The organism is Thalassobaculum sp. (assembly GCF_040219215.1).
Classification (GTDB): domain Bacteria; phylum Pseudomonadota; class Alphaproteobacteria; order Thalassobaculales; family Thalassobaculaceae; genus Thalassobaculum_A.
In genome coordinates, this window is the sequence record NZ_JAVJSX010000003.1 from 55943 (window position 1) to 171051 (window position 115109).

The window sequence follows — 115109 nt, forward strand, 5'->3', positions numbered from 1 at the left end:
CGGCCGGCCAGCAGTCCGGCCAACCGGCGTACCCGCTCGACAAACGTCGTGTAGCTTAGGTGTCGTTCGCCGTCGTCGACGGCGATCCGGTGCGGGTTCAGGCGCAACTGCTGGAGCAGGAGGCTCGCAACAGTGCTGCGCGCGCTGCGGCTGATGGCCGGCGTAGCCGATCCTTGGTTCATCGTCGGGCTCTCAACGGAACTGGGCGCCGCCGTCCATGTCGATCACCGTCCCCGACAGATAGGTCACGCGCGGCGACGCCAGCATCACCGCCATGGCCCCGATCTCGGCCGGCTCGGCCATACGATCGAACGGAAGCCTCCCCAGCATCTCCTGCCACCGACCCTCGTCCCCCAGCTCATTCTTGGCGCGGGTCTTCGACAGGGTGATGATCCGGTCGGTGCGGGTGGCCGACGGGTGTATGCCGAACACCCGAACGTTCCATTCCGGCGATCGGCCGCCAACGGCATTGGTGAAGGCGTTCAGCGCGGCGTTGCCGGTCGCGCCGCAAATGTAGTCCCAGCGTGGCTGACGACCGGCCATGCCGATGACGTTGACGATGGTACCGTCGCGCCTCTCCTTCATGCGCGCCAGGAACAGCTGGGTCATATGGATGTAGCCCATGACCTTCAGCGCCCAGGCCTGCTCCCACCGCGCCATGTCGATGTCGAACAGCCCGCCGCCAGGGATGGCGCCGGCGTTGTTGACCAGGACATCGGCATCACCGTGGCTGGCCGCCAGCTTCTGGCGGTCCGCCGGGTTCGACAGGTCCGCCGCAACGGTCTCGACCCGGCCCTGGAGGCCCTTGGCCGCCTCGGTCAGCCGCCCGGCATCTCTGGCCACCAGGGTCACCGACGCGCCCTCGGCCAGAAACGCCTCGGCCACGGCCAGTCCAATGCCTTTCGAGCCGCCGGTTACCACCACCCGCTTGCCAGCCACCTGCAGATCCACGCTCGCCTCCCTCAGTGTGTATTGTTGTGTTGATTGTCGACGGCCAGACCGCTGGGGCCAAGCCCTCGCTCGAGCTGATTTCAGCGACCCTACGCACGCACCCGTTCCGCCAACGCTCGGACGATGTCCATGAAGACCTGGGCAGCCGATGACGGAACCGTATCGATCCGGGTGGTCAGGCCGACCGGACCTCGGCTGTCGCCGGTGTCGGCCTTGAGTTCGGCCAGCGCGCCCTCCTCCAGGTCAGTCGCGACCACTCCGTGCGAGATGATCCAGATCGCGTCGCCGGACCGGGTATACGTGCGGCCGAACGCGTTCGACACGCTCTCGACCGACCGCGGCAGGGTTTCCAGACCATGCTGGGCCAGCAGCCGCTCCACCGCCGGCCGAATGATCATCTCCGGGGTCGGCAGAATCACCACGAACTCGCGCAACCGAGCGAAGTCGAACGCCGGCTCCCGCAGCAGCGGATGCCCCGGCCGGACCACGAAACTCAGGCGCTCCGAATACAGGTACTCGAAATTCAACCCGGCCATCCGTTCCGGATTGCTCAATCGTCCGACCACCATATCCAGTTCACCCTGGCGCAGCCGGTCGATCAGCACCGGGTTGGTCCCGGAGATCACGCGGACCGTCTGCTCCGGCTGGCGGGCGATGAACGAACGCACCGCCTCCGGCATCAGGCGTGCCGCAACGGTCGGCAGCACACCGACGGTGACATACCCGCCGCCCGCCGCCCGGACCGCGTCGACGCTCTCAAGCCCACGACGCAACGCGCTCAGCACCGCGTCGGCATGACGTCGGAACACGGTGCCCTGTTCGGTCAGATGGACGCCACGCCGGCTGCGCTCAAACAGCGGTACGTCGAGGATTTCCTCAAGCTCGCGAATGGTCTTAGACACCGCGGGCTGGGTGATCGACAGGCTCTCGGCCGCACGGTTCACGCTGCCGAGACGCGCTACCTCGACGAAGCAATGAAGGTGACGGATCTTCACCGGGCGATCGATCACGACTCCCTCCAAAGGCTCGACCCAAGCCGACCAATCGGTGAGAAACGGTTATACCTGTGTGGCTGAAAACTCATTTTACATAACTATTCCAGCGGTCCAGCATGCCGCAAGCGACCGAGATGCAGGAGCAAGGCGACGATGCAGGCGGTGACCATCGATGGAACGGTCGTCCACTACGCCGTGGACGGTCCCGACGACGCGCCGACGCTGGTATTCGCGAACTCGCTGGGCACCGATTTTCGAATCTGGGATCGGGTATTGGCCCGGCTCGGCAACCGGTTTCGCACGCTGCGTTATGACATGCGCGGACACGGCCTGACCGGCCCCGGCAGCGGTGATTTCGACATTCCTCGGTTGGCCGCCGATCTCGAAGGCCTGCTGCGGCACGTCGGATTCGAACGTACGTTGGTCTGCGGCCTTTCGATCGGCGGGCTGATCGCCCAGCAATTGGTCCGTGATCACCCCTCGCGGGTCCGCGCCCTGGTGCTGTGCGACACCGCGTCGAAAATCGGTACTCCCGAGATGTGGCAGGCCCGGATCACCGCGATCGACCAGAACGGGTTGGAAAGCCTGGCCGATGGCGTGATGGAGCGGTGGTTCGCTCCGTCGTTCCGTCTCAGCCGACGTGAAGAAATAGCGGTGTGGCGCACCATGCTGGTTCGCACACCGTCCGAAGGCTATGCCCGCGCCTGTGCGGCAATCCGCGACGCCGACCTGACGGCCGACGCCACCCGGATTGCGGTCCCAACCCTGGCCATCTGCGGCTCGGAAGACGGCGCCACCACCCCGGCCGTCGTCAGGGCGTTGGCGGAGAGCATCCCGGGTGCGCAGTACCGCGAAATCGCCGATGCCGGCCACCTGCCCTGCGTTGAGCAACCGGATGCGCTGGTCGATTGCATGCTGACCTTCTTCAAGGAGAACGGCCTTGTCTGACGAGCGGTTCGACGCCGGGATGGCAGTGCGCCGGTCGGTGCTCGGCGACGCCCATGTCGACCGGGCCGAAGCCCGCAAGACCACGTTCGACGGGGACTTCCAGCGCTACATCACCGAAACCGCCTGGGGCTCGGTGTGGACCCGCCCCGGCCTGCCGCGCCCGACGCGCAGCCTGCTGACGCTGGTGATCCTGGCAAGCCTCGGCCACTGGGAGGAGTTCGTGATGCACATCCGCGCCGCGCGAAACACCGGAGCTACCCGCGACGAAATCAAGGAAGCCCTGTTCCACGTGGCGGTCTATGCCGGCGTGCCGGCCGCCAACCGCGCCTATGGACTGGCGAAAGGCGTCTACCAGGACGAGGATGCCGAGAAAGGAGCCAGTCAATGACCGAGGTGACGGGCTACGGCCCTCGCGATTGGAGCAGCCATCCGGCCTATGTCGATCAGGGGTACAAGTCGACCGCCCTGCGAGGGCCGACCAAGCCGCTGATCCCGCTGAAGGCGACGCTGAGCGAACTGACCGGGCCGGTCTACGGTCATGACAGCCTCGGCGCGCTCGATGCGGACCTCACCAAGAACGGCGCCAAGAATGGCGAACCGCTGGGCGAGCGCATCGTGGTCGCCGGGCGGGTCCTGGACGAGCGCGGACAGCCGGTGCCGAACACGCTGATCGAGATCTGGCAGGCCAACGCCGCCGGCCGTTACGTTCACGTCATCGATCAGCATGCCGCACCGCTCGACCCGAACTTCTTCGGCGGCGGTCGCTGTGTCACTGATTCCGAGGGCCGTTACCGGTTCTATACGGTGAAGCCCGGCGCATATCCCTGGGGCAACCACCACAACGCCTGGCGGCCAAATCACATCCATCTCTCGCTGTTCGGCCCGAGCTACCTGACCCGCCTGGTAACCCAGATGTACTTCCCCGGCGATCCACTGCTGGAACTGGATCCGATCTTCCTCGGCACCCCTGCGAAGGCGCGCGACCGGCTGGTCGCCAAGTTCTCGCTCGATCTTACCGAACCGGATTTCGCACTGGGCTACGCCTTCGACATCATCCTGCGCGGCGCGACCGCCACACCGATGGAGGCTTGATGGATGGCTGACCCGCTCGGACAGACCCCGTCCCAGACCGTCGGCCCGTATTTCGCCTATGGCCTCACGCCGGAACAGTACGGCTACCCGCTGAAGGCGATTGCCGGCGGCCGTCTGGCAGACGACACGGCCGAGGGCGAGCGCATCCGCATCGAGGGTCAGGTGTTCGACGGCAATGGTGCCGTGATCGCCGACGCGATGATCGAGATCTGGCAGGCCGATGCCCAGGGCCGCTATGCCCATCCGACCGATCCGCGCGGCTCCAATTCCGACTTCCGCGGCTTCGGACGCTTCGGCACCGGAACCGATCCGCAGAACCGGTTCATCTTCGATACCGTGAAACCGGGCGCCGTCGGCGGCGGCCAAGCCCCGCACATCAATGTCGTCGTGTTCATGCGTGGCATGCTGCTTCACGCCTTCACCCGCTTGTATTTCTCTGACGAGACCGAAGCCAACGCCAGCGACACGGTTCTGAGTGCCGTGCCGGAAGATCGCCGCCAAACCCTGATCGCCCAGCGCCAGGACGGCCCAACCTGTACGGTTTACCGTTTCGACATCCGCATGCAGGGCGACGCCGAGACCGTGTTCTTCGACGCCTGAACCAAGGAAGGGGAACATCATGACCGCACCCTGCATCATCACCGTCGCCATCACCGGATCGCTACCGACCAAGGCCGACAACCCGGCCGTGCCGATCACCATCGACGAGCAGGTCGAGTCCACCCAGGAGGCTTTCGAGGCCGGCGCCACGCTGGCTCATTGCCATGTGCGCAAGGACGACGGGACCCCGACGTCCGATCCGGAGCGGTTCGGACGCCTGATGGAGGGGCTGCGCAAACACTGTCCCGGCATGATCATACAGTTGTCGACCGGCGGTCGCTCCGGCGCCGGGCGGGAACGCGGCGGAATGCTGCCGCTGAAGCCCGACATGGCATCGCTGGCCACCGGTTCGGTCAACTTTCCGACCCGGGTGTACGACAACGCACCCGACCTCGTCAGTTGGCTGGCCGAGGATATGATAAACTATAACATTAAACCAGAAGTAGAAGCATTTGATTTATCTATGATATTCAAATCCGTCGAAATGGCTCAAGCTGGACGGATCCAAGGGCCGCTCCACGTTCAGTTCGTGATGGGCGTGAAGAACGCCATGCCGGTCGATCGCCCGACTTTCGAATTTTATGTCAGCACGCTGAAGCGCCTGGCACCGGATGCCACCTGGACCGGTGCCGGCATCGGCAAGGACCAGATCACCTTGAACCATTGGTCACTCGAGCTCGGCGGCCACTGCCGTACCGGGCTGGAGGACAATGTCCGCCTCGACCGCCATACGCTGGCGCCGTCGAACGCGGCACTGGTGCAGCGGGTGGTCGATTTGTGCGAACAGTACGGTCGTCGCCCGGCCAGCGTGACCGAGGCGCGCTCCTTGCTGTCCCTTCCTGCAGCAGCCTGACCGCAAAAACCGTCACGGGAGCCGTCCGACATGGTCAGCGTCTATGACTCCCGGATCGTCGGCCCACTCTTCAGCGAGCCCGAGATCGCCCGGCTGTTCGACGACACCGCTACGGTCCGTGCCATGGCGCAGGTCGAGGCGTCACTGGCAAGGGCCGAGGCCAAGCTTGGCATTGTGCCGCAAGCGGCAGCAGAGCGGATGACCGAGGCGGTCGGGGGCTTTGTGCCCGACCTTGACGCGCTTGGCGAAGGTTCGGAACAGGCCGGGGTGGCCGTCATCGCCTTCGTCCAGCAGTTCCGTGCCCATGTCGGGGGCGAGGCCGCACAATGGGTGCACTGGGGTGCCACCAGCCAGGACATCGTCGATACCGCCCTGGTCCTTCAGCTTCGCGACGCCCTGGGGCAGATCGCCAACCGTCTGGATCGAGTGATCACATCACTCGCGTCGCTGGCCGACACGCACCGAGGCACGGTCATGGCCGCGCGGACCCGCTACCAGCAAGCCCTGCCGACCAGCTTCGGCTTGAAGTGCGCAGGCTGGCTGATGCCGTTGGTGCGTTGCCGCGAACGGCTGTCCGAAGTGCGGCCGCGGCTGCTGATGGTGCAGTTCGGCGGAGCGGCCGGGACACTCGCCGCGCTCGGCAGCCAAGGCATCGAGGTGATGGAAGGTATGGCCAGCGACCTCGACCTGGCCTGTCCGCCGATTCCCTGGCACACCCAACGCGACGGCATCACCGAATTCGGGTCCTGGCTGTCGCTGGTCACCGGGGCGCTCGGCAAGCTCGGCCAGGACGCCGTGCTCTTGGCCCAGACCGAGATCGGCGAACTCGACGAGAGCGCCGGCGGCGGACGTGGTGGTTCCAGTACCATGCCCCAGAAATCCAATCCGGTAACCGGGGAAGCCTTGGTGGTTGCTGCCCGCTTGAACGCCACTTTGCTCGGCAGCTTGCACCAGGCGCAGATCCAGGAGCACGAGCGCGGCGGTGTCGGCTGGCAGATGGAATGGGCAACCCTGCCGACAATGGTCGTCACGACCGGTGCCGCGCTGGCAAAGACGGAGGCGTTGCTGAACCGGCTCGCCGTCGGCGTCGAGCGGATGCGTGCCAACCTCGGGCCGGAGAACGGACTGATCCTGGCCGAAGCCGCCACCTTTGCACTCGCCGAGCACATGCCGCGCCCGGAAGCCCAGGCACTGGTCAAGCAGGCGGCCCGCGCAGTGATCGATGGCGGTGGGCATCTGGTCGATGCGCTGCAGTCCCGCACGACCGTGACGATCGACTGGAGCCGGTTGCGCGATCCGTCCTGCTATCTCGGTTGCAACGACGCCTTGATCGACCGGGCGCTGGCGGCGGCACGCCCGGTCTAGCGGGTGACCGGCACTACGCCGGCCGTTCGCCGCTATCGTTCAGCCGCACCGACATCCTCACCAACTCGGCAAGAGAACTCGCCCGCATCTTTTCCATCACGTTGGCCCGATGCACTTCGACGGTGCGCTGGCTGATTCCGAGATCATGGGCAATCTGCTTGTTCAGGCGCCCGGCGACCATGGCTTCGAGAACCTGCAGTTCCCGCGCGCTCAACGTCTCGTAGCACGACCGGACACTGTCCAATTCGGCCTGAACACGCTGGCGTTCCTCACAATCTACGAATGCCCGCTTCACCACGTCGACCAGATGCTGGTTGTCATACGGCTTCTCGATGAAGTCGTAGGCACCGTCGCGCATCGCTTCGATCGCGATCGGGACATCGGCGTGCGCCGTGATCATCACCACCGGCAGGACAACCTGACGCTCGTTCAGTGTCTTCTGCAGATCAAGACCGCTCATGCCAGGCATCCGAATGTCCAGCAGGATGCACCCCGGAAGGGACGGATCGAACGCATCCAGGAACTGCTGGGCTGATGCGAAACTGCGGGTTTCGATGCCGGCGGGACTGAGAAGCCCAATCAACATCTCGCGGTTCAGCTCAATGTCATCGACCACATAGGCGCAGGGCGTGCTCACGAGCGACACTCCCTGACTTTGACTGCGACGACGATCACTCCTACCCCACGCTTCGACTCGGGCCCTAGTGGATTATACCTACCTCGCCACAAATGTCCGTAACAGCCCAATATCAATCGACGCAGGAAATGCTGCGTCACCGATTGCCGATCCAGTCGGGAAAGAGTCGGCCCATGCGGGCGCTATGGCGTTTGAACGCCGGCGGCAAATCACTCGGCCAACCGGCGGCCCGGCAGCGACTGGCGGCCGTAGACCGCATCCCAGCGCTGCTGGGCCGCGTCCAGTATCCGCATGGCCGGCAATACCGAACGGCCGGGAACCGCGGGCTGACGTCCCTCACGAACTGCCGCAACGAAATCCCTGGTGACCAGCGACAAATTTTCCTTCTCCGCCGCGACCTCCTGCACCCCGCTGCCAGTGACAAGTTGGTTCCGCAGGATGTCGAGACGGTACGAATCGGCATCGGTCACGATCACGTTGTCGTAGATCCGCTCGCGCGAATGGTACGAGCCGGAGACCAGCAGGGTCTGATTGCGCTGGGTCTCGATCGACAGGATGCATTCCATCGGGATGCCGGTCTTCGCATTGACCGGACCGAGGAAGCTGTAGGCCAGATCACCCTCGAAATCGAGTAGCCACAGGCCAAGATCGACGAAGTGGGTTAAGTGATGCCACAGGATATTGTCGGTCCAACTGCGGTGGTAACCGGTGGCGCCGACGTTTGACAGACGATGGATGAAGAACCGCCCGGAGATGTGGCGGATCGGATCCGTGCCGGCCAGGGACCGCTCGCGGATCGGGGCGTATTCCGGCTGCAGGCGCATCGGATGGCAAAGTCCGAAGGTGACGCCTCGGGCTTCGGAGGCAGCCACTACGGCCTCCGACTCCTCCAAGGTCATAGCGATCGGAATTTCGAGCAACGTGTGCTTGCCGGCATTGATCGAGCGCATCGCGAAGTCCGGATGGCTCTCGCTGGGCGATGCAATGATGACAATGTCGATATCCGGATCGGCCAACGCCTCGTCCAGATCGGCAGTCCATTTCTGGTAGCCGTAGCGCTCGGCAAACTCCTGCGACTGCTCCGGCCGACGACCGACCAGGGTGTGGAAGCGACAACCCTCCCCCTGGAGCGCGTCGCTGTGCCAGACCCCCATCATGCCGTAGCCGACCATGCAGATGTTCATGCCGTTATCTCCTTGGTTCCGGACCGCCTCGACTTCCCGTAGCGAGCCGAGTTTCAGCCCAGCGACTTCATCAGAGCGCCGAGGCGGGTCATCTGATCGTCGTTGAGGTCGATCAACGGCGGCCGAACCGGGCCCGCGCCATGCCCGGCCAACTGTGCCCCCGCCTTCACGATGCTGACCGCATAGCCCTTTGCCTCATCGCGGATCGCGATGTACGGCAGGAAGAACTCCTTGAGCAGGCGTTCGACGGTGGCTCCGTCCCCGCTGCGCAGCGCCGCGTAGAACGCCAGGGCGGTCTCGGGGATGAAATTGAACACCGCAGAAGAGTAGGTCGTAACGCCCATGGCATCGTAGGCCTCGGCGTAGATCTCTGCCGTCGGCAGGCCGCCGACATAGACCAGGCGATCTCCCATCCGCCGGCGAACCCGCACCATACGCTCGATGTCTCCGGCACCGTCCTTGTAGCCGATCAGATTCGGGCACGCGTCGGCAAGGCGTGCGACCGTCTCCGCCGCGAACAGACAGTTGTCTCGATTGTAAACGATCACGCCGATCTTAACCGCGTCGCAGATCGTCTTAACGTGACGGAAAAGGCCCTCCTGTTCTGCCGTGATGAGATACTGCGGCAAGATCAGCAGACCATCGGCGCCTGCCTTCTCAGCCGCCAACGCCATCTCCACCGCCAGCCGGGTCCCGTAGCCAACGCCAGCGATGATCGGGGTCCGCCCCTGACAAGCCGACACCGCTGTATCGATGATCGCCGGGTACTCTCCGGGCGTAAGCGAGAAGAACTCACCGGTTCCGCCTGCAGCGAACAACGCTGCCGCGCCGTATCCATTCAACCATTCCAGCCGGGCCGCGTAGCCGCTGCGGTCGAACGAAAGGTCCGGCGCGAAGTCCGTGACAGGGAACGACAGCAGCCCTGCCCCGACCTGCTGCTTCAGTTCCTGGGGGGTGGACGCCATCGCAGGTCTCCTCGATCAGTGCAATCAGATCATCATGTCATATGATGTATTTTCCGATGCGTCGAGGGTTCACGCATAATGGTGTGGGATTACTCGCCGGTGGTCGTCGAAACCAGGCTGGCGTAACGGTCACGGCCGCGGGTCAGATGACGTCCCATGGCCCGGCGGGCGGCCGCACCGTCCCGCGCCTCGATCGCCGTCACGATCTGATGGTGCTCGCGCGAGACCTTCTGGAGATAGCGCGTCATTTCCTCGGCCGACGACACCTGCACCCGCACGGTCTGACGCGGGATGATGTGATGCCCCAGGAACTCCAGGAACGACTCGAAGTACGGATTGCCGGTCGCCTGGCATATCGACTTGTGGAACTCGAAATCGGCAGAGACCGCGACATCGCCGGTTCCGATAACCGCGTCGAACGCCGCGACCGCCTCGTGGATCGTCTTGAGCTGCTGGTCGGTTCGACGCTCGGCTGCGAGGCCGGCGGCCTCGATCTCCACGCTGCGGCGCAGTTCCATGATGGCGATCACGCCCTCGACGGTCGCGGCTCCATCCGCCTCGATGCGGAACGGTCGCCGTCGCTTGTCGCCAACGACGAACACTCCGGCGCCTTGCCGGGATTCAACCAGCCCCTCGGCCCGCAACGCCGCGATCGCCTCGCGGACAACGGTTCGACTGACTCCGAATGCGGCGATCATCTCTTGTTCAGTCGGCAGCTTCTCCGACGAAACCAGCTCACCGCTACGGATTCTCTCGGCCAGCGTAGCGGTGAGCTCTTCGGTCAGGTTCCGAGACGGCGGCAATGGACTGAATTTTGGCATGGTCATCGCAGTACCACCGTCCCATACGAGAGTTAAAAATGAACTCCTGGATACTTCAGGCTCGGAATCCATAGAGTCAGAGCCGGGATATACGTCACCAGCAGCAGGACTACCAGCATCGCAAGCCAGAACGGCCATAGCGTCTTCGAGACCTTCTCGATCGAGACTTTACCGATCGCACAGCCCACAAACAAAGTTGTACCTACCGGGGGAGTCAACAGTCCGATCGACAAGTTCAACATCATCACGATACCGAACTGCACCGGGTTCACGCCCATCGCCGTCACCAGCGGCAGGAGGATCGGCGTGCAGATCAGGATCAACGGCGCCATGTCCATGAACGTGCCCAGAACCAGCAGCAGCACGTTGATCATGAGCAGCAAGGTGATCTTGTCATCGGTCAGCGACTGCAACAGCATCGTCGCCTTCAACGGCAACTGCATCAATGTCATCAGGTAGGCAAAGCCGGCGGCAAAGCCGATGACGATCATTACCATCGCCACTGTCTTGATGACGTTGTGCAACAGCGTCGGCAACTGGCTCCATTTGTAGTCGCGGTAAACGAACATCGTAACAACGAATGCCCATACCACCGCAACGGCCGCAGATTCGGTCGGGGTGAAGATACCGCCGACAACACCGCCGACGATGATCAGGATTGTTGACAGACCGGCGACGGCTTCCCACGCCGTCTTCAACGCCTCGCCCAGCGTCACGAGTTCGCCCTTGGGATACCCTTTCCGGACCGAGATGATGTAGGACAGGATCATCAGCGACACGCCAATCATGATCCCGGGAATGATGCCGGCCAGGAACAGCTGCGCGATCGACACCGTGCCGCCGGCAGCCAGCGAGTAGATGATCGCGTTGTGGCTTGGCGGGATGACCACGCCCTGGGTGGACGAGGTGATCGTCACGTTGACGGCGAATGTATCGTCGTAGCCGTTCTTCTTCATCATCGGGATCAGGATCGACCCGATGGACGATGTATCGGCCACCGACGATCCCGAGATTCCACCGAAGAACATGGAGGCGAGGATGTTCACCATCGCCAGCCCGCCGCGCATGAACCCGACGCAGACGTTGGCCAGGTTGACCAACCGCCACGCCATGCCGCCCTCGGCCATCAACGCACCGGCCAGAATGAAGAACGGAATGGCCAGAAGCGCGAAGTTGTCGACGCCGTCGGAGATCTTGAGCAGCACGCCTTCGAGCGGCAGGCCGATGTAAATAGCGGTGATCATCGAGGAAATGCCGAGCGCATAGGCAACGGGGGTGCCGATCGCAATCAACGCAAACAGGCTGCCGATCAGGAGGATCGGTCCGACATCACCGCCCATCAGATCGCCCTCTCGCTGGTGTCATCCTGGACAAAGGCTGAAGCGCGGGCCCGGGGCGCAACCAGCGCCTTCTCGACGACGAACAACAAAGTCACCAGGCTGCCGAGTGGAATCGACGTGTAGACGACACCAACGCGGACGTACTCGAACTCGGGATAGGACTGGAAGAACGTGGCGTCCACGAGCTTCGCGCCATAGAAAATCATGAACACCGACACGCCGGCCATCAACAGGTCGATCACCATACGCAGGACCCGCCCGACTGCGGGCGGCACGGCGTTCTCGACAATCTCCAGTCGCAGATGGGCATCCGCGCGATAGCACGCCGCAGCACCATAGAACGTCAACTGAACGGCCAGGAAGATCGACAGCGGCTCTGAATAGAACGCACCAATGTGCAGGACATAGCGGGAAAACACGCCGAACGCGATCAGGACCGTCATGACAACGACCGACACGCAGCACAGGAAAACGCAGGCCATGTAGAGCTTATCCATGGCTGCGACGTAGCGATCACGCATGATGATTCGTCCCCGACCAGCAAACCAGATGGGCGGAGCGACCGGCCGGCCGCCCCGCCCAGTTTGGAGTCTACCGCTTATTTAACGGCAGCAGCGCGCTTGATCAGGTCGGCGTACTTCTCGCCGAACTTCATGCGGACCGGCTCGGTGGCCGCAATGAACGGCGCCTTGTCGACGTCAGTGATGACTTCGTAGCCGAGGGCCTTGATCGCGGCGAGCGACTTCTGCTCGCGGGCGGCCCACAGCTCGCGCTCCTTCTCGACCGCCATGACCGACGCCTTGCGGATCAGTTGCTGGTCCAGCGGGGTCAGCGTGTCCCACACCTTCTTCGAGAACACGAAGAGTTCGGGCACCATCAGGTGCTCGGTCAAGGTGTAGTACTTCGCGACTTCGTAGTGCTTGCCGGACTCATAAGACGGCGGGTTGTTCTCGGCGCCGTCGACCACGCCGGTCTGCAGCGACGTGTAGAGCTCGCTGAACGAGATCGGCAGGCCGTTGCCGCCCATGGCGTTGACCATCTCGATGAAGATCGGGTTCTGCATGACCCGGATCTTCAGACCCTTGAGGTCCTCGATGCTCTTGATCGGACGGGTGTTGTTGTAGAACGAGCGTGAGCCGGCATCCATGTAGCCGAGACCGATCAGCCCGCCCTTCTCCAGCTTGTTCTGCAAGTTGGTGCCGATCTCGCCGTCGACCACCTTGTGCATATGGTCAACGCTCTTGAAGAAGTACGGCAACGCGAAGGCATTGAACTCTTCGACGATCGGACCGACCACACCGACGCTGACGCGGGTCATCTCGAGCGCGCCGACCTGGACCTGCTCGAGCGCTTCCTTTTCTCCGCCAAGCTGCATCGAGTGGAAGATCTTGATCTTGAGCCGGCCGGCCGTCCAAGTATCCAGAAGATCGCTCATGTACTGGATGGCATCCGTCGTCGGATATCCCATCGGATGGACGTCGCTGGACTTGATTTCCAATGCGTGAGCCGCCGGTGCGGCAAGAACGCTGCCGGCGAGGAGGGACGCGGCGAGGGTGCGCCGCACTCCGGTGAGTGAGATCATCATGACGGTTACTTCCTCCCTGTAGAATTTTATCTTGTTGTTGCTCTCGGAGTAACGACTTGGGTCGCTTCCGGAGAACCGGCATTGGTTGCGCCAGCCCCGTAATTCATCATATAACCGTATCACTTCACTCGGCGCAACAGCGGAGCATCGCGTGCCAAAGACCGTTCTGATCACTGGTGCGGCCGGCGGTGTCGCCGGTTATCTTCGCCGGGAACTCGGCGATTCCTACCGCTTGGTCCTGTCCGACCTCCATCCGATCAAGGACCTTGCGCCTCACGAAGTGTTTCGCGGTGCCGATCTCGGTGATCTCGATGCTCTCCGCCGGTTGATGCCGGGGGTTGACGCAATCGTGCACCTTGGCGGGCAATCGGTCGAGGGGCCGTGGAGCGACGTGCTCGATCGCAACATCGTCGGCGCATACAACCTGTTCGAGGCGGCACGGCTCGAGGGCGTCACGCGCGTCGTCTTCGCCAGTTCATGCCACGCCGTCGGGTTCTACCGGCTGGATGAGACGATTGAGGCCGACGCCTATTTCAAACCGGACACCCGCTACGGCGTCAGCAAGGTGTTCGGCGAGGCTCTGGGCAGCCTGTACGCGCACAAATATGGCTTCGACGTCCTGGCCCTGCGGATCGGCAACGTCGGATTGCGTCCCGTGGACCGCCGCCGTCTGCATTCCTGGCTCAGCCCGCGCGATCTGGCTGGGCTGGTCCGCGTCGGCATCGAGACGCCAAACCTCGGTTACGAGGTGGTGTTCGGCATGTCCCGCAACACCGGGTCGTGCTGGGTGAACACCACGGCCGACCGACTTGGCTACGTCCCGCTCGACGATGCCGCCGACTATGCCGAGGAAATCAACCAGCGCCCGTTCGATCCGGATGCCTCTGCGAACATCTATCAAGGCGGCCCGTTCGTCGAGGCCGAGACCGGCGGCGATCCGTCCAAGGGGTTCTGAGAATGCCGGACTACAGCACGATCGGATCCGGTCCGAAGCCCCGGCACCGTATCCCCTCGGGCGCATGCGACAGCCATGTGCATGTCTACGGTCCGGCCTATCCAGTCGCTCCGACCTCGCCACTGCCGCCACCGACGGGTGCGACAGCCGCGGTCCTGAAGAACCTGCACCGGCGCCTCGGGGTCGAGCGTGCCCTGATCGTGCAACCCTCGGCCTATGGGTTCGACAACGCCGCCACCTTGGACGGCATCCGCAGCTACGGACCCGGTGCCCGCGGGATCGTGGTGGTGCCCACCGGAGTTGCCGATGCCGACCTTGAAGCATTGAACGGTGTCGGCGTGCGCGGCATCCGGTTCCACATGATGCCGGGCGGGCTGCTCACCTGGGATGAACTGCCACGCATGGCAACCCAGGCGGCGGCGCTCGACTGGACCATCAACCTGCAGCTCGACGGCCGCACGCTGCCGGATCACATCGACCGGCTGCGTGCCCTGCCCTGCAAGCTGGTGATCGACCATGTCGGCAAGTTCCTGGAACCGGTCGGGACCGACCATCCCGGCTTCAGGCTGCTGCTCGACCTGCTCGACGGCGGCCGGTGCTGGGTCAAGCTGTCCGCCCCGTACGAGACCTCGCGAACCGGGCCGCCGTCCTACGACGACGTCGCGGTTCTCGGCCGGGCGCTCGCCGCTCATGCCCCGCAGCGCATGCTGTGGGCCAGCAACTTCCCGCATCCCGGCGCTCAGGCGAACCGGCCGGAAGACGCCGGCCTGATGGATGCGGTGCTCGACTGGTTCGACGGCGACGCCACTCGCCAGTTGGCGCTGGTCGACAACCCGGCCGAACTCTACGGTTTCTGATCCAAACTATCGGTAACGCCAAGCCTGCGTCCGCGCCAGCAATCCACGCGTCACCGCGAGATGCAGCAGGCGGGCCGCAACGTTGGTGTAGAATATCATCATTCCCATGGCCGCCGCCGGCGCCACGTCACCCGCGTCGTCCATGTTCAGTACGGCAACCGAGGCCAGCTTGGTGGTCGGCGAGTACAGGAACACCACCGCCGAAACCGTGGTCATGGCGTTCACGAACAGATAGATCGAGATGTCGAGGATCGCCGGCAGGCAGACCGGCACCGTGACCCGCGAGAACAGCCGCCAGACCGGCTGCTTCAGCGAGGCCGATACGCTCTCGAATTCCTGGTCCATCTGCTTGAGCGCGGTCACCGCCGTCAGGTGGGCGACGGTGTAGAAGTGGGTGACCGTGCTGAGCACCAGGATCGCCATGGTGCCGTACAGGAAGTTCAGCGGGTTGGCCGGATCGTTGAAGAAGAAGATGTAGGCAAGCCCCAGCACCATTCCGGGGATCGCCATCGGCATCATCGCCAGGAACTGGAACAGGGTGCGTCCTACCCGGAAGCCCTGGGTCTTCTCAACCAGATAGGCGCCGAGAAAAACAATGCCGGTGCCAATCACCGCTGTGTAGACCGCCAACCGGATCGAGTTTCCGTAGGCATCCCATCCGCCGCCGTCGGTACGATCGAAATCGTACTGCCGCAGGCTCGGGGTCAGGTCGTAAGGCCACAGCTTCACCAATGCGGCGAACTGACAGATCGCTAGGATGCCGACGATGAACACCGCGACGGCGACGCACAGCCCGAGGGCCGTCCAGTCGGCCGCCTGCTCCGGCTTCGGCTCGAACGGCACCGCGCGGGCCGACAGGGCCGCCACCTGGCGGCGTTGGATGATCCGGTCGACTGCGAATGCCAGGACTGCCGGGACGAGCAGCACCACCGAGACCACGGCCCCCATCTCGAAGTTCTGCTGGCCGATCACCTGCTTGTAGATGTCGACCGCCAGCACGTCGTACTGGCCGCCGATCACCTTGGGCAGGCCGAAATCGGTGATCACCAGGGTGAACACCACGAAGCCGGCCGAGATCAGGCCGTAGCGGGCGCTGGGGATGGTCACGGTCCAGAAACGGCGCCAGGCGCTGGCCTTCAATGACAGCGCTGCCTCGTGCAGGCGGGAATCCGAGATGGCCAGTGCCGTCGCGATGATGATGAAGGCGTGCGGGAAGGTGAAAAACACCGAGCCGATCACGATTCCGATCGGCCCGTAGATCGAGTACCCGAACAACGCCTCCTTCAGTAAGCCCTGGTTGCCGAACAGGTAGATCAGCGCGATGCCCGGCAACAGCGACGGCACCAGGATCGGGATCATCGCGATAAGCCGGAAGCCGCCTTTGAACGGCATGCAGGTCCGCGACAGCGCGTAGGCGAAGGCAAACGCCAGGGTCACCGTGATGACCGTGCTTATGGCGGCGATCTTCACCGAGTTCTCGATCGACTGCACCAGTGACGGTGTCGAGAAGTAGGTCCAATAGTTTTCGACACCGCGGCTCGCCGCCGGTCGCACCACGACCCGCCGGAACTCGTTGGACGTGAAGGTATGCCAATCCTGATCGGCAATCCGCTCCGAGCCGATCAGGAACACCGCGCCGTCCACGGCACTGCGGAACTGGTAGCGCGTGGTGCTGCGGAAGCTGAAATCCGGCAGAAGGTCGACCACGGACAGCCGGCCGTCGTGGCTGGTCGCCAAGTCCGGGCGATCGCTCGCCGGCTGGGCTTCGATCAGCGCCGCCAGCGTCACAGGTTTGGTCCAGCCTTCGCCCCGGTCGATCTGAAGTTCGTAGTTTGCCGGCACGAAGCGGTAGGTCGTGAACGACTTCGACAGCATGGTGTACAGCGGCAAAGCCAGCGCCAGCACCAGATAGAGCCCGATCGCGAGCAGGAAGATCCGGATCAGCCAGGCGTCACGGTCCAGCTTGGGCCGAGCGACCCTGGCGCCGAGGCCGAGACTAGCCATCGGCATCGCCCCCGCTGGCATCGCGCCCGGCAAAGACATGCAGGCGGTCGACCGGCAGTTCAACCGCCATCGCCATACCATCGGCGATATCCAGGCGACGGATGGCGTTCACGGAGAAATCGGCTTCGACCTCCACCGCGCCGAACGCCGGCCCGGTCAAGACGGCACGCCAGAATGACCCGAGAAACTCCAGAGCGTGCACCGTCACGTCGAATCGGTTGCCGCCCTTCGGCCGACTGCCGCCAGACTCGACCGGCACCACGTCTTCCGGACGGATCGCCAAGGTGGCCTCAGCGTCCACCGACAGGTCATGCGGCCGGCACTGCAGGATCGTCTCGCCAAGCCGCACGTGGTCAGCATCAACAATCACCACCGGCAACCGGTTCATGGCACCGATGAAATCAGCGACGAACAGGGTCGCGGGCTCGCGGTAGATCTCGGTCGGCGTACCGATCTGGTCGATGACGCCATGGTTCATCACCACGATCCGGTCGGCCATCGACAGGGCTTCTTCCTGATCATGGGTCACCATGATGGTGGTTACGCCGAGCCGGCGCTGCAGCGCCTTGATCTCGTGACGCAGGTGGACGCGAACCTTGGCGTCAAGCGCCGACAGCGGTTCGTCGAGCAGCAACAGGCCAGGCGAGGTCGCGATGGCGCGGGCCAGCGCGATGCGCTGCTGCTGGCCGCCCGACAATTGGGCCGGATACTTGGTGCCCTGCTCCGGCAGGCCGACCAGATCCAGCAGTTCCGCCACCCGGCGGTCGATCTCGGCGCGCGGCAGGCGCTGGCTTTCCAGCCCGTAGGCGACGTTGCGGGCAATCGTCAGGTTCGGAAACAGCGCGTAGGACTGGAACACGATGCCGAAGTCGCGCTGCGACGGCGGCAGCACGGAAATATCGCGTCCGGCCTGCTCGATCATGCCGGAGGTCTGCAGATCCAGACCTGCGATGGCACGCAGCAGGGTGGTCTTGCCGCAGCCCGACGGCCCCAGGAAGCAGACGAACTCACCCTCTCGAACGTCGAGGGAGATGTCGTTCAAGGCGACGAACGATCCAAACGCCTTCACGAGGTTGCGGACACGTAGAAACGGCGCCGCGGAAGGCGTCGTTGACGGGGCGGTGCTGATCATTCGGTTCCGTCCGGTCGGAGATGGCGACGGTGGGCAGCCGGCTGTCCGGCGCCCACCGTCGGTCAATGGCTCAGGCGGTTACGACTTGGCTTCCGACTTGGAATCGTAGCGCTTCTGCCACTCCTCGAGGATGGTCTTGCGGTTGTTGGCCGCCCACTCGAAATCGTTGTCGATCATCTTCTCGATCACGTTCGGCGGGAAGTTCGCCACCGGCTTGGCCACGCCCGGATACGCAACGACCGCGTAGCCGGTGTTGTACATCTCGTTGGCCTTCTTGGTGATGGTCCAGTCCGCCAGGGTCTTCGCGGCATCCAGCTTGGAAGTGCCGGCAATGATCGCGGTCGCTTCCATATCCCAGCCGATACCTTCAGACGGGATGATCACTTCGATCGGAGCGCCGTTGGCCTTCTCCTTGGCGCCACGGAAGGCGAAGGACACGCCGATCGTGGTCTCGCCCGCGCCGGCCATCTTGCACGGCTTGGAGCCGGAGTGGGTGTAGCGCGCGATGTTCTCATGCAGGGCGTCCATGTACTTCCAGCCGCCCTCCTTGCCGAACAGCTGCAGCCAGCTTGAGACGTCCAGGAAGCCGGTGCCCGAGGAGTTCGGGTTCGGCATGATCACGTGGCCCTTGTACTCGGGCTTGGTCAGGTCCTGCCACGAGGTCGGGGCTTTCAGGCCGGCCTTTCCGCCCTCGACGGTGTTGAAGCAGATCGCCGCCACCCAGGCATCCATCCCGGTCCAGGTCGGCGGGTTCGACTTGTCGACGAACTTCTTGTCGAGCTTCTCCACGCCCTTCGGCGCGTACGGCTCCAGCATGCCCTCGGACTTCAGCAGCAGCAGCGAGGTCGCCGCCAGCCCCCAGACCACGTCAGCCTGCGGGTTGTTCTTCTCGGCCAGCAATTTGGCGGTGACGACACCGGTCGAATCACGCACCCAGTTGATCTTGATATCCGGATGATCGGCGTTGAACGCCTCGGCGTAGCGCTTCAGATCTTCGGCTTCGACCGCCGTGTAGACCGTCAGCGTGGTCTCGGCATGCGCGATGCCGACCAGCGACGCCAGCGCGAACGCGCCACCGGCGACGGTCGACTTGAACCCCCGTACAGTCATCTCCGACTCCCCTTGCTTGTTAAGGCTGAACGCGACAACGGCCGCCGCCTGAAAAGCGGCGTCCCTGGTAGCGGTCCCTCGCCCGTGCAGGCAGTGTCCACGGCAAGTCGTGTCACCTTGGCGACTCTGCCATGACAGTCTCGTGACGGTCGCGTTTCAACCAAGTACGCGATTCTCCCTGTCTGCCGGAACGATCATTCCGCTCGGTTCGATGGAAGTCAAATTGTTCGGCATTGCACCTATCGAGCACTGACCCACGAACATGTGAATCTGTGCGGGATACTTGTCCTCGAATGATGAAGCGCACAGGTCTTCCGGATCGTCTGCAACGCTGGGCGTGTTGATGGGTTATGGTCCAGACCAGATTGATGACCGGCACGATCCATCGCATGCGCGCTTCAAAGACCACAGCCGTGTTCCGAACTCTCCTGATCGCCTTGTGCTGCGTGTGGCTCGCCGGCACGGCAGCGGCGCAATCCAATCAGGTGCGCGACGCCCAGCAGCGTCTGGAATCGCTCGGGCATCCCCCCGGCCAGATCGACGGCCTGATGGGTCCGCAGACCCGCGACGCGCTGCGCGCGTTCCAGCAAGACAAGGGCTTGCCCGCCACCGGCGAACTGGATTGGGAAACTCGGCTTGCCCTGTCTGCCAGCGTCCGGTCGATCGCCGACTCCAAGCCCGCCCCAAAACCGCGCAGCGCCCCCGTCCCGCAGGTCGCGATCAGTTCGCTGAACCCGCCCGGACACCCGGACATCAGCTCGAGCGAGTCGAGTCCACCGGATACCGTGACGATGACCGAAGCAGCCGTATCCTCGGACACCATGCAGCATGTCGGTGGGCCGGAGCCGGCAAGAGCCGCCGCAGGATCGACCGATCGCCTCGATGAGGAGACCGTCCCAGCCCCCGCCGTCGCCCCGGATGGCAACTACGGTTTCCTGTCGTTCGGGGCAGCGATCGTCCTGGGACTTGCAGCGGTCGCGGCTTGGCTGGTTCTGTTCTACTGGGCGTTGCGGTCGAGGCGTGCGAACGCAACAGTTGGAGTACCAGAAAGACATCAGGCGGAGCCGAACAACCGGCGGCGTGCAATGGAGACCGGGGCGGATGCTCACTCAGGATGAAGCTTCGTGCCGTCGGCAAGGAACACCGTCAGTCTGACAGGCTTTCCGCGTGTGTAGTTGAATGCGGAGATCGGCCCGCCAAGCTGCTTGACGCCCACTCCGGCGGCGGCGGCCACGGCCAGGAACTTCTGTTCATCGCGATCGGCCGTCACCGCGATGCCGCACTCCGGATTGGCGCGCAGCAGTTCAACGGCGTCGGCAGGATCGCCGAGTCCGGTATCGGTGCCCAGATAGAACACCGCGCTCGGTTCGGCATAGCCGGTGATCGCGACCGGCTTGTGCTCACAACCCGAAAGACCGCCGACGGCGTGGGCCAGCGCTCGTGACGGCCACAGCATGTCCAGCGCCGGAAGCACCGTGTGGAAGGTAACTCCGAAGAAAATGACAACAGATCCAACCAACACGAGCGAACGCTCGACTGCCAGCCGACGAAGGGTCCAATACCCGGCCGCAAGTGCAACAAGCCCAACCAGCGAAGCCCAGGGCGCTGTGTCGACCCAATCACCGGTGTAGCGGGGAAACTCGCGTCCCGTGAGGGTATGGATGAGCGACGAACCCCAGCCCGACGAGATCATGGCTCCGACCGTCGGCACCAGTGTCAGCGCCAACGTGACCACCACGAACAGCCCGACCGTCACCCGGTGCGCCCACCGCCAGCGCCCTTCGGGCCGGAAGCCGGTCGACAATACCATCCCGACCATGACCGCCAGCGCGGGGTAGGTCGGCATGGTGTAGTGCGGCAGCTTGGTCGCCACCACCTCGAACACCAGGAAGGTCGGCACGAACCAGCAGATCAGGAACCTGATGTCGTCCTCGCGCCGCCGGGTCCAGGCCAGCGCCGCGGCCGCCCCCGCCAGCAGCGCACCCGGCCAGAACGCCACGAAGAGTGCGACCAGATGGTATCCCGGAGGCGCGCCGTGAGCCCGGTCGCCGGTCGCCACCTTGCCCATCAGCGAGCGGCCGATCGCCTCCTCAATGTAGGCCGATCCGACCTTCATGGTGATCGCGGTCAGCCATGGCAGTACCAGCGCCAGGGTCAGCCCGATCCCCGGCAGGAAGCGCAGCCGGCGCAACAGTACCCGGTCGCGACGCCACAGGCACAGCGCAACGATGGTCAACCCGACCACCAGGGTGATCAGCGGTCCCTTGATCAGCACGCCGACCCCGTGCGCCAGCCAGAACACCAGCGGCGCCCCCCAGAACGCCGGACGATCCTCGCTGAGCTTGGTCAGGCGGTACAGGGCAGCCTGCGCCACGACCACCGTGGCCAGCAGGAGCGCGTCGCTGCGCGCGGTGCGGGATTCCACCGCCACCACCAGCGAGGTTGCCAACAGAAGGCCGGCCGCCACTCCGGCCGCCGGCCCGCCGATCCGTGCGCCGATCCACGCGGTCGCCAGCACGGCGATCACCCCGGCGACGAACGATGGCAGGCGGTAGGCCCAGACCGGCGCGTCGACCCCGCCGAACAAATGGGCGCCGGCCGCCTTCACCCAGTAGGTGCCAGCCGGATAGCCGTAGCGCGTCGCCTCCTGCAGGCGGATGTCGACGTAGTCGCCGGTCTCCATCATCTGCTTGGTAGCCTGCAGGTAGCGACCCTCGTCACGGTCCATCACCGGAATGGCGGTGATGCCGGGGAACAGCGCCGCCACCGCGATCAGCAGCACCAGCAGCCAGGCCCGCCAGGACAGGCCGCCCGGCCCGTCACCGGCCATCCACGCGGTCGCGGTCACCCGTCGTCTCCGTCCCGCGCGAACGGCAGGGCGCCGACGCTGGTGCGGCGCAGCAGCCAGTACACTCCAAGCAGATCGACGATACCGACAAGCGCGCGGCGTAGATTGGTATACTTCGACTGGCCGGAGATCCGTGGCCGGTCGTCGACCGAGACGTTCACCACATCGAAGCCGTAGCGCCGCACCAGTGCCGGCATGTAGCGGTGCAGGCTGTCGAAATACGGCAACGCCAGGAACAGCTCTCGCGGGATCAGTTTCAGCCCGCAGGCGGTGTCCGGACAGTCGTCGCGTAGAGCCGCCTTGCGGATGGCGTTGGCGAGGCGCGAGGCGACCAGCCGGGCGGCGCCGGCGGTGCGGCGACGGCGGTTGCCGGCGACCAGCCCAACCGAACCGATGCGGGTCAGGTCGATACGACCGGCCATCGCCACTAGATCGGCGGGATCGTTCTCGCCGTCGCCGTCGATGGTCGCGACCCAACGCGACCGGGCGGCGAACATCCCGGTGCGTAATGCCGAGCTCTTGCCGCAACGGTTGGCGTGCCGGATCAGCCGGATCCGCGCCTCGGCGCGGCCGGCGGCCGCAACCACATCGGCCGATCCGTCGACGCTGCCGTCGTCGACCACCACGACATCCAGGTCGTACGCCGCGCCCGCCTTGGCCAGAAGTTCGCGCAGCACGACCGGAATGCTCTCCGCCTCGTCGCACACCGGAATGACGACGGACAGCGCGGGGCGCTTGGAGCCGGGTCGGGATTTACCGCCATCGGTCATCGCAGGGCCGTGCCTTTCCGCAGAATCGGGTCAGCCTCGGCAAGCCGCGGCGCGGCACCAAGACGCGCCCTCACCTAGCATCACCGGAGCCGATCGAACAGCGCGAGATAGTTCTGCACGCAGATCTCACGGGTGAACTCGGCCGCGTGCCGCTGCGATCCGGCCGCCACCAGCCGCGCGGCCAGTGCCGTATCGTCGATCACCCGCCAGAGATCGTGCGCCAGCGCGTCGACGTCGTTCCGCGGTACCACCAGGGCATCCTGCTCCGGCCGTACCAGTTCTGCCGGACCGTCGGCATCCGAGCACACCAGCGGCTTGCCGTAGGCCCAGGCCTCCAGGCTGACGGTGCCGAACGGTTCGTGCCGGGATGGGAACGCAACCACATCGGCGGCGCGGAAGAACGGCGCGGTGGCAACCTGCCAGCCCAGGAACCGCACCCGGGACGCCACACCAAGTTCGTCCGCCAGCTTGATCAACTCGGCCTTGTCCGGCCCGTCGCCGGCAATCCACAAGTAGACGCCGTCCAATTGGGCGATCGCCTTCAGCAGAATATCCATCGCCTTGGCGCTGTGCAGGCGGCCAGGCGTGAACACCAGCGGCGCGCCGGCCGGCGTGTCGTAGGTCGCCCGGTCGGCCGCCGGTGCGTCGCCGGCCTCGGCGAAATTGCCAATATAATGCGCCCGACCGGCCGGCCAGCCATGCGCGATCACATGGTTTCGGATGCCCTGCGAAATGCAGATCAGGTGGTCGCAACGCCGGTAGTACTTGAGGTCATAGAATCCACCGAGCCGAGCGAGCTTCAGGTGCCGGCCATCCGGCATGCGGTCGGCAGCGCGATTCATGAAGGCCAGGGTAATGTCCGGGTCGAAATCGGCGACCTCCCGGCGCAGCACCGACCGCGTGCCGAAATCAAGCCATCTTGCGAATGCCGCCTCACGCACCGGCACCCCGGAATCGCGCAGGATCGCCGCGCGCTTCGGGTTGCGGCGGATCACCGTCCGCTGCTCGATCCCAGCTGTTGCAAATGCCGTGACCAGGGACACGAAAAACGTCTCGGCACCGCCGGTCGGCGCGCCCGCCAAGGTCGAAAGTATCCGCAAACCCGATCCCCTGAACGCCGTACCGACTGCCGATCCGGCCCGGGCCAAGCTGCCCGAAGGCGTCGCCGATATCAACCGGCCGGCGGCTACTTCATGGTCGCCAGGAAGGCGATGCCGACCGCCACGACGGCGGCCGCTCCGCAGCGCTGGCGCCAATGGCTCTCACCCAACAGCAGAGTGCCGATCAGGGCCGCAATGATCACGCTGGATTCCCGTACCGCCGAGATCGCCGCCAGCGGCGCCAGGGTCGCGGCATAGATCACGAAGGAGTACGCGGCAACCGACAGCAGACCGCCGGCCAAGCCCTTGGCCACGCCCGACGCCGGGATCGCCCGCAGTGTGCGGCGGCGGCGCAACAGCACGAACAGGGTGACCGGAAACTCCCAGACGAACAGCCAGCCCATATAGGCGAACGGCGATCCCGATACCCGTACTCCCATGCCGTCGACCACGCTGTAGGCGGCGATGATGACCCCGGTCGCCACCGTAAAGAACAGCGTCGGCGGGTGGTCCCACATTCCGCCGCGCCGCGACAACGCGATCGCCGAAATGCCGATCGAGGCCAAGAGTATGGCGGCCCAGCCGGCAGCAGACAGCGCCTCACCGGCAAATGCCCAGGCACCCAGTGCCACCAGAAGCGGCGCCAGCCCGCGCGCCAGCGGATAGACCTGGCTGAGGTCGCCGATCCGGTAGGCATGATGCAGGCAGATGTAGTAGCCGTAGTGCAGCAGGGTCGAGGCCAGGATGAACGGCCAACTCGCGGGATCCGGAATGCCGGCAAAGCCGATCATGACGGCACCGACCGCAGTGTGCGCCAGCGCAATCAGCGCCAGCACCACCGCGCGGTCCATGCCGACCTTCACGATGGCATTCCAGCTGGCGTGCATGACCGCCGCGATCAGCGTCAGAACCAGGGCTTCGAGCGGCATCGGGGTTCCATTGGGCAACGGCGCACGCCGCGCCGTCCCATCCATACATCGAAACTCGTCGAAATGTCAGGACGGCGTCGATCGCCGGCCGATCGACCCCGATGCCCCAGGATCTTCAGCAGGCAGAATCGCGTGGCGTAAGGGCGGTCCTTCGGGACTCGGATCCGCAGAGCGCGTCGGCTTGTGGGGCGATCAGGTCCGCCGCCGCGGCCGCCGGCAAGACCGGTGGAGTTGCGGCCGTCCTGGCGATCGGCCCGTATAGCGTCACAGCCCCCGCAATGTCGCCGGGCTGCAATTCTCGGAACTGCTCGTCATAGCGGAACGACATCAGTTGGCCCGACGGCCCCGGATGGTCTAGGCCGATGGCGTGGCCAATCTCGTGAGCCAACGCATAACGAAGGTCATAGACGGATATGTCTCCGCCAAATCCTACTTTCCACGGCATGTCCGGATTCAAGCAAACCAGAGACCGTCGAATGGCGCGAACGTCGCCTGGACCGGTCGGTTCGTAGGAAACGTCGGCGAATGCAACACCGCGCGGCTGTGTCTGTGCACCGATCAGGATCTGTGCGGCCGCCGGGTCATCGATCCGGCTGAAACGAATGTCGGCCGAAGCCTGCCACATCGCAAAGGCTGCTTCCGCCTCGCGCTCAAGCACCGCAGCGGGGATGCCCGATCGCGCCAGCAAGCCGTCAAGCGGTTGCATGTCCCGGCAGTTGCGTGCTTCTGCGCTGTGCACCGCACCGGCAACAAACGCGTAGGTCACGGCTGTTCCGGTTCCACCCTGAGGGTCGCCCCACTTGACCCGAAAACTGTCAAGCTGGAGCCAGTTGAACTGCGGCCCGGCAGCGGCTCCGCCAACCCACAGCGCGAGCCCCAATACGACGAGCGGTACGATCAGTCGGTTCAACACTGGCGCTTCCCATGCCTACCGGACATCCCGACCTCTGGAGCCCTTCTGGCTTCCCACCTGTGAGATCGGCTCCCCCTCGGGAGGCGCGAACCCTAACGGCAGGCCGGTAAACGTACGGTAAACACGCGACGCCCGATGCGATCGGCGGAGCGATGCTAGCCAAAATCGCGCCTACGACAAAGCGCACCGTTGAAACGCGAACGGCCGCCCCTGGGCGGAGCGGCCGTCGGCCGTCATTTCGGCATCTCAAGCTTCGATCGCGAAGCCCGGTGCAGTGTTACTGCTTGGGAAGGGTGCCGGTGGTCGGAGCCGTGGTCGACATGTTCTGCTGCTGCTCTGCCTTGATGTCCACCAGGGTCTTGTACTTCGGCATCTCCGCAAGCTCTTCCTTGGACATGCTGATCATCGCGACCGTGGAACCGTCGGTCTCCTGCACATCAAGGGAATCCCACGCGACGCCGACATCCTTGGCTCCAAGGCCCATGAGCCCGCCAACCGACAGCACTGCGCCGACAACCTTGTTCTGGTCGTCCAGGATGAGATCCGCAACCTCGCCGATCGACTCGCCGTCGGGCCCGACCACCTTCATACCGACCAGGTCAGATGACAGAACCTGACCGTCCTCCTGGACCGTCATCGTGCCGCCGGCGCTCGTCGTGGTCGACGTTGTAGTCGACGCTCCGGTCGACGGGGTCGTCTCGGTCGGAGCGGCCTGGGTCGGTGGTGACGACGGATCGGTTGTGGGCGACGGGGTCGTGCTCTGGGCAAACGCCGGGGTCGCCAGCGCCAACGCAATCGCCAAGGTCATGGCAAGTCGGGACCAGTTGGTCATTATCTTTCCTCCTGCGCTCATCCATCCCGCAGTCTTTGGCGTTCCCTTCGACTAAGTTGGCGACAAGATCCGAACAGTTCAACAAAGGGCCGAATCTTGTCCCAGACAAGACACGGATCGGTCACAACTGATGCTAGGTGGTCGGCCTGGAGACTGTCAGGAAGTTGGTTCGATCCTGGCGACGAGACAGGTCATGTCATCCGACTGGGCTGCCCCCTCAGCGAAGCCGTCAACCACCGCTAGGCAGTGATCCGCGACCTCGGCTGACGACTGGCCACGGGTCTGCGACAGTGCCTCTATCAGCCGCTCGTCTCCAAACTCCTCTCCCTCCGCGCTGAAGGCTTCGGTAAGACCGTCGGTGTACAACAGCAGCGCATCGCCTGGTCTCAGGGCGATCTGGCCCTCCCGGAAGGTCGCGCCGGGCACCACCGCGAGGATCGGATCGCCGAGCGGCGACAATGTGAGGATCGAACCGTCGGCCTTGAGCACATGGGGAGGATTGTGCCCGCCGTTGGCATAGACCATCGTCCCGGACGGAACGTCGATGACACCGTAGAACACTGTCACGAACATCGCTGCGTCGTTCTCCGCCTCCAGCAGGTTGTTCACCCGACCGAGGCACGCTCCCGGCCCATCTCCCGCGATGCCCGCTGCCTTCAGCAGGGTCCGCGTCACCATCATGAACAGGCTTGCCGGAACCCCCTTGCCGGAGACGTCGGCGATCACCACGCCGACCCGATCGTCGTCGATCTGGAAATAGTCGTAGAAGTCGCCGCCCACCTCGAGCGCCGGCTGCATGCGGCCGACAATGCCGAGCCGGCCGTGCTGGAGGGGCTGGCGCGGCAGGACAGCCGCCTGCATATCCCGGGCAATCTGGAGTTCCTGGCGAATACGCACCAGATCGGCGTTCTCCTGGAACACCGCCGTCACCGTCCTGAACCAGGGCCGCCAAGCCACCGGTACGCGGGGCAGCCCGCTGGGCCCGACCTCTCCGGCAGCCTTGATATGCTCGACCAGCCGGCTCGCCGGCTCGACGAACTCGCGCCTTGTCAGCCAGCCGGCGATCAGCAACATGATCGTCAGCACGATGACGAGCGCCAGGGTCTGCGGCCCGTGCTCGGCAACCAATGCGGCCAGTATGGCCCATCGATCCCCGATATAGACCAGAGTCCAGGGGGCAGCCTCCAGGCGCTCGACATAGGTCAGCACCGCTCCGCTCCCGACCGCCTGCCGGTCGGGACGATTCAGGGCGACGTCAATATTCCGAGCGACAGCTTCCGGCACGCTGTTCCGGTAGGCCGCCCCCAGCGTCACCGCGCTTTGAACTGCCTGGGGATAGGCGAGCACAGCACCGCCCGGGCCGAGCAGTATCGTACCCCCAACCGGATAGTCGAAATCCCCGTTCACGCGGCCCAGATACGGAGTGGACACCTGGAGGACGACCGTGCCAACGAGTTGGTCCCCAAGAAAGACCGGTGCCAGGTGAAAGATCCCGGACCGGGCACCCGGAACATCGCTGCCGTCCAGCCAGACCGGACTGCCGGTCGGATTGCGGCGGGCTGACACCGCGTCAAGCAATGCCGAGCGCATTGCGTCAGACACCAGCTGGTCGGCAAGCGAGGGGGTCGCGGGAAGCACGATGGCGAGATCACGCGCCGAGACGTAGTAGGCTCGATCGACTATCGGCAGCAGTGCCACGAGGTACCGGAAGTCATCGAGCAGGCGGACGGCGGTTCGGACCTCCGCTGCGGCGGCGTCGAGTTCCACCAGTCCCAGGCTGCCGGTCACGGCCGCCGTGGGCGGAATTTGCCGGTCACCGTCGGCCTTGAACATCAATCGTCCATCAGCAGCCAACCCGATGGAACGATGATCGAAATGGTCGGAATCATCCCTGTCGATGTCGAGGGAGGCGGTCTCCTGCAGCTCCTTGACCCGCGCCGCCACCGCATCGGCCAGCGCATCCAGGATCAACGCGTGTTCCTTGGCACGTCCGGCGATCGTCCGCCATTCGGCCTTCTCGCGATCATCGATCTGCAAGGCAAAGAATCCGACCGCCGACGCAACGAGGACCACATAGGCCAGCCGCAGGATGAGGGCGTAACGACGCATCAGAGCCATGCGCTCCGATCGGGCATCGCCTCTGGTCTCCCCCCTCAGTTCCATAGGCACTCCCGGATTCCGCAGTGTTGAACGCCAGATCAATCCGCCGACGAAACGCGCTGGCCGAATGCCCGCACCTGACGTCCGTCGTAGTCGTAGATGAACGTTGCCGCTTCCATGAACCGGAACGGGATGCGCAGTCCGATCCGCCCGGCGGCCCGGAAGCTTATGGCGATGTCCGGTGGAGTAACCACACCGACCGGAAGTGCCCCCACCACCTGAACGCCGGTGAGTACGTCGGCGGCGTAGTGGGCCGCAAGCTGCACCGCAGTCGACTGGTTGACACCGATCGACACCGCGGCACTGGCCTCGCCGCCCCGGACCACATCCGGCAGGGTCGCGATTACCGGCATCCGGCCGCCCAGGCGGTTGATCAGCTCGATCTCGCGGTACACGCTGGTCGAGCCGGTGACAATCCAGGCGGTGGTGCCGAACTCCGGCTCGAAACCGGCCAGCGCCTCGGTAACAGCCGACATCCCATCGATCAGATCGGCACGCGCGGACAGCCCGTCGCGCACGGCGACATCGAGAACGGTCAGCCCGACCTCCGAGGCGATTGCGTGCAGCGGATCGACCTGGGTCTCCACCGCGCTGCGGTTCGAGAGGTCGTAGAGAACCGCGACGGTGTGGAGATTCGGCAGCAGCTCGCGCAGGTAGCTGACGAACAGCCGGACCGGCACGGTGTTGGAGGTGTATGCGATGTTGGTGCCGCTACCTGATTGGTAGCCGGGCATCTGCCCCCGCAGGACCGGGTCCTTCGACGCGCTGGTCACGACGGGGATGCGGCCTCCGCTGTACGTCAGATGCAAGTACTCGGTCGCGTCCGAGCCGACCGGCATGATCAGATCGACGGCATTGGCCTCGGCCCAGTTCACCGCCTCCGATGCGATCTCCGGATCTGTGTCGTAGAACCAGATCTCGAATACCGCTGGAACATTGCGTTCCTGGAAAGTCGAGAGAATCGCATTGACCGAGATCGAATAGGCCGTCTGCGACGCAAAGGGGATCAGCAGGAGGATGCGGCGTTCGGCAGACGACCCTGCCGCCCTCGGCTTGGCGGTCATGCGGGCAGTATCGGAGGGGTGGGCAACGATCTCGTAGGACGCCCTCACCCGCTCATTGAATTCCAGCCAGTCGAGCACCGGACGGGCAGCCTGTACGGGATGGGCCGCCAACGCCGAGCACAGGAAAACCAGCGCCAACAGCGAAACCGCTGCGGACCGTCCGAATTTCCTCGTCGTCAGTTCAGTATTCACAGCGTTCCACTCGGTACTTATTCTCGCAACGACAGCGAGACCGTACTGTTTCACAGTCGCGCAATGGACGGCAATCGCTGGTCGGTTCCCGTCGTTGCAACCGTACCTCCACCGCCTATGCTATGGCATTCGCATCACACGGGTCGGAATCGTGAGTGAGCTGGCAGACGGAACCGTCGACTCGACGTCCGAAACATCCGCGGTCGCTGCTGCGCGCGTCCGGGTTGCGGTTGTGCTCGCTACGACACTGGCGGCGATCCTGATCCTGGGCGGGATTACCTGGGCGCAAGTAGCCGCCCGTTTTGATACCGACCGGGTCCGTACCGAAGGCGAGACCATCCGCAACGCAATGTCCGGCATGCTGTCGATGGGCTTGCCGTTAGGGGACTTCATCGGGTTCCAGGCGGTATCGGCCCGGGTGCTCCGCGCCGATCCGGCAATCCGGGCGGTCATCGTTCGGGACCGCAACGGCATGGTCGTGTTGTCCAATCCGAGCGACTTGGGGCCCGCCGGCAACCAGCCGGCCCTGACGTTCGCGTCATCGGCGACGAACGACTCGACAGCCGTTGACGAGTCGCAGTCCACAACCCGCCTCGCCATCCCGATCATTGACCGGTTCGGTCCGGCAGGCAGTCTGGAGCTGATCTTCGAGCGCGCGTTGATCGGCGAACTGACCCGCAATGCCGCGGTCGCGGGGCTGGCCGCGGTTGTCCTGCTAGGCATGGGGCTGCTGGTGCATTGCCTCGCAATTGCCAACCCCGAGTATTTCCAATCGCGACGCGACCTGATCCGCACCTATGCCGCCGCCAACGTGGTCGGTGTCGGCCTTGTCGTGTCCGCCTTGGTCGGTCTGACAGCCGAGAAGGCAGAGGAAACAGCCGGCGTGTATGCCCAATCCCTCGGAGCCCGCCTGACGGAAGCGGTCGATCTCGGCATCTCGCTCGACGACCTCTCCGGGCTCGATGACGTTGTCCGGGAGTACCGAGACACCAACAGCGTCATCGGATACGTGGCACTGCTCGAAGGCAACCGGATCGCCACCAGCACGGGACTCAACGATACCGGCGGCCGGTGGAGCCGCCCAACGGGATATGTCGATGCCGCCTACGAGGTAAGGCCCCGCCGTCTGTATACGCCGCAGTATCGGGTGCGCGTCGGCATTCGCTGGTCCACCGCGCTGCGCGCCACCGCGAAGGCGGCAATCGCTCCGGTCGGCATCCTGCTGATCCTGCTCCTCCTCGGGGCCATCGCGGTCACCAGGGTCCGGGCGTAAAATCGGACGTGACGGACGCGGCCGCTCCGCGCCATGCTGTCGATCCATCCACGTCGTTCCCTCCCCCGCGCGCCACGTCCATTCAAGGGAAGTACATCATGCCCGCGCATCAAAGCCGCTCTCCCATCCGTTCGGTCAAGGGCATGGTCGCCGCCGCCCATCCGCTGGCCGCCGCCGCCGGCGCGGCAATGCTCGATTCCGGCGGAAACGCCTTTGACGCGGTGGTCGCAACCGCCGCTGCGCTCAACGTTGCCGAGCCGTACATGTCCGGTCTTCTGGGCCTCGGAATGGCCACCTGCTGGGTGCAGAGCGAGGGTCGGGTCCGCACCCTCGATTTCCAGACGCCAGTACCCAGGCGGTTCCCGGTCGATACCATCGGCAAGGCGGCGACAACCGATGGGCCACTCGCCGGTGGGACCCCCGGCAGCCTGGCCGGCTGGTCGACCCTGCTCGAGACATACGGCCGGAAGTCCCTGGCCGAGGCATTCGCCCCGGCGATCACGCTCGCCAGAGACGGCGTACCGATCTCGAACTTCTACCTCGACATGCTGGCCGCGGTCGCCAACCGGTCGATGTCCGAGGAGTGGCGGCGACTGTATGCGTTCGACGGCTCGGCCCGGGCCGGGCTGGTCCTGCGCCAGCCGGAGCTCGCCGAGACCCTGGCCGGCATTGCCGCCAACGGTGCCGGGACACTGTACGGCGGAGCGCTAGGCCGGACACTCAGCGATCACCTCGCATCTCTTGGCGGATGCATCGGTCTCGATGACCTGGAGGCGGTCCAGCCGATCTGGGAGCAGCCGCTGCACGCCGAGTACCGCGGACTGTCGGTGCACGTGCCGCCGCCGCCTGCGGAATCATTCCAGTTCCTGCTGACGCTGCGCCTGCTGGCCGAGACCGACTTCAGCAAACTCGACCACCTCGGCGTCGATCATCTGGATCGGGTGTTCAGGGCGATCCGGTTGGCGGCGGAGTTGCGTATCCGACGGAATCGGTCAACCCCGGATGCGATCCAGCACCTTCTCTCCGAGGCCTCGATCGCTCCGCTGCGTGACCGGTTGACCGACGGGTCTCCGGTCTGGGGACGGACCGAGCAGCACGGCACCGGACCGCTGGTAACCGGACCCGGTCTGAAGGAACACACGACATCGTTCTCGGCGATGGACACCGACGGCAACGCGGTGTGCATTACCCAGAGCCTGGGGTCGCCCTGGGGATCCGGCACGGCAATCCCGGGAACCGGCCTGTGCCTGAACAACTTCATGAACTGGGGGGATCTGGCACCCGCCTCGCCGAACTTCCTGAAGCCGGGCGAGCGCTACGCCATGTGCCTCGCTCCGTCGATATCGCTGTCGAACGGCACGCCGGTGCTCTGCCTCGGCACCCCCGGCAGCTACGGTATTCCGCAGACTCAAAGCCAGGCGATGGTGCACTACGCCGGCTACGGTCTCGACCTGCAGGCGGCGCTCGACGCGCCGCGCGGGCGGCTGTGGGACGGCCAGAAGGTAGCGCTCGAAAGCCGGGTGGCGCCGGATGTCGTGGAGGCGCTGAATGGTCGCGGGCACGAGGTGGCGCTGATGGGGCCGTATTCCTGGTCGGCCGGCGGCATGCAGGCGGTGGCTCGCGACCCGCATTCCGGCGCGTTCGCCGGAGCAGCCGACCCTCGACGCGATGGGGCTGCGGTGGCGGCTACCCGCTGAGTTTAAGTCAGCCGCGCTGTTCCGGGAATCTGGTGTCGAACAGGGCCACAAGGTTGCCGTACATCTGATCGGCGTCTTCCACCTCGGTCAACGCCGAGATCTGGTAGATCGCCGCCCGGAACGAGCCCGGATCATATTGCTGCCACGCGCCAAGCCCCATGAGCCCCAGCACCGGGGTCGAAAGCACGACGACCGCTGCGAAGAGGCAAACGAGGGCCCGGCGCAGAATAGTGAGTATCATGGCCGCCCCCGTCACAACGGGCTGCGGCCGCGCAGGACACCGACCAGGGCGCTGATCACCAGAAGCACAAGGAACACAACGAACAGGATCTGCGCGATGTTGGCCGATGCTGCGGCGATCCCACCAAATCCGAAGACGCCGGCGACGATGGCGAGGATGAAGAACAGTACGCTCCAGCCCAACATGGTGGTTTCCTTCCGCCTTGCGTTCAACTGAACGAATAAACCCCAGGACCCGGGCTTCGGTTCCCGCGACATCCGGGCGAGGAGCGCTCCGGGTGCTTGTCATGCCGCGAACGTGCGGCCCAGGATGTCGGCCGAAGTGCGGGCAAAACACGAGGAGACGAACATGTCGGACACCATTGGCGTAATCGGGCTCGGCAACGCCGGATCATCGTTGTGCAAAGCGCTGTCGGGTCGGGTGCCGCTGATCGGTTTCGACCTGAGCGAAGCCCGTCGAAACGCGGTATCCGGCCTGGATATCACCTGTGTGGATTCCGCCGCCGACGTTGCCGCCAGGGCCGGCCGCATCATTCTCTCGCTGCCGAAGCCCGAAGCGTCGCTGGCGGTGGTCGATGCCGTCCTGGCCGCCGGCCATCGCCCCGAGATCGTGATCGAGACCAGCACTGTAACGCCCAAGACCGCGATCGACGCCCACAGGCGCTGCAAGGCGGCGGGCGTCGGATTCGTCGACGCCGCCATCGCCGGCGGCGTTGCCAGCATGGCAGCCGCCAAGATCACGTTCTTCCTGGGTGGCGACCCCGAGGATGTGGCCAAGGCCCGGCCGGTCCTGGACCTGCTGGCCGAACGGATCTTCGAACTTGGCCCAATCGGCGCCGGCATGGGTGCCAAGGTGGTCAACAACGGCGTCATGCACGCGGTCATGGTGGTGCTGATCGAGGCGTTCGCCATGTCGACAAAGCTGGGCGTGCCGGTTCAGACGATGATCGACATCCTCAACCGCGAGGAAGGCCTGATGCGGCCGCTGGTCCACCGGGTCCAGGAGCGCATGGTCCAGGGCGACTACAACGCTGGCATGTCTGTCAGCAACGCCCGCAAGGATTCCGTTCTGGCTCTGGAAACCGCCCAGCAGTTGGGCGTTCCGCTGTTCGCCACGCTGGCCGCGCATACGCCATACGAGATCGCCGAGGCCAAGGGCATGGGCGACCTGGACTACGCCGCCCTCGCCCAGTTGTGGGAGGACTGGTCGGCGGTGTCGTTCCAGAACGGCTGATGTTCCCTGCCGGTCTTTGACGCCGGTCGTGGCGAAGCATAATGTTTGCCTAAGCAACGAACCAAGGGTGGAGGAGTCGATCATGGCCGAGGACATCAGCCTCGTCGTCCGCAACGGCACCGTCGTGGACGGCACGGGTGCCGCACCGTACGAGGCCGACGTGGCCCTGGCCGGCGATCGGATCGTCGAGATCGGCAAGGTGTCAGCGCGCGGTCGCGAGGAGATCGATGCGCGCGGCAAGCTCGTCACGCCCGGCTTCGTCGACATCCACACCCACTATGACGGACAGGCCGTCTGGGACTCCCATCTCGCCCCCTCGGCCTGGCATGGCGTGACGACCGCCGTGATGGGCAACTGCGGCGTCGGCTTCGCGCCCTGCAAGCCTGGTGACCGCGAGAAGCTGGTCGAGTTGATGGAGGGGGTCGAGGACATCCCCGCCCCGGTCATGCATGAAGGCCTGAACTGGCAGTGGGAAAGCTTCGGCGAGTACCTGACGGCGCTGGAAAGCAACCCGCGCGACATCGATATCGGCGCCCTGCTGCCGCACGCGGCCGTCCGGGTGTTTGTCATGGGCGAACGGGCGATCCGCCACGAGGCGGCGACCGCCGAGGACATTGCCCAGATGCGTGCCATCACCGCCGATGCGGTGCGGCAGGGCGCCTTCGGCTTCTCGACCTCGCGGACCATCAGCCACAAGAGCCTGAAGGGTGACTACACGCCGACCCTGCGAGCCCACGAAGACGAGTTGACCGGGATTGCGCTCGGCATGGCCGATGCCGGTGCCGGGTTCCTGGAAATCGTATCCGACTGGAATGCGCCGGATGCGGCAACCGAGTTCGGCCTGCTGCGACGGGTCATCGAGGCGAGCGGCCGCACGGCAGTGTTCTCGTTGACCCAACGCCATGACCGCACCACGACCTGGAAGGAACTGCTGGGCCTCGCCGACAACGCCATCCGCGATGGTGTCTCGATCCGTCCCGTCGTGGCGCCCCGCCCGATCGGTATCCTGCTTGGGCTGGAAGGCAGCCAGAACCCATTCTCAGGCACGCCGTCGTACAAGAGCATCGCCGGCAAGCCGCTGGCCGAGCGGGTGGCGATCATGCGTGACCCGGAGTTCCGGCGGCAGTTGCTGTCGGAGGACCCGGTCGCCGGCAGCACCTTCCCGCTGATCCACCGCATCGGCTACGCTCACATGTTCCGGTTCGGCAACCCGCCCTGCTACGAGCCGAAGCGCGAGGACTCGATCGTCGCGATCGCCGAGCGCGAGGGTCGAACAGCGCCGGAAGTCGCCTATGACATGCTGCTCGAGGACGAAGGGCGCGGGTTCATCTACTCGCCACTGGTCAACTACGCCAGCTACGACATGACCACGCCGGAAACCATGCTGGCCGACCGCAACACCATCATGGGGCTTGGTGATGGCGGCGCCCACGTCGGCTTCATCCTCGACGCCGGCTTCCCGACCTGGATGTTCAGCTACTGGGGCCGCGAGCGCGGGCGTTTCGAGGTATCGGAGATCGTCCGCCGCCTCACCTCTGATCCGGCGGGCGCAGCCGGCCTGAACGATCGCGGCGTGATCGCCCTAGGCAAGAAGGCCGACCTGAACGTCATCGACTACGATCGGGTCAGCTTCGGCCAGCCCTACGTCACCTTTGACCTGCCGGCCGGCGGTCGGCGGCTGCTGCAGAAGGCCCACGGCTACGACGCCACCATCGCGTCGGGCGTCGTGACCTACCGCAACGGCGAGGCGACCGGCGCCCTGCCCGGCCGGTTGGTGCGCGGCCAACGCGCCGGATAAGCGGGGAACCACCACCAGCACTCCTTCGTTGCGTTTGCGAGACTGGCGGCGGCTGTCATGGCCCCGCCGGTTCCTGTCCACCAACGTCAAGGAGGCATCGATGAGTGCCGGTGAACCGAAAGGCGAAGGCAGCTACGAGGGCACCCGTCGCTACAACAAGGCGACCCGCGAGTTCGTGAAGACGCACGACGTCGACAAGTTGGCCGAGAAGGCCAAGGACGCCCTTGAGAACGACGACGGCACCCTTCGCAAGGCCGAGAAGGCCGGTAAGAGCCACGCCAAAGCGTAACCGTTGTCCACCAGCACTTCGGTGCAGGTTCAGTCTCTCTCGCGGAACTTGAAGTCGAACGCGTCACCGCGCCGGACGAAATGCCCGATGGATGGCGTCGGGAAATGCGCCGAGCAGATCAGCGTATCGGTCTCGCAATACCGGTCCATGAAGGCACGGCGGGTCGCGACCGCCTGCTCCTTGTCGAAATCCGGCCTGGCCACCAGGTGCGGGTGGCGGCACTGCAGCAGAGTGTGGATCAGGTCGCCGGACATCACCGCGTCGTGCCCGTTCGACGACAAATGCACCGCGAAATGGTCCGGGGTGTGACCGGGGGTCGGCAGCAGCTGGATACCGTCGGCGAAGGCGTGGTCGCTGGTGACCTGGACCACCTGTCCGGCCTCAACCACCGGCAGCACGCTGTCGGTCATGTAGGCGATCTCGGCCTTGGCGTGCTGGACCTGCCAGTGCTCCAGTTCCTTGCCGGAGAATACGTAACGGGCGTTCGGGAAGGTCGGGACCCACCGGCCGTTCTCCAGCCTGGTATTCCAGCCGACGTGGTCCGGGTGCAGGTGGGTGCACATCACGTAGTCGATGTCCTCGACCCCGACGCCGGCGCGTGCCAGCCCATCCATGTAGTGGGTGTCGTCCTTGAGATGCCAGTTCGGCCGGGTCGGGCGTTCCTTGTGATTGCCGACGCAGCTGTCGATCAGAATGGTATGGCGCCCGTCGCGCACCAGATAGGACTGCATCGGGAAGATGAACAGCCCGGTCGCGGGGTCCAGGCTCCTCGGCTCCAGCCAGTGGCGGTTCTCCTCCAGCAGATCCTTGGTCAAGGTCGGCAGGAACTCGAACGGATCGAAACCCGGCAGGTTCTGTTCAAGGATCCGATCGATCCGGATGTCACCGACGGAGAAGCTGAGTGTCATGGGATACTCCCGCAGAGGATGCTGCTGCGCGCCCCGGGAGTTTCGGCCGTGCTTGAATGGAGCGCAACTCCGGAGAGCTGCCGGCCGGTGCCCGCCCGCAAAGGAACGGGCACCGGTCTCGGATCAGATGACCACGCCGTAGATCAGGCCCATGGCGAACGCTCCGCAGAATGCAAAGCCCAGGTAGGCCGCGAACACCGGCGGCCGGGCCAGCGCCCATACCGCAATCGCCGCCGGGATCGAACTGACGCCGCCGGCCAGCAGGAACGCCATGCCCGCACCCGGCGCCATGCCCTGCTCGATCAGCCCGCCGACCAGCGGCAGGGCGGCATAGCCGTTGAGATAAGCCGGCACACCGACCGCGGTCGCACCAAGCACCGTCAACCAGCCGCTGCCGCCGATCGCCGAGCTCACCAACTCGCCCGGAACATAGGCCAGCATCAGGCTCTCAAGGAAGAACGCGACCGCCAGCCATTTGCCGAGGAACAGCGTGTTGTCGAACGCGTTCCTGGCGAATTTCTCGCGCCGGGCCGGTTCGTCCCAGAACCGCCAGGTCACCTGCTTGGGGCTGCGGACCGTCGCGCCGCCACAGCCGCCGTTGCCGACGCTGTCGCGCAGAGGATCGGCGAACAGCCCGGCACGCCCCAACAACAGGGTGCCAATGCCGCCGAGCAGGCCGATGGAGATCGCCGAGATCGTCTTGAACACCGCGAAGCCGGTGCCGAGCGTTCCCGCGGTCAACAGGAACATCGACGGGTCCATCAGCGGCGACGCCAGCCAGAACGCCATGACCGGAGCCAGCGGCACGCCCATCGCCAGCAAAGCCGCGATCAGCGGAATCACCCCGCACGAACAGAACGGCGACAGCGCCCCCATCAACGCCGCCAGCACCACCATGGTCGGCAGGTTGCCGGTGAACGCACGGGCGATGAGCCCGTCAGCCCCGCTTGCCTTGGCGTAGGCGGCAACACCGATCGACAGCACCAGAAACGGCAGCACGCCGATCAGCGCATCCCCAGTGAAGCGTATGCTTTCCAACGCTTGGGTCGGTGCCAGCAATGCCAACATGGCGAGCACGACCGCGACGGCCAGCAGGACCGGGTCGATCCGTCCGGCTAGTCGCCGCGTGGCCAGTGCGATTTCGGTCATCTTCCTTCTCCGCTATTCCCAGAACATTCGACATATGAGATCAAAAAAACTCAGGCTGCATCGCTCTCCGCATCGCAACGAACCGCGTCTTCGTCGGCACAGCATTCCCGCGTGAGGAACCCGAGGGTTTCTTCCATGGCCGGGTAGTGCGCGCGACAGTGCAACGTGGTCCCGTCGCGTTGCTGATAGACCAACCCGACCGCGATCAGCTTGTGAAGATGGTGCGACAGGGTCGAACGCGCGGTACCCGTCCGTCGTTGAAGCTCCCCCACCGGCAACCCTTCGCGGCCGGCCCGGACCAAAATCCGGAATACGTCCAACCGGGTCTCGTTGCCCAGCGCTTCCAGTCGTGCGGCGGTGGTTTTGGTGTCCATGCCGCCAATATAGGATGGTTCCGCCAGCCAATCAACCATATTCCCAAGAATATCGATATATACGTCGACACGCGGTTAATCCTCGAATGGACGTGGGTACCGGGGTCGTGAAAGGATGCCCATCCCGCCTTGCCGGAGTCCGGTTCGTTGCTCGCAATTCCATCGCTTGCCTCGCCTGCCCGCACCGTGATGGCGCTCGCCTTCGCCGAGACCATCATCTGGGCTGGCGTGTTCTACATATTTCCCGCCCTGCTGGCGCATTGGGAGGCCGACCTGGGTTGGTCGAAAACCACGCTGTCGGGCGCTTTCACCGCCTCGCTGGTCACCTCGGCCCTGTGCGCGCCGATCGCCGGCCGACTGATCGACGCAGGCTATGGCCGGTTGCTCCTGACCGGTGGAGCCGCCTGCGCCGGCGTGCTGATCGGTCTCGTCGGCCTTGTTCAGGTGCCCTGGCAGTTCTACGCGGTCTGGATCGCCCTGGGCGCCTGCATGGCCTGTGCGCTGTACGAACCATGCTTTGCGTTCCTGACCCGAACCCGCGGGACCGACGCGCGCCGGGCGATCACGCGGATCACCCTGATCGCCGGGCTGGCCGGTACCGTATCGTTCCCCACTGCCAACCTGCTGGCCGAGTTGTATGGCTGGCGATCCGCGACCACCGCGTTCGCGTTGGCCATCCTGCTGGTTGCGCTGCCGCTGTTCCGCTACGGCACCCGTCCGGTCGCCGGAAACGAGCCGGCAGTCAGCGGCTTGTCCGGCAACAGCAACGGCGAAGGCCTGCGGGCTGCCATGCGCGGGCCCACCTTCTGGTTGTTGGCGGTCGCATTCTCGATGATTGCGCTGACTCACGGCATCCTGATCACCCACCTGCTGCCGATGCTGGACGAACGCGGCGTCTCGACCTCGGTCGCCGTGCTGGTCGCTTCCGGCATCGGGCCGATGCAGGTTGCCGGGCGCATCGCGATGATGGCGATGGAACGCCACGTCTCGATGAACACGGTCTGCGCCGTGTCGTTCGTCTTCATGCTGGCAGCGGCGACCGCGCTGATCGGCGCCGGCGCAGCCCCGTTGCTGCTGGTCGCCTTCGTGGTGCTGCAGGGCTCGGGTTACGGCGTGACCAGCATCACCCGGCCGGTAGTAACCGCGAACCTGCTGGGCCGAACCGGCTTCGGGGCGATCTCCGGCGCGCTCGCCCTGCCGTTCATGGGAGCGACCGCGATCTCTCCAACCCTCGCAGCGGCGATCTGGACGATCGGCGGCTACGATCTGGTCCGGCTGGCAGTGCTGGTGCTGGTCGGGGTCGGGGCGGCAAGCTTCGTGCTGGCGATCCTTTCCGCACAGCGTCGATAGCCTGCGCATCGCCAAGCGATGCATCGCGCGTTCCGGTGCCGTAAGCTTCGGCTGATCAATGGCGGGAGGCCTTCATGAACGCCCCATTCGACCGTGCCCGCGAGGATGTCGGCAACATCGTGCACCTGGAGCATGTAAATCTGCTGATCCCCGATCAGCGGCTCGCCACCCTGTTCTATGTGGTCGGCCTCGGCCTGACCCGCGATCCGTACCTGATGGTCGGCGTCACCAACATGTGGGTGAACATCGGCCGCAGCCAGATGCATCTGCCGTCGCGCCAGCCGGTCGCTCAGCGGATGTGCGGGACGATCGGCCTGATTCTGCCGGATCTCGACCGGGCCGAACGGTCTCTGGCGAGTGTACGGACCGACCTCTCCGGCACCGCGTTCGGCTTCAAGCGCCACGACGGGGCGCTGGAGGTCACCTGCCCGTGGGGCAACCGCTTCCGCTGCCACGCACCCGATCCGGCCCACGGGGCCATCGATCTCGGCATGCCCTATGTCGAGTTCGACGTGCCGGCCGGTACCGCCGATCGCATCGCCGCGTTCTACGAAGCCATCCTGGGCGCCCCGTCGCGGGTCGACGAGGTCGACGGAGTGGCCTGTGCGCATGTGCACACCGGAGTTCATCAGACCCTGCGGTTCAGAGAGGGCGCCAACGACCTGCCCGAGTACGACGGCCATCACGTGGCGATCTACATCGCCGACTTCTCGTCACCATACCGCAAGCTGCTGGACCGCAATCTGGTGTCTGTGGAAACCGGACAATACGAATGGCGCTTCCAGGACATCGTCGACCTGCAGACCGGTGAGACGCTGTTCACGGTGGAGCACGAGGTGCGCAGCCTGACCCACCCGCTGTTCGCGCGCCCACTGGTCAACCGCAACCCGGACCAGACCCAGCCGGCCTATGCGCGCGGCCTCGACCGGTTCGCCGGACGGGCCTGATCCGCACTCGCATCGCCTCACCAGCAGGAGCCCATCCATGACCGACACTTCCGGCGTACCCGATGGCGGCCGGCACCCGTCCGGCACCCTGCCGCCCGCCCATTGCTGGTTCGCGATCGAGTGGCACGCCAACGGAATCATGAGGATCTGGGAACCGCATGTGTCCCGATTGTTGCGCGCCAACATCTTCCTGGTGAAGGGCCGCGACCGCGACCTGGTCGTCGATTCCGGCATGGGGATCGTCAGCCTGCGCGACTTCCTGCGCCCGTTCGTCGACAAGCCGATCACCCATCTGGTCACGCACAGCCATGTCGACCATGTCGGGTCATCGCACGAGTTCGCAGACGACCTGTTGATGCACGCCGCCGAAGCCGAGACGCTGCGCAATCCTCCGGATGACTGGCGGTTGAGCTTCGAGGAGTATCCCGAAGACAAGCGCCGGCGCCTCCAGGCCGCCGGCTTCGACACCACCGGCCTGCTGATCGCCGCGCTGCCGCACGACGGGTTCGACTACCGCAGTTGGCGCGTGCCCGGCGTCGTGCCGACCCGCCTGGTAGACGAGGGCGATGTGGTGGACCTCGGTGACCGACACTTCACGGTCATGCACACGCCGGGGCATTCGCCAGGATCGATCAGTTTGTGGGAATCCGCTTCGGGAACCTTGATCGGCGGCGACGCCATTTACGACGGTCTGCTGATCGACACACTCCCGGACAGCGACCGCGGTGCTTATCGCGTAACCATGGAGCGCCTGAGATCGGTCCCCGCGACGGTCGTGCACGGCGGTCATCGCGAGAGTTTCGGCGCACCGAAGCTGAAAAAACTCTGTGATGACTACCTGAGCACGTTCTGACGAAAATTTGATCTTGCAGCCCTCTGTACAGGGGTGCAGCATCCACCCAGTCGAATATCCGCGTGTGTAGCGTGGACCACAGAACAGCATGGCGAAGCGGTATGGCGAGTCGTTCACACGCACTTACACTGCGTGGGCTATCCAAATACTATGGTTCTCTAGCCGCGGTTGATAATGTCGACCTGGATATACCAAGCGGGTCTTTCCTGACTCTTCTTGGACCTTCAGGTTCTGGCAAGACAACGATCCTGATGTCGATCGCCGGGTTTGTGGAACCCAGCGCCGGACGGATTCTGCTGGACGATGCCGACATCACCGCTCTTCCACCCGACAAGCGCAATTTCGGGATGGTGTTCCAGGGTTACGCGCTGTTCCCGCACATGACGGTGGCGGACAACATCTGGTTCCCGCTCAAGGTTCGCGGAGTGTCCAAGGCGAACGCCGGCGATAGGGTCCGCAACGCTCTCGACCTTGTGCAACTCGGTCATCTCGCCGAGCGCTACCCATCTCAACTGTCGGGTGGCCAGCAGCAGCGCGTCGCGCTCGCACGGGCGCTGGTGTTCGAGCCGGCGCTGCTGCTGCTCGACGAGCCGCTTTCGGCGCTCGACAAGAAGCTGCGCGCCGACCTGCAGTGGGAGTTGAAGTCGCTCCACCACCGGCTTGGCACCACGTTCATCTACGTCACCCACGACCAGGAAGAAGCGCTCTCGATGTCCGACGAGATCGTCATCCTGCGCGACGGCAAAATCGAGCAGCAGGGTGGCCCGGGGGATCTGTACGAGAAGCCGGCAACCCGGTTCGTCGCTGACTTTCTCGGCAAGTCGAACTTCCTGGAAGGCACCGTATCCGGAGCCGAGACCAGCCAGTTTGGCTACACGATCGGCGACCAGATCCTGATCCAGGCCGGGGGCCCCGATCATCGCAAGGCCGACGGCGGTGTCCTGGTATCGCTGCGCCCCGAGAAAATGGTCATCACCGCCGAGCGCCCCGATACCGTCAACGCCGTACCCGGAACGATCTCCGCCTTCAACTACTATGGCTCGACCTATCACTTTCAGGTGGCGACCCGGGATCTGGGGGACCTGATCGTCACAAGTCCCGCCTGGACCTGCTCGATCGAACCTTCGATCGGCAACGCCATCTGGCTGGGCTGGCAACCGGACGCCTCGGTCGTGGTGCGCGACCGCTGACCTGCCAAGGATAACGGCCCGCGGGCCGTCCCCGACCCTTCGCCGCGGATGGGGCGCGGCACGACACAGGAGGATGCGATGAGCCGGACCAAGACGCTCTACGAGAAGGACCTCTACCCGGAAATCGAGGATGCCGGGAACAGCGACTTTGCGCGCGACTGCGTCGAGATCGCATCCGAGCGCCTCGCCAAGGGCCAGATCGACCGGCGTACCTTCCTGACCGCGATGACACTGCTTGGCGCCCTGCCGGCCGGTGTCGCTCTCGGAGGCAAGACCGCGGGCGCCGCCGCGAAGGAGTTGGTGGTCGTGAACTGGGGCGGCCCGGCGGTCGAAGCCTACGCCAAGGCCTTCGGCGACCCGTTCGAGAAATCGGCCGGCGTGAAGGTAGTGATCGACGGCACCGGTCCGCTCGGTTCCAAGATCAAGGCGATGGTCGACGCCAAGGCGGTGACCTGGGATGTCTGCGACACCGGCACCGGGACCACCCTGGTGCTGCAGAAGCAGGGCGTGCTGCAGAAGATCGACTATTCGATCGTCGACAAGGCCAAGATGCAGGACATCTTCGCGTACGAGTACGGCTGCGCGAACTACATGTTCAGCTTCATCCTGGCCTACAACAAGACCAAGGTCCCCTCGGCACCGACCGGCTGGAAAGACTTCTGGGACCTGGCCAAGTTCCCCGGCAACCGGACCCTGCGCAAACAGCCCAATGGCATGCTGGAAGCCTGCATGATGGCGGCGGGCAAGAGCCCCAAGTCGGTCTATCCGATCGACATCGACCTAGCGGTCGGCAAGCTCAAGGAGATCAAGGCGAACGTGATCGCCTGGGGCTCCGGCTCACAGAGCCAGGAACTGTTCCGAACCGGCGAAGTCGTAATGGGCAACATCTGGCACACCCGTGCCAACCTGCTGAACCAGGAGACCAAGGGTGACGTCACCTGGACCTGGCAGGACGGCATCGTCACCGCCGGCATGTGGAACGTACCGCTCGCCAACCCGGCCGGCACCGAGACCGCGATGAAGTTCATCGCCTCGGCGCAGGACCCCGAGCAGCAGCTCGTGCTGTTCGATGCCATGGGCAACGGCCCGGCCAATCCGGCAGCAGCCGCCAAGGTGCCGGCCGACAAGAAGTACATCGATCCGGGCCAGCCCGAGAACCTTGCGCTCCAGGTCCTGCAGAACGGCCCCTGGTACGAAGAGGACAGCGGCGTGCGCAACCTGACCAACGACGAGCTGTCGCGCGAGAAGTGGCTCGACGCCCTGTCGTCCTGACGCGCGGCCCGTAAGCAACGAACGAGCATCGGCAGTCCGACATGCACGCATCACTGCGCCGGATCTATTGGTGGCTGATCGCGCCTGCGGTCCTGCTGATGCTCGTTTTCTACATCTATCCGCTGGTCCAGGTGCTGTGGATCAGCGTCACCGATCCGGTTCCGGGCCTCGGCAACTACATGGAACTGATCGAGCGGCCGCTGATCCATCGGATCTGGATGACCACGCTGCGGGTCTGCGTGATCACCACGGCCATAACGGTACTCGCCGGCTATGCCGTCGCCTACGCGATGTGCCAGGTCGGTGACCGCCATCGCACCTGGATGATGTTCTGCGTGCTCCTGACGTTCTGGCTGAGCGTACTGATCCGCGCGTTCGCCTGGGTCATGCTGCTGCGCACCGAAGGCATCGTGAACAGTGGCCTGCAGGAACTGGGTCTGATCGACGGACCCCTGCGCTTGGTCCGGAATGAGTTCGGTGTGATCGTCGGCATGGTCCACTTCATGCTGCCGCTGGCGGTGCTGCCGATCTACTCGAACATGACTGGCATCGACACTCGCCTGATCAGTGCCGCCCGCGGGCTGGGCGCCTCGCCGATCGGAGCGTTCACCAATGTCTACCTGCCGCTGAGCAAGCCCGGACTGATCGCGGCGACCATCCTGGTGTTCGTGTTCTCGCTCGGATTCTTCATCACCCCTGCCCTGCTCGGCGGCGGCAAGGTCGTGATGATCTCCGAATACATCCAGGTCAGCTTCGAGGAGACCCTGCGCTGGGGCCAGGCGACCATGCTGTCCTCGACCCTGCTGTTCTCGGTATTGCTGTCGTTGGCCCTGGTCGCACGCTTCGTCGACCTGAAGAAAGTGTTCGGTGCGCGATGAGCAAGCGGAACCCGGCGTCGGAGAAGCGGCGATGAAAAAGGATCCGCGCGTCGTGTTCGGCCGCTGCGTCACGCTCGGTCTCGCCTGGACGGTCCTGGCGTTCCTGGTGCTGCCGATGGCGATCGTGGTGCCGGTGTCGTTCACCGACCAGTACTACCTGTCGCTGCCCAAGGAAGGCCTGTCGCTCCAGCACTACGGGGCGTTCTTCGAAAAGGAGATCTGGCTGGCCGCGACACTGGACAGCGTGATCATCGCAACGTTCTCCACGATCTTCGCCCTGATCCTTGGAACCTTGTGCGCCATCGGTTGCTGGCGGCTGGCCAGCAACGCGTCGGAGGCGGTGCGCACGTTCATGCTGACCCCGATCATCGTGCCGACCATCGTGCAGGCGCTGGCCATGTACCGCTTCTGGATCGACCTCGGCATCATGGACACCTACGTCGGCATGATCCTGGCGCACACGCTGATCGCCGTTCCCTACGTCGTGATTACGGTCTCGGCCTCGCTCGCCAACTTCGACGTCCGGCTCGAACAGGCGGCCCGCAATCTCGGTGCCTCGACCCAGCAGACCATCCGGTGGGTCATCATGCCCAGCATCATGCCGGGGATACTGTCCGGTGCGCTGTTCGCCTTCACAATCTCGTTCGACGAAATCGTGGTCGCGCTCTTCATCACCAGCCGCAAGGTCTATACGCTGCCCAAGCGGATCTGGGACGGCATCCAGGATCACCTCGACCCGACCATTGCGTCGATCGCCACCATGCTGATCGCCGTCACCCTGGCCCTGCTGCTGACCGAGTTGTGGGTGCGCCAGCGCCGCCAGGCCCGGCTGACCGCCCGCGTCGACACCGGCGAAGGCTGAGAATTTTGCCCGACCGCGGCGTCCGCCGGCGGTCATCACATCGACGGAGACCACCATGGCTGCCGATCCGACACCGGAGAAGCGGACCGCTCTCGATTGGGTCGAGGCGAACGCCGCGAGCTTGTCCGAAGATCACATGACGATCTGGCACATGCACGAACCGTCCTGGCGCGAGTACCGCTCGGCGGCCTGGTACGTCGAGCGCCTGCGCGCCGAGGGCTTCGAGGTCGAGGCCGGATCGGCCGGAATGCCGACGGCCTTCTGCGCCACCTGGTCCCAGGGCAGCGGCGGGCCAACCATCGGCTGCTATGCCGAGTACGACGCGGTCACCGGCTCGAGCCAGGACCCGGTGCCGTACCGCAAGCCGCGTGACGGCGTGCACCCGGGGGCCGCCGGTCACACCGACCCGCACTCGGCCCTCGGCTTGGGCGGATTGACCGGCGCGCTCGCCATGAAGGCGGCAATGGAGCAGCACGGCATCGCCGGCCGCATCAAGTTCTTCGGCGAACCGGCGGAGAAGATGTGCGGCTCCAAACCGATCCATGCCAGCCACGGCTACTACGACGACCTGGACGCGGCGATCAGCTTCCACCCGACCTCCCTTCCCGCATTGTCCAACACGGTGATCTGGGAGACCCACTGCGGCTGCTACTGGTCGAAGGTCTACACCTTCACCTCGCCGGATCCGGAAACCTGGGGCAGCGCCGGCGAGCGCCGCGGCGCCCAGAACAGCCATGCGGTCGCGCGCGCACCGGCGGCTATGGACGCGTTGTGCCTGATGTACACGACGACGAAGTACACCAAGGAGAACATGCTGCCCCATCGCGGCAGCTGGACGCTGAACGAGGCGATCCTGAACGGTGGATTCGCCACCGCCGACAACCTGCCGCCGCGCTTCTCGCAGATCCAGTTCGCCTGGCGCTGCCCCTCGGTTGAGATGGCCGAGGCGATCGAGCATGTGCTGGACAACAACGCCAAGCATGTCGCCGGCCTGACCCACTGCGAGGTCAGCAGCGACTGGGTGACCAAGACACGGCCGGGCCTCGCCAACAATGCGTTGGCCGAGATCACCTACGGCAACTTCGAGATCGTTGGTCCGCCCAAGTTCCCGGAGGAAGCCAAGGAGTTTGGCCGAGAGATGATCCGCAACCTCGGCTACGACGCGCCGGCCGAACCGTTCGCGGCGTTGCTGGAGCAGCTGGTCGATCCGCGCGAGGGGGAGCGGCAACTGCGCGAACAGCTGCCGTCCTGGCAGAAGAACTACACCTCCGACGACTACACCGACTACACGTGGCACGCGCCTACGGTCCGTCTCTATGTCGGCCGCGCCGCGCTGATCAATCCAGCTCCAGGGGTCAAGGTGCCGCATTGGTGCCACTGCGCGCTCGGCGGGCTGCCCGCCGCAATGGACCCGATGTTCCTGACCGCCGGCAAGGTGATCGCGCTGACCGGGCTTGAGTTGATGACCGACCCGGCGGCCCTGGCGCGCTGCCGCGCCGAGTTCGAAGAGCGCACCGGCGGCGGTATCGGCGGCTCGAAATGGCTGCCGCCGCTGCTTGGCAAGAACTTCCCGGCACCGATCCATTATCCCTGGCCGGAGTATGTCGAGACCGTGCGCGGCACCGAGTGGGTGCTGCCGACACCGCCTGCAGCCTGAACGAGCAAGAACCGAGAAACCGGAGACCGACAATGGGCGCCGTCAGCGAGTTCGAATACCGCTACAACATGACGATCAAGACCTTCCCGTCGCATGCCGAGCCGGGCTTCGAATCGCCGGAGCAGCAGCAGGAGGTCTGGGGCCGGCAATGGGGCTGCGACAACGATGTCGGGCAGTTGCGCATGGTGCTGATGCACCGGCCCGGCGACGAGATGAACATCCTCGATCCCTCCAAGCGGCTGGAGCACCTCGGCTCCTACGGTGATGCCGAAGGTCAGACCTGGTACTGGCGCGGCGACCGCATCACCCCGCTGGAAGTCCAGCAGGAGCAGCATGACGGGCTGGCCGACGCCCTGCGCAAGGAAGGTGTGGAGGTCGTTTACCTGACCCGCTGCGCGCCCGGCCGCCACAAGTCGATCTACACCCGCGACAGCTGCATCGGCGTGAAAGGCGGTGCGATCGTCACCCGGCTGGGCCCGATCGTGCGTCGTGGCGAGGAAGCACCGGTCACCGAGACACTGGCCAAGGTCGGGATGCCGATCCTGCGGACCATCCATGGCACCGGGCTGATGGAAGGCGGCAGCTTCGTGTGGCTGAACCCACGCACCGCGGTGATCGGCCGTTCCTCAAGGGTCAACGAGGAAGGCACCCGCCAGGTCGAGGAAGTCCTGAACGCCCAGGGCGTGGAATTGCTGCGCGTCGACCTGACCGGCTACCGCCTGCACATCGACGGCGCCCTGGTGATGATCGACGTCGACACCGCGATCATCAACCCGACCCAGTTGCCGTTCTGGTTCCTCGGCAAGCTGCAGGACCTCGGCATCCGCACCATCGAGGTGCATCCCGACGATCCGTCCGGCATCGTCAACTGCATCGCGGTCAAGCCCGGCCGGGTGCTGATGCAGGCCGGCGCCGCCCCACGGACGGCGGAAACCCTCGACAAGCTCGGCATCGAGATCGTTCCGGTCGAGTACGAGCGCGTCTACGAAGGCGGCGGCGGCATCCACTGCTCGACCTCGCCGCTGATCCGCGATTCCATCGAGTAACGGCGATGACCCTCGCGTCCACCGGGCTGTTCAAGACCGTCGGTACCTATCTCGGCGTGCCGCAGACGCTGGATCCGGCCGCCGCCGGAGCGAAGGCAGCGATCATCGGGTTGCCGTTCGACTCCGGGCGGCATCCGAAGCGGGTCGGTGCCCGACTGGGACCGGCGGCAATCCGCATGATGTCGACCGACATGGTCCGCCACTACCGACCGGACTCGGCCGACGATTTCGACCCGATCCGGGCTCTCGGACTGGTCGACGTCGGCGACGTAGCCGTGACGTCGGGCATGATCGAGGAGTCGGTCGAGCGAATGGACGCCGCGATCGCCGCCGTCATCGCATCAGGGGCGATGCCGATCGGCCTGGGCGGCGACGGGGTGATCAGCGTGCCGATGATGCAGGCGCTCGCCCGCGCCCATCCCGGTCTCGCCGTGCTGCATTTCGACTCGCACACCGACGCCTACCCGGAAGGCGGCAACGCCATCGACCTGAACCCGGCGACCACGTTCTCGTTCGCCGCCGAGAAAAGATACGTCGACCCAAGCGTCTCGTTGCATTTCGGGCTGCGCGGCACCGCCTATGTACCCGGCGTGTTCGACTACACCCGTTCGCTCGGGTATCATGTGATTCCGCTGGAAGCCCTGGACGACGAGGGTCCGGCGGCCATCCTGGAACGGTTCCGCGCGGTCATCGGCGATCGCCCGGTGTTCATCTGCTTCGACATGGACGTGTTCGACCCGTCGGTCGCACCCGGCGTATTCACTCCGGCCTGGGGCGGGCTGACGGCTCGCGAAGGGCTGCGGCTGATCCGCGGGTTGAAAGGCCTGAACATGGTCGGGTTCGACGTCAACACCACCACACCGACCTATGATGTTCAGGGTCTGACGGCCTGGCTGGCCGCGACCGTGGTCCTGGAGTTCTGCTACCTGGCGGCCGCCAGCCTCGGCCTCGAAGGAGAACGCCGTCCGGCCTGGTGACCGGACGGCGTTACTTTAAGTTCTATCAGATAGGCCAGCCACTTACGGCCTTTACTTCGAGAAAATCCTCAAGACCCCACTTACCGCCCTCGCGGCCGTTGCCGGACTGCTTGTAGCCGCCGAACGGACTGCCCGAGGCCCGGCCCGCGCCGTTGAGCTGGACCATGCCGGAACGAAGTTGCTTGGCCACGCGCTTGGCCCGTTCCGGATCGCCGGTCTGGACGTAGGATGACAGACCGTAGGCGGTATCGTTGGCGACCTGAACGGCTTCGTCCTCGTCGTCGAACGCAATCATCGACAGCACCGGTCCGAACACTTCCTCGCGGGCTATGGTCATGTCGTTGGTCACATCGGCGAACACGGTCGGCCGCACGAAATAGCCACGATTGAAGCCCTCCGGCCGACCCGGGCCGCCAGCCACCAAGCGCGCGCCCTCGGCGATCGCCGCGTCGATCAGGCCCTGGACCTTGTTGAACTGGGTCTCGGAAACGAGCGGGCCGATATGGCCGCCCTCCTCCGCCGGGTTGCCGACCTTGGTCGATTCGGCCGCCTCGGTCGCCAGCTTGACCGCCTGGTCGTAGACCGAGCGCTGCACCAGCATCCGGGTCGGCGCGTTGCAGGACTGGCCGGTGTTGTTGAAGCAGTGCGCGGCACCGGCGGCGACCGCCTTCGGGAGGTCGGCGTCGGCGAACACGATGTTCGGCGACTTGCCGCCGAGTTCCAGCGTCACGCGCTTGACCGTGTCGGCCGCCGCCTTGGTCACGGCGATGCCGGCGCGGGTCGAGCCGGTGAACGACATCATGTCGATCCCCGGATGGCGCGACATCGCCTCGCCGACCGTCGGCCCGTCGCCGTTCACGAGGTTGAACACGCCCTTCGGGAACCCGGCCTCGTGCACGATCTCGGCGAACAGCAACGCCGAGAGGGGCGCGACTTCGGATGGCTTCAGGACCACCGTGCAGCCGGCAGCCAGGGCCGGAACCACTTTCAGCGTCACTTGGTTCATCGGCCAGTTCCACGGCGTGATCAGGCCACACACCCCGATCGGCTCGTAGACGATGTGCTCGTTCCGGGCATCGTCGCGCAACGCATGCTCGAATTCGAACTCACGCAGCACATTGATGAACGCCTTGATGTGACCGAGGCCTGCGCGGGCCTGCGCCCGGGTCGCCAGCGTGATGGGAGCGCCCATCTCCTGGCTGATCGCCTTGGCCATTTCGTCGGATCGGCGCTCGTAGATCGTCGCCAAGCTTTCAAGCTTCGCCAGCCGCTCGTCCCGGCTGGTCTGGCTCCAACCCGCAAAGGCAGCGCGCGCGGCCGCGACCGCCCGGTCGACATCGGCACTGGATCCAAGCGAAATCGTCGCGAATGCCGTTTCGTCGGCGGGGTTGATGACCGCGAGATCGTTCGCAGTAACCGGCGCCACCCAAGCGCCATCGATGTAAAAGTCCGTTTTCCGGATCATCGCCTTGTTCCTGTCGTCACGGTTGGCTCGTCCGCGCAGATGCGGGGGAGACTCTCGATATGTGTCGAATATAGACCGGTTGCCCGACAAGCGTGAGACCATCGTCAGAACTTGATTTTGGGCCAATCTTTCCCTCCGCCGTCGATCGGCGCGGTGCGATCGGCACAAGCCAAAGTCGTTCATGCGATAGACAACCCCGAACGTCTTGACGTGGCGCGCCGCAAGGGTTCCTACTCCCCTTGGCAAAGCCCACGTTAAGCTGGGCAACCGCCATCCGAGTTGGGGAGATCCGCCGTTGCGGGCGACCGATATTGCCGATCCGAACTACTTCCACAAAGTCGTGGACTGCCAGTGGGCCTGTCCCGCCCACACGCCGGTGCCGGAGTACATCCGGCTGATCGCGCATGGCCGGTACACCGACGCCTACATGATCAACTGGAAGTCCAACGTATTCCCCGGCATCCTCGGTCGGACCTGCGACCGACCGTGCGAACCAGCCTGCCGGCGTGGGCGGGTCGAGGATGAATCCCTGGTCGGCAACCGCACCGAACCCGTTGCGATCTGCCGGCTGAAGCGGGTTGCCGCGGACTTCAAGGGCGGTTTGGAAGATCGTCTGCCGAGTGCCGCGCCAAGCAATGGTCGCCGCATCGCCTGTATTGGTGCCGGTCCAGCCTCGCTGACCGTGGCCCGTGATCTCGCCGTGCTGGGCTACGAAGTCACGCTCATGGATCAGAACCCGCAGCTCGGCGGGATGATCCGGACCCAGATTCCCCATTTCCGTCTGCCCGAGTCGGTGATCGACGAGGAAGTCGGGCACATTACCGGGATCGGCAACGTCCACTTCGAGCATCGACAGGTCGACAGCCTCAAGGCGCTTCTGGCCGAAGGCTGGGACGCGATCTTCGTCGGCTCCTGCGCGCCGCGCGGCCGCGACCTGGACATTCCCGGACGGACTGAAGCGGACGCCAACACCCACATCGGCATCGACTGGCTGTCTTCGGTATCGTTCGGACACATCACCAAGATCGGCAAGCGGGTGATCGTGCTCGGCGGCGGCAACACGGCCATGGACTGCTGCCGCACCGCCCGCCGAGTGGGCGGCGAGGACGTCAAGGTGATCGTGCGCTCGGGCTTCGAGGAGATGAAGGCGTCGCCCTGGGAGAAGGAAGACGCGATCGGCGAGGATATCCCGATCCTCAATTACCTGGTTCCGAAGACCTTCGTGCACGAAGGCGGCCGTCTCGTCGGTATGACCTTCGAGAAGGTGCGCGCCGAATATGACACCAAGGGCCGCCGGTCGCTGGTGCCGACCGGCGAGCCGGACCCGTTCTTCGAGTGCGACGACGTGCTTGTCGCCGTCGGTCAGGAGAATGCGTTCCCCTGGGTCGAGCGCGACATCGGGATCGAGTTCAACGAACGCTGGGGCATGCCGAAGGTCGAAGAGACCACGATGCGTTCCACCCTGCCGAACGTGTTTTTCGGGGGCGACGCGGCGTTCGGCCCGAAGAACATCATCTGGGCGGTCGCCCATGGCCACGACGCCGCCCTGTCGATCCACACCTTCCTGGAAGGCGGCGACGCTGCCGTCCGGCCGTCGCCGATGGTCGAGATCGTCAGCCAGAAGATGGGCATCCACGAGTGGAGCTACGACAACGACGTGGCGCTCGACTCGCGGTTCAAGGTGCCGCACCGGGCCAAGGATGAGGCGTTGCGCGACCTCCGCGCCGAGGTCGAACTGGGCTTCGACCCGCAGCTCGCCTGGAAGGAAGCACAGCGCTGCCTGAACTGTGACATCCAGACGGTGTTCACCCCGCAGCTCTGCATCGAGTGCGATGCCTGCGTCGACATCTGTCCGATGGACAGCATCACTTTCACCGACAATGGCGACGAGAGCGAGTTGCGCGGCCGGCTGAGCGCGCCCGCGCTTAACCTTGCCCAGGACATCTACATCGCGGACGGCCTGAAGACCGGCCGGGTCATGGCCAAGGACGAGGACGTCTGCCTGCACTGCGGGTTGTGCGCCGAGCGCTGCCCGACCGGCGCCTGGGATATGCGGAAATACTTCATCGAAATGAGCCACGCGGAACACGCATGCGGCAAGCACTGAGCGCGACCAACGACTTCGTCGTCAAGTTCGCCAACGTCAACGGTTCCGGTTCGGCAAGCGCCAACGAGCTGTTCGCCCGATCCATCCTGCGGATGGGCGTCCCGGTCAGCCCGCGGAACATCTTCCCGTCGAACATCCAGGGCTTGCCCACCTGGTACGAGGTTCGCGTGTCCGAGGATGGCTATCTCGGCCGGCGCGGCGGCGTCGACATGATGGTCGCGATGAATCCCGAGACCTGGCCCCAGGATGTGGCCGAATTGGCGCCCGGCGGCTACCTGTTCTACGATTCGACCCGGCCGATGCCGGCCAGCGCGTTTCGCGACGACGTCACGCTGATCGGCGTGCCGCTGACCGCGATCGCCAACGCCACCTACACCGATCCACGGCAGCGCCAGCTGTTCAAGAACATCATCTATGTTGGCGCCCTGTCGGTACTGCTCGATATTGATCCGACAGTGATCGAGGCGTTGTTCGGCGAGCAGTTCAAGGGCAAGGAGCCGCTGATCGCCTCCAACATCAAGGCGCTGCACCTCGGCCGCGACTGGGTGACGTCCAACCTGCAGCCAGAGCTGTGCGGCCTGAAGGTGGCGGCACGCGACAAGGTCGGCGACCAGATCTTCGTGGAGGGCAATGCCGCCGCGGCGCTCGGCTGCGTCTACGGTGGGGCCACCGTCTGCGCCTGGTATCCGATCACCCCGTCATCGTCGCTGGCCGAGGCGTTCGCGTCGTACTGCAAGCGCTACCGCCACGACCCGGACACCAAGGAAGCCAGGTACGCGGTCATCCAGGCCGAGGACGAGTTGGCATCGATCGGCATGGTGATCGGAGCCGGCTGGAACGGCGCGCGGGCGTTCACCTCGACCTCCGGGCCCGGCATCAGCCTGATGACCGAGTTCATCGGCCTTGCCTACTTCGCGGAGATCCCGGCGGTCATCATCAACGTGCAGCGCGGCGGGCCGTCGACCGGCATGCCGACCCGCACCCAGCAGGCCGACCTGCTGTCCTGCGCCTACGCGTCAAACGGCGACACCAAGCACGTCATGCTGTTCCCCGAGGATCCGCGGGAATGCTTCGACTTTTCGGCTGCGTCCCTCGACCTCGCCGACCGGCTGCAGACCCCGATCTTCGTGATGACGGATCTCGACATCGGCATGAACCATCGGCTGTGCAAGCCGTTCGAGTGGGATGACACCCGCACGTTCGACCACGGCAAGGTAATGACTGCCGAGGAACTGGATGCCGGCCGCGAGTTCGGCCGCTATCTTGACGTCGACGGCGACGGCATCCCGTACCGTACCCTGCCCGGCACCCACAAGAGCAAGGGCGCGTTCTTCACCCGCGGCACCACCAAGAACCGCTACGCCCGGTACTCCGAGGAAGGCGCCGACTACATCGAGAACATGGAGCGGCTGCAGCGCAAGTTCGAGACGGCCAAGGACATCGTCCCGCAGCCGATCGTACGCAAGGCCGCGGGGAACAGCCGCTACGGCGTGCTGTACTTCGGCTCCACCAGCCCGTCGATGGCCGAGGCGCTCGACCGTCTGGAGGCCGACGGCCTGCATCTCGACGCCATGCGCCTGCGCGCCTTTCCGTTTCCGAAATCGGTCCAGGATTTCATCCTGTCCCACGACAAGGTGTTCGTCGTCGAGCAGAACCGCGACGGCCAGTTGCGGAACATGCTGACCACCGAGCTTGGCATCGATCCGGCGCGGCTGGTTCCGGTCCTGCACTACGACGGGACGCCGATCACCGCTCACTTCATCCTGGGCGAGATCCGCCGCAGGCTCGCCCAGTACCATGTCGTCCCCCTCGAGAGGGCCGTGTCGTGACCTACATCACCAAGCCGAAGCTGCATCATCCGAGCCTTCAGAAGAACAGCGTCGGCTTCACCCGGCGCGACTATGAAGGCCGGATCTCGACCCTGTGCGCCGGCTGCGGCCACGATTCGATCAGTGCGACGATCGTCCAGGCCTGCTACGAACTCGCAATCGAGCCGCATCGCGTCGCCAAGCTGTCCGGCATCGGCTGCTCGTCGAAGGCCCCGACCTACTTCCTCGGCAGCAGCCACGGTTTCAACACCGTGCACGGCCGCATGCCGAGCGTGCTGACCGGCGCCTACCTGGCCAACCGGGACCTCACCTACATGGGCGTGTCCGGCGACGGCGACAGCGCGTCGATCGGTCTCGGCCAGTTCGCCCACGTCATGCGGCGCGGCGTGAACATGGTCTACATCGTCATGAACAATGGCGTGTACGGCCTGACCAAGGGGCAGTTCTCCGCAACCGCCGACAAGGGGTCGGTCGCCAAGAAGGGTGCCGTCAACAGTGACAGCGGCATCGATCTGGCATCGCTCGCCATCCTGATGGGGGCCACCTTCGTCGCCCGGTCGTTCTCCGGAGACAAGCGGCAACTCGTACCGCTGATCAAGGCGGCCATCAGCCACCCGGGTGCCGCCATTCTGGACGTGATCTCGCCTTGCGTGGCGTTCAACAACCACAAGGGTTCGACCCGCAGCTACGATTATGTGCGCGAGCACAACGAGGCGGTGAACAGCCTGGACTTCATCACCAGTCAGGCACCGATCGAGGCGGACTACGCGCCAGGCAGCACGGTCGAGATCATGCAGCCCAACGGCGTGGCGCTGAGGTTGGCCAAGATCGCGCCGGACTACGACCCCTCCGACAAGGCGGCCGCGCTCGGCTACATCCAGGAGAAGGAACGGGCCGGCGAGATCGCCACCGGGCTGCTCTACCTTGATGCGCAGCCGCGCGACCTGCACACCAACCTGCGCACGACCCGGACGCCGCTGAACGAGCTCGGCGAACCCGATCTGTGTCCGGGCAGCGCCACTTTGGACAAGATCAACGCCTCGCTGCGGTAACGCGGGTCTGCCATTCAAAAAATTTAATCGTGAACCACCCGCTTTCCATGGATAAGCGGGTGGAGCGGGCGCGTATGTCTCCCGAAGCTCCTCTTCGAAGGATCGCCGGGCATGACTTCCCAGGACGTGGTAGCGCATATCCAGCGGCTGCGGCGCTATGCCCGGTTTTTGTGCCGCAACACGGCAGACGCTGACGATCTGGTTCAGGACACGCTGGTCAAGGCGATCGCCCGGGCTGAGCTGTTCAAGCCGGGTACCGACTTGCGGGTCTGGCTGTTCGCCATTCTTCACAACACATTCGTGTCGGGAACGCGGTCATACGAACGCCGGCAGAGGGTGTCGTCGGTCTTCGTCCACGACGACGGCGTGCGCATCGAGGCCAGCCAGGAGGCTCACGTCGAACTGCGCCGGGTACTGAAGGCAGTCGATCGCCTGCCCGACGACCAACGCCGCGTAATCCTGCTGGTATCCGTCGACGGTCTCACCACCGACGAGGCAGCCGTGGTCCTGGACCTGCCGGTCGGGACCGTCCGCTCACGGCTGGCCCGGGGAAGGGAAGCCCTGCGCCGCCTCGCGCACAGAGAAGCGGGCGGCACGTCCGCGCTTCGGCTCGTTGGAGGTCATGATGTCCAAACCGGTTGAAGATTGGGAACTGAGCGCATTCATCGACGGCGACCTGCCCTCGCAGCGCATGGAAGAGATCGAGGCTGAAGCAGCCCGCTCACCGGAGCTGCGCCGACACCTCTCGGAGCTACTGGCGGACCATCAGGCGCTGGTTGAGTTGGCTCGACTGGAAACCGCCTCCATGGGGGATCTTCCACATCGCCTGGCCGACGCCGGTTCCGAGCTGGCCATGGAACTGCATACCGCAGTATCGCAAAGCAGTCGCGCCCGGCCCAGCTTCGTCAGCCAAATGTGGCGGCAGGTCGCGATGCTGACGGCCGGCGTTGCCGTCGGGTGGGCGGCTGCATCTTGGGCCGCGGGGCATGATGACCCTTTGTCCGCCTTCATCGACGAAGCCGCCGAGGTTCACCGGGTGTCAGCCGCTGCACCATTCTTCGCCCGAGAGGCTTCGGAGTCCGCTATCGGCAGCGTCGAGACTCTGTTTGCCCATAAACTGACCCCACCCGACCTGGCCTTAGCCGGTTTCACGCTGTCGAGAATCGACGTGGTCGCAACCGATACCGGGCCGGCTGCCTTGTTCGTCTACACCGACCCCGAGGCGCGGCGACTGTCGCTTGTGCTCTCGCTGGACTCCCCCATCCTCGAAGCCCTCAATCGCGATGGTGCCGAGCCTCGGGTCACCACCCATGACGGACTGGCCGTTTCCTACGGCAAGGCCAGCGATGTCGCCTACGCCCTGGTCGGCTCAATTCCGGAGCCGCGAGCCCGGCGGATCGCCCGGCTTGTCTCCAACTCCCTGACGCAGTGAGGACTGCCAATGACTCGATTCGCCCCGGGCGACTTCCTGCCGAAATTTCGCGCCGACAGCAGTATCAATCCGTCGTTCAATTTCGACTCGCTCGCTGGACATCGATTTGCGTTGGTATTCGTGGCCAGCGTCAACTCGGAAATTGGTAGGGCATTGACTCAGACACTTCTTGATGAGGCCGCCTGGCTGACCAAGCACAACATTCTTGTCTACGTCGTTACTACCGATAAGCGCGACTCGAACAACGAGCGGCTCGCCAACTTCACTGAGCGGTTCACGGTGTTCTTTGACACCGACCGGGCCATTCATCGGCTCTTTGGCATGGAAGCCACACCTGCGGACGCAGTACCCGGTACCCTGGTTCTTCGTGTCGGCGCCTTGCTGGTTCGGGAAAACCTGCGCGCGCAGGCCTACGTCGCAGCCCGGCCGGTGGAGGGATTCGGCGAGCGACTGCGCACCGCTATTGCCGGATACCCCATCCGAGTTCCGGCTCAGGCAATGCAGCAGCACGCGCCCGTGCTGATGATTCCCGATGTCGTGAGCCCGGCTTATTGCCGCCAACTGATCGACTACTACGAAGCCCACGGTGGCGGCGACAGCGGCTTCATGCGCGACGTTGACGGTATGACGCGCGGAATGCTCGACCCGAAGATGAAGCGCCGCAAGGATTGTGCAATACACGACAAGGCGCTGTTGACACCGTTACGTCGCGCGTTGGAGACCAAGGTCATTCCAGAAATCGGCAAGGCATTCGGATATCGCGTCTCCCAGGTCGAACGCTACATCATCGGATGCTACGCCGCAGCCGATCAGGGCTTCTTCAAGGCACATCGTGACAATACCTCGATGGCGACGTCGCACCGCAAGTTCGCCATGAGCCTCAACTTGAACAGCGACGAGTACGAAGGCGGTGCCCTGCGGTTTCCCGAGTACGGCCCCCACACCTACAAGCCGGGCGTCGGTTGCGCTGTGATCTTCTCCTGCTCGCTGCTGCACGAAGCGACCCCGGTAACCCAGGGCCGACGCTATGTCGTCCTGCCGTTCCTTTACGACGAGCGAGGGGCGGCGCAGCGCGCCGAAACGAGGCAGTTTCTCGCCGAACAGCAGGCGGTTCCCGGTGCGGAGCCGATGATACCCGTTGCAAACCTGACCGCCGCGTGAGGGACATACGTAGAATCACCAGCGCGAAGCGCCGACACAGAACGTGTAGCGTAGACACTCATAGAAGCCCACCACGCCAGAACAGGCGGAGGCGCCCGATGAAGCACGCGGGATTTGAGCTTGAGATTGATCGGGATCGCGACATCCTGACCTTGCGGTATCTCGGCACCCTTACATTCAACGTCGCGCAACGCGCCCTGGCGGCTTGCTTTAGCGATCCGTCTGTAACGGCATCGACCTTGGTACTGCTGGACACGACCGGCGCGCATGTTCACGAGGTCGATGTCGACTGGTTGCGACGGTTTCAGGCCTATAAGGATGCCGCAGGCTATCCGTCGCAGATCACCGCCCTGGTGGTCTCCCGGTACGAGGGTAATCAGCTGCTGGGCCAGCTTTGGGCGGCGATGCGCACGATGAAGATTCCGGGATCGGCAGGTGTGTTCACCGACACGCAGGCCGCGACCGAATGGCTGTTGGAACGCCGGGTGACACCGAAATCGGCATCGATGAGCGCGTAGGAGCGACTACACCCCCAGCCTCTCGCGATGCTCGGTCGCTCCCCTTGCACCCGTGATGCTGGGTCCGAGACTTCTGATAATTCCATCCTCCAGCCCGTAAACCCAGCCATGCACCGCCAGCAGTCGGCCCGCCATCCAGGCATCCTGGACCACCGGCGTCTGCGTCACCCTCGTGACGGTCTGCTCAACGTTCAGTTCGCACAGGCGATCCAGGCGTGCCCGGGCGTCGGGCAGCTTGGCCAGATCGGGCTCGAAGCGTTCGTGCAGATCCATGATCGGGCGCAGCCAGTGGTCGATCAATCCGTGGCGTAGCCCATCCGCTGCGGCCACGACCCCGCCGCACCCATAGTGGCCGCACACGATGATGTGTTCGACCCGCAGGACCTCGACGGCGTACTGCAGGACAGAAAGGCCGTTCAAGTCACCGGGATGCAGCACGTTCGCCACGTTGCGGTGAACGAACACCTCGCCCGGTTGCAGACCGGTGATCACGTTCGCCGGAACCCGGCTGTCGGAGCAGCCGATCCAAAGATACTTCGGGGCCTGCAGATCCTTGAGGCGCTTGAAATAGTTCGGGTCTTCCAAAACCCGTTGGGCGGCCCACTCCTTGTTGTGCGCCAGCAGTTCATCGATCATGACGTTACGCTCCCGACAGACACCGCGCAGAACTCCATCAAGCTATACTACCTTCTTCGAACATCGTGACGAACCGCCCGCTACCGCCCGATATTGCCCTGGAGGCCACTGAATGACCCTGGACGACTTCCGACAATCGCTGACCCGCAACGTACCACCCGATGCGATGACGCCCGCCTTGACGGGCCTTTGGTACCAGGGCCGCGGCGACTGGCACGCTGCCCACGAGGCCGCCCAGTCCGATGACGGTCCGGAAGCTGCCTGGGTGCACGCCCACCTGCACCGCGTCGAAGGCGACGAGGCGAACGCCGGCTATTGGTACCGTCGAGCCGGGCGCCCGCACTGCCGCGATCCGCTTGATGCCGAATGGGAAGCGATCGCGGCAACCCTGCTTGCCGGCGCCTGATGGCTCATTTCCAGCCAGCGGCCTTCCGTGCCGGCTCGGCTAGGCGAGCCAGGCAGAAGATCGTGAACAGGATCTGCGCCGCGGCGTGAGCGGTATTGGAGGTTGCATCGTACTGAGGTGCCACCTCGACCACGTCGCCGCCCACCATCGGCAGTCCGGCCAGACCGCGCAGGATCTCCATCGCCTCCAGAGACGTCATCCCGCCGATCTCCGGCGTACCGGTTCCGGGCGCGTAGGCCGGATCCAGACTGTCGACGTCGAACGAGATGTAGAACGGCTGATCACCGACCACCGCCCTCGCCTTTTCCGCCACCGCCGCGGGACCCAGCTTCAGGACATCCTCGGCATGCAGCACGGTCATGCCGGACTCATAGGAGAACTCCCACAGATACTCCGCGGCACCTCGGATACCGATCTGGATGGTACGCTCAGGATCCAGGACGCCATCGAGCACCGCCTGGCGGAACGGGCCGCCGTGATGGAACTTGGCTCCTTCGTAGGGGCCGCTGGTGTCGCAATGCGCATCGATGTGAACGAGGCCAAGCGGCCGGTCCCGGCCAAGGGCCTTGAGGATCGGCAGCGAGATCGAGTGGTCGCCACCGATCGCCAATGGGATCACTCCCGCAGCGTGCACGTTCGCGAAGTAAGTCTCGATGTCCTCGTGGCAGCTGACCAGGTCGTAGCGGCTGCGCATCACCACATCGCCGACATCGGCCACGGCGCAACCGGCCAGGGGCGCGATCTTCAGCTGATGCTCATAGGGTCCGATGCGCTCGATCGCCCGCACCGCCCGCGGACCAAGTCGCGAGCCCGCCCGGTTGGTGACACCCAGATCCATCGGCACGCCGACCAACGCATAATCCAGCCCATCGAGGTCCGGCGAGTCATCCTTCATCGGCCGGTAGGGCGCATCCAGGAACGTCGACACCCCGGAGAACGGCCAGAGACGGCGGCTACCGCGGAAGATCTGTTTGCCGACTTCAGCGAACTCCGGATCGAAGATCGTCCCTTCCGGGGCCGGGCCGTATTTCTCCCGGAGGGCGCGCAGTTTGTCCTGATCCATGAACGGTCTCCAGACATCGGGGCGAACGGAACACCGCCGGAATAGCAGACCCGCGGGCGGGCGTCGCCCCCGTCAGTCGGATGCGATGGCGGAAGACGTCTCTGCCAGCAGGCGGCGAAGCTGCCGGCCGCCATCAGCCCCCAGTTTACCGCGAATCGACGCCTCCGCCTGCCGCCAGACCGGACGCGCAGCCTGCAGCGTGCTTTCGCCCTTCGCGGTCAGAACGACGCTCCGCGACCGCTTGTCTCCACCCGTGCCAAGCCGGACCCATCCTGCGGCCTGCAAAGGCCTCAGGTTCCGGGTCAAAGTGGTCCGGTCCATCATCATCAGGTCGGCAAGGTCCGTAATCGAGGGCTCTCCGGCCTGGGCAAGCATGGCCAGCAGGGAGTACTGCGTGAGCTTCAGGCCGGTCGGCTTGAGGGCGTCGTCGTAGATCTGGGTCATTCGGCGGGCAGTTCGGCGTAGCGCGGCGCAGGTGCAGCGCATTTCGCCTGCAATTGATGCCGATCCAGCATCGCTGCCGGTCCCGGTGTTCGGATCGTCCATTGTTGACTCATTCGTGCAGGTACACCAGTGTAACCACACGCATTATAGCCGATCGATTCGCGCGCATCCATCCTGCCCTTCGGCATCTGAGGCCCCCCATGTCGAGCACCGCTTCCGCTCCTTCGTCCCCCGCCGGCTCCGGCTGGCGTACACCGCTGGTGGTGATCCTGGCCGGGTGTCTGATCGCCATGATCGGGTTTGGCATCCGCTCGGTCTTCGGGCTGTTCCTTGAACCGATGACGGTGACCCACGGCTGGGACCGCAGCACTTTCGGCCTCGCCATGGCGATCCAGAACCTGCTGTGGGGAATCGGCGTTCCGATCGCCGGCGCCATCGCCGACCGCTACGGCCCATCCCGGGTGCTGGCGGTCGGAGCGCTGGTCTACACGGCTGGTGTCTGGGGCATGGCGCATACCTCGAGCGTGCTCGGCCTGCACCTGTTCGGCGGGGTGATGACCGGAATCGGCGTCGCCTTCACCGCGTTCTCGCTGGCCATGGCGGCAATGGCCAAGGTGGTCGGACCGGAGCGGCGCTCGCTCGCCCTCGGCCTGGGTACGGCGGCGGGATCGTTCGGACAGGTCGTGTTCTCGCCACTCGGACAGACCTTCATCCATCAGTTCGGATGGGAGCCCGCGCTGGGCTATCTCGCGTTGTCGGCGCTGCTGGTCATTCCACTCGCCTTCGTGCTGCCGAACATCCAGGCCCCGAAGGGTGAGGCGCTGCACGACCAGAGTCTGGTCCAGGCACTGCGCGAGGCGAGCGGCCATCGGGGCTTCGTCCTGCTGACCATCGGGTTCTTCGTCTGCGGTTTCCATGTGGCGTTCATCACGGTCCACTTCCCGGCATACGTCTCCGACCTCGGCCTGGATCCGTCGGTCGGCGCGACCGCCCTTGCCCTGGTCGGCTTCTTCAACATCGTCGGCTCCTTCGCCGCCGGCATGTTCGGGCAGCGCTGGAGCAAGAAGACCGGACTCGCCTGGATCTATTTCCTGCGCTCGATCGCGATCATCGGACTGCTGATGGCCCCCAAGACCGACCTGACAATCTATCTGTTCGCCGGTTCCATGGGCATCCTGTGGCTATCGACGGTTCCGCTGACCACCGGCATCGTCGCCCAGGTGTTCGGTGTCCGGTACATGGCGACCTTGTTCGGCGTCGTCTTCCTCAGCCACCAGCTCGGCAGCTTCATGGGTGTCTGGCTCGGCGGCTATCTGTACGACACCGTCGGCTCCTACGACGGTGTCTGGTGGGCGGGCGTGGTGCTCGGCGTCCTCGCGGCACTGATCCACATGGTCATTGACGAGAAACCGCTCGGGCGGCTGACCCCGGCCACGGCCTGACGCGAACAGGACTGGACGGGACGGCGGCGAGGAACCATACCGACGGCATGAGTCGTCTCCTCACCCGCCTTCTCCAGCCGCTCGAAGCGGCACTCGTCCTGGCGTTCTACGGGCTGTTCAGTTTGCTGCCCACGTCCGCCAGTTCGGCGACCGGCGCTTGGCTGCTGCGGCGGATCGGACCGCTGATCGGCGCGCACCGGACCGCCCGGCGGAACCTGGAGCGCACCTATCCCGACCATCCGGCCTCCGAGATTGACAGCATTCTCGACGGCATGTGGGCGAATCTCGGCCGGAACATTGGCGAGTTCCCGCACCTGAAGACCCTGCTGGCAGACCCGGCTGTCGTCCAGGTTGATGGGATGGAAACCATCGAGGCTCTCCGCGAAGCCGGCGGACCAGTGATCTTTGTCGGCGCCCATCTGGCGAACTGGGAGATCGCGCCGGTGGTCGCCCTGCGCCACGGCTTCACGGTCGACTTCATCTACCGCGCGCCGAACAACCCCTGGGTCAACCGGCTGCTCGAGCGCCGCCGGATCGATCCGGCCGGCGTGATGATCCCGAAGGGCGCCGAAGGCGGACGCCGGGCGCTGGCAGCGCTGAAGGCCCAGCGCTCCCTTGGAATTCTGGTCGACCAGAAGATGAACGAAGGCATCGAGGCTCGGTTCTTCGGCCGACCGGCCATGACCACCCCGGCCTTCGCGCAGCTGGCTCTGCGTTTCGATGTACCGGTCGTGCCGGTCCGCTTCGAGCGCCTGGGCGGGCCGCGCTTTCGAGTAACGGTCGATCCACCAATCCAGCTTGAACGAACGGGCGACCGCTCGACCGACGTCGCCGCACTGGTTCAGGCGGTCAACGACCGGGTCGAATCCTGGATCCGCGAGCGGCCGGAGCAGTGGTTCTGGGTGCATCGCCGCTGGCGCGACAAGCCGATCCGTACGCCGGGACCGGTCTAGGTCAGCCCGCCGGTACCGCGGCTGGTTCCTCGACATCTCGGAACTGCAGGGCGTGCAGCCGCGCGTACAGCCCGCCATGCGCCACCAGCTCGGCGTGGGAGCCGCTCTCGACCACCCGCCCGCGCTCGAACGCGTGGATCACATCGGCGCTCTGCACCGTCGACAGGCGGTGGGCGATGACGATGGTGGTGCGCCCCACCATCAGACGTGCCAGCGCAGTCTGGATCTGCATCTCGGACTCGGTGTCCAGCGCGCTGGTCGCCTCGTCGAGCAGCAGGATCGGAGCGTCCTTCAGAATGGCCCGGGCGATCGCGATGCGCTGCCGTTGTCCGCCGGACAGCTTCAACCCATGCTCGCCGACCCGGGCGGCGTAGCCGTCGGGCAGTTCCGAGATGAAGTCATGGGCCGCCGCCGCCTCGGCCGCCGCCACTACATCGGCATCGCTGGCGTCGGGCCGGCCGTACCGGATGTTCTCGGCCACCGTGTCGTCGAACAGCACCACCTCCTGGCTGACCACGGCAATGGCTGCCCGCAAGCTCCTCACCGACAGGGTGCGAAGGTCGCGCCCGGCCACCCGCACGGCACCGCCCTCGACATCGTAAAAGCGGGGAATAAGGGACAGAACCGTGCTCTTGCCGGCGCCGGACGGGCCGACCAAAGCGGTAACCCTGCCGGCCGGCGCCACCATATCCAGTCCGGCCAGCGCCTCGGTTCCGTCGGGATAGCGGAACCGCACGCCCTCGAACGCCACCGAAGCCGGCGCCCGGTCCAGTTCCACCGCGTCGGGCGCGTCGGCGATCAACGGCTTGCGGTCGAGCATCCGGAACAGCCGGTCGGCGGCGGCCAGGCCCTCCTGCAACGTCGTACTGACTTTCCCCAACCCTCGCAGCGGCTGGTAGGCCATCAGCACCGCGGCGATGAACGAGAAGAACGCACCCGGCGTGGTCACGCCGTCGATCACCCGGATGCCGCCGTAAATGATCACGCCGGCAACCGCCAGACCGCCGAGGACGTCGATGATCGGCTGCACCGCCGCACGCACTCGGCCCTGACGGAACGCCAGGCGGAACAACGCCTCGATCACCGAGCCGACGCGCTGGCGCTCGGCCTCTTCCATCCCATAGGCCTTGATCACCCGGATACCGTGGAACGCCTGGCCGAGCAGCGTCGTCAACTCGCCCATCCGCTCCTGCGACTGGCCCGACACCCGCCGCATGCGCTTACCCAGCCGTTGCAGCGGCAGGATCGAGATGGGAGCCACCACCAGCGCGATTAGTGACAACAGCCAGTCCTGGTAGATCATCACCGCCGCCAGGAACACGATCGACAGCCCGTCCCGTCCGATCCCGACCAGCGCCGTCGACACAGCCTGGCGCAGCGCCTGGACGTCGTAGGTGAAGTGCGAGATCAGCGTGCCGGTCTGGCGGCTCTGGAACAGGGCGACGTCCTGGTCGAGCAGATGGCGGAACAGCCGGTTCTGGACGTCGGCGACGATCCGCTGGCCGACATAGGCGAGAACCGCTTCCTGCAGGTACGCCGCCACCGATTTCACGACAAAGATCGCCAGGACGCCGCCACCGATCAGCCACAGCATGTCGCGGTCGCGTTCGACGAACACCTTGTTGACCACCGGGTCCAGCAGCCACGCCGAGCCTGCCGTCGCCGCAGCGACGATCGCCGACGCGATGGCGGCACCAACCAGCCACAGGGCATGGTGCCGGATGAACTGGCGCCACAAGCGACCCATCAGCGGCAGGCTGCGCTGGTCGCTGATCGGCAGCCGGGTTTTCATGGGGGGCGATTCGCTCATCGGCCCAGAGCCGGCGGCGTCGGAGGGTCGTCGCGCGTGAGGATGGTCATCGTCTGGGGCATGGCCATACGGTCCGGGTCGCGCTTTCCAGCGTGAAGGCGCTGTGTTAGTGGGTACGGCCTGCTCAACCTAGTGCCGAACGTCCGATGGCGCCACAAATTGTTGGCCACGGCGTGGCCGAAACGGCGGCCATCCAGGAGGCGAGCCATCACGCCGGCTGACAAAACCAGCGTTCCCGACCGATGGTTCGCACGGCCCGACCTGGTCCTGGCCGGCGGGCTGTTTCTGTTTGCCACGGTCGGGGCGATGGCGAAGCAGGCGATGGCGCCGTTATCGATCGCGCTTGCGCTCGGGCTGCTGGTCGTCACGCTGTGCAACCAGCGTCGTTCGGCGCTGCCTTCTTTCTCGGTAGCCGTTCTGTTTGCGGTTTTCCTGGCTTATGTCGCCGGCGCTCACCTGCCGCCAGCCCTGGGCGAGCCCGACTGGACCGAGACGGTCGTCAAGCTCGGCATGCTGGCGGTCGTTCTGTGGCTGGCATCGGCGGACTGGACCGGTTCGATCCGACCGGACCGCCTTGCGTACATCGCCCTGTGGGCACTGGCCGGGCTGGCGATTGGCTCGGCGTTCCTGCTGGTGGAATTGACGTTCGACTCCCCGTTCCGCCGCCTGTCCGACGGACTGGCTGCCAGCGTCGTGATCGACCCGGCCCGATACAACCGGCCGGCGGTCGCCCTGCTGCTGCTGTCCCTGCCGTTGGCGGGCCTGCTCGCCCGGTACGTCGGACGGCGCCACGCCGTTACGGCGCTGCTGCTGGGCCTGGCACCTGCGCTGGCCGGTCAGTCGGCGGCCGGCTGGCTGGCGGCCCTGGTCGCCACCCTGGTCTACGCTGCGGCCCGCTGGCACTCCGGCGCCGTGCTGGTCGCCGGCAGCGTGTTGACAGTCGGGCTGGTGGTCGGCGCGCCTCCGCTGCTGACGGCGGCTTACCACACGGCGGTCCGCCAGGAGATCGCAATGCCGCTGTCGTTCACCGACCGTCTGGAGATCTGGGATCACGCGTCGGACGCGATTCGTCAGGCGCCTTGGATCGGCCAGGGCCTGGGGTCGGTTCGGCATCTGCCGCTGTCCGATGAGCAGCGCAGCCGCTACCGCTACCACAAGGCGCCGGCCACCCACGCGCACAACGCCGCCCTGCAGATCTGGGTCGAGTTCGGTGCGATCGGCATCGCCGCCGGGCTGGCCCTGCTGGGGATCGGCGCCGGCGCGATCCGACGGATGGACCGGAACGCCCAGCCCGTCGCGCTCGCCACCGCCTCCGCGCTGTTGGTGATCGCGATGGTGTCGTTCGGGCTGTGGCAGGAAACCTGGATGGGCCTGATCGGCGTCACGGTCGTCGTGGTCCGGTTGGCCGCCCAGCCCACCGGCGCAAGTCGTCCAGGGTCCACCGGATGACCGGCCGACACGCCCCTGCAGCGCCGCGCAGCATCCTGGTTTATGTCGGGCTCGATCTGGTCGGCGACGGGCTGATGAAGCTGCCGTTCGTCCGCGCGCTGCGGCAGGCTTTCCCTGCCGCCTCGATCGTCTGGCTCGCGGGCAAGGGCCCCAGTGCCTATTCAGGAACCCTCGCACCGCTGGTGGAAGGGCTGATCGACGAGGTTGTGGACGACGCAGGAGTCGGAGCGGGCTGGAACGAGATGCTCGACCCGCTAAAGGGCACTTCATTGCACGGGCGTACCTTCGACCTGGTGATCGACACCCAGCGCCGGGTGAAGACCACCCTGATTCTGAAGCGGATACCGCACCGCGTGTTCATCTCGGGTGCCGCCGGCTACCTGCTGTCGAACCGGCGTCCGCCGTTCGGCCATCGACGACCGACCGCGATGATCCGGCAGATGCTCGACCTGCTGGAACTGGCGAGCGGACAGCCCGCGGTGCCGACCGTCACCCGCACGATCGACCGAACCGCGGACGATCTGGCCCGAACACTGCTGGACGACGGCAGGGCCATCTATGTCGGCTTGGTCCCGGGCGCCGGAGGCAAGCACAAGTGCTGGCCGTTGGACCGCTTCATTGATCTCGGAAGCCGGATCGCCGGGCGCGGCCAGACCCCGGTCTATCTGCTCGGCCCTGGCGAATCCGAATGGGCGGACACGATCCGCTCGTCGATCCCTAGCGCGGTGTTACCGCTGCAGGATCCGCGCGCCGGCGCGCTCGGCACGTCGCCGCTGCTGACCATCGCCCTCGCGGCCCGCTTCACCGCTGCGGTTGCCAACGACAGCGGCGGCGGCCATATGCTGGCAGCCGCCGACATACCGTTGCTGTCGCTGTTCGGCCCGACGCCACCAGCCAAGTTCGCACCCTTCGTCACTCGCGGGGCCGTGCTGCGGGCCCAGGATTTCGGTGGCGGCGAGATGAGCAATATCCCGTTGCAAGCGGTCGATGACGCCCTAGAACTGCTGCTGGCAGAAAGCCGCCCAGATCCGAACCGTGGATGCCGATGATCGACCTGCCCCACCGCGCCGCCTCCGTCGCGCCGTTGACCTCCGACGAACGCCGCAGCGCCTGGCTGAACATGCTGCTGGTCGACCATGGCTTCCTGCGCCAAGTTTATGTCCACCGCCACAAGGTCGCCGATGGCGTCTGGCGTGCCGCGCAACCGGGTCCCGGCCATCTGGAGCAGTTCGCGAAGGAAGGCATCCGCACCATCCTCAACCTGCGCGGCCCGCGGGTGGAGTGCGGTGCCTACCGGCTGGAACGCGAGGCCTGCGCGCGGCTCGGGCTGGTCCTGATCGACTTCCCGATCCGCTCCCGCGCGGCGCTCGACCGGGAGACCGTGCTGGCGGCGCTCGACCTGTGGGACGGCTTGGAACTGCCACTGCTGATGCACTGCAAATCGGGCGCCGACCGCACCGGCTTCATGGCGACCCTGTACCTGTGGCAGCGCACCGGCTTGCCACTGCGTCAGGCCATGGACCAGTTGTCCTGGCGATATGGCCACATCCGCCAGGCCAAGACCGGTGTCATCGACTTCTTTTTCGAGAGCTATCTCGCCACCGAGGCTCGCAGCGGCATCGGCTTCCGGGACTGGGTCGCCACCGAGTACGACCCCAAGGCGCTGAACGCCGCGTTCAGGGAAAACTGGCTGGCCGGCATCCTGGTGAACAAGATCCTGCGCCGCGAGTAACGCCATGCCCCGCACGATCGGGGATCGCGTCCAGTTCTGGCGGCACGCCGACACCGGCATCGAACTGCTGCATGCACGGTTCGGCGGCCACGCCTATGACCGGCACGCCCACGATACCTATGCGATCGGCGTAACTCTGCGCGGCGGGCAAGGCTTCCACCACCGCGGACGCCGCCACGTCAGCACTCCCGGGACGGTGATCGCCATGAACCCGGAAGACGCCCATGACGGCAGCGCAGAGACAGAGGACGGATTCAGCTACTGGATGCTGTACCCGAGCGCTGAGTTGTGGACCGAGATCCTGGGCGACGCCGCCGGGCGACGGACCCACCTGCCGTTCTTCACGGCCACGCTGATCGATGATCCCTGCTGCCGGGAACACCTGCTGAACCTCTGCCGCACCCTGGTGGACCCTGCAGCCGGTTCGCTCGAGTCGGACTGTTCACTGACGCAGACTCTGACCGCACTGGCGCGTCGGCACGGCCGTACCCCACCCCCGGCACCGCTCGAACGCAACGACCCGGCGGTCCAGCGGGTGCACGGACTGCTGCACCACGAGTATCAGCGCGAGTTGCGCCTGGAGGATCTGGCGCGCGAGGCCGGACGCAGCCGGTTCTGGGTCAACCGGGCCTTTGCGGCAGCCTACGGCCTGCCGCCGCATACCTACCTGACGCGGCGACGGCTGGAGTCGGCCCGCCGCATGCTGGCCCACGGCGAACCGGCGGCCGAAGTAGCGGCGGCCGTCGGCTTTACCGACCAGAGCCATCTGATCCGCCGCTTCAAGGCAAGCTACGGTATCACCCCCGGCGCGTTCCAGGCGGCCTGCACGGATGTCCAATCCACCACGTGACGGTGGCACTATGGAGTCCCGGTCGATCATCAATCGGGAGCCTGTCATGAGACACGACACCAAGATCGCCATCGTCCTGCGCGACGATCTGGCCGACTGGCAGAAGCTGAACGTAACGGCATTCCTGGCCAGCGGCGTTGCGGCCAGCGCACCCGAGACCATCGGGCAGCCATACCGCGATGCCGACGGGGTAGGCTACCTCGCGATCTTCGGCCAACCGGTACTGGTGTTCGCCGGATCGGGAGCAGCGGTGAGCAGAGCGCACCGCCGGGCGCTCGAACGGAACCTCTCGATGGCCGTCTATACGGAAGGCATGTTCCGGACCGGCAATGACATCGACAACCGCGCCGTCGTGGCCAGCCTTCAGACAGCGCTTCTCGAACCGGTCGGCATCGCCGTTCACGGCGACCGCAAGGCGGTCGACAAGGCGCTGAAGGATCTGAAGCTGCATCCCTGACCCGCCAAATCCAAATGCAGGCACGGTCCCGAATTCTTGACGCCATGTGATCAATCGGTCGCCACTCTGCTTAATTCGTTCGCATACAGGAGAATGCATCGTGGTCAACCGATGGCGGTTGGGAATCTCCGATCGACCGGTTTCCAAGGGCTTGGCTGATCCGGCCGGAACGTGCCAGGGTTGGCATGACCGTTGCCATGTCCCTGACGGTCACCCTCCTCATTCGGCGTCAGGACCCCTTTCGCCATGCTTCAGCATATTGCCCATCGTCTGCTGATCTCGATCCCGGTTTTGATCGGCGTTCTGCTTGTCGGCTTCCTGCTACTGCAGGTGGTTCCGACCGACCCCGCGACCGTCGTCGCCGGACCGACGGCCACCCATGTCGAGATCGAAGCGATTCGTGAGGCCATGGGACTGAACGAACCGATCTACGTCCAGTTCGGGATCTATCTCACGCGGGTTCTGCAAGGCGACCTCGGCCGCTCGATGATCTCGAACTCGCCCGTGGTGACCGAACTCGCCAACACCGTCGGACCGACCATCGAGCTGATGCTGGCCAGCCTGATCTGGGCGGTCCCGCTCGGCATCGTGCTCGGCACGCTGGCCGCCGTGCGGCGCGGGCGGATGTCCGACCGGATCATCATGGCGGTGTCGGTGGCCGGCGTGTCGATGCCGATCTTCTGGTTCGGCCTGATGCTGATCCAGTATGTCGGCTTCCACTGGCAGCTGTTCCCGTTCCAGGGCCGCGGCGGGCCCCTTTGGACCCTCGGCGGACTGGACCACATCGTCCTGCCGGCCCTGACCCTGGGCGGTGTGTTCATTGGCCCGGTCGCCCGCATGACCCGGACCTCGCTGCTGGAGGTACTCGGCAGCGACTTCGTGCGGACCGCCCGCGCCAAGGGAGTATCGGAACGCCGGGTCGTCATCAGCCATGCCCTGCGAAACTCGCTGATCCCAGTGGTCACCCTGATCGGCCTGCAGATCGGGTTCCTGCTCGGCGGGGCCGTGGTGACCGAGACCCTGTTCGCGTGGCCGGGGGTCGGCCGGCTGGCGGTCGGCGCCATCACCTCCGCCGACTACGCCCTGGCCCAGGGCGCGATCCTGGTGCTCGCCCTGTCATTCCTCCTGGTGAACCTGCTGGTCGACGTGCTGTACGCCGTCCTGGACCCAAGGGTGCGCGCACGATGACCCAAGTTTCCGCCGCTCCCCTCGCTGCCCTGCCGACCGAGGCCGCGACCGGCCGGATGCTCCGGCCGTCAATCTGGCGCAAGCTCAGCCGCGACAAGGCCGCCATGCTGGCCGCCGTATTCCTGGTGGTCGTTGTCGCCCTGGGCGTGCTGGCCCCGTGGATCACCCCCTACGATCCGTACGACAACAACCTGCGGAACATGCTGAAACCGCCAAGTGCTGCGTTCTGGCTCGGCAATGACGGCCTGGGCCGGGACATGGTCAGCCGCCTGCTGTTCGGCATCCGCACCACCCTGACCATGGGCATCATTGCGGTTGCGGCCGGCGGTTCGATCGGCGCGGTGCTCGGCCTGCTGGCCGCCTATTTCCGCCGCCTGGAAGGCCCGATAATGCGGGTGGTCGACGTGCTGCTGTCGTTCCCGTCGATCCTGTTCGGGCTCGCCATCGCCGCGGTGCTGGGCGCCGGCACGTTCTCGATCACCATCGCGCTGACCGTTGCCGCCGTGCCGGCCATCGCCCGGATTACCCGGGCGGCGGCCCTGGTCGTCATGCAGCAGGAGTACATCTCCGCCTGCCGGGCGATCGGGATGAGCGACGGCCGAATCATCTTCAGGCACCTGCTGCCGAACTGCGCATCGACGATCTTCGTCTACCTGACCCTGCAACTCGGCCAGACCATCCTACTCGGTGCCGCCCTGAGCTTCATCGGCCTGGGCGCCCAGCCGCCGACCGCCGAACTCGGCACCATGGCCGCCGACGGCCGCAACTTCCTGTTCTTCGCCCCGCACGTCTCGACGATCCCCAGCGTCGCGATCTTCCTGATCGTGCTCGCCTTCAACGTGCTCGGCGATGCACTGCGTGACGTTCTCGACCCGCGCCTGCGCCAATGACCGGCGGAGCGCCCGGAATGCCCACCCGTTGATCAACCTGAGGAGGCGACTGCGATGAGGACACCGAGACCAGCTGCATGGTTGGGGGCGCTGGCGCTGGCCGTGCTGCTTCCAGCCACCACCCCTGCCGTCGCGGAAACGTCCGCGACGATCATGCGCACCATCGACACCGACCGGTACGATCCGCACCGGTCGACCGCGCGGTCGACGGCCGAGGCGCTGTTCATGGTCGGCGACACCCAGGTGGCGCTCGATCCCGACCTGCAGACCGTGCACCCGCTGCTGGCCAAGTCGTGGACCGTGTCCGACGACGGCAAGCTGTACACCTTCAAGCTGCGCGACGACGTCACCTTCTGCAGCGGCAAGAAGTTCACCGCCAAGGACGTGAAGGCCTCGATCGACCGCTGGCTGGACCCGGCGACCAAGGGCGTGGTGAAGAACCGCGCCGGCGACGTGAAGGAAATCCGCGCGGTCGACGACTACACCGTCGAGTACGAACTCTCGCAACCGTACTCCGAGCTGCTGTTCCAGATGACGCAGCACTTCCACACCATCATCAACGCCGACCAGGTCGCCGCCCTCGGCGAGGACTTCGGCGTGAAGGGCTTCGACGGCACCGGACCGTACTGCTTCGAGTCGTGGGAGCCGCGTAACGAGTTGGTCCTGAAGAAGCACGAGGCCTACAAATGGGGCCCGGCATTTTACGCCAACAAGGGTCCGGCCAAGGTCGACAAGCTGATCTGGAAGATCATTCCGGAAGACAACAACCGGGTCGCCGGCATCCAGGCCAACCAGGGCGACGCCACGCAGTACATCCCGTACTGGGCGGTCGACCAGTTGCAGGCCAACCCGCAGATCTCGGTGACCAAGGCGCCGTCCTATTTCTGGACCTACTTCGTGGGCTTCAAGATCACCCGCGAGATCGCCGACGACATCGAGGTGCGCAAGGCGCTGAACCTCGCGGTCGACCAGAAGGCGATCGCCGAGGGCCCGTTCTTCGGCAAGGCCGAGCCGGCCTACGCCTACATCCACCCGGACGTGCTGGACTACGACAAGAAGGACATCAACACGTCGCTGTTCGGCTACGACCCGGAGAAGGCCAAGGCGACGCTCGACGCCGCCGGCTGGAAGATGGGCGACGACGGCTTCCGCCACAAGAATGGCAAGAAGCTCAAGCTCGTGGCCTACAGCTTCACCAACATCTGGCAGCAGATCATGGAGGCCATGCAGGGCGACATGCGCAAGGTCGGCGCCGACCTGGAGATCCAGGTGTTCGACGCCACGGTGATCTGGGGCAAGCTCAAGACCCAGGACTTCGACATGTTCACCATGTCGTACCCGTACGTCTCGGCCGGCGACGCCATGAACCTGTACTTCCCGTCGGAGAACCGGCCGACCCCGAACCGGGTCAACTGGGCCGACGACAACACCGACAAGTGGCTGTCGGAAGGCCGCGCCGCACTGACGCCGGAAGCCCGTTACGAGGCCTACGCCAAGGTGCAGAAGCAGGTGCACGACGCGGTGGTGTGGATCCCGCTGGTGCACGAACCGATGTTCGTGGCCGCCGGACCGCGCCTGAAGCCGATCGCCGCCCATGGCATCTATGGCGCCGGCCTGTACAAGGGCCTCGGCATCGAGCTGAAGTAGTATCTGCCCATATCAAATGCAGCGGGGCCGCCCAATGGGCGGCCCCGTTCGCGTTCGTGACAATGGCCGAGAACCGCTACAGCCACTTCTCCATGAATATCAACGCATCCCGGCTGTAGCCGAGCCGGTCGTAGAACCGCTCTACTCCGGCATTGTCCGGCTCGATCAGCAGATTGACCTTGTCGCAGCCGATGGCTGCCAACCGCCTCTCGGCCTCCGCCATCAGGCAGTCACCCAGGCTCAGGCCGCGCGCCGACGGGTCGACCGCCAGACGGTTGATCCAGCCGCGCCGGCCGTCCCAACTGGCCATCACGCTGCCGACGACCGCGCTGCGCCGCTCGGCCACCATGAACAGGCCCCCAGCGTACTCGATCAGCCGACCCAGCCGCTCATCGGTGTCGGAGCGGCTCGGGTGCAAGCCGCACCGCTCCCACAGCGCGCGCAGGGCCGGCAGGTCGGCCGCCGTGGCCGACCGCAGCGTCGTCGGATCGTCCATCAGGGCGTCAGGCGTCGGCCGGGATCTCCATGCCGCGCTGCACCGCCGGGCGAGCCATCAGGCTGTCGTACCAGCGCTTGACGTTCGGGTAGTCGTTCAGATCGACCAGTTGCCACTCGTAGCGCGCGACCCACGGCAGGATGGAGATGTCGGCAATCGAGTACTCGTCGTTGGCGAAGAACTTCTTGCCTTCGAGATGGGCGTTCATCACCGAATACAGGCGCCGGCATTCGGTGCCGTAACGCTTCTTGCCGTAGGGAATGTCCTCCTTGGCGGCCCGCTCGAAATGATGGACCTGACCGAAGATCGGACCCACCCCGCCCATCTGGAACATAAGCCACTGGATGACCTGGTAGCGCGCCGCGGTGTCCTGCGGCATCAGCTTGCCGGTCTTCTCAGCCAAATACATCAGGATCGCGCCGGATTCGAACAGCGTGTACGGCTTGCCGCCGGGCCCGTCGGTGTCGACGATCGCCGGGATCTTCGAGTTCGGGTTGATCGCCACGAATTCCGGTGTGAACTGGTCGTCCTTGCCGATGTGGATCGGGTGCACGTTGTACGGCAGCCCAAGTTCCTCGAGCATGATCGACGCCTTGCGGCCGTTCGACGTCTTCCAGGTATAGAGTTCGATCATCGGATTTCCTCCCTGTAGCTTATTTGTTCACGCTGCCTGCTTCGCCTTGGCGTCCTGGATCGCCTGCCAGATCACCAGCGGGGTCGCCGGCATGTCGATGTGGGTCAGGCCGGTGGTCTCCTGCAACGCGTTGACCAGGGCCGAGATCAACGCCGGCGGGGCGCCGATCGCGCCCGCCTCGCCCGACCCCTTGATGCCGAGCGGGTTGGTGGTGCAGCGCACGTTGTGGACGTTGAAATCGAACATCGGTACGTCGACCGCCCGCGGCAGGGTGTAGTCCATGAACGATCCGGTCACCAGCTGGCCGGAGCCGTCCTCGTACACCGTGTGCTCCTGCATCGCCTGACCGAAGCCCTGGACGATGCCGCCATGGACCTGGCCGGCCAGCAGCGCCGGGTTGATGGTCTCGCCGAAGTCGTCGACGATCGTGTAGCGCTCGATCGCCAGCTCGCCGGTATCCGGGTCGACCTCGACCTCGCAGATGTGGCAGCCGTTCGGATAGGTCGCGGCTTCCGGCACCCGCTCGTGGATCTCGTCAAGGCCGGGAGCCATGCCGTCGTCGAGGTTCGACATCTCCTTCGAGGCCCTGGCCACCTCCTCGATGGTCATGTGCTTGTCGGTGCCGGCGACGGTGAACACGCCGTCGGCGAACTCGATGTCGGCGGACGCCGCCTCCATGGCGTTGGCCGCGATCTTGCGGGCCTTCTCGACGATCTGCCGGCCGGCCAGCAGCACGGCCGCTCCGCCGACCGGGACCGAACGCGAACCGCCGGTCATGCCGACCGGCACCTCATCGGTGTCGCCCTGGATCACCTTCACCTTGTCGCCGTCGATGCCGATGGTGTCGGACAGGATCTGGGCGTAGGCAGTCTCGTGGCCCTGGCCGTTCGACTGGGTGCCGATGCGGATCTCGACCCGGCCATCATCGGTGAAGCGCACGTCGGCGGTCTCAGGATTGCCGCCGCCGCACTTCTCGATGTAATAGCCCATGCCGATGCCGCGCAGCTTGCCGCGCTTCTTCGCCTCGTCCTGGCGCGGCTTGAAGCCGGCCCAGTCGGCGCGCTGCATCGCCTCTTCCATCAGGGTCCGGAACTCGCCGGTGTCGTACACGTTGCCGAGCGGCGTGGTGTAGGGCATCGCCTCGGGCGGGATGAAGTTGCGCCGCCGCACCTCGTCCGGGGTCAAACCCATCTCGTGGCCGACACAGTCGACCACCCGCTCGATCAGATATGCCGCTTCCGGCCGGCCGGCGCCACGATAGGCGTCGGTCGGGGTGGTGTTGTTCAGTACGCCCTTCACGTTCACGTAGATATGCGGGACCGTGTAGACGCCCGACAGCATGTGGGTGCCCGCGGCGGTCGGGATGAACGCGCTGAAGTGGCTGAGATAGCCGCCCAGCGCGGCGTAGGTGGTTACCCGCAGAGCCTGAATCACGCCGTTGGAATCGACGGCCGCCTCGGCGTAGGAAACGTTGTCGCGGCCCTGGATGTCGCTGACGAACGCCTCGGATCGTTCCGGCAGGTACTTTACCGCCCGCTTCAGCTTGCGCGAGGCCCAGGTGCACAGCGCCTGCTCGGGGTACAGGAAGATCTTCATGCCGAAGCCGCCACCGACGTCGGAGGTGCGGCAGCGCAGCTTGGCCGGCTCGATCTTCAGCACCGCCTCGGCCAGCATGGTCTGAAACACATGCGGGCCCTGGGTCGACGACCACAGGGTCGAGCGGTCGGTCGCCGGATCGTACTCGGCGACCACCGGGCGGACCTCCATGGAATTGACCACGACGCGGTTGTTCACCACCCGCACCTTCACGGACCTGTGGGCCTTGGCAAAGGCGGCATCGACCGCTGCCTTGTCGCCGTCCTCCCAGTCGAAGGCGAGGTTGTTGGGGATGTGGTCGTACAACTGAGGGGCACCATCGGCGATCGCGCCCTCGGTGTCGACGGTGGCTTCCAGCTCGTCGAACTCGACCTCGATCAGTTCGGCGGCGTCGCGGGCCTGCACCTGGGTCTCAGCAACCACGAGCGCGATCGGATCGCCTACGTGGCGGACCTTGACCTTGGCCAGAATCGGCCGCGGCGTGTCGGCGCGCGGGCTGCCGTCCTTGTTGTTGGCCGGCGGCACACAGGGCAGGTCGCCAAGACCGTCCGCCGCAACGTCAGCTCCGGTGTAGACCGCAATGACACCCGGCGCCGCGCTGGCCGCCTCGATATCAATGCTCCTGATCACCGCGTGCGCCACCGGCGAGCGCAGGATCGCCGCCCGGGCGGCGCCCTCGACCTCGATATCATCCGTGTACCGCCCGGCGCCCGTCAGCAGCCGGTTGTCTTCCACGCGGTGCACACCTTGGCCGATTGCGAACTTCACCATGTCGCTGTCTCCGCTTGCGCGATGATGTGGGGCTCCTTCGAGCGACGGCGTGAGGCAGGCTGCACGCCCGAACGCTTGAGGACGAACTCGTCTTTAACCATTCTAAAGCGGAATCGTCCGAAGGCCACCCCTCGTATCGCAGCGCACCATTGCCGGAACGGAACGCGCCGAGGGTGATGACGGGCGCCGCCGGGTGCAGTATCACGGGTCGCACGCTCGCTCCTGTTGAAAGGCGCAACCCAATGCCGGCCGAAATCGAGCGCAAGTATCTGGTAACCGGTTCCGAGTGGAGCGACGCTAGCGCTCCGTCGGTTCAGATCCGCCAAGCGTACATCGCCAACACACCGCTGGCGTCCGTACGGGTGCGAATCAAGGGTACGACGTCGGCTTTCCTCACGATAAAGGGCGCCGACGCAGCGCTGTCACGCGCCGAGGTGGAAACCGCGATCACCGTCGCCCAGGCCGAAGAACTGCTGACGATGCGTCAGGGCGCGGTGATCGAGAAATCCCGGTTCCGCGTGCCATTCGGCGGCCTGATGTGGGAGATCGACGTGTTCGAGGGCGAGAACGCCGGATTGATCATCGCCGAGGTCGAGGTGCCGACCGCCGACCACGCAGTCGAGTTGCCGCCGTGGGTTGGCCAGGAGGTCACCGGCGACGCCCGCTACTACAACGCCAATCTGGCGAGCGACCCGATCCGAGGAGCGTGACGACCGGGTCGCGGCGGGCTTATGCTCGCCGGACCCACCTCTTCGACCCCTCGCCTTGCACAGCTCTGGAGGATCCGATGCGCGTCGTCATGGCCATGATGCAGCATGAAACCAACACCTTCTCCACCGTCCCGACCCCGCTCGCCCGGTTCTCGCGCGGCAACGCCAAGCCGGTCCCGCTCGAAGGTCAGGCAGCGATCGACGCGTTCCGCAACACCGGCACCGCACTCGGCGCGTTCATCGAGTTGGCCGAGGCCGAGGGCCTGGAGATGGTCGTACCAATGGCGGCCAGCGCCTGGCCGAGCGGCCCGGTGGAGGACGCCGCCTATACCTACATGACCGACCGCATCTGCGCCGCGGTCGAACAGGGCTGCGACGCCATCCTGCTGCACCTGCACGGCGCCATGGTCACCGAATCGCTTGAGGACGGCGAAGGCGCGCTGCTGGCCCGGGTCCGCGCGCTGGCGCCGAACACCCCGATCGGCGTCGCCCTCGACATGCACACCAATCTCTATCCGGCGATCGTCGACAGCGCCGACGTAGTCGCCGGCTACCAGACCTACCCGCACATCGACGTCTACGAGACCGGAATCCGCGCGGCCAAGCCGATCCTGGCCATGCTGAAAGGCAAGGCCAAGCCGACCATGGCCTGGGGCAACCGGCCGATGTTGCCCCACGTGATGCGCCAGGGGACCGACGACTTCCCGAACAGCGCGATCCAGGCGCTGTGCGCGAAGATGGAGGCCGACGGCGCGCTGTGTGCCACCTTCTTCACCGGCTTCCCGCACGCCGACATCGAGCTTGCCGGGTCCAGCGCGGTGGTCGTCACCGACGGCGACCAGAGCAAAGCCGACGCCCTGTGCCGCGAGATCCTCGATCTCGCCTGGAAGCACCGCGCCGAATTCGTCTACGAGATCGAGCCGCTGGACGAATCGCTGGCCCGGGCCAAGACGATGACCGAGGGCCCGATCGTGCTGCTCGACCACTACGACAACGCCGCCTCCGGCGGGTCGATGGACAGCATGACCGTGCTGAAGGGCATCCTGGAAGCGGGACTCGACAACGTCGCGGCCTTCGCGGTCTGCGACCCCGAGGCGGTCACGGCCATGGCAAGAGCCGGGGTCGGCGAGACGGTGACCCTGTCGCTGGGCGGCAAGACCGACATGCCCTCGATCGGCCGCAAGGGTGAGCCCCTGGAAGTGACCGGCCGGGTGCGGCTGATTTCCGACGGGCGGTTCCGCAACATCGGGCCGATGAGCCGCGGCGTGCTGAACGACATGGGGCCGACCGCGGTGCTGGACACCGGCAAGGTCGAGATCGTCGTGGTCTCGACCCAGCAGGAACCGAATGACTACGCCTGCTTCCAGAGCCTCGGTATCGATCCGACCGCCAAGCGCTACCTGATGCTGAAGAGCCGGGTGCACTGGCGGGCCGGCTTCAAGCCGATCGCCCGACAGATCGTCGACTGCGCTGGAGTCGGTGTGTGCACCTCCGACTACTCCATGCTCGACTTCAAGAACGTACGCCGTCCTATCTATCCGTTGGACGAGGACCTGCAGCCGACGTCCACGGCGTAGCCGCCTGAGCAAAGGCCATTTGCATTGACCGACTCCACCGCCACGGCGCCCACCGACGGTCGCACCCCGATTCTCGCCGTCGCCCTGCTGGCGATGATCGCGGTGCTGTGGGGCTTCAATTGGCCGATCATGAAGATCGGCCTGGCGGAGATCCCGCCCTGGGTCTTCCGGGCCGGCGCCAGCATCGTGTCGTGCGCCGGGCTGTTCCTGATCTCGGCGGTTGCCGGCCACTCGCTGCGGGTGCCGCCGGGACAGTGGCGGGCGGTGATCCTCGGCGGAATCCTGAACATCACTTTCTTCAACATCTTCGTGGCGTACGGGGTCACGGCGATGGACGCCGGGCGCGCCGGCATCATCGGCTACACCATGCCGCTGTGGGCGACGCTGATCGGCACGGTGGTGCTGAAGGAGCGCCTGGGACCCCGCGCGATCGCCGGCCTGACGGTGGGATTGATCGGCATGGCGCTGTTGTTCTCGGTCGATGCGGCCGTGCTCACCGGTTCGGCGCTCGGCCCGCTGCTGGTGCTTGCCGGGGCCGCCTCCTGGGGTGCAGGCACCGTGGTGATCAAGCACGCCCGCCTGACCATGCCGATCACCGTCGCCGTGGCGTGGCAGCACCTGATCGGCGTGGTTCCGATCGCCATCGTGGCGGTCGCCTGGGACTGGCAGCACGTCGGCGAATGGAGCCTCTGGCCGGTGATGGCGCTGCTCTACAACATGCTGATCACCGGAATCATCTGCTACTGGGCGTACTTCAAGGTCGTTCAGATGCTGCCGGTCGTGGCGTCCACGGTCGGTACGCTGATGGTGCCGGTGATCGGGGTGTTCGCGAACCAGGTGATCTTCGGCGTAACGCCGCATCTGGTCGACTACGTCGCGCTGATCTGCGTCGCGGTCGCGGTGTTCTTGGTGGTGGTGCGACCGCGCCAGAGCTAGCTGCCGGTCATCGGGCCGGTGGCCGGGAATGTTGCAGCGCAAACCGGTCGTTTCTGGTTTGACAGATCTCCATGTGCCGTGACTTTCATGATTGTCCGTACCGACTGAAGCCGGAGGTCACATGACCCGTTTCGCTCACTCAATCGTCGCCATCTCCGGTGCGGCCGGCAATCTCGGTCGAGCGGTCGCCACCCGGTTTGCCGCGGAGGGCGCCTCGCTGGTCTTGCTTGACCGCGACTCTCCGAGCCTCTCCGAGCTGGAAAAGTCCCTGCCCGGGACGCATCTCGTCGTTCCGGTCGACCTGACCGACCGCGCCGCGGTAAGGGGCGCGATCGACACCGCCGGCGACCGTCTAGGGACCATCAGTGTCGCCTGCGCTCTGGCCGGTGGATTCGCCATGGGACCTGCCGCGCATGAAACCTCGGCCGCGGACTGGGATCGGATGCACACGCTGAACCTCGGCACGCTGACCCCACTGCTGGCAGCGGTAACGCCGTCGATGATTGCCGCCCGATCCGGCAAGATCGTGACGGTCGGTGCCCACGCAGCGCTCAAGGGCGTGCCCGGCATGGCCGCCTATTGCGCCGCGAAGTCAGCCGTGATGCGAGTGACGGAGAGTGCTGCCGCCGAACTTCGCGGCCATGGCATCAACGTGAACTGCGTCCTGCCGACCGTTCTGGACACGCCGGCCAACCGCGAGGCGATGCCAGACGTCGAACCGACGAAATGGGTCAGTCCGGCACAGCTGGCCGCCGTCGTGGCGTTCCTGGCGTCCGATGATGCCAGCGCGATACACGGCGCTCTGCTGCCGGTAACCAGCCTGTCCTGAACCGACCGGCCGGGCGCTGATCAGGGCGTCGCCAGGACTTCCGCCACCGCCAGGGCGACCACTTCGGTAGCGACCCTCAGGTCGGACAGCACCAGCCGCTCGTCCGCGCGGTGGCCGTTGGCGTCCAGGAAGGTGCGCGGCCCGGCGCCGTAGCCGATGGTCGGCACGCCAGCTTCGGCGTACAGCCGGGCGTCGGTGTACAGCGGCACGCCCTCGACCGGAACCTCCTCGCCGAGCAGTCGCCGTGCGTGGTGCTGCACCGGGTCGATCAGCCTCTCCGCTCCATCCAGGCGGCGCAGCGGCGACGCCAGCAGCACCCGATTGATTTCGACATTGATCCCCGCTCGCCCGGCGACCGCCGCCTCGATCACGGCCCGAAGGCCGGCCTCGACCGCCGCCGGGTCTTCCTCCGGCGTCATCCGCCGGTCGAGCCGGACCGTGCAGCGATCCGGCACAACGTTGGTGTTGATGCCGCCGTTGACCAGGCCGACCGTCAGGTTCGGATGGCCGATCCCGGGGATCTTCGATACCCGCTGTGGAAAGTCGCGCCGCTCGGCGTACAGGGCCTGCAGCACCGCGGTCATCGCCTCGATCGCATCCGCACCCTCATCCGGCTTCGCGGCGTGGGCCGACCGGCCGCGAACCGTCACCTCCAGGTGCAGGCAGCCATTGTGGGCTGTCACCACCGCGTGGCTGAACCCGGCGCTGATCGCGTAGTCCGGTTGACTCAGCCCCTGGCCAAGGATCCACGCCGGGCCGATTCCGCCACCGGTCTCCTCGTCATAGGTCAGGTGCAGTTCGACCGTCCCGGACAACCGGCCGGCAATCGCCTCAAGTGCCAGAAGCGCGAAGGCGTAGGTCGCGAAGTCGGACTTCGAGACGGCAACGCCACGGCCGTACATCACCCCGTCGATCACTTCGCCGCCATACGGGTCATGCGTCCAGCCGTCGCCCGGCGGCACCACGTCGCCATGAGCGTTCAGCGCGACGACGGGGCCGTCGCCGAACCGCCGGCGCACAATCAGATTGGTGCACGAGACCATCCCGGCGGTGCGCACCACCTCGGCCGGCACCGCATGGCGCTCTACCGTGAAACCCAGCTCTTCCAGCAGACCGGCCGTAACCTCGGCGTGGGACGAGCAGTCTCCCGGCGGATTGTCGGACGGCTGCCGGACCAGGGCGCGCAGGAACCCGACCTGTTTGGTCCAGCCGGCATCGATCGCCTCGGCAATAGGCCCGATGACGGCATCGGAGGGACGGCTGGCAGGCATGCGATGACTTCCTTATCCAAGCTCGAATGTGGTGACGCCGAACAGCTTCGACAGCGGCAGCTCCGGCGCCCGCCCCCGGTACATGCGGGCGGTCTCGAACACCGGCGTCAGACCATAGCGGCGCGCGAGCGCAACCGCATCGGCATTCGGTTCCGGCGTGTCCAGGGCAACCGTCACGCCGGGCATCGAGGCGACCAGCTGCCGGAACAACAGGTCGGCACGATCGGCATCGTCGGCGAACAGCGGGCCGATCTTGGCGCCGTCCCGGCATGCCCGCACCACCCCGTACCCAGTGATGCGGCCCTCCTCCAGCAGCGTCCAGCCGGTGCGGGTATCGCCGTTCAGCCAGCACTGCAGGAACTTGTCCCGCGGCGCCGGAAAGAACGGCCGGTCGTAGGCAATCACCGCATCCGTCAGCGCCGGACCAATGCGAACCAGCCTGCCGTCGTCCGGCTTCTCCACCGCCGGCAGACCGCTCTGGCGAATGTTGCGGTACGCGAATTCGAAGCCGGACCTGCGGTAATTGTCCTGCTGGTCGACCACCCCGTCCAGGCCAACCACCCGGTCGCCCAGGCGTGCCATGCCGGCCTGCCAAAGCCGGTAGCCGATGCCACGCCCGCGAAGATCCGGCCGGCAGATGTAGAAACCGAGAAAGCCGAACGAGGCGCCGTAGCTGATGACCGAGATGGCCGCTGCCGGCTCGCCGTCGAGGAATGCCATCAGGAAACCGCCCGCGTCCTCGGCGCGGAAACACGCCGCGTCGGCGAGACCCGGGTTCCAGCCTTCCGCAGCGGCCCAGTCGACGGCGAGGTCGACCTCTGCTGCGGTCATCGAACGAATCTGGATTGAATCCGCCATCATGTGGGCCTGTGGTGGGTGTGCCAGTGCCGGGCGATGTCGATCCGCCGGCAGATCCAGACGTCGTCGAAGCCGGCAGCGTAGTCGAGGAACCGCGCAAGCGCCGCCGTCCGGCCCGGACGGCCGACCAGCCGGCAATGCAGGCCGACGTTCATCATCTTCGGCGTCTCGGCACCCTCTGCACGCAACACGTCGAAACTGTCCTTCAGGTAGCTGAAGAACTGGTCACCGCTATTGAAGCCCTGGGCTGTGGCGAACCGCATGTCATTGGCGTCCAACGTGTACGGGATCACCAGATGCGGCCCCTTCGGCCCGACGACCCAGTACGGCAGGTCGTCGGCGTAGCTGTCGCTGTCGTAGAGGAAGCCGCCCTCGTCCATGACCAACTGCCGGGTCTGCGGGCTGATCCTGCCGGTGTACCAGCCAAGCGGCCGGCTGCCGGTGGCCTCGGTGTGCAGGCGGATCGCCTCGTGCAGTTGGCGCCGCTCTTCGTCGACCGGCATGTCCTGATAGTCGATCCAGCGCAAGGCGTGGCTGGCGATCTCCCAGTCGGCCTCCTTCATGGCGGCTACCGCCTCGGGGTTGCGCACCAGCGCCGCCGTCACCCCGTAGACGGTGACCGGCAGCTTGCGTGACGTGAACGTACGCCACAGCCGCCAGAACCCGGCGCGCGATCCGTACTCATAGATCGATTCCATGTTCATGTTGCGCTTGCCGACCAGTGGCTGGGCGCCGACGATCTCCGACAGGAACGCCTCAGACGCCGGATCGCCGTCAAGGATGGTGTTCTCGGCGCCCTCCTCGTAGTTGATCACGAACTGCAGGGCGAGCTTGGCGCCGTTCGGCCACGCCGCCTGGGGCGGGGTGCGGCCGTAGCCGATCATGTCGCGGGGATAGTCCGGATTCACGTTTCGATCTCCTTGAGCGCAGACACCTTGGCGGTGCGCCTGCTCCTGTCGATCATCCGCACCGTGGCGGGGTTAGTCCACACCCCTCCATTCCGGCAAGCCGTTCAGCGAACGCCAGTGATGCGCAATGGCGTCGCGGCGGGTCACCCAGATCTGTCCGCGCTTTCGGATGTGAGCCATGACCATCTCCAGACCGGCAATGCGCGCCGGCCGGCCGATGATCCGCAGATGCAGGCCGATCGACATCATGGACGGGCCGCGGCGGCCGGCCTCCTCCCACAACCAGTCGATGGCGTCGATGCAGTAGCGCGCGAAATCGTCGGCGTGGGTGAAGCCACCTTGGCGCTGAAAACGCATGTCGTTGGTGTCGAAGGCGTAGGGCAGAACCACGTGCGGCCGATCACCGACCGGGAGGATGAACGGCAGGTCGTCGTTGTAGTGGTCGCTGTCGTATAGGAAGCCCCCCTCCTCGACCAGCAGGCGCCGCGTGTTCGGGCTCGGCGCCGACCGGGTGTGCCAACCCACGGGCCGCACCCCGGCCGAATCGCGTATGGCTGATACCGCCCGGTCGATCACGGATTTCTCATGCACCTCATCCATTCCGGCGTGCCGTTCCCACCGGTAGGAATGGCAGGAGATCTCGTGGCCGCGAGCGCGTGCATCCGGGCCGAGCCAGGGCGACAGCTCCAGCGCCCGGGCGCAGCAGTTCATGGTCGCCGGCATGTCGTAGCGATCGAACAGTTCCATGATCCGCCAATAGCCGGCGCGGGTACCGTAGTCGAAATGGCTGTCCTTGCAGGGGTCGGGAGCGCCAGTGACCTCCTCGACCACCTCGTAGACCGCCTCGTTGCGCTCGTCGCCGAGGCTGACCGACAGCTCGGCGCCCTCCTCGACATTGATCACGAACGAGAGGGCCAGCCGCGCATCGGCCGGCCAGTTCGGATCGGGTCGCTGATCGCCATAACCCAGGAGATCACGCCCGCCGGTCACGCTGCGTCACCGCGCGACAGGGCCGCCACCATGCGCCGCACGGCAGCCGGCACCGGTTCGATCAACGGCACAGGGGAGGTCGGCGCCAGTGTCCGCGCGGCGTCGGCCAGCGGCCCGCCGCCGACCACCACCGCCTCGGCGCCATCGTCGCGCACCGTGCGTCGGATCAGTTCGTCCAGCGCCGCGACCAGTCGATCGGCATCGGCCATGAGGGTTTGCGGATCCTCGGTCGTGCCCGGGATCGCCACCAGACGTTCGGTCAGGCCAAGAGCGGTTGCGTAGCGGCGTACGCAGTCGATCAGGCCGGGCGTGGTCATCAGCACCGCGAACCGCCCGATCGCCGCCGCTTCGCGCATCGAGGACTCGCCGATGCCCACGACCGGCACACCCAGCCGCTGCCGCATGTGGTCGATGCCCGGATCGACGAACGCCGACAGGATCACCCCGTCGCCGTGATCCGTGGTGCGGTTGGAATCATCGATCACCGCCCGCGTCGCCAATGCGCTCCCGGAATCGTCGACGATCAATCGCGGCGACGCCGCCGTGGTCGACCCGTCGATCCGCAGCCAGTCCGGTGCCGCCGCCCGCGCGGCGACCAGCATGCGTTCGGTCGCCCGACTGTCCGAGTTCGGGTTGATCAGCCTGATCGACCGCCGTTCTGTCGCATCCGTCATCGTGAACTCACCATCCACTCGACCGGCCACAGCACGAGCTGCGGGAACACCGTGATAACCACAATGCCCAACAGCATCAGGAAGAAGAACGGCATGGCCGCGCGGGTGACCTGCAGGATGTCGCGCCCGGTCATGCCTTGGAGGACGAACAGGTTGAATCCGACCGGCGGCGTTATCTGCGCCATCTCCACGACGATCACCGTGAAGATGCCGAACCACACCAGGTCGATGCCCGCCGCCTGCACCATCGGCAGCACCACCGCGGCGGTCAGCACCATCATCGACACGCCATCAAGGAAGCAGCCGAGGAAGATGTACAGAATCGTCAGCACGACAAGCAGCATCGTCGGTGAAAGGTCGAACGAATCCACGTAGCCCGCCAGCACCCGTGGTACGCCGGTGAAGCCCATGGCGATCGACAGGAACGCCGCGCCACCCAGGATGAAGGCGATCATGCAGGAGGTGCGGACCGCGCCCATCAGGCTTTCCATGAACGAGCCCCAGGTGAGCGACTTCGACACCCAGGCCAACACCAGGGCTCCGAGCACCCCGATGGTCGCCGCCTCGGTCGGCGTTGCATACCCGCCGTAGATCGACCCGATCACCACGAAGATCAGCAGGATCACCGGGATCAGCAGGCGCGACGCCCACACCTTCTCCCGGAAACTGACTCGTACGTCGTCCTTGGGCGCCAACGACGGATCGAGCGTCGTGCGGATCATCACGTAACCCATGAAGATCGCGATGATCACAATGCCCGGCAGCACGCCGGCAATGAACATGCGCGATATCGACTGCTGGGCGATGACGCCATAGACGATCAGCATGATCGACGGCGGTATCAGCAGGCCCAGCGTGCCGGAACCGGCGAGCGTGCCGATCGACAGGCCTTCATCGTACCCGCGCTTCTTCAGCTCGGGAATGCTCATCCGGCCGACGGTGGCGCAGGTGACCGCACTCGATCCGGCCACTGCCGCCATCACGCCGCACCCGATGATGTTCACATGGAACAGCCCGCCCGGCAGCCGCGCCAGCCAAGGTGCCAGACCGTTGAACATGTCGGACGACAGCCTCGTTCTGAACAGAATCTCGCCCATCCACACGAACAGCGGCAGCGCGGTCAGTGCCCAGTTCCAGCTGGCATCCCACACGGTGCTGGCCAGCAGCGACCCCGCCGGCGCCGGCGAGAAGAACTCCAGCGCCACGAAGCCCACGGCCAGCAGGGCGGGAGCCACCCACAACCCGCTCGCCAGCAGCACCAGCATGACGCCGAACAGCAGAAGGGAAATTGCGCCGGCGTCCATCACGAGCCTCCCGCCGGCGCACCGGCATCCGACGGCGTGTTGCCCAACACGGTCTCGGCGTTGGCCTCATAGGACGGCGTCGCACCGGACAACACCCGCACGAATTCGTCGAGCAGTGCCACCGTCAGGATGAACGAGCCGACCGCCATGGCGGAACGTGGAATCCAGAACGGCACCGCCAACAGGCCGGGGCTGATCTCATGGAAAACGTAGGAGTAGTAGACAAGGTCGCCGGCCCAGTAGGTGAAGTAGGCCATCGCGGCGAACATGAAACCGATCGTCCAGAGCTCGACCCCCTGACGAACCCGCCCCTTGGACAGGCCGATCAGCAGGTTCACACGGATATGCGCACCCTGCTTGAAGGTGTGCGCCAGTCCCAGAAACGTCGCAGCAGCCATGCTGAACCCGGCGCTTTCGGTCGAGTCGACCGCAACGCCGAAGAACCGGCCGACGATCTGGGCCACCACCGTGGCGGCGATCGCCACCAGGAACACCGCGGCCGCATAGCCGCTCCACAGATAGAGAGTATCAAGCGCGCGTCGCACGGGCCGCCTCGGTGCTGGAATGTGAAAGAACCCCGGCCGCCGTTCGGCGGCCGGGTACGTTTCATGCGATCACTGCAGTGCGAGGTAGCGGTCGAGGACCGCGGCCGCTTCCGGGCTCGCGGTCTTGCGCCAATCGTCCATCATCACCGCACCGATCTTCTTCATGGCATCGATGACCTGCGGCGGCGCGTTCGACGTGGTCATGCCGTTCTTCGCCAGGATCTTCATCTGGTCGGAGGTGGTCTGCGCGCTCATCTCCCAGCCGCGAAGCTCGGCCTTCGCCGCGGCCGCCAGGATTCCGGCCTTGTCGGCATCCGACAGCGCCGAGAAGTAGCGTTCGCTGACGATCACCGCGTTCTTCGACAGGATGGCACCGGCATAGGTGAAATGGCTGGTGTTATCCCACGCCTGGATGTCGATGCCGGTCTGCGGGCTGGTGAACAGCGCCTCGATCAAGCCGGTCGAGAACGCCTGCGGCACCTCGGCAAACGGCAGGATGGTGGCGTTGAACCCGAGCATCTCGCCCATCTTCTGGGTAGCGATCGAGTAGATCCGCAGCTTCTTGGCCTTGAAGTCCTCGGTCGAGTTCACCGGGAACTTCGTGTAGAAGCCCTGCCCCGGCCATGGCGCGTAGTACAGAATCCGCATGCCGTCCTTGGCGAACTTGTCGGCAAAGTAACTTTTCTGAAGGTCTTTCAGCAGCCAGGCTTCGGCATAGTTCGAGGCGATGAACGGCAGCCCCGCGAGGATGTACATCGGATCCTCGTTGCCGTAGACGCCGAGCCTCAACTCCCCGATCGGCACATGACCGCGCTGTACCGCCGTCTTGATGGCGTCGAGCTTGATCAGCGAGTCATTCGAATTGAGATTGATCTTGACGCTGGTGGTCTTCCCCACTTCGTCGATGAAAGCCCGGATATTCTTGGTATGGAAGTTGTCCTCCGAATACCCCGAAGCCATGATCCAGTCGACCGCCAGCGCCGGTCCGCTCGCCAGCGCGAGCGTGGCGCCCACGACGGCGGACGCCACTGTGTTGCGTGTCCAAGCCATCCCCGAAATCCTCCTGCATTGATGCGCCCGTCCGGCTCCCCCGACCAATCGGTTGAAGAAGCGGACCGCTTGATGCCCGCCTGCGCGGACCCGCTACATTAGCAAGATCGAGTCCATCAGGCACACCCCTGGGAATCCCGCGGTCTGTCGCCACTCCAGGTCGACCCGGTGCACAGTTCGCCATTTTGCAGTGCACAATACGCGGGCATGACGCAGGTTGACTGGCGGTTTTGCGGGCGGATCGAAACCTCAGGCATCGAGCGTGCATTGCAATGACGGAACAACACCAGGGAGCCGGCATGCCAACAGCGACCAGCACGATCCGCCCGGGCGGGCCAAGGCGATCCTCATGGCGCGTCTACCTGCCGTGGACCGATGGCGCCGGCCGGTTCTCCTTCCTCGTGCTCGTCGTTTTCCTGGCGTTGCTGACGCCCGCCGCGCTGCTGGCCCTCGACGCTGCGACCGGCCAGCTCGGCCCGCGCCCCTGGAATCTCGCGATCCATCGGGTGGGCTGGTGGACAGTCATGTTCCTGATGGCGTCGCTGGCCGTCACCCCACTGCGCCGGGCTTTGCGCTGGAACGGCTTGATCGGCGTGCGACGGATGATCGGCGTCGCCGCGTTCACCGCCGCCATGCTTCATCTAGTGCTCTATGCCGGAGAACAGGCGTGGGATCTGCTGAAGGTGTCCAGCGAGATCGTGCTGCGGATCTACCTGGCGATCGGCCTTGCCGCGCTGCTGGGACTCGGCGCGCTCGCCGCGACGTCAACCGACGGCATGGTGCGTCGGCTCGGCGGCAAGCGCTGGCAGCTTCTGCACCGGTTGACCTATCCGATCGCGGTACTGGCGCTCGTTCACTTCTTCATGCAGATCAAGGCGGACATCACCCAACCGATCCTGTTCAGCGGGCTGCTCGTCTGGCTGATGGCGTACCGCCTGTGGCGCAGCCGGATCGGCGACCCTGGCATCCCGGGGCTGGTCGCCTTGGCGGTCGCTGCGGGAGTGCTCACCGCGCTGGGCGAAACGGTCGGCATCGCCTGGGTTTACCGCGCGCCGGCCTGGAGCGTCGTCCAGGCACACTTCGATACTGCCATCGGCATCCGACCGGCCTGGTGGGTGCTGGCTGCGGGTCTCGCCGTCGCGGCCGCCGCCGCGTTCCGCCGGCAGCCGCGTCGCGTGATCGCCTGACCTACTTGGTGCCGTACATCCGGTCGCCGGCATCGCCGAGGCCCGGCAGGATGTAGCCGTGGTCGTTCAACTGACGATCCACGGCCGCGGTATAGATCGGAACGTCGGGGTGAGCCGCGTTGAATGCGGCAATCCCCTCCGGCGCCGCCAGCAGGCAGACGAACTTGATGCGCGTCGCCCCGGCGTCCTTCAGGCGCTGCACGGCGGCGGCGGCTGAGTTGCCGGTCGCCAGCATCGGGTCGACCGCAATGCACAGCCGGTCGCCGATCTGTTCCGGCAGCTTCATGTAGTACTCGACCGGCTTCAGCGACTTCGGATCGCGGTACAGTCCGACGTGCCCGACCCGGGCCGACGGAACCAGGTCCAGCATTCCATCCAGCAGGCCGTTTCCGGCGCGCAGGATCGACACGAAGCACAGCTTCTTGCCCTCCAGTTTCGGCGCCATCATCGTCTCGAGCGGGGTCTGAATCTCGATCATCGAGACCTCGAGGTCGCGCAGGACCTCATAGGCCAGCAGCAGGCTGATTTCCTGCAGCAACTGGCGGAACTTCGACGTTGCCGTCGTCGCCTCGCGCATGATCGTCAGCTTGTGGCGGATCAGCGGATGATCGACGACAACCGTGTTGGGGTGCGTCATGAGCACGGCCTCTCTCAGTCGGAACAGCGTGCCGTCGCCGGCCGGTACCGGCAAACGGTCTTGGCCCGCCCTTTAGCACACGGACCGCCGATCAGGTGGTCAAATCTGACGCGCCGGTGCCACCGCCGCGGATGACGGGACCGGCACCCCCAGCCCCCTTAGGATGATCGCCGTCACCGTCTCAACGGCATCGCGGAATTCGCCGTCGTCCAGCCGGTCGACGCCCAGGACCGCCGTGACCTGGGGTGCGAAATCGGCATAGGTCTGGGTCACTGCCCAGATCGTGAAGAACACATGCTCCGGCGGGAGGTCCGCCATCATGCCGCGGCGCTGCCAGGTGCGGAACACCGCGCCCTGCCGCTCCACCCACTCGCGCAGATAGCCCTGCAGGTACGCCCCGATCACCGGAGCGCCGGTGATCACCTCCATGGCGAACACCCGCGAGGCTTCCGGCCGCTCCTTCGACAGCGCCATCTTGCGTTCGATGTAGCCGGTCAGCGCTTGCGCGGGGTCGTCATCGACCTTGATCTCACCCAACGCGCCGAGCCAGACATCCAGGATGTCGGCGATCACCGCCTGGTACAGTGCTTCCTTGGTCTTGAAGTAGTAGAGCAGGTTGGCCTTTGGCAGGGCCACCTCCTCGGCGATCTCGTCCAGCCGGGCGCCGCGATAGCCGCGGCGCGCGAACACGCGTTCCGCGGCCGACAGGATCTCCCGGCGATTGCGTTCGCCAACCCGCCCACGACGCCGGGTCACAGAGACGGTCTTTGCAGGGAGGTCGGAGGCGGGCGCTTCGCTCATGCCCACAGAATAGGCAGCGAACCCGGTCGCCGATACCCCCGATCAGCGCGCCGCGGTTCGCGCCAGCGCCGTATCGGTCTCTGCCACCAGAACTGTCATCAAGTCCGACGCCGTCATCCGGCGCGCCATCCGGACACCCTGCCCGGCCCACAGCGACAGATAGTCGGCCTTGCCCTGCTTGCCCGCCGCCGTGCGCATCGGACGCGTCAGGGTGTTCTGCAGAGGGAACGCCAGGATATCGTCGCCGCTGGCGCCTGCCTCCACCGTTTCCATGAACCGGTTGACGATACCGCGTGCCGGCCGACCGGAGAACGCCCGGGTCACCCGGGTCCGGCTCTCCGTCGCGGCGTGGATCGCCGCCTTGTAGGCATCGGGAACCCCGGCCTCGCCGCACGTCAGGAACGCCGTTCCCATCTGGACAGCTTCCGCACCGAGCACCAGCGATGCCGCAATGCCTCGGCCGTCCATGATCCCGCCCGACGCGATGACCGGGATCGACACCGCATCCAGCACTTGCGGCACCAACGCCATGGTGCCGACCACGCCGGCCGTCAGGTCACCCAGGAACGTGCCGCGGTGCCCGCCCGCCTCACCGCCTTGGGCCACGATCGCGTCGACACCGGAGTGCTCCAGGGCGACCGCCTCGTCGACCGTCGTCGCGGTGCCGATCAGCATCATCCCCTTAGCCTTGACCGCCTGAACCGCAAAGGCCGGCAGCACGCCGAGGGTGAAACTGAACGCCGAAGCGCCGGACTCCAGGGCCGCCGCCAATCGGTCCTCGAACGGATCGACCGCCGGCACCGGCGGGCTCGGTGCTTCCAGGCCAAGCTCGGCGAAGAACGGCGCAACCCGCTCCACAGCCCGGCGCGGATCGATCGGCGGTTCAGAAACCGGCTGCGGCGCGAACAGGTTGACGCCGAACCGCCGGTTGGTTTTGGCCCGGATCGCCCGGCCGGCTTCGACGATCTGGTCAGGCGCCAGATAGGCGCCACCGAAGAAGCCCATGCCGCCGGCCTGGGAGACGGCCGCCACCAGGTCCGGCGTGTCACCGCCACCGGCCATCGGTGCCTGGATGATCGGGTGGTCCAGCCCAAGGCTGTCCATCAGAGGAGTTCGAAAAGGCATCGTCCTGCTCCCTTCGCGCAATGCGGCGCACCAGGGTCAAAAGCTAGTCTCACCGCAACATCGGGAAAAATGAAACATAGAGATGCCATTCATCTTAAAATGAGATGTCTTTGTCATTCCGCCGCGGCTGCATGGATGCCCGGCCGGACCTGGTCCAGGAAAGCGCCGAGTGCGCTGGACCGCCTGGCGTCCCTGCGTCGGATGAACACGGTCTCGACCCGGCTTTCGGCCGGCGGCAGGTCGTGCACGGCGACCCGGCCATCCCGCCAGACCGGACCGATCAGGCTGCGCGGCAACAGCGTCACGCCCAGCCCCGCAGCCACCGCCCCGAATACCGCCTCCAGCGTTCCGAACTCCATCATCCGGTAGTCGACCAGACCGCGGGCCGCCAGGACCGCTTCCAGCCGCTGGCGGTATGAACAGCCGGCACGCAGCACCACGATCCGTAGACCGGTACGGCCGGAAAGCGCACCCAGCGACGGCACGGCCGGTCCGGTCAGCACGGCAAGGTCCTCGTGGAACACGACCTCCTCATCGATCTCCGGGTGCTCGACCGGACCGCACACGAACGCGCCCTCGACCCGGCGCTGCATTACGTCGTCGACGAGTTCCGCCGTCGTACCGGGCCTCAGCGTCAGGTCGACGTCAGGATAGGCGGCGACGTAGGACGCCAGCACCGGCGACAGCCGGAGGGCCGCCGTGGTCTCGAGCGAGCCAATGACCAGCGGACCGCGCGGCGTGCCGTCGTCGCGCACCGCCGCGATCGCTTCGGCGAGCAATGCGACTACCCGATGCGCGTAGGGCAGCAACCGTTGGCCGGCATCCGTAAGCGTGACGCCGCGGCTGTGCCGCTGGAACAGCGGCTCGCCCAAACCCGCCTCAAGCGTCCTGATCCGCGCGGTGACATTGGACTGCACGGTGTTCAATTCGATCGCAGCGCGGCTGATGCCACCCAGGCGGGCCACCGCCTCGAACATGCGCAGATCCGATGCGTCCATGACATCCTCCATCACTCGCAGCGATGGATTATGCCGAAAGGGACTGCCTTCAGGAATACCGTGTCGATGACCCCTCGGCAGCGGCGCGTTCCAGCAGCCAGGTACGAACCAGGTCCGCCCCGGCCTGCCCGTCGCCCGCCGCCGAAGGCAACAGCCAATACGCCGGCCCGCTGATCGCAAATCCCGGAAGCGGCGACACCAGTTGGCCCTCTCGCATCTCGTCCTCGGTCAGCACGCTGCTCTCCAGCACGATACCCAGCCCCTTAGCCGCCGCCTCGATCGCGACATCGGACGGATCGAGTTCCATCGCCGCCGCGCCCGTGCGCTCGAAGTCGATCCCCTGCCGACGGAACCAGGTCCGCCACGTCAGCGCATTGCCGCGGGTGCCGATCAGCGGGCGGGACAGCAGGTCGGTTGGGCCGTGGATGCCGTCGGCCAGCGGTGGTGCGCACAGCGGCTGGATGGTCTCGTCGAGCAAGCGGGTCGCCCGGGTGCTCCAGGCGCGCGCATCGCCATAGACAATGGCGAGGTCGACGCCCGGAGTATTCGGCCGCTGGTCCTTGTCGGCGTTCACCCGAATGTCGATCCCGGGATGCGCCGCCAGCAGGGCCGGCAGCCGCGGCAGCAGCCAGCGGCTCGCGAACGACGGTGGGGTCTGGAGCCGGACGACCTGTAGCATCCGGCCGCTGCGGCGGCGTCGCGTCGCGTCCACCGCCCGCTTCAACAACTCGAAGCCGTCGCGAATTCCTGTGAACAGGTTCCCGCCGTCCTGCGACAGCGTCACCCCGCGCCCGACCCGCTCGAACAGGTCCACTCCCAGAGCCGCTTCCAGCGCCCGAACCTGGTGGCTGACCGCCGATGGGGTCAGGCCGAGTTCGTCGGCCGCCGCCCGGAAACTGCCCAGCCGAGCCGATGCCTCGAACACCACGAGCGCGCGGAGCGGCAGGTTCGATCCCAGCATGCGATTCCCCGGCTGTGCACTCCATTCAGAATGATGAATCCATTTCACCTGTCCAGAGAGTTCTTTGCGCTTGCGGCTTGGCCGATAGCAGCGGCCTCATAGACCGAACGGGTGCCCCCGATGCCGCACCCCTGCCGCAGGAGAGCTCGATGAACGACGCCGCCGTCCGCGCCAACGACACCTTCTGGACCCGCGCCAACCGTCATCTGCTGCGCTACGGCGGCGATTTCGTGCCGTTCGTGCCGGAGCGGGCCGAGGGCGCGTTCCTGTACGACGCCAACGGCCGACGGGTGCTGGATTTCACCTCGGGCCAGATGAGCGCGATCCTTGGCCATTGCCACCCGGAGATCGTGGCCACCGTGCGCGAGATGGTCGGCCGGCTCGACCACCTGTTCTCCTCGATGGCCTCGGCTCCGGTGGTCGACCTCGCCGAGGCGCTGGCGACCCTGGTACCAAGCCTGCCGAAGGTGATCCTGCTGTCGACCGGCGGCGAGGCCAACGAAGCGGCAATCCGCCTGGCCAAGCTGGTCACCGGCAAGTGGGAGATCGTCGGCTTCACCCAGTCCTGGCACGGCATGACCGGCGGTGCGGCGGCGGCCACCTACAAGGCCGGTCGGCGCGGCATCGGGCCGCTGGCCGCCGGGTCGTTCGGCATCCCCGCGCCGAACGCCTACCGGCCACGCTTCGCCGGCGTCGACTGGCGACAGGAGCTGGACGACTCCTTCGAGCAGCTTGACCGGCAGAGCACCGGCAACCTCGCCGCCTTCATCGCCGAGCCGATCCTGAGCAGCGGCGGTGTGCTCGATCTTCCACCCGGGTACCTGAAGGCCCTGCACGACCACTGCAAGGCCCGCGGCATGCTGCTGATCCTGGACGAGGCGCAGACCGGTGTCGGCCGCACCGGCCAGATGTTCGCGTTCGAGCGTGACGGCGTGGTGCCGGACATCCTGACCCTGTCGAAGACGCTGGGCGCCGGCCTGCCGGTGTGGGCTGTGATGACCACCGAGGCGATCGCCGCCGCGGCCGAGCCGCGCGACTTCCTGTTCTACACAACCCCTGTGAACGACCCGCTGCCGGCCGCCGTCGGCCTGAAGGTGCTGGAAGTGGTGCAGCGCGATGCCCTCGCCGCCCGCGCCCAATCGGCGGGCGCGCGGCTGACCGCCGGCTTGCGCGATCTGCAGCGGCGCCATCCCTGCATTGGCGACATCCGCGGGCGCGGTCTGCTTCTGGGTTTGGAGTTCGCCGATCACGACGGCAAGGCGGCGGCCACCATCTCCGACGAAGTCACCGACATCGCCCTGGAGGTCGGCCTGTCGGCCAACATTGTGCGGGCCGGCAGTTCCGGCGGCACCATGCGGATTGCCCCGCCGCTGACCGTCACCGACGCCGAGATCGACCTTGGCGTGGAACTGCTGGGCGCGGCAATCGCCAGGGTGATGCCGAACTGATTCCGGCGCGGTTGATCCGGGATCCGGACCCCGACCATCCCAGGGTAACGCCAAGGCTGGCCAGCACGATCAACGCCAGGCCGATGGCCTGCGGCAAGCCGATCAGCCGTCCGTACACTGCCGCGTCCACCAGCACGGCGCTGGCCGGGTACAGGAAGGTCAGCACCGCGATCACCGGAGTGGCAAGGCCAGGCAGCGCGCCGTAGATCAGCACGTAGACCAGCCCGGTGTGGATCAGCCCGATCCCGGCGAGCCAGCCCCACTGTGCGCCGCTCAATACCAGCGGCGAGACCGGGTCGAGCAGAGCCAGCAGCGGCACCCCGACCAGGCACTGGATGAATGTCAGCATCGGCGCCCGCACGCTGGTGACCCGCTTGGCCAGCAGGGTGACCCAGGCATACAGGAACGCCCCGCCGAGGGCGCAGCCGATCCCGATGAGATAGGAGTCGTCCACGCCGTGCAGCAGCGCCTCCGGGCCGATCGCCGCGACCAGCCCGGCGAATGCGACGCCGACCCAGGCCAGGCGTACCGCCGTCAGCCGATCGCCGAAGACGAACGCGCCGATCAGCAGCACCAGGAACGGCTGGACGTGGAACACGATGGTGGCGAGCGCGATGCCGACCCGGCCAAGCGCCGCCGTGAACAGCACCCAGTTCCCGGCCATCAGCACTCCGGTCAGCAGCGCCAGCAGCAGCGTTCCCCGGCTGGCCGCGCGCAGGCTCAGCCACCCGGCCCATCGGCCGTACAACCCCAGCGCCAGCGCACCGATCAGGCAGCGGTAGAACACGATGGACACCGCGTCCTGCCCGCTCTCGACGACGAACACCCCGAGCGTGCCGAGCAGAAGATTGCCGGCCGCCAGTTCAACGATCGAGCGGCGCGTCGGTGAAAGAAGCATGGTCGGCATGGCGAACTCCGCGACAACAATCCCCGCGATCATCGGCACGCCATCAATTCAGACAAACGAATTGAACTAATCTTATTAGTTTGAAATTCTGATGAAATGGATCCGCGCCTCGATCTCGATCTGCTGCGCACCTTCGTGGCGGCGGTCGACACCCTGAGCTTCGCCAAGGCGGCGCAGGCGGTGCACCGTTCGCCGGCGGCGGTGTCGATGCAGATCCGCAAACTGGAGGAAACGCTGGGCCACCGGCTGTTCGAGCGCGACACCCGCAACATCCGCCCGACCGCCGACGCCGAGATCCTGCTGGGCTATGCGCGCCGGCTGATCCGGTTGCACGACGAGGCGGTCGAGGCGGTGCGCCGGCCGGACATCGCCGGCCGGGTGGTGGTCGCTGCCCCCGATGACTACGCGCTGTCGCTGCTGCCCGGACCGCTGCGCCGGTTCGGCCTGCTGTTCCCCAAGGTCGAAGTCGAGGTCGTGTGCCAGCAGACCACCCTCCTGTTGCCGGCGCTCGACGACGGCAGCATCGACCTCGCCTTCGTGTCTCGAACCCGTGGGGTGACCGGCGACCTGATCCGGGTCGAGCCGATGGTCTGGGTGGCGTCGCCGGACGCCGAGTTGACCAACCGGTCGCCGCTGCCGGTAGCGCTGTACGAGCCGCACAGCCCGGCACGGGTGCGGGCCGTGCAGGCGCTGGAGCGCGGCGGGATCGTCTATCGGGCAGCCCATTCCAGCCCCAGCCTGCTCGGACTGCTGGCCATGGTCGAGGCTGGCCTGGCGGTCGCCGCCCTGGCGCGCTGCTCGGTGCCGCCGGGCGTCGCAATCCTCGACCAGCGTCACGGCATGCCGCCGATCGAGAACCTCGAGGTGGTGCTGGTCCGCAGCGCCGCCTCACACCGTCCGGCCTGCGACGCGCTAGCGGACATCATCCGCGACGAACTGGCACCACGGATGGCGTGATCGTCGGGGTCGAGGCGACGGCGATTCGAAGGCCTTGCCCCCGGCCGACCCCGGCGGCAAGCTGTTGCATCCGGCAAAACGCCGGGTGGAGGTGGGCCCCATGCGCATTACCGGCGCGTCGATCCCCGCGGCGAGCCCGCTGGCAGCCGGTGCAGTCGCCCGCAGGCCGGAAGCCGGTGCGCCGCGTCCTGCCGGCCCCTCGTCGCCTGCGAAGTACCCGAAAGCCCAGTCCGATCCCGAAGCATCCGCCGCCGTGGCGCGCGCCGAGAAGGCCGCTGACCGGTCCCGCACCGCCCGGCGCGACGCGTTGAGCCAGGAACTGAACCGACTGATCGCGGTGGCGCGCAAGCTGAACGGCGTCGGCGACCTGCGCAGCGGCGCCGACGCCCTGCAGGACCTGGCCCGGCAGATCGCTAAACTGGCCCGCGCGCTGGCCGAGGCGGAACGCGGGCTGGCTCCGGCGGATCGCCGCGGCGTGCCGGCCTTCGCGGTACCGGCCGGACCACCGGCACAGCCGGCCGCCGCCGGAGCGGATGCCGCCTCCGGAGATGTGCAGCCTCCGGCTCCCGATGCGGCCAACGGCTCGGCCGAGGCCGCAGCATCGGCAAACACCGGCTCAACCGAGCCAGCCTTGCCGACGGATCGCATCGAGGACGCCGCGCCTGGAGCACCGGTCCCAGTCGACGAGGTGGCCGGGCGCGCGGCTGAACGCATCGGGGAACGCCGCGACGACGCGCGGAGCGGCCGAGAAGGCACCCGCCAGTTGCTGCTGCAGGCAGCCGACCTGCTGGACGCGATCCGCAAGACCGTGGCCAAGGCCGAACGGTTCGAGCGCCTGCTCGACCCGGAAGCCGCCGACGCGCGGGGCAAGGCCGGCCGGGAGATCGAGGGGCTGGCGATCGAACTGCGTGGCCTCGCAGGCGGCTTCGCCGATCCGACCCGCGGCCTCGGCCTCGACACGACGGCCTGAGGGCGCGGTATGGACAGCATCACCCATTCGGCCGAGGCCCGCGCCAACCGCCTGTCGGTGACCGTCGACGGCGTGACCATCTCCGGAGAGGCACGGCCCGGTACCCGGCTCGCCCGCATCCTGACGATCGATGGCCCGGCTCCAGCGGAGGCTCCGGCGGTCGACGCCTTCCTCGCGGCTGCCACCGAACGCGGCTGCAGTGTGGTGCGAGCCGAGTTGCCGGAAGGCGACCCGGCCGTCGCCGCCTTGGCCGCCGCCGGCTTCGGCGCGGTCGACCCGGCGGTGCACGCCGCCCAGCCGGGACGCCCGGTGTGGCGGCTGGAGCGGCGGCTGGACGGCAGCACGCCCGACCGGACCCTGCCGTATTTCGGCCAGACCACCGGCTTCACCTGCGGGCCGGTGGCGGTGATGCTGGCGCACCGCCGGTTCGATCCGGCTGCCCCGGTCGACCGCCGCACCGAGGTGGCGCTGTGGCGCGAGGCGACCACCGTGCATGCCCCATCCGGACCCGGCGGCTGCGACCCGTTCGGCGTCGCCTGCGCCGCCGCCCGGCGCGGCCTGACGGCCCGGGTGGTCGCCTCGACCGAGGGGCCGTTCCTGACGGGCTGGGCGACCGACGCCTACCGGCGCGACCTGATGGTGTTCGTGCAGGACGAGTTCCGCGAGGAGGCCCGCGCCCGCGGCATTGGCACCGAGATCCGCGCCTGGACCCACGCCGACCTGACGGAGACCCTGGTTGGTGGCGGCGTCGCCATCGTGTTGATCGACCAGATCGTGTTCAACGGCTGCACCATCCCGCACTGGATCCTGGTGCACGGCGTCACCCACGGCCCGGACGGCGCCATCTACGCCGTCGACGACCCGTGGATCGAGCCCGAGGACGGCGAGACCGACACCGATAAGTTCGACGTGCCGGTCCCGGCCGCCGATCTCGACCGTATGGGCTGGTACGGCACCGCACCGTTTCGGGCAGCGATCCTGCTGCCGGCACCAGCAGACTCTCAGTCGTCGTTCGGCTCCACCTAGCTCCGAACAATGCTCGAATGGATTCTCCGATCCTACCGGATCGGGTTACCCTGGCTTGTTTGGTGGGAGGACTGATCATCCCTTGGCGATTTGCCGGATGATGTCAGACAACGAGGGGATACATCATGGCGAGAATTATTGCGCTGGCGCTTGCGCTGGCCGTAACGACTATCGGCGCCGCAGTCGCCGAAGACCTTGATTTCACGCTGATCAACAGCAGCAACTCCGACGTGGTGGCGTTCCATGTCTCGCACGCCGGCACCGGCTCCTGGGAAGAGAACCTGATCGCCGGCGGCTTCCTGCCGTCCGGAAATGAGCTCGGCATCCAGATCGCCGACGGCCGCTCGACCTGTGTCTACGACATCCTCACCGAGTTCGCCGACGGCCAGAGACTCGAGGACTACGGCCTCGACCTCTGCGAGTTGGGTTCGTACACGCTGCAGTAAGACGCGCCGCCGCGCCCTCCGTTCGAATCTGGTCAAGGCTTGAGCGGAGCCCCCCCCAACTCACGGGCGCTCGGGCAAATGTCTCCCCCTACCGTCACTGACGCGCCCGCGCTAAAACGGCGTCCATGCGGATTGCTCTTCTCCAATGCCCGCCGGGTGCGCCCGACACCGCCGCCGGCCTCGCCCGGCTTGGCGCGTTCGCCGCCGATGCCGCCGCATCCGGCGCGGCACTCCTGCTCACCCCTGAGATGTTTCTGACCGGCTACGCCATCGGCGCCGACACCGTCGCCCGCCTCGCCGAGCCGGCTGACGGCCCGGCTGCCGAAGCCATCGCCGCGATCTGCCGCTCCCACGGCATCGCCGTCCTCTACGGCTATCCCGAGCGCGGCGCCGACGGTGCCGTCTACAACGCGGTCCAACTGATCGGCGCCGACGGCGCGCGGCTCGCCAACACCCGCAAGACCCATCTGTTCGGCGAGGTCGACCGCGCGCAGTTCCGCGCCGGTGATGCGCTCTCGCCGGTCGTGGAGTTCGGTGGGTTCAAGGTCGGCTTCGCGATCTGCTACGACATCGAGTTCCCGGAGGTGGCGCGCGGTCTGGCGCTGGCCGGGGCCGAGGTCGCGCTGGTGCCGACCGCCAACATGACGCCGTTCGAGAGTGTCTCGACCCGGCTGGTGCCGGCGCGGGCCGAGGAGAACACCCTGTTCGTTGCCTACGCCAACTATGTCGGCCGCGAAGCCGGCTTCACCTATTGCGGGCTGAGCTGCGTGGTGGCGCCGGACGGCACGGACCTGGCGCGCACCGGGGCCACGGAGGAGACGCTGCTGGTCGCCAAGTTGGACCGGGCGCGCCTGGATGCGGCACGCAGCAGGGTCACCTATCTGCACGACCGCCGACCGGAGCTGTACCGCCCACTGGGAGGACCCGCATGAGCGTGCCCGCCGACCCGCGCGACGGCGCGCCCGGCCCGGTCACGGTGTTCGGGCCGGACTTCCCGTTCGCGTTCGACGACTGGCTGGCCCACCCGGCCGGGCTGGGCCGCATCCCCGCCGATCGGCACGGCGCCGAGGTCGCGGTGATCGGGGCCGGGATCTCCGGGCTGATCGTGGCCTACGAGCTGATGAAGCTTGGCCTGCGGCCGGTGGTGTACGAATCCGGTCAACTCGGCGGCCGCCTGCGCTCGCAGCCGTTTGAGGGGGCCGACGGCATCGTCGCCGAACTGGGCGGCATGCGCTTTCCGGAGTCGTCCACCGCGTTCTGGCAGTACGCCGACCGGCTGGGGCTGGACTCGCAGCCGTTCCCGAACCCGCTGACCCCGGCTGCCGGCAGCACGGTGATCGACCTGGAGGGCGAGACCCACTACGCCCGCACGCTGGACGACCTGCCGGCGATGTTCCGCGAGGTGGCGCGCGCCTGGGACGCCGCTCTGGAGGAAGGCGCGCGCTTCGGCGACCTGCGCGCCGCCCTGCAGGCCCGCGACGTGCCGCGCCTGAAGGAGATCTGGAACGCCCTGGTGCCGCTGTGGGACGAGCGGACCTTCTACGATTTCGTCGCCTCGTCCTCGGCGTTCCGCGCCCTGCCGTTCCGGCACCGCGAGGTGTTCGGCCAGGTCGGCTTCGGCACCGGCGGCTGGGACAGCGACTTCCCGAACTCGATGCTGGAGATCCTTCGGGTCGTGCTGACCGGATGCGACGACAGCCAGCGGCTGATCGTCGGCGGGGTCGAGCAGGTGCCGCAGGGGCTGTGGCGGCGCGCGCCGGATCGCATGGTGCACTGGCCGCGCGGCACCACGCTGGCGTCGCTGCACGCCGGCGCGCCGCGGCCGGGAGTGACCCGGATCGCCCGGCACGCCGGCGGCGCGCTCGCGGTGACCGACCGCTGGGGCCGCACCCAGGCGTTCGACGCGGTGGTGGCGACCTGCCAGTCCTGGCTGCTGACCACCGCCATCGAGGTCGACGAGCCGCTGTTCTCGCACCGCCTGTGGATGGCGCTCGACCGCACCCGTTACATGCAGTCGTCGAAGACCTTCGTAATGGTCGACCGGCCGTTCTGGAAGGACGTGGACCCGGCGACCGGCCGCGACCGCATGAGCATGACCCTGACCGACCGGCTGACCCGCGGCACCTACCTGTTCGACAACGGCCCCGGCAAGCCGGGGGTGATCTGCCTGACCTATTCGTGGATGAGCGACGCGCTGAAGATGCTGCCGCTGCCGGTGGAGAAGCGGGTCGACCTGGCGCTTGGCGCGCTGGCCAAGATCTATCCGGACGTGAAGCTGCGCGAGCACATCATCGGCGACCCGATCACCGTGTCGTGGGAGGCCGATCCAAACTTCCTCGGCGCCTTCAAGGGCGCCCTGCCCGGCCACTACCGCTACAATCACCGCATGTACGGCCACTTCATGCAGGCCGACCTGCCGCCGGCCGAGCGCGGGCTGTTTCTGGCCGGCGACAATGTCTCCTGGACTCCGGCCTGGGTCGAGGGTGCGGTGCAGACCGCGCTCAACGCGGTGTGGGGCGTGATGACCCATTTCGGCGGCCGCACGCTGCCGGAGAACCCCGGCCCCGGCGACCTGTACCCCAGCATCGGCCCGGTGACGCTGCCGGAGTAGCGGCCCTTTCCTCCCGCTCCATAAACCGGGCATGCTTTCGCCACGAATGCCGTGGATGATGCGCGCTGCCGGCCGATGGATGGGGCCGGCAGCGCGCATCCCGACCCGCCGGAGGCTGCCATGACCCCGCTCGCCCGCGCCCGTTCGATTGCACTGGCGTCGCTGCTGCTCGCCGCGACCGTCCTGGCAGGACCGGGAGGAGCGGCGGCGGACGGCATGAGCTTCGCCAAGGAGCGCTACCTGCTGGACGGCAGCACGCCCTCGGTCTGCCTGGATTTCTCCGAGCCGGTGGCGTTTCCGGCCGGCAGCTTCCCCGAGGACTATGTCGCGGTCGCGCCGAAGGCCGACATCGACGTGCGGGTCCAGGACGGCGCGCTGTGCCTGGGCGGGCTGCGCTGGGGCTCCGCCTACTCGGTCACCCTGCGCTCCGGGGTTCCGTCGGCAGACGGCAGCCGCACCGAAGCGGCGCGCACCATCACCCTCAACCTGCCCGATGCCCCGTCGTCGGTCGGTTTCGCCGGCGGCGGCTACGTGCTGGCCCAGGCCGGCGAAACCGCGCTACCGCTGACCACCGTCAATGTCGACAAGGTGCGACTGCGGGTGCTGCGGATCGTCGACCGCAACCTGATCGAAGAACTGGCGGAAGGGGATTTCGCGCGATCCCTGAACGGCTGGTCGGCCGAGCAGATCGCCCAGTTCGACGGCGAGGAGGTCTGGCGCGGCACGGTCGACACGCGCGGCCCGCGCAACACGCGGGTCCGAACCGGCATCCCGATCGAGCAGGTGATCGACCGCTCGGTGCCGGGCGTGCACGTAGCCATCGCCGACGCCGCCGACCAGCAGTCGGAAGACTGGACCACACTCGCGACCCAGTGGCTTGTGGTCTCCAACCTCGGCCTGACCACCTTCACCGGCGAGGACGGGCTGACCGCCTTCGTCAACGCGCTCGACACCGCCACCCCGGTAGGCGGGGTCGAGACGGTGCTGCTGGCCCGCAACAACAAGGTGCTGGCGCGCGGCCACACCGACGGCGACGGCCGGGTCGAGTTCGCCGGCGGCCTGCTGCGCGGCCGTGGCGGCAACGAGGCGACCGCGCTGCTGGCCTACGGGCCGAACCGGGACTTCACGGTTCTGAAGCTGACCGGCCCGGCCTTCGACCTGTCGGACCGTGGGGTCTCCGGCCGCACCCCGCCGGGGCCGCTGGACGGCTTCCTGTGGGCCGACCGCGACATCTACCGGCCGGGTGAGACCCTGCACATGGCGGCGCTGCTGCGCTCGGCCGAAGCGCGCACGGTCGCCGGCATCCCGGTTACCCTGGCGGTGGTCCGCCCTGACGGCCAGGACTTCCGCCGGCTGGTCCTGCCGGTACGCGACGGCGGCGCCTATGCCACCGACCTGGAACTGCCGAAATCGGCGCCAACCGGCCAGTGGACCGCCCTGCTGTACACCGACCCGAAGGCGGCACCAGTCGCCGAGATGCCGTTCTCGGTCGAGGATTTCGTGCCGGAACGCCTGGATCTGGAACTGACATCCGAGACTGCCACCATCGCGCCCGACGAGACGGTTCCGGTGGCATTGCGCGGCCGCTTCCTGTTCGGCGCGCCGGCGGCTGACCTGCGCGTGACGTCCGACCTAGTGGTTACGGTCGACCCCGAGCCGTTCCCCGACTGGGCCGACTACCGCTTCGGGCTCGCCACCGAGGAGTGGTCGGCAACCCGCGCCGAACTGGCGGAGGTCCGCACCGACGGCGACGGCAACGCCAGCGTCGACGCCACCCTGCCGGAGATCGTCGATACCACCCTGCCGCTGCTGGCCCGGATCAATTCGACATTGCTGGAGCCGGGCGGCCGCGGGGTGACGCGCTCGCTCGACCTGAAGATCCGCAGCCAGCCTCTGTCGATCGGTGTGCGCCCGGGCTTCGCCGACGACACCGTCGCCGAAGACGGCACCGCGCCGTTCCAGATCATCGCCCTCGATCCCGACGGCCAGCCGATTGCCGGCCAAGCACTCGGCTGGGAACTGATCCGCGAGATCTGGCACTACGATTGGGTGCGCACCAACGGCAACTGGGAAGTCGAGACATCGGTGCAGAACCGACGGGTCGACACCGGCACCCTGCAGACCGGCGCCGACCGACCGTCAGCACTGTCGCTGCCGGTGCAATGGGGCTGGTACCGGCTGGAGGTCTACGACGCCGCCACCGGCGTCGCCTCCAGCGTGCGGTTCCAGGCCGGCTGGCGCGCCGGGCCGGTCGCCGGCACCGCGCCCGACAAGGTCAAGGTCACCCTCGACCAGGCCCGCTACCGCCCCGGCGACACGGCGAAGGTGTTCATTGATCCGCCCTACGCCGGCGAGGCGCTGGTCACGGTGCTCGGCCGCGGCGTGCTGGAGACCCGGCGCATTACCGTGCCGGCCGGCGGCGTCGAGTTCAGCCTTACCGCCGACGACAGCTGGGGTGCCGCCGGTGCCTATGTCGCCGTGACCCTGCTGCGGCCGGGCCGCCCGGGCGGCGCGGCGACCGACGCCCCGCCATCCCCGGGCCGCGCGATCGGCCTCGCCTGGCTGGAATTCGACCGCAGCGCGCGGACCCTGGACGTGGCGATCCTGGCTCCCGACGAGGTCCGGCCCGAGCGGCGGCTGTCCGTCCCGGTAACGGTATCCGGCCTCGCCGCCGGCGAACGGGCCTGGGTCACCCTGGCGGCGGTCGACCGCGGCGTGCTGGCCCTCACCGGTTTCGAAACCCCGAATCCGGAAGCCCATTTTTTCGGCAAGCGCGCCCTGCCGATCGACCTGCGCGACCTGTATGGCCGGCTGATCGACGGTGGTTACGATCGCATGGGTGCCGTGCGTTCCGGCGGCGACGCGATGGGACGCAACAACGCGGGGCTGGCCGAGGACAGCTACGAGACCATGGCGTTGTTCTCCGGCCTGGTAACAGTCGGCCCGGACGGACGGGTCGACATCCCGCTCGACATCCCTGACTTCAACGGCGAGCTGCGGCTGATGGCCGTGGCGTTCTCCGACGACAAGGTCGGGCATGCCGAGGCACCCCTGCCGGTCCGGCCGCCGGTGGTGGCGGAGCTGTCGCGTCCGCGGTTCCTGGCACCCGGTGACAGCGCCGAGCTCACATTGGAACTGCACAACCTGACCGGCGCGACCGGCGATTACCGGATTAGCGTCAAGGCCGACGGGGCTGCGGCGATCCGTGACGGCGGCGACCAGACCGTCACCCTGGCAACCGGCGGCAAGGCCGAACGGTCGGTACGGCTGGAGGCCACCGGCACCGGCGTCACCCGGGTCATGCTGTCGCTCAATGGTCCCGGCGACCTTGTGATCGAGCGACGCTTCGCGCTCACCGTCCGCCCGGCGCAAGCCGTGCAGACCGAGCGCCGCACCGTCTGGCTGGCCCCGGGCAGCATCCTGCGGCTCGACCCGTCGGTGTCCGCCAACTTCCGATCCGAAACGGTGCGCACCGGCGTCACTCTGGGTACGGCGCCGACCTTCGATCTGCCGCACCTGATCGACCGGCTGTACCGCTACCCGTACGGCTGCCTGGAACAGTCGGTCAGCACTGCCATGCCACTGCTGTACGTCGACGATCTCGCCGCCTATGCCGGACTGGACGAGGACACCAAGGCGCTGCGCGAGCGCGTGCAGAAGGCGATCTGGCGGGTCCTGGACATGCAGCGCTCCGACGGTGCGTTCGCGCTGTGGGACGCCTATGGCGAGGCGGAGCCGTGGCTGTCCGCCTATGCCCTCGACTTCCTGACCCGGGCGCGGACCGCCGGCTACACCATGCCCAACGGGGCCTACAGCCTCGGCCTCGACTGGCTGAAGACCCGGATCGTCGACGATCCCGAGTGGAACGCAGCCTCGGTCGCGCGTCCCTACGCGCTGTACGTGCTGGCCAAGGCCGGGCGGACCGATGTGGCGGGTGCCGCGCGCTACCTGGCCGACAATCGGGCGAACCGCCTGCCCTACGGCGCCCGAGGTCATCTGGCGGCGACGCTCACCCTTTTGGGCGAAGCCGAGCGGGCCAAGCTTCTGCTCGCCGAAACTGAAGTCCCGCCGCGCGGCTGGTGGCGCCACGACTACGGCACCCGGCTCCGAGACGCCGCGCTGCGGCTGACCGTGATGGCCGACACCGGCAGCGACCCCGCGGCCATCGGCACGCTGGCCGATCAGGTGGCCGACATGGCAGCGCGACGGCGCTGGCTCAGCACCCAGGAAATGAGCTGGATGGTGCTGGCCGCCAAGGCGATGATCGCCCGCCAGCAGGCCGCCACCGCCGAGATCGACGGCAAGCTGATCGGCCCGCAGACCCGCCCGATCGCCGTCTTCCCGACGCCCGAGGAGCTCAATATCGGCTACCCGATCGCCAATCGCGGCGGGCAGAGTCTGCGGATCGAGATCTCAACATCGGGCGTTCCAACCGACCCGCTGCCCGCAGAATCCCAAGGCCTGACCGTCGAACGCACGATCCGCTCGCTGGATGGTGCCGCCGTACTTGAGGGTGCGACGCTGGTTCAAGGGCAGCGCTACGTGGTGATCGTCACCGGCACCAACGATTCCGCCGAGCCGCACCAGGGCCTGGTCGTCGACCTGTTGCCGGCCGGGTTGGAGATCGAGAACACCCGGCTGCGCAACGGCGGCGACGTCAGCGACTTCGCCTGGCTGCCGCAACTGACCGTCGCCCGGCATGTCGAGATGCGCGATGACCGGTTCATCGCCGCATACGACCTGGACGCCGAGCGCAACAGTTTCACCGCCGCCTACATCGTGCGGGCGGTGACCCGTGGCACCTTCGTGCAACCGCCCGCGTATGTGGAGGACATGTACCAGCCCTACCGGTTTGCCCGCGGGAAGGTCGGAAGCCTGACCATCGCGCCGTCGGCACCGAGGTAGCGGTCGCGATATGACCCCACGCCGGGCCTGCCTGCTCGCAACCGTGCTCACCGTCATCGCTGGGATAGCGGCGGTGCCGGCGGCCGGGGGCTGGCTGGTTCGGCCACTGGAGCGGGCGATCGATCCGTCGCTGACCGTCACCGACCGTGACGGCCGGGCACTCCGGGTCTTCCTGTCGGCCGACGAGTCGTGGCGCCTGCCGGCCGATCTCGATCGGATCGACCCCGGCTACCAAGCGATGCTGATCGCAATCGAGGACCAGCGGTTCAACGCCCACATCGGTGTCGATCCGCTGGCCGTCGTCCGTGCCGTCGGACAGATGATCGGCGCCGGACGGGTGGTTTCCGGTGCGTCCACCCTGACCATGCAGACCGTCCGGCTGCTCGACCCGCGGCCGCGCACCCTCGGCGCAAAGGCTGTCGAGGCAGCGAGGGCATTGATCCTGGAGCGCCGCCTCGGCAAGCGTGAGATCCTGGCGCTCTACCTCACGCTTGCGCCGTTCGGCGGCAACCTGGAGGGAGTGCGCGCCGCGTCCCTCGCCTATCTCGGCAAGGAGCCGGTTGCCCTGACCCCGGCCGAGGCGGCACTGCTGGTCGCAATCCCCCAGGCGCCCGAGCGGCTGCGCCCGGACCGCCATCCGCAAGCTGCGCGCGCCGCCCGCAACCGAATCCTGCTGCGCGCCGCCGACGCCGGCGCGATCACCGCCAGCCACGCCGCCGAGGCATCGGTCGATCCGATCCCGACCATCCGCCGCCCGATGCCGATGCACGCGCCGCACCTGACCCGGCGCATCGCCCTGGCGGCGGCATCCGGAACCGCCAGCGTTGCCACCCCAGTCGACGGTGACCTACAGCGCCGGATCGAGGGCATGGCCGCCCACTGGGCCGAGACGCTGGAGCCGGACGCCGGGATCGCGGTGGTGGTTGCCGACGCGACGAACGGGGCCGTGCTTGCCCATCTCGGCTCGCCCGACTTCTTCAACGCCCGACGCGCCGGACAGATCGACATGACCCGGGCCATGCGCTCGCCCGGCTCGACCCTGAAGCCGTTCCTGTACGGCCTCGCCTTCGACGATGGGTTCCTCGACCCGCGCAGCATCGTCACCGATGCGCCGCAGCGGATTTCCGGCTACGCCCCCGCCAATTTCGCGCCGGTGCACATCGGCGAACTTCCAGCCGCCGACGCACTGCGCCAGTCACTCAATGTGCCGGCAGTGGCAATTCTCGACCGCTATGGACCCGCTCGCTTCGTGAATCGGCTGCGCGCAACCGACGCCCGGCTGGAACTGCCACACGCGACCGATCATCCCGGCCTTGCCGTCATCCTGGGTGGCGTCGGAACCACTCTGGAGGATCTGGTCAGCCTGTACACCGGCCTGTCCGGCGACGGTCGGGTCCGGCCGTTGGTCATTAGTGCCGACCAGGTCAATCGCACAGACTCCCGCCCGCTGCTATCGGCCGGGGCATCGTGGGTAGTGGCGCGCATTCTGGAGGAGGCACCGCACCCGGTCCATGCAACCCGCCGGCGCGGTGGCCCGATAGCCTGGAAGACCGGCACGTCCTACGGGTTCCGGGATGCCTGGGCGATCGGCGTGGCCGGCAACCGGGTGGTCGGGGTCTGGGTCGGACGTCCGGACGGCACGCCGCGACCCGGCCACTACGGCGCCCGGTCGGCCGCACCGTTGCTGTTCGAGGTATTCGACATTCTGCCTGGCTCGACGAGGCTGACCGCACCGATGCCGGCCGGATCCGACACACCGCCATCGCTTCGGCCATTGCCGCCGGCGCTGGCCTACTTCCCGCCGCGTGACCGCCTCCCCGGCGGCACGCCCGTCACAATCGCCTATCCGCGCGACGGCAGTGAGATCGAGCGGCCGGGCGAACGGCCGATCGCGTTGCGGGCGAAAGGCGGGAAGCGTCCGCTGGTCTGGCTGATCGACGGCCGGCCGATCCCGGCGTCCCCGCACCGCCGAGACGCAGCCTGGCAGCCTGACGGCCCGGGATTCGCCACCCTGACGGTTATCGACGCCGAGGGTCTGTCGGCCCAGGCCCGGGTCCGGGTGCGCGGAACCCCATGATCACCCTTCGGCAGATCGAGGTGATCCGTGCAGTCATGGTGACCGGCACCATTGTCGGGGCGGCCCGCCTGCTGAACGTTTCAGCGCCGGGCATCAGCCGGCTGATGAGGTATACCGAGGACACCCTGGGGTTCCGGTTGTTCATCCGCCGCCACGGCCGCTACGACCCAACCCCGGAAGCCCGCGACGTCTTCGACCTGATCGACACGGTCTACAAGAAGGTCGAGGACCTGCAGGCGGCGATCGACCGCATGAAGCGTGGCGAAACCAAGGAACTCAGCCTCGGCTCAGTCCCCAGCATCGCCAACGTGATGGTGCCCCGCGCGATCGAACGATTGCGGAGGCAGTACCCACAACTGCGGATCGACATCAACATCCTGAAGGTCGAGGACGCGGTGGACTACCTGCTGCTCGGCAAGGGCGAGGTGGTGGCCATGAGCTACCGCTTCGATCATCCGATCGTCACCTTCGAGCCGCTGGTCCACGGCCGCCTGCTCTGCATCGTTCCACACGGGCATGAGCTTGCGGGACAGGAAGCGGTCTCGGCCGCGCAGATCGTGCGCTACCCGCTGGTCGGCATCGATCCGAACGATCCCTACGGCTCGATCATGGCGCGGATCTTCGACCGCCGGGGCCTGCCCTACGACACCACGATCCGCGCCCGGTTCGGCTCGACGGTATGCAGCCTGGTTGCAGCCGGTCTTGGAATCGCTGTGATCGACCAGTTCACGGTCGCCCACAACCAGATGCCCGGCATTCGCTGCCTTGAGATTGAGGAAGACACCGGCTTCCAAACCTACGCGGCGCACCGCAACGACGGCCCGCTGTCGACCTACGCCGAGAACTTCGTGTCCCTGCTGCGCGCCGAAATGCAGGCCGCGACGTCAGCCGAAGCGGCCGATTGAATTAACCTGACGTTATGTCACGGTATTTATTCGTATTTGACGTTAGCTTTCCAAGTCGTGGATGCTCGCGGTCAAGCCGACACGCCAAAACGGGACTCCTCTTGCTCCGATGCGAGTGGCACCGTCCCGTGACGTGATCGGTCGCAAACCGGGTCGACAGTCGACCCGGACAACACGCTGCGGGAGGAACACCAATGAAATCGACTCTGCTGGGGGCGGCTGCCGCCCTGGCCATGATCTCGGCCGGCGCCGCCGTGCACGCCGCCGATTATCCGACCAAGGATCTTCAGGGCGTCATCATGTGGGGCGCCGGCGGCGCCACCGACACGGTCGCGCGCGCCATCACCCCGGTGGTCGAACCGCTGCTGGGCCAGCAGATCGTGCTGGTCAACAAGTCCGGCGGCTCCGGCGCCATCTCCACCGCCTTCGTGGCCGGCCGGCCGGCTGACGGCTACACACTGCTGTACGGGGCGGAGAATCCGCAACTCCACAAGGTTCTGGAGATCGCCCAGACCGACTACGCCGACTTCTACCCGGTCAACGTCCTGGCGCGTGGCATCGCCGTGATCGTCGCCAACAACGACACGCCCTGGAAGTCGATGAAGGATCTGGTCGCCGACGCCCAGAAGCGGCCGGGCGAGATCAAGATGGGCTCGACCGGGCCGGGCGGCCTGCCGCACGTGGTCGGCGCGCTGGTCAAGACGGTAACCGATTTCAAGGTGACCTCGGTGCCGTTCGACGGCGAAGGTCCGGGCATCACCGCCCTGCTCGGCGGCCACGTCGACTTCATGCCGGCCGGCCTGAGCGCCGCGTCCGAGCACATCAAGGCCGGGCGGGTCCGCGTACTCGCGGTGGTGAACAACACCGAGATCGCGGCCCTGCCGGGCGTGCCGCCGATCACCGCCGACTTCCCCGGCTTTGGTAAGTACCTGCCGTGGGGTCCGTTCTACGGCGTGTTCGTCAGCCGCGACGTACCCGACGCCGCCAAGGCGAAGCTCGTCGAGGCGTTCAAACAGGGTGCCGCCACGCCGAAGTTCGTCGAGCTGATGGAAGGCCGCGGCAACATCATGATGAACATTGCCGGCGACGAGGCCGACGCGTTCCTGAAGAAGTGGCAGTCGACCACGACCTGGGTGCTGCACGCGGCCGAGGCCACGAAGGCTTCCCCGGAAAAATTCGGCATTCCCAAGCCGTAACGTCAGGATGGGCGGCTCCGGCTCCGGAGCCGCCCTTTCTCTTCGCGACGGAGGAGGTCCGATGACCGAAGCACGTCCAAGGCTCCCCGGCGAGCGGGCGTTCTCGCTGGTGCTGTTGGCGTTCAGCCTGTTCGTTCTCTACCAAGCCTACCGGATTTCCGGATTCTCCTCGGTCAGCTCACCCGGCGTATTCCCGATGCTGGCCGCCCTGGTCATGGTGGGATCACTGGTGGTGACTCTCCTCCAGGAACGGAAGCTGCCTACACCGTCCGGCTCCGGACCGATGGCGTTCTACAGGCGTGTCACGCCGCCGGTGCTGCTGATCATGGTGGCGCTGATCGTGGCGCTGATGCTGATGATGGAACCGGCCGGGTTCGTCGTCGCTGCAGGCGGATTTCTGTTCGCCAGCATCCTGATCCTGCAGGGCGGACGCCCGGTGCGCGCGGCGGTCATCAGCGCGGGCGCCCTGGCGGCGATCTATGCGGTCTTCCGACTGGTGTTCCAGGTCGTGCTGCCGGAAGCCGAGTGGCTGTGATGGAAGGTTCCACCCTTTCGTACTTCCTGATGAGCTGGCTCGACCCGTCCCTGCTGGCCCTGACCGCCGCCGGAACGCTGGCCGGGGTCTATATCGGCGCGATCCCCGGCCTGTCGGTCACCATGGCCGTGTCGATCCTGATCTCGTTCACCTTCGCCTGGGACGTCAACGACGCGCTTGCCCTGATGGGCGGAGTATTCTGCGGCGGCGTCTACGGCGGATCGCGCACGGCAATCCTGCTGAACATCCCCGGCGCACCGAGCGCCATCGCCACCGCGATCGACGGCTTCCCCCTGGCCCAACGCGGCGAGGCCGGCCGTGCCATCGGGGTGAGCACAGTGATGTCGGTGATCGGCGGGATCACAGGCGTGATTGCCCTGGCCCTCGCAGCTCCTGCAATCTCGGAATTCGCGCTGATGTTTGCGCCGCGCGACTACCTGCTGCTGGCGATCATCGGCATCCTGCTGGTCGGCGCCCTGTCCGGCGAATCCCTGGCCAAGGGCGTGTTCGCCGGTGCGCTGGGCGTGCTGATCGGCATGGTCGGCCTCGATCCGATGACCGCCGAGGGACGATTTACCTTCGGCCAGGTGTCGCTGCTCGGCGGCATTCCCTACGTCGCCGCCATGATCGGCTTCTTCGGGGTCGCCGAGGCGCTGGTCCAACTCCACCACCTGCACGCCACGCCGGTACGCCAGAAGGTCGACCGGATCGTTCCCGGCTGGGACGTCGTCAAGAAGTACATCCCCTTGTCGATCCGATCGTCGGTCATCGGCGTCGTGGTGGGCGCCCTGCCCGGTACCGGCGGCGACATCGCGGCCCTGATGGCCTACGACCACGCCAAGCGCAGCGTGAAGAAGCCGTCGCGTCCGTTCGGCCAGGGCGCCTATGAGGGCCTGGTCGCCCCGGAAACCGCCAACAACGCGGCGATCGGCGGCGCCTATATCCCGATGCTCACCCTCGGTCTGCCCGGCGACGCGGTGACCGCCGTGATCATCGGCGCGCTGTTCATCCACGGTCTGAAGCCTGGGCCGATGCTGATGATCGAGACGCCGCACCTGTTCTGGTTCACGGTCGGCAACCTGACGCTCGCCAACATATTCACCCTGATCTTCGGACTGACCGGCATCCGGGTGTTCGCCAAGATGGTCGAGTGCCCGCGGTCGATCCTGATCCCACTGATCATCGTGCTGTCGGTGGTCGGCACCTACGCGATCCAGAACAGCGTGATCGACATCTACTGGATGCTGGCGTTCGGCGTGCTCGGCTACTTCATGAAGATGTACGGCTACCAGGTTGGCCCCGTCATCCTCGGGGTGATCCTGGGACCGTTGATGGATGTGTCGTACCGGCGCGCCATGCTGTCGGTGCGGGATGACCCGGTCATGTTCGCTTGGGAAATGGTCGCCAATCCGCTGACGCTGGTCCTGACGCTGTCGGTGATACTGTTGCTGGCGAGCCAGACACCGGCCTGGGCCACGGCACGGACCCGTCTCGGCCGATGGCGCGAAACCGCACGGAGGTAGGAAGCCATGAAGACCTCG

At 66.3% G+C, this 115109-nt stretch carries 109 protein-coding genes (2 of these 109 running past the window's edge); 61 read left to right on the forward strand and 48 right to left on the reverse strand.

The window, feature by feature from the left end:
- From RIC54_RS01745 to pcaQ, 3 genes are all read right to left on the reverse strand, one after another.
- Positions 1 to 182 carry the beginning of a class I adenylate-forming enzyme family protein gene (locus tag RIC54_RS01745; protein ID WP_350095273.1) on the reverse strand. 1366 nt of this gene lie to the left of the window's left edge, so only the first 182 of its 1548 coding nucleotides appear in the window; its start codon is at positions 180 to 182; its stop codon lies beyond the left edge, outside the window.
- A 10-nt stretch (positions 183 to 192) separates the two neighbouring features.
- Complete coding sequence (locus tag RIC54_RS01750; RefSeq protein WP_350095276.1) at positions 193 to 951, reverse strand: short-chain dehydrogenase/reductase; 759 nt, start codon at positions 949 to 951, stop codon at positions 193 to 195.
- 89 nt (positions 952 to 1040) lie between these two features.
- Positions 1041 to 1961, reverse strand: coding sequence for a pca operon transcription factor PcaQ (gene pcaQ, locus RIC54_RS01755; RefSeq protein ID WP_350095279.1), 921 nt, complete (start codon positions 1959 to 1961; stop codon positions 1041 to 1043).
- A 138-nt stretch (positions 1962 to 2099) separates the two neighbouring features.
- Here pcaQ and pcaD point away from each other — a divergent pair, with 138 nt between their 5' ends.
- From pcaD to pcaB, 6 genes are read left to right on the forward strand one after another with little or no spacing between them, the layout of a single operon-like run.
- Positions 2100 to 2894, forward strand: coding sequence for a 3-oxoadipate enol-lactonase (pcaD, locus tag RIC54_RS01760; RefSeq protein WP_350095282.1), 795 nt, complete (start codon positions 2100 to 2102; stop codon positions 2892 to 2894).
- The gene (gene pcaC / locus RIC54_RS01765) at positions 2887 to 3282 is read left to right on the forward strand and encodes a 4-carboxymuconolactone decarboxylase (RefSeq protein ID WP_350095285.1); all 396 of its coding nucleotides are present in this window, start codon (positions 2887 to 2889) and stop codon (positions 3280 to 3282) included. The genes pcaD and pcaC overlap by 8 nt, the downstream gene beginning before the upstream one ends.
- Positions 3279 to 3986 carry a protocatechuate 3,4-dioxygenase subunit beta gene (gene pcaH, locus RIC54_RS01770; RefSeq protein WP_350095288.1) on the forward strand — a complete coding sequence of 236 codons (708 nt, stop codon included), beginning with the start codon at positions 3279 to 3281 and terminating at the stop codon, positions 3984 to 3986. The genes pcaC and pcaH overlap by 4 nt, the downstream gene beginning before the upstream one ends.
- A gap of 3 nt (positions 3987 to 3989) precedes the next feature.
- Entirely contained in the window at positions 3990 to 4586 is a 597-nt protein-coding gene (gene pcaG / locus RIC54_RS01775) for a protocatechuate 3,4-dioxygenase subunit alpha (protein WP_350095291.1), read from the forward strand.
- A gap of 19 nt (positions 4587 to 4605) precedes the next feature.
- Positions 4606 to 5439 (forward strand): 3-oxoadipate:acetyl-CoA acetyltransferase, encoded by an 834-nt coding sequence (locus tag RIC54_RS01780; RefSeq protein WP_350095294.1) that lies wholly within the window; start codon positions 4606 to 4608, stop codon positions 5437 to 5439.
- A gap of 30 nt (positions 5440 to 5469) precedes the next feature.
- On the forward strand, positions 5470 to 6804 hold the full coding sequence (gene pcaB, locus RIC54_RS01785; RefSeq protein WP_350095297.1) for a 3-carboxy-cis,cis-muconate cycloisomerase: 1335 nt from the start codon (positions 5470 to 5472) through the stop codon (positions 6802 to 6804).
- A 13-nt stretch (positions 6805 to 6817) separates the two neighbouring features.
- Here pcaB and RIC54_RS01790 read toward each other — a convergent pair whose 3' ends face one another.
- From RIC54_RS01790 to RIC54_RS01820, 7 genes are all read right to left on the reverse strand, one after another.
- Positions 6818 to 7441, reverse strand: a complete 624-nt coding sequence (locus tag RIC54_RS01790) for a response regulator transcription factor (RefSeq protein WP_350095300.1) — start codon at positions 7439 to 7441, stop codon at positions 6818 to 6820.
- Positions 7442 to 7650: 209 nt separating this feature from the next.
- Positions 7651 to 8625 (reverse strand): Gfo/Idh/MocA family protein, encoded by a 975-nt coding sequence (locus RIC54_RS01795; protein ID WP_350095303.1) that lies wholly within the window; start codon positions 8623 to 8625, stop codon positions 7651 to 7653.
- Positions 8626 to 8678: 53 nt separating this feature from the next.
- The gene (kdgD, locus tag RIC54_RS01800; protein ID WP_350095306.1) at positions 8679 to 9590 is read right to left on the reverse strand and encodes a 5-dehydro-4-deoxyglucarate dehydratase; all 912 of its coding nucleotides are present in this window, start codon (positions 9588 to 9590) and stop codon (positions 8679 to 8681) included.
- A gap of 89 nt (positions 9591 to 9679) precedes the next feature.
- Complete coding sequence (locus RIC54_RS01805; RefSeq protein WP_350095309.1) at positions 9680 to 10417, reverse strand: FadR/GntR family transcriptional regulator; 738 nt, start codon at positions 10415 to 10417, stop codon at positions 9680 to 9682.
- Positions 10418 to 10443: 26 nt separating this feature from the next.
- On the reverse strand, positions 10444 to 11751 hold the full coding sequence (locus RIC54_RS01810; RefSeq protein ID WP_350150449.1) for a TRAP transporter large permease: 1308 nt from the start codon (positions 11749 to 11751) through the stop codon (positions 10444 to 10446).
- Positions 11751 to 12272, reverse strand: coding sequence for a TRAP transporter small permease (locus RIC54_RS01815; RefSeq protein WP_350095315.1), 522 nt, complete (start codon positions 12270 to 12272; stop codon positions 11751 to 11753). The genes RIC54_RS01810 and RIC54_RS01815 overlap by 1 nt, the downstream gene beginning before the upstream one ends.
- A gap of 77 nt (positions 12273 to 12349) precedes the next feature.
- Complete coding sequence (locus RIC54_RS01820; RefSeq protein WP_350150451.1) at positions 12350 to 13336, reverse strand: TRAP transporter substrate-binding protein; 987 nt, start codon at positions 13334 to 13336, stop codon at positions 12350 to 12352.
- Positions 13337 to 13487: 151 nt separating this feature from the next.
- On the opposite strand from RIC54_RS01820, the gene RIC54_RS01825 reads away from it, so the two are divergent.
- Positions 13488 to 14291 carry an NAD-dependent epimerase/dehydratase family protein gene (locus tag RIC54_RS01825; RefSeq protein WP_350095321.1) on the forward strand — a complete coding sequence of 268 codons (804 nt, stop codon included), beginning with the start codon at positions 13488 to 13490 and terminating at the stop codon, positions 14289 to 14291.
- Positions 14292 to 14293: 2 nt separating this feature from the next.
- Positions 14294 to 15148: an amidohydrolase family protein gene (locus tag RIC54_RS01830; RefSeq protein ID WP_350095324.1), complete on the forward strand. Its 855-nt coding sequence runs from the start codon at positions 14294 to 14296 to the stop codon at positions 15146 to 15148.
- A gap of 6 nt (positions 15149 to 15154) precedes the next feature.
- Here the strand turns inward: RIC54_RS01830 and RIC54_RS01835 are convergent, their stop codons facing one another.
- The 3 genes from RIC54_RS01835 to RIC54_RS01845 all read right to left on the reverse strand — a co-directional run bounded on the left by RIC54_RS01835 (position 15155) and on the right by RIC54_RS01845 (position 19394).
- A complete protein-coding gene (locus RIC54_RS01835) occupies positions 15155 to 17152 on the reverse strand; it encodes a putative 2-aminoethylphosphonate ABC transporter permease subunit (protein WP_350095327.1) in 1998 nt (665 codons plus the stop codon).
- Positions 17145 to 18284, reverse strand: coding sequence for a putative 2-aminoethylphosphonate ABC transporter ATP-binding protein (locus RIC54_RS01840; protein WP_350095330.1), 1140 nt, complete (start codon positions 18282 to 18284; stop codon positions 17145 to 17147). The genes RIC54_RS01835 and RIC54_RS01840 overlap by 8 nt, the downstream gene beginning before the upstream one ends.
- A gap of 78 nt (positions 18285 to 18362) precedes the next feature.
- Complete coding sequence (locus RIC54_RS01845) at positions 18363 to 19394, reverse strand: putative 2-aminoethylphosphonate ABC transporter substrate-binding protein (protein ID WP_350095333.1); 1032 nt, start codon at positions 19392 to 19394, stop codon at positions 18363 to 18365.
- 389 nt (positions 19395 to 19783) lie between these two features.
- Here RIC54_RS01845 and RIC54_RS01850 point away from each other — a divergent pair, with 389 nt between their 5' ends.
- Positions 19784 to 20512 carry a peptidoglycan-binding domain-containing protein gene (locus RIC54_RS01850; RefSeq protein ID WP_350095336.1) on the forward strand — a complete coding sequence of 243 codons (729 nt, stop codon included), beginning with the start codon at positions 19784 to 19786 and terminating at the stop codon, positions 20510 to 20512.
- Here RIC54_RS01850 and RIC54_RS01855 read toward each other — a convergent pair.
- The 8 genes from RIC54_RS01855 to RIC54_RS01890 form a co-directional block, all read right to left on the reverse strand.
- The gene (locus RIC54_RS01855) at positions 20500 to 22242 is read right to left on the reverse strand and encodes an ArnT family glycosyltransferase (protein ID WP_350095339.1); all 1743 of its coding nucleotides are present in this window, start codon (positions 22240 to 22242) and stop codon (positions 20500 to 20502) included. The genes RIC54_RS01850 and RIC54_RS01855 overlap by 13 nt on opposite strands.
- Entirely contained in the window at positions 22239 to 23012 is a 774-nt protein-coding gene (locus tag RIC54_RS01860; RefSeq protein WP_350095342.1) for a glycosyltransferase family 2 protein, read from the reverse strand. Before RIC54_RS01860 ends, RIC54_RS01855 begins: the two co-directional genes overlap by 4 nt.
- An 80-nt stretch (positions 23013 to 23092) precedes the next feature.
- Positions 23093 to 24094: a glycosyltransferase gene (locus RIC54_RS01865; protein ID WP_350095345.1), complete on the reverse strand. Its 1002-nt coding sequence runs from the start codon at positions 24092 to 24094 to the stop codon at positions 23093 to 23095.
- Positions 24095 to 24198: 104 nt separating this feature from the next.
- Entirely contained in the window at positions 24199 to 25041 is an 843-nt protein-coding gene (locus tag RIC54_RS01870) for an EamA family transporter (RefSeq protein ID WP_350095348.1), read from the reverse strand.
- 115 nt (positions 25042 to 25156) lie between these two features.
- The gene (locus RIC54_RS01875) at positions 25157 to 25951 is read right to left on the reverse strand and encodes a matrixin family metalloprotease (RefSeq protein WP_350095351.1); all 795 of its coding nucleotides are present in this window, start codon (positions 25949 to 25951) and stop codon (positions 25157 to 25159) included.
- 280 nt (positions 25952 to 26231) lie between these two features.
- Positions 26232 to 26786: a PRC-barrel domain-containing protein gene (locus RIC54_RS01880; RefSeq protein WP_350095354.1), complete on the reverse strand. Its 555-nt coding sequence runs from the start codon at positions 26784 to 26786 to the stop codon at positions 26232 to 26234.
- Positions 26787 to 26942: 156 nt separating this feature from the next.
- Positions 26943 to 28904, reverse strand: a complete 1962-nt coding sequence (locus RIC54_RS01885) for a PP2C family protein-serine/threonine phosphatase (RefSeq protein WP_350150453.1) — start codon at positions 28902 to 28904, stop codon at positions 26943 to 26945.
- An 80-nt stretch (positions 28905 to 28984) separates the two neighbouring features.
- Positions 28985 to 30148, reverse strand: coding sequence for an ABC transporter substrate binding protein (locus RIC54_RS01890; RefSeq protein WP_350095360.1), 1164 nt, complete (start codon positions 30146 to 30148; stop codon positions 28985 to 28987).
- Between the two features lie 205 nt (positions 30149 to 30353).
- Between RIC54_RS01890 and RIC54_RS01895 the strand changes: the two genes are divergently transcribed.
- Entirely contained in the window at positions 30354 to 31475 is a 1122-nt protein-coding gene (locus RIC54_RS01895; RefSeq protein WP_350095363.1) for a hypothetical protein, read from the forward strand.
- 98 nt (positions 31476 to 31573) lie between these two features.
- Entirely contained in the window at positions 31574 to 33172 is a 1599-nt protein-coding gene (locus tag RIC54_RS01900; protein WP_350095366.1) for a gamma-glutamyltransferase family protein, read from the forward strand.
- 7 nt (positions 33173 to 33179) lie between these two features.
- Here RIC54_RS01900 and RIC54_RS01905 read toward each other — a convergent pair whose 3' ends face one another.
- Positions 33180 to 33413 carry a hypothetical protein gene (locus tag RIC54_RS01905; RefSeq protein ID WP_350095369.1) on the reverse strand — a complete coding sequence of 78 codons (234 nt, stop codon included), beginning with the start codon at positions 33411 to 33413 and terminating at the stop codon, positions 33180 to 33182.
- 11 nt (positions 33414 to 33424) lie between these two features.
- Positions 33425 to 33598, reverse strand: coding sequence for a DUF1328 domain-containing protein (locus RIC54_RS01910; protein ID WP_007676185.1), 174 nt, complete (start codon positions 33596 to 33598; stop codon positions 33425 to 33427).
- Between the two features lie 163 nt (positions 33599 to 33761).
- Here RIC54_RS01910 and RIC54_RS01915 point away from each other — a divergent pair, with 163 nt between their 5' ends.
- The 3 genes from RIC54_RS01915 to RIC54_RS01925 all read left to right on the forward strand — a co-directional run bounded on the left by RIC54_RS01915 (position 33762) and on the right by RIC54_RS01925 (position 36733).
- The gene (locus tag RIC54_RS01915) at positions 33762 to 34646 is read left to right on the forward strand and encodes an NAD(P)-dependent oxidoreductase (protein WP_350095373.1); all 885 of its coding nucleotides are present in this window, start codon (positions 33762 to 33764) and stop codon (positions 34644 to 34646) included.
- Between the two features lie 82 nt (positions 34647 to 34728).
- Positions 34729 to 36444: an N-acyl-D-amino-acid deacylase family protein gene (locus RIC54_RS01920; protein ID WP_350095376.1), complete on the forward strand. Its 1716-nt coding sequence runs from the start codon at positions 34729 to 34731 to the stop codon at positions 36442 to 36444.
- 100 nt (positions 36445 to 36544) lie between these two features.
- Positions 36545 to 36733, forward strand: coding sequence for a hypothetical protein (locus tag RIC54_RS01925; protein WP_350095379.1), 189 nt, complete (start codon positions 36545 to 36547; stop codon positions 36731 to 36733).
- A 29-nt stretch (positions 36734 to 36762) separates the two neighbouring features.
- Here the strand turns inward: RIC54_RS01925 and RIC54_RS01930 are convergent, their stop codons facing one another.
- The 3 genes from RIC54_RS01930 to RIC54_RS01940 all read right to left on the reverse strand — a co-directional run bounded on the left by RIC54_RS01930 (position 36763) and on the right by RIC54_RS01940 (position 39164).
- Positions 36763 to 37641, reverse strand: a complete 879-nt coding sequence (locus RIC54_RS01930) for an MBL fold metallo-hydrolase (protein WP_350095382.1) — start codon at positions 37639 to 37641, stop codon at positions 36763 to 36765.
- 123 nt (positions 37642 to 37764) lie between these two features.
- Positions 37765 to 38790 (reverse strand): permease, encoded by a 1026-nt coding sequence (locus tag RIC54_RS01935; protein WP_350150455.1) that lies wholly within the window; start codon positions 38788 to 38790, stop codon positions 37765 to 37767.
- Positions 38791 to 38840: 50 nt separating this feature from the next.
- Positions 38841 to 39164 (reverse strand): ArsR/SmtB family transcription factor, encoded by a 324-nt coding sequence (locus RIC54_RS01940; RefSeq protein ID WP_350095388.1) that lies wholly within the window; start codon positions 39162 to 39164, stop codon positions 38841 to 38843.
- Positions 39165 to 39311: 147 nt separating this feature from the next.
- Between RIC54_RS01940 and RIC54_RS01945 the strand changes: the two genes are divergently transcribed.
- The 10 genes from RIC54_RS01945 (at position 39312) to RIC54_RS01990 (ending at position 50196) form a co-directional block, all read left to right on the forward strand.
- Entirely contained in the window at positions 39312 to 40514 is a 1203-nt protein-coding gene (locus RIC54_RS01945; protein ID WP_350095391.1) for an MFS transporter, read from the forward strand.
- A gap of 74 nt (positions 40515 to 40588) precedes the next feature.
- Positions 40589 to 41461, forward strand: coding sequence for a hypothetical protein (locus RIC54_RS01950; protein WP_350095394.1), 873 nt, complete (start codon positions 40589 to 40591; stop codon positions 41459 to 41461).
- Positions 41462 to 41498: 37 nt separating this feature from the next.
- A complete protein-coding gene (locus tag RIC54_RS01955) occupies positions 41499 to 42314 on the forward strand; it encodes an MBL fold metallo-hydrolase (RefSeq protein ID WP_350095397.1) in 816 nt (271 codons plus the stop codon).
- 101 nt (positions 42315 to 42415) lie between these two features.
- Positions 42416 to 43504 (forward strand): ABC transporter ATP-binding protein, encoded by a 1089-nt coding sequence (locus RIC54_RS01960; RefSeq protein ID WP_350095400.1) that lies wholly within the window; start codon positions 42416 to 42418, stop codon positions 43502 to 43504.
- Positions 43505 to 43582: 78 nt separating this feature from the next.
- Positions 43583 to 44776 carry an ABC transporter substrate-binding protein gene (locus RIC54_RS01965; RefSeq protein ID WP_350095403.1) on the forward strand — a complete coding sequence of 398 codons (1194 nt, stop codon included), beginning with the start codon at positions 43583 to 43585 and terminating at the stop codon, positions 44774 to 44776.
- A gap of 41 nt (positions 44777 to 44817) precedes the next feature.
- A complete protein-coding gene (locus tag RIC54_RS01970; RefSeq protein WP_350095407.1) occupies positions 44818 to 45654 on the forward strand; it encodes an ABC transporter permease in 837 nt (278 codons plus the stop codon).
- A gap of 31 nt (positions 45655 to 45685) precedes the next feature.
- Entirely contained in the window at positions 45686 to 46516 is an 831-nt protein-coding gene (locus RIC54_RS01975; protein WP_350095410.1) for an ABC transporter permease, read from the forward strand.
- A gap of 55 nt (positions 46517 to 46571) precedes the next feature.
- Positions 46572 to 48173: a M20 family metallopeptidase gene (locus RIC54_RS01980; RefSeq protein ID WP_350095413.1), complete on the forward strand. Its 1602-nt coding sequence runs from the start codon at positions 46572 to 46574 to the stop codon at positions 48171 to 48173.
- A gap of 32 nt (positions 48174 to 48205) precedes the next feature.
- Positions 48206 to 49219, forward strand: coding sequence for a dimethylarginine dimethylaminohydrolase family protein (locus RIC54_RS01985; protein ID WP_350095417.1), 1014 nt, complete (start codon positions 48206 to 48208; stop codon positions 49217 to 49219).
- Positions 49220 to 49224: 5 nt separating this feature from the next.
- Positions 49225 to 50196: an arginase family protein gene (locus RIC54_RS01990; RefSeq protein WP_350095420.1), complete on the forward strand. Its 972-nt coding sequence runs from the start codon at positions 49225 to 49227 to the stop codon at positions 50194 to 50196.
- 25 nt (positions 50197 to 50221) lie between these two features.
- Here RIC54_RS01990 and RIC54_RS01995 read toward each other — a convergent pair whose 3' ends face one another.
- Positions 50222 to 51661, reverse strand: a complete 1440-nt coding sequence (locus RIC54_RS01995; protein ID WP_350150458.1) for an aldehyde dehydrogenase family protein — start codon at positions 51659 to 51661, stop codon at positions 50222 to 50224.
- Between the two features lie 295 nt (positions 51662 to 51956).
- Between RIC54_RS01995 and RIC54_RS02000 the strand changes: the two genes are divergently transcribed.
- From RIC54_RS02000 to RIC54_RS02030, 7 genes are all read left to right on the forward strand, one after another.
- On the forward strand, positions 51957 to 53768 hold the full coding sequence (locus tag RIC54_RS02000; protein WP_350150459.1) for an FAD-dependent oxidoreductase: 1812 nt from the start codon (positions 51957 to 51959) through the stop codon (positions 53766 to 53768).
- Positions 53753 to 55597, forward strand: a complete 1845-nt coding sequence (locus tag RIC54_RS02005) for a 2-oxoacid:acceptor oxidoreductase subunit alpha (RefSeq protein ID WP_350095429.1) — start codon at positions 53753 to 53755, stop codon at positions 55595 to 55597. The genes RIC54_RS02000 and RIC54_RS02005 overlap by 16 nt, the downstream gene beginning before the upstream one ends.
- Positions 55594 to 56649, forward strand: a complete 1056-nt coding sequence (locus tag RIC54_RS02010; protein WP_350095432.1) for a 2-oxoacid:ferredoxin oxidoreductase subunit beta — start codon at positions 55594 to 55596, stop codon at positions 56647 to 56649. The genes RIC54_RS02005 and RIC54_RS02010 overlap by 4 nt, the downstream gene beginning before the upstream one ends.
- 111 nt (positions 56650 to 56760) lie before the next feature.
- Positions 56761 to 57291 carry a sigma-70 family RNA polymerase sigma factor gene (locus RIC54_RS02015; RefSeq protein ID WP_350095435.1) on the forward strand — a complete coding sequence of 177 codons (531 nt, stop codon included), beginning with the start codon at positions 56761 to 56763 and terminating at the stop codon, positions 57289 to 57291.
- Positions 57263 to 58081, forward strand: a complete 819-nt coding sequence (locus RIC54_RS02020; protein WP_350150461.1) for an anti-sigma factor family protein — start codon at positions 57263 to 57265, stop codon at positions 58079 to 58081. Before RIC54_RS02015 ends, RIC54_RS02020 begins: the two co-directional genes overlap by 29 nt.
- A gap of 9 nt (positions 58082 to 58090) precedes the next feature.
- The gene (locus RIC54_RS02025) at positions 58091 to 59242 is read left to right on the forward strand and encodes a 2OG-Fe(II) oxygenase (protein ID WP_350095441.1); all 1152 of its coding nucleotides are present in this window, start codon (positions 58091 to 58093) and stop codon (positions 59240 to 59242) included.
- A 98-nt stretch (positions 59243 to 59340) separates the two neighbouring features.
- Positions 59341 to 59760: a hypothetical protein gene (locus RIC54_RS02030; protein ID WP_350095444.1), complete on the forward strand. Its 420-nt coding sequence runs from the start codon at positions 59341 to 59343 to the stop codon at positions 59758 to 59760.
- 6 nt (positions 59761 to 59766) lie between these two features.
- Here the strand turns inward: RIC54_RS02030 and RIC54_RS02035 are convergent, their stop codons facing one another.
- Positions 59767 to 60396, reverse strand: a complete 630-nt coding sequence (locus RIC54_RS02035) for a carbonic anhydrase (protein WP_350095447.1) — start codon at positions 60394 to 60396, stop codon at positions 59767 to 59769.
- A gap of 112 nt (positions 60397 to 60508) precedes the next feature.
- Between RIC54_RS02035 and RIC54_RS02040 the strand changes: the two genes are divergently transcribed.
- Positions 60509 to 60802, forward strand: a complete 294-nt coding sequence (locus RIC54_RS02040; RefSeq protein WP_350095450.1) for a hypothetical protein — start codon at positions 60509 to 60511, stop codon at positions 60800 to 60802.
- 4 nt (positions 60803 to 60806) lie between these two features.
- On the opposite strand, the gene speB is transcribed toward RIC54_RS02040, so the two are convergent.
- Together speB and RIC54_RS02050 are read right to left on the reverse strand one after the other, a co-directional pair.
- On the reverse strand, positions 60807 to 61865 hold the full coding sequence (gene speB / locus RIC54_RS02045) for an agmatinase (protein ID WP_350095453.1): 1059 nt from the start codon (positions 61863 to 61865) through the stop codon (positions 60807 to 60809).
- Positions 61866 to 61937: 72 nt separating this feature from the next.
- Positions 61938 to 62411 carry a MarR family winged helix-turn-helix transcriptional regulator gene (locus tag RIC54_RS02050; RefSeq protein WP_350095456.1) on the reverse strand — a complete coding sequence of 158 codons (474 nt, stop codon included), beginning with the start codon at positions 62409 to 62411 and terminating at the stop codon, positions 61938 to 61940.
- A 98-nt stretch (positions 62412 to 62509) separates the two neighbouring features.
- Between RIC54_RS02050 and RIC54_RS02055 the strand changes: the two genes are divergently transcribed.
- Positions 62510 to 63751, forward strand: a complete 1242-nt coding sequence (locus RIC54_RS02055; RefSeq protein ID WP_350095459.1) for an MFS transporter — start codon at positions 62510 to 62512, stop codon at positions 63749 to 63751.
- Positions 63752 to 63798: 47 nt separating this feature from the next.
- Complete coding sequence (locus RIC54_RS02060; RefSeq protein WP_350095462.1) at positions 63799 to 64704, forward strand: LpxL/LpxP family acyltransferase; 906 nt, start codon at positions 63799 to 63801, stop codon at positions 64702 to 64704.
- Between the two features lies 1 nt (position 64705).
- Here the strand turns inward: RIC54_RS02060 and RIC54_RS02065 are convergent, their stop codons facing one another.
- The gene (locus tag RIC54_RS02065) at positions 64706 to 66496 is read right to left on the reverse strand and encodes an ABC transporter ATP-binding protein (RefSeq protein WP_350095465.1); all 1791 of its coding nucleotides are present in this window, start codon (positions 66494 to 66496) and stop codon (positions 64706 to 64708) included.
- Positions 66497 to 66820: 324 nt separating this feature from the next.
- Between RIC54_RS02065 and RIC54_RS02070 the strand changes: the two genes are divergently transcribed.
- From RIC54_RS02070 to RIC54_RS02105, 8 genes are all read left to right on the forward strand, one after another.
- Entirely contained in the window at positions 66821 to 67963 is a 1143-nt protein-coding gene (locus tag RIC54_RS02070; protein WP_350095468.1) for an O-antigen ligase family protein, read from the forward strand.
- Positions 67960 to 69012, forward strand: coding sequence for a glycosyltransferase family 9 protein (locus RIC54_RS02075; RefSeq protein WP_350095471.1), 1053 nt, complete (start codon positions 67960 to 67962; stop codon positions 69010 to 69012). The genes RIC54_RS02070 and RIC54_RS02075 overlap by 4 nt, the downstream gene beginning before the upstream one ends.
- The gene (locus RIC54_RS02080; RefSeq protein ID WP_350150463.1) at positions 69009 to 69695 is read left to right on the forward strand and encodes a phosphatase domain-containing putative toxin; all 687 of its coding nucleotides are present in this window, start codon (positions 69009 to 69011) and stop codon (positions 69693 to 69695) included. Before RIC54_RS02075 ends, RIC54_RS02080 begins: the two co-directional genes overlap by 4 nt.
- Positions 69696 to 69699: 4 nt before the next feature.
- On the forward strand, positions 69700 to 70545 hold the full coding sequence (locus tag RIC54_RS02085; protein WP_350095477.1) for an AraC family transcriptional regulator: 846 nt from the start codon (positions 69700 to 69702) through the stop codon (positions 70543 to 70545).
- Positions 70546 to 70591: 46 nt separating this feature from the next.
- On the forward strand, positions 70592 to 71002 hold the full coding sequence (locus RIC54_RS02090) for a DUF2000 family protein (RefSeq protein WP_350095480.1): 411 nt from the start codon (positions 70592 to 70594) through the stop codon (positions 71000 to 71002).
- A gap of 246 nt (positions 71003 to 71248) precedes the next feature.
- Positions 71249 to 72190 (forward strand): ABC transporter permease, encoded by a 942-nt coding sequence (locus RIC54_RS02095; RefSeq protein ID WP_350095483.1) that lies wholly within the window; start codon positions 71249 to 71251, stop codon positions 72188 to 72190.
- Positions 72187 to 73080, forward strand: coding sequence for an ABC transporter permease (locus RIC54_RS02100; RefSeq protein ID WP_350095486.1), 894 nt, complete (start codon positions 72187 to 72189; stop codon positions 73078 to 73080). Before RIC54_RS02095 ends, RIC54_RS02100 begins: the two co-directional genes overlap by 4 nt.
- Before the next feature lie 54 nt (positions 73081 to 73134).
- Positions 73135 to 74727, forward strand: a complete 1593-nt coding sequence (locus tag RIC54_RS02105) for an ABC transporter substrate-binding protein (RefSeq protein ID WP_350150465.1) — start codon at positions 73135 to 73137, stop codon at positions 74725 to 74727.
- Between the two features lie 76 nt (positions 74728 to 74803).
- On the opposite strand, the gene RIC54_RS02110 is transcribed toward RIC54_RS02105, so the two are convergent.
- Genes RIC54_RS02110 through RIC54_RS02120 form a run of 3 tightly spaced genes read right to left on the reverse strand, consistent with a single transcriptional unit; the run spans position 74804 to position 78224 of the window.
- A complete protein-coding gene (locus tag RIC54_RS02110) occupies positions 74804 to 75223 on the reverse strand; it encodes a GNAT family N-acetyltransferase (protein ID WP_007676255.1) in 420 nt (139 codons plus the stop codon).
- A gap of 7 nt (positions 75224 to 75230) precedes the next feature.
- Positions 75231 to 75857: a glutathione S-transferase family protein gene (locus tag RIC54_RS02115; protein WP_350095493.1), complete on the reverse strand. Its 627-nt coding sequence runs from the start codon at positions 75855 to 75857 to the stop codon at positions 75231 to 75233.
- Between the two features lie 27 nt (positions 75858 to 75884).
- Entirely contained in the window at positions 75885 to 78224 is a 2340-nt protein-coding gene (locus tag RIC54_RS02120; RefSeq protein WP_350095496.1) for a xanthine dehydrogenase family protein molybdopterin-binding subunit, read from the reverse strand.
- Between the two features lie 242 nt (positions 78225 to 78466).
- Here RIC54_RS02120 and RIC54_RS02125 point away from each other — a divergent pair, with 242 nt between their 5' ends.
- The 4 genes from RIC54_RS02125 (at position 78467) to RIC54_RS02140 (ending at position 82276) form a co-directional block, all read left to right on the forward strand.
- Positions 78467 to 78934, forward strand: coding sequence for a CYTH domain-containing protein (locus tag RIC54_RS02125; protein WP_350095499.1), 468 nt, complete (start codon positions 78467 to 78469; stop codon positions 78932 to 78934).
- A gap of 77 nt (positions 78935 to 79011) precedes the next feature.
- On the forward strand, positions 79012 to 80511 hold the full coding sequence (locus tag RIC54_RS02130) for a M81 family metallopeptidase (protein WP_350095502.1): 1500 nt from the start codon (positions 79012 to 79014) through the stop codon (positions 80509 to 80511).
- A 24-nt stretch (positions 80512 to 80535) separates the two neighbouring features.
- The gene (locus tag RIC54_RS02135) at positions 80536 to 81447 is read left to right on the forward strand and encodes a DMT family transporter (RefSeq protein ID WP_350095505.1); all 912 of its coding nucleotides are present in this window, start codon (positions 80536 to 80538) and stop codon (positions 81445 to 81447) included.
- 121 nt (positions 81448 to 81568) lie between these two features.
- The gene (locus RIC54_RS02140; protein WP_350095508.1) at positions 81569 to 82276 is read left to right on the forward strand and encodes an SDR family oxidoreductase; all 708 of its coding nucleotides are present in this window, start codon (positions 81569 to 81571) and stop codon (positions 82274 to 82276) included.
- 20 nt (positions 82277 to 82296) lie between these two features.
- Here RIC54_RS02140 and RIC54_RS02145 read toward each other — a convergent pair whose 3' ends face one another.
- The 8 genes from RIC54_RS02145 to RIC54_RS02180 all read right to left on the reverse strand — a co-directional run bounded on the left by RIC54_RS02145 (position 82297) and on the right by RIC54_RS02180 (position 89876).
- On the reverse strand, positions 82297 to 83547 hold the full coding sequence (locus RIC54_RS02145) for a M20/M25/M40 family metallo-hydrolase (RefSeq protein WP_350095511.1): 1251 nt from the start codon (positions 83545 to 83547) through the stop codon (positions 82297 to 82299).
- A gap of 12 nt (positions 83548 to 83559) precedes the next feature.
- Positions 83560 to 84378, reverse strand: coding sequence for a GNAT family N-acetyltransferase (locus RIC54_RS02150; RefSeq protein WP_350095514.1), 819 nt, complete (start codon positions 84376 to 84378; stop codon positions 83560 to 83562).
- Between the two features lie 26 nt (positions 84379 to 84404).
- Positions 84405 to 85313 carry an allantoinase PuuE gene (gene puuE, locus RIC54_RS02155; protein ID WP_502990164.1) on the reverse strand — a complete coding sequence of 303 codons (909 nt, stop codon included), beginning with the start codon at positions 85311 to 85313 and terminating at the stop codon, positions 84405 to 84407.
- A 72-nt stretch (positions 85314 to 85385) separates the two neighbouring features.
- Positions 85386 to 86303, reverse strand: a complete 918-nt coding sequence (locus RIC54_RS02160; protein WP_350095517.1) for a polysaccharide deacetylase family protein — start codon at positions 86301 to 86303, stop codon at positions 85386 to 85388.
- Positions 86300 to 86977: an aspartate/glutamate racemase family protein gene (locus RIC54_RS02165; RefSeq protein ID WP_350095520.1), complete on the reverse strand. Its 678-nt coding sequence runs from the start codon at positions 86975 to 86977 to the stop codon at positions 86300 to 86302. The genes RIC54_RS02160 and RIC54_RS02165 overlap by 4 nt, the downstream gene beginning before the upstream one ends.
- Positions 86974 to 88281: a TRAP transporter large permease gene (locus tag RIC54_RS02170; protein WP_350095523.1), complete on the reverse strand. Its 1308-nt coding sequence runs from the start codon at positions 88279 to 88281 to the stop codon at positions 86974 to 86976. The genes RIC54_RS02165 and RIC54_RS02170 overlap by 4 nt, the downstream gene beginning before the upstream one ends.
- Positions 88281 to 88826 (reverse strand): TRAP transporter small permease, encoded by a 546-nt coding sequence (locus RIC54_RS02175; RefSeq protein ID WP_350095526.1) that lies wholly within the window; start codon positions 88824 to 88826, stop codon positions 88281 to 88283. Before RIC54_RS02175 ends, RIC54_RS02170 begins: the two co-directional genes overlap by 1 nt.
- Positions 88827 to 88895: 69 nt before the next feature.
- Positions 88896 to 89876 carry a TRAP transporter substrate-binding protein gene (locus RIC54_RS02180; protein ID WP_350150468.1) on the reverse strand — a complete coding sequence of 327 codons (981 nt, stop codon included), beginning with the start codon at positions 89874 to 89876 and terminating at the stop codon, positions 88896 to 88898.
- 299 nt (positions 89877 to 90175) lie between these two features.
- Between RIC54_RS02180 and msrQ the strand changes: the two genes are divergently transcribed.
- Positions 90176 to 91063, forward strand: coding sequence for a protein-methionine-sulfoxide reductase heme-binding subunit MsrQ (msrQ, locus tag RIC54_RS02185; protein ID WP_350095532.1), 888 nt, complete (start codon positions 90176 to 90178; stop codon positions 91061 to 91063).
- Between the two features lies 1 nt (position 91064).
- Here the strand turns inward: msrQ and upp are convergent, their stop codons facing one another.
- The 5 genes from upp to RIC54_RS02210 form a co-directional block, all read right to left on the reverse strand.
- On the reverse strand, positions 91065 to 91700 hold the full coding sequence (gene upp, locus RIC54_RS02190; protein WP_350095535.1) for a uracil phosphoribosyltransferase: 636 nt from the start codon (positions 91698 to 91700) through the stop codon (positions 91065 to 91067).
- A gap of 99 nt (positions 91701 to 91799) precedes the next feature.
- Positions 91800 to 92456: a TetR/AcrR family transcriptional regulator gene (locus tag RIC54_RS02195; RefSeq protein ID WP_350095538.1), complete on the reverse strand. Its 657-nt coding sequence runs from the start codon at positions 92454 to 92456 to the stop codon at positions 91800 to 91802.
- Positions 92457 to 92543: 87 nt separating this feature from the next.
- Positions 92544 to 93626, reverse strand: coding sequence for an NAD(P)H-dependent flavin oxidoreductase (locus tag RIC54_RS02200; RefSeq protein ID WP_350095541.1), 1083 nt, complete (start codon positions 93624 to 93626; stop codon positions 92544 to 92546).
- Positions 93627 to 93739: 113 nt separating this feature from the next.
- Complete coding sequence (locus RIC54_RS02205; protein ID WP_350095544.1) at positions 93740 to 94624, reverse strand: LysR substrate-binding domain-containing protein; 885 nt, start codon at positions 94622 to 94624, stop codon at positions 93740 to 93742.
- A gap of 49 nt (positions 94625 to 94673) precedes the next feature.
- On the reverse strand, positions 94674 to 95585 hold the full coding sequence (locus tag RIC54_RS02210; RefSeq protein WP_350095547.1) for a LysR substrate-binding domain-containing protein: 912 nt from the start codon (positions 95583 to 95585) through the stop codon (positions 94674 to 94676).
- A 149-nt stretch (positions 95586 to 95734) separates the two neighbouring features.
- Between RIC54_RS02210 and RIC54_RS02215 the strand changes: the two genes are divergently transcribed.
- Complete coding sequence (locus RIC54_RS02215; protein WP_350150470.1) at positions 95735 to 97033, forward strand: aspartate aminotransferase family protein; 1299 nt, start codon at positions 95735 to 95737, stop codon at positions 97031 to 97033.
- Here RIC54_RS02215 and RIC54_RS02220 read toward each other — a convergent pair.
- On the reverse strand, positions 96963 to 97940 hold the full coding sequence (locus tag RIC54_RS02220) for a DMT family transporter (RefSeq protein ID WP_350095553.1): 978 nt from the start codon (positions 97938 to 97940) through the stop codon (positions 96963 to 96965). The two genes, RIC54_RS02215 and RIC54_RS02220, sit on opposite strands and share 71 nt — an antisense overlap.
- Before the next feature lie 96 nt (positions 97941 to 98036).
- On the opposite strand from RIC54_RS02220, the gene RIC54_RS02225 reads away from it, so the two are divergent.
- From RIC54_RS02225 to RIC54_RS02285, 13 genes are all read left to right on the forward strand, one after another.
- Positions 98037 to 98897, forward strand: a complete 861-nt coding sequence (locus RIC54_RS02225; protein WP_350095556.1) for a LysR substrate-binding domain-containing protein — start codon at positions 98037 to 98039, stop codon at positions 98895 to 98897.
- Between the two features lie 100 nt (positions 98898 to 98997).
- Complete coding sequence (locus RIC54_RS02230; protein WP_350095559.1) at positions 98998 to 99867, forward strand: hypothetical protein; 870 nt, start codon at positions 98998 to 99000, stop codon at positions 99865 to 99867.
- Between the two features lie 9 nt (positions 99868 to 99876).
- Positions 99877 to 100893 carry a peptidase C39 family protein gene (locus RIC54_RS02235; RefSeq protein ID WP_350095562.1) on the forward strand — a complete coding sequence of 339 codons (1017 nt, stop codon included), beginning with the start codon at positions 99877 to 99879 and terminating at the stop codon, positions 100891 to 100893.
- Positions 100894 to 101018: 125 nt separating this feature from the next.
- Entirely contained in the window at positions 101019 to 101339 is a 321-nt protein-coding gene (locus tag RIC54_RS02240; protein WP_350095565.1) for a hypothetical protein, read from the forward strand.
- A 125-nt stretch (positions 101340 to 101464) separates the two neighbouring features.
- On the forward strand, positions 101465 to 102271 hold the full coding sequence (locus tag RIC54_RS02245) for a carbon-nitrogen hydrolase family protein (RefSeq protein ID WP_350095568.1): 807 nt from the start codon (positions 101465 to 101467) through the stop codon (positions 102269 to 102271).
- Positions 102268 to 103950 (forward strand): flavin monoamine oxidase family protein, encoded by a 1683-nt coding sequence (locus RIC54_RS02250; protein ID WP_350150472.1) that lies wholly within the window; start codon positions 102268 to 102270, stop codon positions 103948 to 103950. Before RIC54_RS02245 ends, RIC54_RS02250 begins: the two co-directional genes overlap by 4 nt.
- 120 nt (positions 103951 to 104070) lie before the next feature.
- Positions 104071 to 108855, forward strand: a complete 4785-nt coding sequence (locus RIC54_RS02255) for an alpha-2-macroglobulin family protein (protein ID WP_350095574.1) — start codon at positions 104071 to 104073, stop codon at positions 108853 to 108855.
- Between the two features lie 10 nt (positions 108856 to 108865).
- Complete coding sequence (pbpC, locus tag RIC54_RS02260; protein WP_350095576.1) at positions 108866 to 110932, forward strand: penicillin-binding protein 1C; 2067 nt, start codon at positions 108866 to 108868, stop codon at positions 110930 to 110932.
- Positions 110929 to 111837 (forward strand): LysR family transcriptional regulator, encoded by a 909-nt coding sequence (locus tag RIC54_RS02265; RefSeq protein ID WP_350095578.1) that lies wholly within the window; start codon positions 110929 to 110931, stop codon positions 111835 to 111837. Before pbpC ends, RIC54_RS02265 begins: the two co-directional genes overlap by 4 nt.
- 194 nt (positions 111838 to 112031) lie before the next feature.
- Positions 112032 to 113033 (forward strand): tripartite tricarboxylate transporter substrate binding protein, encoded by a 1002-nt coding sequence (locus RIC54_RS02270; protein WP_350095580.1) that lies wholly within the window; start codon positions 112032 to 112034, stop codon positions 113031 to 113033.
- 61 nt (positions 113034 to 113094) lie between these two features.
- Complete coding sequence (locus RIC54_RS02275; RefSeq protein WP_350095583.1) at positions 113095 to 113568, forward strand: tripartite tricarboxylate transporter TctB family protein; 474 nt, start codon at positions 113095 to 113097, stop codon at positions 113566 to 113568.
- Positions 113568 to 115091, forward strand: coding sequence for a tripartite tricarboxylate transporter permease (locus RIC54_RS02280; protein ID WP_350095586.1), 1524 nt, complete (start codon positions 113568 to 113570; stop codon positions 115089 to 115091). The genes RIC54_RS02275 and RIC54_RS02280 overlap by 1 nt, the downstream gene beginning before the upstream one ends.
- 6 nt (positions 115092 to 115097) lie before the next feature.
- On the forward strand, positions 115098 to 115109 hold the 5' end (the start) of the coding sequence (locus RIC54_RS02285) for a bifunctional sugar phosphate isomerase/epimerase/4-hydroxyphenylpyruvate dioxygenase family protein (protein WP_350095589.1). It continues 1881 nt past the right edge of the window; only the first 12 of its 1893 coding nucleotides appear in the window; it begins with the start codon at positions 115098 to 115100; the stop codon falls past the right edge of the window.

Bases quoted from the DNA above. Each gene is read 5' to 3' on its own strand.
- pcaD (WP_350095282.1), top strand. From the start codon at position 2,100: ATGCAGGCGGTGACCATCGATGGAACGGTCGTCCACTACGCCGTGGAC.
- pcaH (WP_350095288.1), top strand. From the start codon at position 3,279: ATGACCGAGGTGACGGGCTACGGCCCTCGCGATTGGAGCAGCCATCCG.
- pcaG (WP_350095291.1), top strand. From the start codon at position 3,990: ATGGCTGACCCGCTCGGACAGACCCCGTCCCAGACCGTCGGCCCGTAT.
- RIC54_RS01780 (WP_350095294.1), top strand. From the start codon at position 4,606: ATGACCGCACCCTGCATCATCACCGTCGCCATCACCGGATCGCTACCG.
- pcaB (WP_350095297.1), top strand. From the start codon at position 5,470: ATGGTCAGCGTCTATGACTCCCGGATCGTCGGCCCACTCTTCAGCGAG.
- RIC54_RS01795 (WP_350095303.1), bottom strand. From the start codon at position 8,625: ATGAACATCTGCATGGTCGGCTACGGCATGATGGGGGTCTGGCACAGC.
- kdgD (WP_350095306.1), bottom strand. From the start codon at position 9,590: ATGGCGTCCACCCCCCAGGAACTGAAGCAGCAGGTCGGGGCAGGGCTG.
- RIC54_RS01805 (WP_350095309.1), bottom strand. From the start codon at position 10,417: ATGACCATGCCAAAATTCAGTCCATTGCCGCCGTCTCGGAACCTGACC.
- RIC54_RS01810 (WP_350150449.1), bottom strand. From the start codon at position 11,751: ATGGGCGGTGATGTCGGACCGATCCTCCTGATCGGCAGCCTGTTTGCG.
- RIC54_RS01815 (WP_350095315.1), bottom strand. From the start codon at position 12,272: ATGCGTGATCGCTACGTCGCAGCCATGGATAAGCTCTACATGGCCTGC.
- RIC54_RS01820 (WP_350150451.1), bottom strand. From the start codon at position 13,336: ATGATGATCTCACTCACCGGAGTGCGGCGCACCCTCGCCGCGTCCCTC.
- RIC54_RS01830 (WP_350095324.1), top strand. From the start codon at position 14,294: ATGCCGGACTACAGCACGATCGGATCCGGTCCGAAGCCCCGGCACCGT.
- RIC54_RS01835 (WP_350095327.1), bottom strand. From the start codon at position 17,152: ATGGCTAGTCTCGGCCTCGGCGCCAGGGTCGCTCGGCCCAAGCTGGAC.
- RIC54_RS01840 (WP_350095330.1), bottom strand. From the start codon at position 18,284: ATGATCAGCACCGCCCCGTCAACGACGCCTTCCGCGGCGCCGTTTCTA.
- RIC54_RS01845 (WP_350095333.1), bottom strand. From the start codon at position 19,394: ATGACTGTACGGGGGTTCAAGTCGACCGTCGCCGGTGGCGCGTTCGCG.
- RIC54_RS01850 (WP_350095336.1), top strand. From the start codon at position 19,784: ATGCGCGCTTCAAAGACCACAGCCGTGTTCCGAACTCTCCTGATCGCC.
- RIC54_RS01860 (WP_350095342.1), bottom strand. From the start codon at position 23,012: ATGACCGATGGCGGTAAATCCCGACCCGGCTCCAAGCGCCCCGCGCTG.
- RIC54_RS01870 (WP_350095348.1), bottom strand. From the start codon at position 25,041: ATGCCGCTCGAAGCCCTGGTTCTGACGCTGATCGCGGCGGTCATGCAC.
- RIC54_RS01880 (WP_350095354.1), bottom strand. From the start codon at position 26,786: ATGACCAACTGGTCCCGACTTGCCATGACCTTGGCGATTGCGTTGGCG.
- RIC54_RS01885 (WP_350150453.1), bottom strand. From the start codon at position 28,904: ATGGCTCTGATGCGTCGTTACGCCCTCATCCTGCGGCTGGCCTATGTG.
- RIC54_RS01900 (WP_350095366.1), top strand. From the start codon at position 31,574: ATGCCCGCGCATCAAAGCCGCTCTCCCATCCGTTCGGTCAAGGGCATG.
- RIC54_RS01905 (WP_350095369.1), bottom strand. From the start codon at position 33,413: ATGATACTCACTATTCTGCGCCGGGCCCTCGTTTGCCTCTTCGCAGCG.
- RIC54_RS01910 (WP_007676185.1), bottom strand. From the start codon at position 33,598: ATGTTGGGCTGGAGCGTACTGTTCTTCATCCTCGCCATCGTCGCCGGC.
- RIC54_RS01915 (WP_350095373.1), top strand. From the start codon at position 33,762: ATGTCGGACACCATTGGCGTAATCGGGCTCGGCAACGCCGGATCATCG.
- RIC54_RS01920 (WP_350095376.1), top strand. From the start codon at position 34,729: ATGGCCGAGGACATCAGCCTCGTCGTCCGCAACGGCACCGTCGTGGAC.
- RIC54_RS01925 (WP_350095379.1), top strand. From the start codon at position 36,545: ATGAGTGCCGGTGAACCGAAAGGCGAAGGCAGCTACGAGGGCACCCGT.
- RIC54_RS01930 (WP_350095382.1), bottom strand. From the start codon at position 37,641: ATGACACTCAGCTTCTCCGTCGGTGACATCCGGATCGATCGGATCCTT.
- RIC54_RS01935 (WP_350150455.1), bottom strand. From the start codon at position 38,790: ATGACCGAAATCGCACTGGCCACGCGGCGACTAGCCGGACGGATCGAC.
- RIC54_RS01940 (WP_350095388.1), bottom strand. From the start codon at position 39,164: ATGGACACCAAAACCACCGCCGCACGACTGGAAGCGCTGGGCAACGAG.
- RIC54_RS01950 (WP_350095394.1), top strand. From the start codon at position 40,589: ATGAACGCCCCATTCGACCGTGCCCGCGAGGATGTCGGCAACATCGTG.
- RIC54_RS01955 (WP_350095397.1), top strand. From the start codon at position 41,499: ATGACCGACACTTCCGGCGTACCCGATGGCGGCCGGCACCCGTCCGGC.
- RIC54_RS01960 (WP_350095400.1), top strand. From the start codon at position 42,416: ATGGCGAGTCGTTCACACGCACTTACACTGCGTGGGCTATCCAAATAC.
- RIC54_RS01965 (WP_350095403.1), top strand. From the start codon at position 43,583: ATGAGCCGGACCAAGACGCTCTACGAGAAGGACCTCTACCCGGAAATC.
- RIC54_RS01970 (WP_350095407.1), top strand. From the start codon at position 44,818: ATGCACGCATCACTGCGCCGGATCTATTGGTGGCTGATCGCGCCTGCG.
- RIC54_RS01975 (WP_350095410.1), top strand. From the start codon at position 45,686: ATGAAAAAGGATCCGCGCGTCGTGTTCGGCCGCTGCGTCACGCTCGGT.
- RIC54_RS01980 (WP_350095413.1), top strand. From the start codon at position 46,572: ATGGCTGCCGATCCGACACCGGAGAAGCGGACCGCTCTCGATTGGGTC.
- RIC54_RS01985 (WP_350095417.1), top strand. From the start codon at position 48,206: ATGGGCGCCGTCAGCGAGTTCGAATACCGCTACAACATGACGATCAAG.
- RIC54_RS01990 (WP_350095420.1), top strand. From the start codon at position 49,225: ATGACCCTCGCGTCCACCGGGCTGTTCAAGACCGTCGGTACCTATCTC.
- RIC54_RS01995 (WP_350150458.1), bottom strand. From the start codon at position 51,661: ATGATCCGGAAAACGGACTTTTACATCGATGGCGCTTGGGTGGCGCCG.
- RIC54_RS02005 (WP_350095429.1), top strand. From the start codon at position 53,753: ATGCGGCAAGCACTGAGCGCGACCAACGACTTCGTCGTCAAGTTCGCC.
- RIC54_RS02015 (WP_350095435.1), top strand. From the start codon at position 56,761: ATGACTTCCCAGGACGTGGTAGCGCATATCCAGCGGCTGCGGCGCTAT.
- RIC54_RS02025 (WP_350095441.1), top strand. From the start codon at position 58,091: ATGACTCGATTCGCCCCGGGCGACTTCCTGCCGAAATTTCGCGCCGAC.
- RIC54_RS02030 (WP_350095444.1), top strand. From the start codon at position 59,341: ATGAAGCACGCGGGATTTGAGCTTGAGATTGATCGGGATCGCGACATC.
- RIC54_RS02035 (WP_350095447.1), bottom strand. From the start codon at position 60,396: ATGATCGATGAACTGCTGGCGCACAACAAGGAGTGGGCCGCCCAACGG.
- RIC54_RS02040 (WP_350095450.1), top strand. From the start codon at position 60,509: ATGACCCTGGACGACTTCCGACAATCGCTGACCCGCAACGTACCACCC.
- speB (WP_350095453.1), bottom strand. From the start codon at position 61,865: ATGGATCAGGACAAACTGCGCGCCCTCCGGGAGAAATACGGCCCGGCC.
- RIC54_RS02050 (WP_350095456.1), bottom strand. From the start codon at position 62,411: ATGGACGATCCGAACACCGGGACCGGCAGCGATGCTGGATCGGCATCA.
- RIC54_RS02055 (WP_350095459.1), top strand. From the start codon at position 62,510: ATGTCGAGCACCGCTTCCGCTCCTTCGTCCCCCGCCGGCTCCGGCTGG.
- RIC54_RS02060 (WP_350095462.1), top strand. From the start codon at position 63,799: ATGAGTCGTCTCCTCACCCGCCTTCTCCAGCCGCTCGAAGCGGCACTC.
- RIC54_RS02065 (WP_350095465.1), bottom strand. From the start codon at position 66,496: ATGAAAACCCGGCTGCCGATCAGCGACCAGCGCAGCCTGCCGCTGATG.
- RIC54_RS02070 (WP_350095468.1), top strand. From the start codon at position 66,821: ATGGCGAAGCAGGCGATGGCGCCGTTATCGATCGCGCTTGCGCTCGGG.
- RIC54_RS02075 (WP_350095471.1), top strand. From the start codon at position 67,960: ATGACCGGCCGACACGCCCCTGCAGCGCCGCGCAGCATCCTGGTTTAT.
- RIC54_RS02080 (WP_350150463.1), top strand. From the start codon at position 69,009: ATGATCGACCTGCCCCACCGCGCCGCCTCCGTCGCGCCGTTGACCTCC.
- RIC54_RS02085 (WP_350095477.1), top strand. From the start codon at position 69,700: ATGCCCCGCACGATCGGGGATCGCGTCCAGTTCTGGCGGCACGCCGAC.
- RIC54_RS02090 (WP_350095480.1), top strand. From the start codon at position 70,592: ATGAGACACGACACCAAGATCGCCATCGTCCTGCGCGACGATCTGGCC.
- RIC54_RS02095 (WP_350095483.1), top strand. From the start codon at position 71,249: ATGCTTCAGCATATTGCCCATCGTCTGCTGATCTCGATCCCGGTTTTG.
- RIC54_RS02100 (WP_350095486.1), top strand. From the start codon at position 72,187: ATGACCCAAGTTTCCGCCGCTCCCCTCGCTGCCCTGCCGACCGAGGCC.
- RIC54_RS02105 (WP_350150465.1), top strand. From the start codon at position 73,135: ATGAGGACACCGAGACCAGCTGCATGGTTGGGGGCGCTGGCGCTGGCC.
- RIC54_RS02110 (WP_007676255.1), bottom strand. From the start codon at position 75,223: ATGGACGATCCGACGACGCTGCGGTCGGCCACGGCGGCCGACCTGCCG.
- RIC54_RS02115 (WP_350095493.1), bottom strand. From the start codon at position 75,857: ATGATCGAACTCTATACCTGGAAGACGTCGAACGGCCGCAAGGCGTCG.
- RIC54_RS02120 (WP_350095496.1), bottom strand. From the start codon at position 78,224: ATGGTGAAGTTCGCAATCGGCCAAGGTGTGCACCGCGTGGAAGACAAC.
- RIC54_RS02125 (WP_350095499.1), top strand. From the start codon at position 78,467: ATGCCGGCCGAAATCGAGCGCAAGTATCTGGTAACCGGTTCCGAGTGG.
- RIC54_RS02130 (WP_350095502.1), top strand. From the start codon at position 79,012: ATGCGCGTCGTCATGGCCATGATGCAGCATGAAACCAACACCTTCTCC.
- RIC54_RS02140 (WP_350095508.1), top strand. From the start codon at position 81,569: ATGACCCGTTTCGCTCACTCAATCGTCGCCATCTCCGGTGCGGCCGGC.
- RIC54_RS02145 (WP_350095511.1), bottom strand. From the start codon at position 83,547: ATGCCTGCCAGCCGTCCCTCCGATGCCGTCATCGGGCCTATTGCCGAG.
- RIC54_RS02150 (WP_350095514.1), bottom strand. From the start codon at position 84,378: ATGACCGCAGCAGAGGTCGACCTCGCCGTCGACTGGGCCGCTGCGGAA.
- RIC54_RS02165 (WP_350095520.1), bottom strand. From the start codon at position 86,977: ATGACGGATGCGACAGAACGGCGGTCGATCAGGCTGATCAACCCGAAC.
- RIC54_RS02170 (WP_350095523.1), bottom strand. From the start codon at position 88,281: ATGGACGCCGGCGCAATTTCCCTTCTGCTGTTCGGCGTCATGCTGGTG.
- RIC54_RS02180 (WP_350150468.1), bottom strand. From the start codon at position 89,876: ATGGCTTGGACACGCAACACAGTGGCGTCCGCCGTCGTGGGCGCCACG.
- msrQ (WP_350095532.1), top strand. From the start codon at position 90,176: ATGCCAACAGCGACCAGCACGATCCGCCCGGGCGGGCCAAGGCGATCC.
- upp (WP_350095535.1), bottom strand. From the start codon at position 91,700: ATGACGCACCCCAACACGGTTGTCGTCGATCATCCGCTGATCCGCCAC.
- RIC54_RS02200 (WP_350095541.1), bottom strand. From the start codon at position 93,626: ATGCCTTTTCGAACTCCTCTGATGGACAGCCTTGGGCTGGACCACCCG.
- RIC54_RS02205 (WP_350095544.1), bottom strand. From the start codon at position 94,624: ATGGACGCATCGGATCTGCGCATGTTCGAGGCGGTGGCCCGCCTGGGT.
- RIC54_RS02210 (WP_350095547.1), bottom strand. From the start codon at position 95,585: ATGCTGGGATCGAACCTGCCGCTCCGCGCGCTCGTGGTGTTCGAGGCA.
- RIC54_RS02215 (WP_350150470.1), top strand. From the start codon at position 95,735: ATGAACGACGCCGCCGTCCGCGCCAACGACACCTTCTGGACCCGCGCC.
- RIC54_RS02220 (WP_350095553.1), bottom strand. From the start codon at position 97,940: ATGCCGACCATGCTTCTTTCACCGACGCGCCGCTCGATCGTTGAACTG.
- RIC54_RS02225 (WP_350095556.1), top strand. From the start codon at position 98,037: ATGGATCCGCGCCTCGATCTCGATCTGCTGCGCACCTTCGTGGCGGCG.
- RIC54_RS02230 (WP_350095559.1), top strand. From the start codon at position 98,998: ATGCGCATTACCGGCGCGTCGATCCCCGCGGCGAGCCCGCTGGCAGCC.
- RIC54_RS02235 (WP_350095562.1), top strand. From the start codon at position 99,877: ATGGACAGCATCACCCATTCGGCCGAGGCCCGCGCCAACCGCCTGTCG.
- RIC54_RS02240 (WP_350095565.1), top strand. From the start codon at position 101,019: ATGGCGAGAATTATTGCGCTGGCGCTTGCGCTGGCCGTAACGACTATC.
- RIC54_RS02245 (WP_350095568.1), top strand. From the start codon at position 101,465: ATGCGGATTGCTCTTCTCCAATGCCCGCCGGGTGCGCCCGACACCGCC.
- RIC54_RS02250 (WP_350150472.1), top strand. From the start codon at position 102,268: ATGAGCGTGCCCGCCGACCCGCGCGACGGCGCGCCCGGCCCGGTCACG.
- RIC54_RS02255 (WP_350095574.1), top strand. From the start codon at position 104,071: ATGACCCCGCTCGCCCGCGCCCGTTCGATTGCACTGGCGTCGCTGCTG.
- pbpC (WP_350095576.1), top strand. From the start codon at position 108,866: ATGACCCCACGCCGGGCCTGCCTGCTCGCAACCGTGCTCACCGTCATC.
- RIC54_RS02265 (WP_350095578.1), top strand. From the start codon at position 110,929: ATGATCACCCTTCGGCAGATCGAGGTGATCCGTGCAGTCATGGTGACC.
- RIC54_RS02270 (WP_350095580.1), top strand. From the start codon at position 112,032: ATGAAATCGACTCTGCTGGGGGCGGCTGCCGCCCTGGCCATGATCTCG.
- RIC54_RS02275 (WP_350095583.1), top strand. From the start codon at position 113,095: ATGACCGAAGCACGTCCAAGGCTCCCCGGCGAGCGGGCGTTCTCGCTG.
- RIC54_RS02280 (WP_350095586.1), top strand. From the start codon at position 113,568: ATGGAAGGTTCCACCCTTTCGTACTTCCTGATGAGCTGGCTCGACCCG.